This window comes from Pedobacter sp. A2324, from assembly GCF_059693705.1.
The window spans coordinates 509624-624966 of record NZ_JCASSK010000001.1 but is presented as its reverse complement, the minus strand read 5'-3'; the positions used below and the strand labels follow the sequence as shown (position 1 = coordinate 624966).

General features: G+C 42.9%; 82 protein-coding genes and 1 tRNA gene (2 of these 83 running past the window's edge). 33 read left to right on the top strand and 50 right to left on the bottom strand.

All coding sequences use genetic code 11. The features are described 5' to 3' along the window. A protein-coding gene (locus AC570I_RS02730; RefSeq protein ID WP_497404221.1) for a glycoside hydrolase family 95 protein crosses the window boundary here: on the top strand, positions 1 to 1814 show its 3' portion. 655 nt of this gene lie to the left of the window's left edge; only the last 1814 of its 2469 coding nucleotides appear in the window; its start codon lies beyond the left edge, outside the window; its stop codon occupies positions 1812 to 1814. A 10-nt stretch (positions 1815 to 1824) separates the two neighbouring features. Here the strand turns inward: AC570I_RS02730 and AC570I_RS02725 are convergent, their stop codons facing one another. After that, complete coding sequence (locus AC570I_RS02725; protein WP_497404219.1) at positions 1825 to 4188, bottom strand: glycosyl hydrolase 115 family protein; 2364 nt, start codon at positions 4186 to 4188, stop codon at positions 1825 to 1827. Positions 4189 to 4445: 257 nt separating this feature from the next. Between AC570I_RS02725 and AC570I_RS02720 the strand changes: the two genes are divergently transcribed. The 6 genes from AC570I_RS02720 (at position 4446) to AC570I_RS02695 (ending at position 10513) form a co-directional block, all read left to right on the top strand. Then, on the top strand, positions 4446 to 4895 hold the full coding sequence (locus AC570I_RS02720; RefSeq protein ID WP_497404217.1) for a protein-disulfide reductase DsbD N-terminal domain-containing protein: 450 nt from the start codon (positions 4446 to 4448) through the stop codon (positions 4893 to 4895). Between the two features lie 7 nt (positions 4896 to 4902). Next, complete coding sequence (locus AC570I_RS02715; RefSeq protein WP_497404215.1) at positions 4903 to 6564, top strand: protein-disulfide reductase DsbD family protein; 1662 nt, start codon at positions 4903 to 4905, stop codon at positions 6562 to 6564. Positions 6565 to 6695: 131 nt separating this feature from the next. Further along, the gene (locus tag AC570I_RS02710) at positions 6696 to 7850 is read left to right on the top strand and encodes a cysteine desulfurase family protein (RefSeq protein ID WP_497404213.1); all 1155 of its coding nucleotides are present in this window, start codon (positions 6696 to 6698) and stop codon (positions 7848 to 7850) included. A 2-nt stretch (positions 7851 to 7852) separates the two neighbouring features. Next, on the top strand, positions 7853 to 8656 hold the full coding sequence (locus tag AC570I_RS02705; protein WP_497404211.1) for a sulfite exporter TauE/SafE family protein: 804 nt from the start codon (positions 7853 to 7855) through the stop codon (positions 8654 to 8656). 22 nt (positions 8657 to 8678) lie between these two features. Further along, complete coding sequence (locus tag AC570I_RS02700; RefSeq protein WP_497404209.1) at positions 8679 to 10058, top strand: MBL fold metallo-hydrolase; 1380 nt, start codon at positions 8679 to 8681, stop codon at positions 10056 to 10058. 71 nt (positions 10059 to 10129) lie between these two features. Continuing rightward, complete coding sequence (locus tag AC570I_RS02695) at positions 10130 to 10513, top strand: nuclear transport factor 2 family protein (RefSeq protein WP_497404207.1); 384 nt, start codon at positions 10130 to 10132, stop codon at positions 10511 to 10513. 358 nt (positions 10514 to 10871) lie between these two features. On the opposite strand, the gene AC570I_RS02690 is transcribed toward AC570I_RS02695, so the two are convergent. Next, the gene (locus AC570I_RS02690; protein WP_497404205.1) at positions 10872 to 11543 is read right to left on the bottom strand and encodes a YceI family protein; all 672 of its coding nucleotides are present in this window, start codon (positions 11541 to 11543) and stop codon (positions 10872 to 10874) included. Between the two features lie 151 nt (positions 11544 to 11694). Between AC570I_RS02690 and AC570I_RS02685 the strand changes: the two genes are divergently transcribed. Beyond that, positions 11695 to 12279 (top strand): GDSL-type esterase/lipase family protein, encoded by a 585-nt coding sequence (locus tag AC570I_RS02685; RefSeq protein ID WP_497404203.1) that lies wholly within the window; start codon positions 11695 to 11697, stop codon positions 12277 to 12279. A gap of 97 nt (positions 12280 to 12376) precedes the next feature. Here the strand turns inward: AC570I_RS02685 and AC570I_RS02680 are convergent, their stop codons facing one another. The 19 genes from AC570I_RS02680 to AC570I_RS02590 all read right to left on the bottom strand — a co-directional run bounded on the left by AC570I_RS02680 (position 12377) and on the right by AC570I_RS02590 (position 49328). Continuing rightward, entirely contained in the window at positions 12377 to 13702 is a 1326-nt protein-coding gene (locus AC570I_RS02680) for a rhamnogalacturonan acetylesterase (RefSeq protein WP_497404201.1), read from the bottom strand. Positions 13703 to 13783: 81 nt separating this feature from the next. Continuing rightward, positions 13784 to 15517 (bottom strand): RagB/SusD family nutrient uptake outer membrane protein, encoded by a 1734-nt coding sequence (locus AC570I_RS02675; protein ID WP_497404199.1) that lies wholly within the window; start codon positions 15515 to 15517, stop codon positions 13784 to 13786. A gap of 17 nt (positions 15518 to 15534) precedes the next feature. Next, the gene (locus AC570I_RS02670) at positions 15535 to 18735 is read right to left on the bottom strand and encodes a SusC/RagA family TonB-linked outer membrane protein (RefSeq protein WP_497404197.1); all 3201 of its coding nucleotides are present in this window, start codon (positions 18733 to 18735) and stop codon (positions 15535 to 15537) included. A gap of 62 nt (positions 18736 to 18797) precedes the next feature. Beyond that, complete coding sequence (locus AC570I_RS02665) at positions 18798 to 20240, bottom strand: fasciclin domain-containing protein (protein WP_497404195.1); 1443 nt, start codon at positions 20238 to 20240, stop codon at positions 18798 to 18800. Between the two features lie 32 nt (positions 20241 to 20272). After that, entirely contained in the window at positions 20273 to 22090 is a 1818-nt protein-coding gene (locus AC570I_RS02660; protein WP_497404193.1) for a fasciclin domain-containing protein, read from the bottom strand. A 9-nt stretch (positions 22091 to 22099) separates the two neighbouring features. Further along, entirely contained in the window at positions 22100 to 23566 is a 1467-nt protein-coding gene (locus AC570I_RS02655) for a RagB/SusD family nutrient uptake outer membrane protein (protein ID WP_497404191.1), read from the bottom strand. Positions 23567 to 23578: 12 nt separating this feature from the next. Continuing rightward, positions 23579 to 26839: a SusC/RagA family TonB-linked outer membrane protein gene (locus tag AC570I_RS02650; RefSeq protein WP_497404189.1), complete on the bottom strand. Its 3261-nt coding sequence runs from the start codon at positions 26837 to 26839 to the stop codon at positions 23579 to 23581. A 5-nt stretch (positions 26840 to 26844) separates the two neighbouring features. Continuing rightward, complete coding sequence (locus AC570I_RS02645; protein ID WP_497404187.1) at positions 26845 to 29070, bottom strand: fasciclin domain-containing protein; 2226 nt, start codon at positions 29068 to 29070, stop codon at positions 26845 to 26847. Between the two features lie 361 nt (positions 29071 to 29431). Further along, entirely contained in the window at positions 29432 to 32194 is a 2763-nt protein-coding gene (locus AC570I_RS02640) for a glycosyl hydrolase (protein ID WP_497404185.1), read from the bottom strand. 6 nt (positions 32195 to 32200) lie between these two features. Then, on the bottom strand, positions 32201 to 32509 hold the full coding sequence (rhaM, locus tag AC570I_RS02635; RefSeq protein ID WP_497404183.1) for an L-rhamnose mutarotase: 309 nt from the start codon (positions 32507 to 32509) through the stop codon (positions 32201 to 32203). Positions 32510 to 32674: 165 nt separating this feature from the next. Continuing rightward, entirely contained in the window at positions 32675 to 35122 is a 2448-nt protein-coding gene (locus AC570I_RS02630; protein WP_497404181.1) for a glycoside hydrolase family 31 protein, read from the bottom strand. Between the two features lie 37 nt (positions 35123 to 35159). Beyond that, positions 35160 to 36299, bottom strand: coding sequence for a glycoside hydrolase family 88/105 protein (locus AC570I_RS02625; RefSeq protein WP_497404179.1), 1140 nt, complete (start codon positions 36297 to 36299; stop codon positions 35160 to 35162). A 15-nt stretch (positions 36300 to 36314) separates the two neighbouring features. Next, a complete protein-coding gene (locus AC570I_RS02620; RefSeq protein WP_497404177.1) occupies positions 36315 to 39221 on the bottom strand; it encodes an exo-beta-1,4-galactosidase in 2907 nt (968 codons plus the stop codon). A gap of 110 nt (positions 39222 to 39331) precedes the next feature. Then, a complete protein-coding gene (locus AC570I_RS02615; RefSeq protein ID WP_497404175.1) occupies positions 39332 to 40129 on the bottom strand; it encodes a rhamnogalacturonan acetylesterase in 798 nt (265 codons plus the stop codon). Positions 40130 to 40188: 59 nt separating this feature from the next. After that, a complete protein-coding gene (locus AC570I_RS02610; RefSeq protein ID WP_497404173.1) occupies positions 40189 to 40956 on the bottom strand; it encodes a rhamnogalacturonan acetylesterase in 768 nt (255 codons plus the stop codon). Between the two features lie 34 nt (positions 40957 to 40990). Next, positions 40991 to 43336 carry a glycoside hydrolase family 2 TIM barrel-domain containing protein gene (locus AC570I_RS02605; RefSeq protein ID WP_497404171.1) on the bottom strand — a complete coding sequence of 782 codons (2346 nt, stop codon included), beginning with the start codon at positions 43334 to 43336 and terminating at the stop codon, positions 40991 to 40993. A 4-nt stretch (positions 43337 to 43340) separates the two neighbouring features. After that, positions 43341 to 45188, bottom strand: coding sequence for a rhamnogalacturonan lyase (locus tag AC570I_RS02600; protein ID WP_497404169.1), 1848 nt, complete (start codon positions 45186 to 45188; stop codon positions 43341 to 43343). Positions 45189 to 45195: 7 nt separating this feature from the next. Next, on the bottom strand, positions 45196 to 47604 hold the full coding sequence (locus tag AC570I_RS02595; protein ID WP_497404167.1) for a hypothetical protein: 2409 nt from the start codon (positions 47602 to 47604) through the stop codon (positions 45196 to 45198). Between the two features lie 305 nt (positions 47605 to 47909). Next, positions 47910 to 49328: a glycoside hydrolase family 28 protein gene (locus AC570I_RS02590; RefSeq protein ID WP_497404165.1), complete on the bottom strand. Its 1419-nt coding sequence runs from the start codon at positions 49326 to 49328 to the stop codon at positions 47910 to 47912. 232 nt (positions 49329 to 49560) lie between these two features. Between AC570I_RS02590 and AC570I_RS02585 the strand changes: the two genes are divergently transcribed. Genes AC570I_RS02585 through AC570I_RS02570 form a run of 4 tightly spaced genes read left to right on the top strand, consistent with a single transcriptional unit; the run spans position 49561 to position 55040 of the window. After that, positions 49561 to 51561 (top strand): alpha-L-arabinofuranosidase family protein, encoded by a 2001-nt coding sequence (locus AC570I_RS02585; protein ID WP_497404164.1) that lies wholly within the window; start codon positions 49561 to 49563, stop codon positions 51559 to 51561. 27 nt (positions 51562 to 51588) lie between these two features. Continuing rightward, positions 51589 to 53130, top strand: coding sequence for an alpha-N-arabinofuranosidase (locus AC570I_RS02580; protein ID WP_497404162.1), 1542 nt, complete (start codon positions 51589 to 51591; stop codon positions 53128 to 53130). Between the two features lie 10 nt (positions 53131 to 53140). Continuing rightward, a complete protein-coding gene (locus AC570I_RS02575) occupies positions 53141 to 54073 on the top strand; it encodes a glycoside hydrolase family 43 protein (RefSeq protein ID WP_497404160.1) in 933 nt (310 codons plus the stop codon). Between the two features lies 1 nt (position 54074). Continuing rightward, on the top strand, positions 54075 to 55040 hold the full coding sequence (locus AC570I_RS02570) for a glycoside hydrolase family 43 protein (protein ID WP_497404158.1): 966 nt from the start codon (positions 54075 to 54077) through the stop codon (positions 55038 to 55040). A gap of 39 nt (positions 55041 to 55079) precedes the next feature. On the opposite strand, the gene AC570I_RS02565 is transcribed toward AC570I_RS02570, so the two are convergent. The 3 genes from AC570I_RS02565 to AC570I_RS02555 form a co-directional block, all read right to left on the bottom strand. Next, entirely contained in the window at positions 55080 to 57437 is a 2358-nt protein-coding gene (locus AC570I_RS02565; protein WP_497404156.1) for a beta-L-arabinofuranosidase domain-containing protein, read from the bottom strand. A gap of 189 nt (positions 57438 to 57626) precedes the next feature. After that, on the bottom strand, positions 57627 to 58670 hold the full coding sequence (locus tag AC570I_RS02560) for an NAD(P)-dependent alcohol dehydrogenase (protein WP_497404154.1): 1044 nt from the start codon (positions 58668 to 58670) through the stop codon (positions 57627 to 57629). Between the two features lie 139 nt (positions 58671 to 58809). Continuing rightward, entirely contained in the window at positions 58810 to 59628 is an 819-nt protein-coding gene (locus AC570I_RS02555; protein ID WP_497404152.1) for a heparin lyase I family protein, read from the bottom strand. A gap of 306 nt (positions 59629 to 59934) precedes the next feature. On the opposite strand from AC570I_RS02555, the gene eat reads away from it, so the two are divergent. The 4 genes from eat to AC570I_RS02535 are packed head-to-tail and all read left to right on the top strand — an operon-like array spanning position 59935 to position 64220. Next, positions 59935 to 61275, top strand: coding sequence for an ethanolamine permease (gene eat / locus AC570I_RS02550; RefSeq protein ID WP_497404150.1), 1341 nt, complete (start codon positions 59935 to 59937; stop codon positions 61273 to 61275). Continuing rightward, on the top strand, positions 61265 to 62656 hold the full coding sequence (locus AC570I_RS02545) for an ethanolamine ammonia-lyase subunit EutB (RefSeq protein ID WP_497404148.1): 1392 nt from the start codon (positions 61265 to 61267) through the stop codon (positions 62654 to 62656). The genes eat and AC570I_RS02545 overlap by 11 nt, the downstream gene beginning before the upstream one ends. Further along, positions 62650 to 63414: an ethanolamine ammonia-lyase subunit EutC gene (gene eutC, locus AC570I_RS02540; protein WP_497404145.1), complete on the top strand. Its 765-nt coding sequence runs from the start codon at positions 62650 to 62652 to the stop codon at positions 63412 to 63414. The genes AC570I_RS02545 and eutC overlap by 7 nt, the downstream gene beginning before the upstream one ends. Before the next feature lie 2 nt (positions 63415 to 63416). Then, the gene (locus tag AC570I_RS02535; protein WP_497404142.1) at positions 63417 to 64220 is read left to right on the top strand and encodes a 5'-nucleotidase, lipoprotein e(P4) family; all 804 of its coding nucleotides are present in this window, start codon (positions 63417 to 63419) and stop codon (positions 64218 to 64220) included. A gap of 40 nt (positions 64221 to 64260) precedes the next feature. Here the strand turns inward: AC570I_RS02535 and AC570I_RS02530 are convergent, their stop codons facing one another. The 5 genes from AC570I_RS02530 to AC570I_RS02510 form a co-directional block, all read right to left on the bottom strand. After that, positions 64261 to 64785, bottom strand: a complete 525-nt coding sequence (locus tag AC570I_RS02530) for a sigma-70 family RNA polymerase sigma factor (RefSeq protein WP_497404139.1) — start codon at positions 64783 to 64785, stop codon at positions 64261 to 64263. 328 nt (positions 64786 to 65113) lie between these two features. Further along, positions 65114 to 66709, bottom strand: a complete 1596-nt coding sequence (locus AC570I_RS02525; protein ID WP_497404137.1) for a beta/gamma crystallin family protein — start codon at positions 66707 to 66709, stop codon at positions 65114 to 65116. A 184-nt stretch (positions 66710 to 66893) separates the two neighbouring features. Continuing rightward, positions 66894 to 67817 (bottom strand): DUF5017 domain-containing protein, encoded by a 924-nt coding sequence (locus AC570I_RS02520; RefSeq protein ID WP_497404135.1) that lies wholly within the window; start codon positions 67815 to 67817, stop codon positions 66894 to 66896. A gap of 13 nt (positions 67818 to 67830) precedes the next feature. Further along, positions 67831 to 69732, bottom strand: a complete 1902-nt coding sequence (locus tag AC570I_RS02515) for a RagB/SusD family nutrient uptake outer membrane protein (RefSeq protein WP_497404133.1) — start codon at positions 69730 to 69732, stop codon at positions 67831 to 67833. 18 nt (positions 69733 to 69750) lie between these two features. After that, a complete protein-coding gene (locus AC570I_RS02510; protein WP_497404131.1) occupies positions 69751 to 72954 on the bottom strand; it encodes a SusC/RagA family TonB-linked outer membrane protein in 3204 nt (1067 codons plus the stop codon). A 214-nt stretch (positions 72955 to 73168) separates the two neighbouring features. Here AC570I_RS02510 and AC570I_RS02505 point away from each other — a divergent pair, with 214 nt between their 5' ends. Beyond that, positions 73169 to 76531: a ligand-binding sensor domain-containing protein gene (locus AC570I_RS02505; RefSeq protein ID WP_497404129.1), complete on the top strand. Its 3363-nt coding sequence runs from the start codon at positions 73169 to 73171 to the stop codon at positions 76529 to 76531. A 17-nt stretch (positions 76532 to 76548) separates the two neighbouring features. Then, positions 76549 to 77223 (top strand): response regulator transcription factor, encoded by a 675-nt coding sequence (locus AC570I_RS02500; protein ID WP_497404127.1) that lies wholly within the window; start codon positions 76549 to 76551, stop codon positions 77221 to 77223. A gap of 119 nt (positions 77224 to 77342) precedes the next feature. Here AC570I_RS02500 and AC570I_RS02495 read toward each other — a convergent pair whose 3' ends face one another. The 3 genes from AC570I_RS02495 to AC570I_RS02485 form a co-directional block, all read right to left on the bottom strand. Beyond that, a complete protein-coding gene (locus AC570I_RS02495; RefSeq protein ID WP_497404125.1) occupies positions 77343 to 78731 on the bottom strand; it encodes an alpha-L-fucosidase in 1389 nt (462 codons plus the stop codon). 63 nt (positions 78732 to 78794) lie between these two features. Beyond that, positions 78795 to 80372, bottom strand: coding sequence for a beta/gamma crystallin family protein (locus AC570I_RS02490; protein ID WP_497404123.1), 1578 nt, complete (start codon positions 80370 to 80372; stop codon positions 78795 to 78797). Positions 80373 to 80503: 131 nt separating this feature from the next. Then, positions 80504 to 81730, bottom strand: coding sequence for a purple acid phosphatase family protein (locus tag AC570I_RS02485; protein WP_497404121.1), 1227 nt, complete (start codon positions 81728 to 81730; stop codon positions 80504 to 80506). A 504-nt stretch (positions 81731 to 82234) separates the two neighbouring features. Here AC570I_RS02485 and AC570I_RS02480 point away from each other — a divergent pair. Together AC570I_RS02480 and AC570I_RS02475 are read left to right on the top strand one after the other, a co-directional pair. Then, a complete protein-coding gene (locus tag AC570I_RS02480; RefSeq protein ID WP_497404119.1) occupies positions 82235 to 82690 on the top strand; it encodes a beta/gamma crystallin family protein in 456 nt (151 codons plus the stop codon). A 68-nt stretch (positions 82691 to 82758) separates the two neighbouring features. Then, positions 82759 to 83694: a polysaccharide lyase gene (locus AC570I_RS02475; RefSeq protein ID WP_497404117.1), complete on the top strand. Its 936-nt coding sequence runs from the start codon at positions 82759 to 82761 to the stop codon at positions 83692 to 83694. A gap of 174 nt (positions 83695 to 83868) precedes the next feature. Here the strand turns inward: AC570I_RS02475 and AC570I_RS02470 are convergent, their stop codons facing one another. Together AC570I_RS02470 and AC570I_RS02465 are read right to left on the bottom strand one after the other, a co-directional pair. Further along, on the bottom strand, positions 83869 to 84558 hold the full coding sequence (locus AC570I_RS02470) for a winged helix-turn-helix domain-containing protein (protein WP_497404115.1): 690 nt from the start codon (positions 84556 to 84558) through the stop codon (positions 83869 to 83871). A 173-nt stretch (positions 84559 to 84731) separates the two neighbouring features. Then, complete coding sequence (locus AC570I_RS02465; RefSeq protein WP_497404113.1) at positions 84732 to 85736, bottom strand: MBL fold metallo-hydrolase; 1005 nt, start codon at positions 85734 to 85736, stop codon at positions 84732 to 84734. Positions 85737 to 85838: 102 nt separating this feature from the next. Here AC570I_RS02465 and AC570I_RS02460 point away from each other — a divergent pair, with 102 nt between their 5' ends. Then, positions 85839 to 86192, top strand: coding sequence for a winged helix-turn-helix transcriptional regulator (locus AC570I_RS02460; protein WP_316798103.1), 354 nt, complete (start codon positions 85839 to 85841; stop codon positions 86190 to 86192). A 7-nt stretch (positions 86193 to 86199) separates the two neighbouring features. Here AC570I_RS02460 and AC570I_RS02455 read toward each other — a convergent pair whose 3' ends face one another. After that, positions 86200 to 87975, bottom strand: coding sequence for an aminopeptidase P family protein (locus tag AC570I_RS02455; RefSeq protein ID WP_497404111.1), 1776 nt, complete (start codon positions 87973 to 87975; stop codon positions 86200 to 86202). Between the two features lie 97 nt (positions 87976 to 88072). Between AC570I_RS02455 and map the strand changes: the two genes are divergently transcribed. After that, positions 88073 to 88870 carry a type I methionyl aminopeptidase gene (gene map, locus AC570I_RS02450; protein WP_497404109.1) on the top strand — a complete coding sequence of 266 codons (798 nt, stop codon included), beginning with the start codon at positions 88073 to 88075 and terminating at the stop codon, positions 88868 to 88870. A gap of 417 nt (positions 88871 to 89287) precedes the next feature. Here map and AC570I_RS02445 read toward each other — a convergent pair whose 3' ends face one another. Continuing rightward, on the bottom strand, positions 89288 to 90922 hold the full coding sequence (locus tag AC570I_RS02445; RefSeq protein ID WP_047797547.1) for an ABC-F family ATP-binding cassette domain-containing protein: 1635 nt from the start codon (positions 90920 to 90922) through the stop codon (positions 89288 to 89290). A gap of 278 nt (positions 90923 to 91200) precedes the next feature. Between AC570I_RS02445 and AC570I_RS02440 the strand changes: the two genes are divergently transcribed. Both AC570I_RS02440 and AC570I_RS02435 read left to right on the top strand, forming a co-directional pair. After that, positions 91201 to 91509 (top strand): DUF3817 domain-containing protein, encoded by a 309-nt coding sequence (locus AC570I_RS02440; protein ID WP_497404106.1) that lies wholly within the window; start codon positions 91201 to 91203, stop codon positions 91507 to 91509. A gap of 77 nt (positions 91510 to 91586) precedes the next feature. Next, positions 91587 to 91666, top strand: a tRNA-Leu gene (locus AC570I_RS02435). An 80-nt stretch (positions 91667 to 91746) separates the two neighbouring features. Here AC570I_RS02435 and AC570I_RS02430 read toward each other — a convergent pair. The 13 genes from AC570I_RS02430 to AC570I_RS02370 all read right to left on the bottom strand — a co-directional run bounded on the left by AC570I_RS02430 (position 91747) and on the right by AC570I_RS02370 (position 106152). After that, the gene (locus AC570I_RS02430; protein WP_497404104.1) at positions 91747 to 92283 is read right to left on the bottom strand and encodes an iron-sulfur cluster co-chaperone HscB C-terminal domain-containing protein; all 537 of its coding nucleotides are present in this window, start codon (positions 92281 to 92283) and stop codon (positions 91747 to 91749) included. A gap of 80 nt (positions 92284 to 92363) precedes the next feature. Next, positions 92364 to 93764: an RIP metalloprotease RseP gene (gene rseP, locus AC570I_RS02425; RefSeq protein WP_497404100.1), complete on the bottom strand. Its 1401-nt coding sequence runs from the start codon at positions 93762 to 93764 to the stop codon at positions 92364 to 92366. 29 nt (positions 93765 to 93793) lie between these two features. Further along, positions 93794 to 94966 (bottom strand): 1-deoxy-D-xylulose-5-phosphate reductoisomerase, encoded by a 1173-nt coding sequence (locus AC570I_RS02420; RefSeq protein WP_497404096.1) that lies wholly within the window; start codon positions 94964 to 94966, stop codon positions 93794 to 93796. A 21-nt stretch (positions 94967 to 94987) separates the two neighbouring features. Next, complete coding sequence (locus tag AC570I_RS02415; RefSeq protein WP_497404094.1) at positions 94988 to 96487, bottom strand: GH3 auxin-responsive promoter family protein; 1500 nt, start codon at positions 96485 to 96487, stop codon at positions 94988 to 94990. 40 nt (positions 96488 to 96527) lie between these two features. Continuing rightward, positions 96528 to 97355, bottom strand: a complete 828-nt coding sequence (locus tag AC570I_RS02410) for a hypothetical protein (protein WP_497404092.1) — start codon at positions 97353 to 97355, stop codon at positions 96528 to 96530. Then, positions 97352 to 98320 (bottom strand): glycosyltransferase family 2 protein, encoded by a 969-nt coding sequence (locus AC570I_RS02405; protein ID WP_497404090.1) that lies wholly within the window; start codon positions 98318 to 98320, stop codon positions 97352 to 97354. The genes AC570I_RS02410 and AC570I_RS02405 overlap by 4 nt, the downstream gene beginning before the upstream one ends. A gap of 1 nt (position 98321) precedes the next feature. Further along, complete coding sequence (locus AC570I_RS02400) at positions 98322 to 99272, bottom strand: glycosyltransferase family 2 protein (protein WP_047797554.1); 951 nt, start codon at positions 99270 to 99272, stop codon at positions 98322 to 98324. 133 nt (positions 99273 to 99405) lie between these two features. Continuing rightward, complete coding sequence (locus AC570I_RS02395; protein WP_047797555.1) at positions 99406 to 99975, bottom strand: DUF4199 domain-containing protein; 570 nt, start codon at positions 99973 to 99975, stop codon at positions 99406 to 99408. 11 nt (positions 99976 to 99986) lie between these two features. Then, on the bottom strand, positions 99987 to 100655 hold the full coding sequence (locus AC570I_RS02390) for a hypothetical protein (protein ID WP_497404088.1): 669 nt from the start codon (positions 100653 to 100655) through the stop codon (positions 99987 to 99989). A 99-nt stretch (positions 100656 to 100754) separates the two neighbouring features. Beyond that, entirely contained in the window at positions 100755 to 102011 is a 1257-nt protein-coding gene (locus AC570I_RS02385; RefSeq protein WP_497404086.1) for a dihydroorotase, read from the bottom strand. Further along, the gene (locus AC570I_RS02380; RefSeq protein WP_497404084.1) at positions 102008 to 104047 is read right to left on the bottom strand and encodes a BatA domain-containing protein; all 2040 of its coding nucleotides are present in this window, start codon (positions 104045 to 104047) and stop codon (positions 102008 to 102010) included. The genes AC570I_RS02385 and AC570I_RS02380 overlap by 4 nt, the downstream gene beginning before the upstream one ends. 119 nt (positions 104048 to 104166) lie before the next feature. Beyond that, complete coding sequence (locus tag AC570I_RS02375; protein ID WP_047797559.1) at positions 104167 to 104571, bottom strand: hypothetical protein; 405 nt, start codon at positions 104569 to 104571, stop codon at positions 104167 to 104169. Positions 104572 to 104589: 18 nt separating this feature from the next. Next, complete coding sequence (locus AC570I_RS02370; protein WP_497404082.1) at positions 104590 to 106152, bottom strand: L,D-transpeptidase family protein; 1563 nt, start codon at positions 106150 to 106152, stop codon at positions 104590 to 104592. A gap of 277 nt (positions 106153 to 106429) precedes the next feature. Here AC570I_RS02370 and hisG point away from each other — a divergent pair, with 277 nt between their 5' ends. The 9 genes from hisG to AC570I_RS02325 all read left to right on the top strand — a co-directional run bounded on the left by hisG (position 106430) and on the right by AC570I_RS02325 (position 114831). Beyond that, a complete protein-coding gene (hisG, locus tag AC570I_RS02365) occupies positions 106430 to 107281 on the top strand; it encodes an ATP phosphoribosyltransferase (protein WP_047797723.1) in 852 nt (283 codons plus the stop codon). Between the two features lie 59 nt (positions 107282 to 107340). Beyond that, positions 107341 to 108636 (top strand): histidinol dehydrogenase, encoded by a 1296-nt coding sequence (gene hisD, locus AC570I_RS02360; protein WP_497404079.1) that lies wholly within the window; start codon positions 107341 to 107343, stop codon positions 108634 to 108636. 60 nt (positions 108637 to 108696) lie between these two features. Then, a complete protein-coding gene (gene hisC / locus AC570I_RS02355) occupies positions 108697 to 109737 on the top strand; it encodes a histidinol-phosphate transaminase (RefSeq protein WP_497404077.1) in 1041 nt (346 codons plus the stop codon). A gap of 3 nt (positions 109738 to 109740) precedes the next feature. Further along, on the top strand, positions 109741 to 110874 hold the full coding sequence (gene hisB / locus AC570I_RS02350) for a bifunctional histidinol-phosphatase/imidazoleglycerol-phosphate dehydratase HisB (protein WP_497404075.1): 1134 nt from the start codon (positions 109741 to 109743) through the stop codon (positions 110872 to 110874). An 87-nt stretch (positions 110875 to 110961) separates the two neighbouring features. Further along, on the top strand, positions 110962 to 111555 hold the full coding sequence (gene hisH / locus AC570I_RS02345) for an imidazole glycerol phosphate synthase subunit HisH (protein WP_497404073.1): 594 nt from the start codon (positions 110962 to 110964) through the stop codon (positions 111553 to 111555). 1 nt (position 111556) lies between these two features. After that, positions 111557 to 112306: a 1-(5-phosphoribosyl)-5-[(5-phosphoribosylamino)methylideneamino]imidazole-4-carboxamide isomerase gene (hisA, locus tag AC570I_RS02340; RefSeq protein WP_047797564.1), complete on the top strand. Its 750-nt coding sequence runs from the start codon at positions 111557 to 111559 to the stop codon at positions 112304 to 112306. Between the two features lie 107 nt (positions 112307 to 112413). Then, entirely contained in the window at positions 112414 to 113169 is a 756-nt protein-coding gene (gene hisF, locus AC570I_RS02335) for an imidazole glycerol phosphate synthase subunit HisF (RefSeq protein ID WP_047797566.1), read from the top strand. A gap of 93 nt (positions 113170 to 113262) precedes the next feature. Further along, a complete protein-coding gene (hisIE, locus tag AC570I_RS02330; RefSeq protein ID WP_047797567.1) occupies positions 113263 to 113865 on the top strand; it encodes a bifunctional phosphoribosyl-AMP cyclohydrolase/phosphoribosyl-ATP diphosphatase HisIE in 603 nt (200 codons plus the stop codon). Between the two features lie 66 nt (positions 113866 to 113931). Further along, positions 113932 to 114831, top strand: a complete 900-nt coding sequence (locus AC570I_RS02325; protein WP_497404070.1) for a WD40 repeat domain-containing protein — start codon at positions 113932 to 113934, stop codon at positions 114829 to 114831. 17 nt (positions 114832 to 114848) lie between these two features. On the opposite strand, the gene AC570I_RS02320 is transcribed toward AC570I_RS02325, so the two are convergent. Then, positions 114849 to 115343, bottom strand: the 3' portion of a protein-coding gene (locus AC570I_RS02320) for a C40 family peptidase (protein WP_497404068.1). 291 nt of this gene lie beyond the right edge of the window; the window shows 495 of its 786 coding nt (coding positions 292-786); its start codon lies off the right edge, out of view; its stop codon occupies positions 114849 to 114851.

The window sequence follows — 115343 nt, the reverse complement described above, 5'->3', positions numbered from 1 at the left end:
TTGACCCAAATTATGTGAAGTACAACAAAGAACCTGTCAAGTACCTGGATAGTACGGGTTGTGGCGGAATGCGGGCTGCAGTTCGAATCAAAGCCATTATTAAAGGTGGAAAATCACGCACCGATACAACTGGATTATCGATCACCAATGCCGACGAAGTCACCCTATACATCACTGCGGCAACCAGCTTTAACGGCTATGATAAATGTCCTGATCAGGAGGGAAAAGACGAGCTAGCCCTTTCGCAAAAAGCACTCTCGGCTGCATCAGCAAAAAGCTGGAATGAAATTTACCAAAGACATTATGCCGATTACTCGCAATACTTCAAAAGGGTAAACCTGGAACTGGGCAGTTCCAGCGATGCAAAAAGCAAGCTAACGACCGATGAACGCCTTTTACAGTTCAGTACAGGCGCAAAGGATCCGGAGTTTGAAACTTTGTTTTACCAGTATGGGCGCTATCTGCTGATCAGTTCGTCGAGAGCCGGAGGTGTTGCGGCCAATCTACAGGGAATCTGGAACAACCTGATGCGTGCCCCCTGGAGCTCCAACTACACCATCAACATTAACACCCAAATGAATTACTGGCCGGCGGCCATCAGTAATCTCGAAGAAATGGAGTATCCGCTTTTTGATCTCATTAAGGAGCTGTCTGTTAACGGTAGCAAAACAGCAAAAGAATATTACAACATGAAAGGTTGGGTAGCCCATCACAATACCGACATCTGGGCACTTAGCAACCCGGTAGGAGATTATGGGAAAGGCGACCCGAAATGGGCCAACTGGTACATGGGCGCACCATGGCTTTGTCGCCACCTTTATGAGCATTACCGCTTTACCAAAGATGAACAATTTTTAAAAAATACTTATCCGGTGATGAAAGGAGCAGCCGAATTCCTGATTGATTTCCTGGTGGAAAACAAACAGGGCCAGCTGGTTACCGCACCCTCTTTTTCACCTGAAAACGATTACTTCGATGGAAAAGGCCATGAGGCCAACACCTCGGTTGCCACCACAATGGATATGTCGATTATCCGGGATCACTTCCGCAATTGCCTGGAAGCTGCCGAAGCGCTAAACATAGATCCTGCTTTTCAGGCTGTTTTAAAACAGAAACTGGCTAAACTTTATCCCCTAAAAACCGGAAGCAAAGGCAATCTGCAGGAATGGTCGCAGGATTGGGAAGATGTTGATCCGCACCACAGGCACGTGAGTCACCTTTATGGCTTACATCCGGGCCGGGAAATATCACCATTACTGGATCAGCAGTTTGCCGAGGCCGCGAAGAAAACACTCGAACTCCGTGGCGATGCCGGTACCGGCTGGAGTTTAGCATGGAAAATTAACTTCTGGGCAAGACTGCTTGATGGCGATCACGCGTATCAACTGATCAGGGATTTAATGCGCGACCTGAGCGTATCAAAAGGGGGCGGACTTTACCCTAACCTATTCGATGCACATCCTCCGTTTCAGATCGACGGAAACTTTGGTGCCGTATCGGGCATGACGGAAATGTTGTTACAAAGCCACCTGGATAAAATACAATTATTACCCGCACTACCTGCCGCATGGGCAAACGGAAGTGTAAAAGGTTTGAAGGCCAGAGGAAACTACACCATAGATATCGCCTGGCAAAAAGGTGTACTATCAACGGCAACCATTAAAGCCAATTTGAATGGGCCATGCACATTATTAACCAAAATGAAGGTTGCTGTAAAGGGCGTAAAAATCGCTTCCACGCTAACAGGTGGCTTTTATAAAACGACTTTCAGTGCTAAAAGAGGAATAAGTTACACCGTATCGCCATCAAAATGATGGCGATACCTTAAAATGCCAATATTTTAATCTGATCCAATATCACCCCTTCATCAAGGGCTTTGATCTGAATCTCATCATCCGCACCTGCGGATGATGCTTTCGCCACTTTCAGTCGTACAGTTCTCGAAGCCTTGTTGGTCAGCACGTTTCTTTTCCATTCCTCATTCCTGTCTACCGTGTGATAATCAACTACCTGCAAATCTTTTCTATTCAATGAAATGGCGAACCTGATCAGCTTCCCCTCTACCGGATGATTGGGTGCGAGTGCAACCTCAATGCTAACCGAATCGGTTTTGATCTTTTTTACCGCATAAAATACGGAGCTGTTCTTTGCCAGGCTGATTGCCCCTCCTTCATAACCTAAGCCATGGCCAACAGGTGCCCTGCCTTCAAACTTCGAAAACTGATTGCCATTCATCGTCAACAGCGCTTTCTGTCTTACCGGCATTGGCGCTGTACTGGTGGTATGTGGCAGTTTCATAAAAACCGGTTGTTTTCGCGGTTGATCGTCCATCATATTCTTCCATTTGCCTCCGCCCAGGTTATTGTATTTAGAAGTAAGTGTTTCAATGGTATCAAAAGCCTTATCGCTTTGTTCCCAGCTCGCTTTACCATGTCTTGCCAGCTGTGCATAAAGCATTTTTTTATTCATTTCTGTAGCCCCTCTCACCGGATATTCAATTAGCTGATACCAGGCATCCTGTTTGGTGGCGCCGATTTCTTTAGACAATGAAATCACTTTTTCCGAAATTTTATCATAGGCAGAAATCCTGGATTTGATTTCCTGCTCATCCCAGGGCAAATCGCTTACTGTTTTATATTTTGGATCCTGTTCTTCTGTTCGGGTATTACCCATAAACTCGGGTTTGCGGATATAGGCCAGGCGATAATATTCATGCATTACATCAGCTAAATCAGCCGCCTTTTTTTGCCCGAATTCCCGTGCAAGCCAGTTAAGCAAGTGCTTGTCGAGCCCGTCTTTATTATCGGTTATGGCATTGATGTTCCATGCCATATCCAGAAACAGCTCAATCAGATACTCGCCTGGTTTAATGTCGCCAACATTCAGTATCCAGATGTCTTTAGCGCCTTTATTGTAGGCCATTTTCATCTGTGTGTAGATTTGGGCAGGATGATTGGTTGACAGCCAGAGGTAATCATGTGGTCTTCCCCAATAAGAAACGTGGTAATACACCCCGTTGCCACCTTTACGTGCACGCTCAGCGCTGTCAGGCAAATGGCGGATATAGCCATAGTTATCGTCGCACCACATCAAGGTCACATCATCGGGCACTTCAAGTCCCATATTATACACATCCAAAACTTCTTTATATGGAATAAATACCTGCGGTATTTTTTCTACATCGCTGTTCAGGTTTTTTCTTATCATCTCCCGCTGGTCTTTCAGCACATTCGTCAACGCATCATACTGCTCCTGCAAAGTGTTGGCACCCTGCATTTTGCCATCATGCACACCGCGAATCCCAAGCGTGTAAAGGTTATCCGAGTTTTTAAGCTGCTTTACGCGTTCCTCCCAGAATTTCAGTATGGCAGGTCTGTTGTGTACATAGTCATAATTGCCTGTTCCCTCTAATTTCCATTCTGCATTGGCATTCCGCATCATGGGTTCACAGTGTGATGCACCTACTACAATTCCATACTTATCGGCAATTTCTTTATTTCCGGGAGTGAGGTAAAAAGCTACTGATACCTCATGCATGGCCGGCCAGAAGGTATTGGCGCGCAAACGCAGGAGCAGTTCAAAAATCCGCGCATGGGTTTTAGGTCCGATTTGCCCTTTGATTTTTGAGGGTTCGTGAGTCAGGTAGCTCCAGGGTGTAAGTCCCCAATCCTCATCGTTAATAAAAATTCCCCTGAGCTTTACTGATGGGTATTCAAATAACTTAAAACCATTTTTAAACACCAAAGAATCCATTTTACTGATTTTGGCATCTGCCCACCATTCCCAGGGGGAAACGCCCATGCGCCTCGACAGTTCCAGAATCCCATAGGCGGTACCGCGTTTATCACTGCCAACGATACAGATCTGGTCGTTTTGTACTTTGATTACATAGGCTTCAGGGTGTAAACGTAAGTCTTGCAATGCTTGCTGATCCAGTAGCTTTTCAGCCTCTGAGCCTTTGCCCAGCGTACCGATAAGCAACTTTGAACTCGCACTCAAGATTGCATATCCACCGAACACCGCATGATAATCGTGGCTGAACATTCCAAATGCGGTATGCACCACTTGTTCTTCCTCATTAGAGAGGCTAACTTTTAATATTCTCCCTTTACTAAATATAAAATCAGCAGATACGTTATCGTGCATGGCCAGCATGATCACGATAAAAGCTATCCAGTATTTTTTCATTATTTGCTCGTTATGATGTCCGTAAGTTAAGATTTTCAGCCAGCATAACTGTCCTGCACCTTGGGTTACTCTGTAAAATTTCCATAACATCATTGCGCACTCTGAAAAAAAGTATGATTTGCACCCTTTAACAAACCCATTTCCGTAAAATATTCAGAATAACAAGATAAAACAATAAAATATACGGAAATAAGGCATTGTATTGTTATAAAAAACAACAATGCTGATATTTACAAAATAATCAACAAACAACCACGATGAAAAAATTACTGATCGCCATTGCTTTGCTAACCCTTTCCTATCAGGGCGCAAAAAGCCAGATTCTTAAACCAGTTACCTGGTCGTATGCTGCCAAAAAAACAAGTGCAACAACTGCAACGCTTTATATTAAAGCAACTGTTGACGAAGGCTGGCACCTGTACTCACAATTTGTTAAAGATGGCGGACCAGTGAAAACTACATTCACTTTTCCTGCCGGCAAGGGATACACACTTATCGGAAAAACCATTGAACCAAAACCAATTATCAAATTTGAATCTACATTCAAAATGGATGTAAGCTATTTTGAGAAATCGGTGATCTTTCAACAGAAAGTGAAGCTTACCGCAAAAAATGCAACGGTTAAGGGCAAAGTAGAATTTATGGTGTGTAACGACAAACAATGTCTGCCTCCTGAGGAAATTGAATTCAGCATCGCTGTAAAATAATAGCATCATGATTAACACATTTAAAGTCTTATTTTTAGGGCTATTGCTATCCTGTGCCCTATGCACAACCGGATACGCGCAAGACAGTACATCAACGGATGATCTGGTATTTACGGAAATTTCCCCTGCAACAGCAGACACGATCTCAAAGGCAACTGACACCACCGCTACCATAGTTAAAGCTGCGACGAAAGCTGAGCAAGTTCAAAACCCCGCCAAACCGCAGGAGCAAACACTCTGGGGTATATTTATAGCAGGTTTTGTAGGCGGACTTGCTGCTTTACTGATGCCCTGCATTTTCCCCATGCTCCCCTTAACCGTGAGTTTCTTCACTAAGGGAGCAGAAAAAGGAAGGGCTTTTGGAAAGGCCGCCCTTTACGGCTTTTTTATCATTCTGATTTATGTGGTACTCGGACTACTGGTGACCGTTATTTTTGGAGCCGATGCGCTGAACAGTTTATCTACAAACGGAATATTCAACTTTTTCTTCTTCCTGTTACTGATCACCTTTGCGGCTTCATTTTTCGGCGCGTTTGAATTGACGCTTCCATCCTCATGGGCTAACAAAATGGACAGCAATGCAGATAAGGGTGGCATTGCCGGTTTATTCTTTATGGCAGGTACACTGGCATTGGTTTCATTCTCCTGCACCGGGCCGATTATCGGAACCCTATTGGTTCAGGCAGCCACAACCGGAGCGCTATTAGGGCCGGCGATTGGCATGTTCGGCTTCTCATTTGCGCTTGCCATTCCCTTTGCCTTATTCGCACTTTTTCCTTCTGCGATGAACAAACTGCCAAAATCCGGTGGTTGGTTAAACAGCGTAAAAGTAGTGCTGGGTTTCCTGGAACTGGCTTTTGCTTTGAAATTTCTGAGCAATGTCGATCTGGCCTATCACTGGGAATGGTTCGACAGAGAAATCTTTCTTGCGCTGTGGATCATCATCTTCGGCATGATGGGCGCCTACCTGCTGGGTAAGCTTAAATTTTCACACGATAGTCCGGTTAACTATATATCTGTGCCGCGGTTATTTATGGCAACGATTATCCTGGCATTTACCATGTACCTGATCCCTGGCTTATGGGGAGCTCCATTGAAATCGGTATCCGCGTTTCTGCCTCCTCAGAATACACAGGACTTTGATTTGTACACCAGCAGTTTAGTTGGCGGTTCATTACCGGCAAAAACGGTGTCGGGAGGCCCTCATAAATATGCCGATAAGTTCCATGCTCCGTTGAAACTGGATGCCTACTTTGATTATAATGAAGCACTCGAAGCTGCGAAACAACAGCATAAACCAATCCTGATCGATTTTACCGGACATGCCTGTGTAAACTGCCGTAAAATGGAAGCCAATGTATGGCCGGATAAGGAAGTCTACAAAATGATCAGCCAGGATTACATCCTGGTGCAGTTATATGTAGACGACAAGAGCGAGCTGGCACCTGAAGATGTGGTAAAAACACCTGAAGGAAAAACACTTGGCACCATTGGTAAAAAGTGGAACGATTTGCAGGCCAGGAAATTTCAGTCGAACTCCCAGCCGTTTTATGTATTGCTCGACCCGGCAACTGAAACGCTGTTAAGCCCTCCGCAGGGAGCAGATTACGAAGTGGCCAATTATAAAAAATTCCTGGAAACCGGCCTTGCCGCTTTCCAGACAAGATAAAAGCAGGTGTTTAGAAGTTTACCACCTAGTTTTAGTTAGTTAATGATAAACAGGGGGCATGGCTGGATGGCGTGCCCTTGTTTTAATGTTTGCGCTATCCTGTTACCATCAATATAAAATATAAATTCACCATGAACGAGATCGTATATTTAGATAATGCTGCTACCACTTCACTGGATCCGGTTGTATTAGAGGCGATGCTGCCTTTTTTAACGCAGCACTATGGCAATCCTTCTTCTTCCTACAGCATAGGCAGACAAAGTAAAACAGCCATTGAGGCTGCCAGGAAAAAAGTGGCAGATTTGCTGGGCGTTAAAAGCACTTCCATCTACTTCACCAGTGGCGGCACCGAAAGCAATAATACCGCTATCGCTACGGCGGTAAAAACACTGGGCTGCACGCACATCATCACCTCTCCTATCGAGCACCATGCCGTGTTAAACACCGTTGAACATTATTGTGCCGACAAAAACATTACCTGTTCATTTGTAAACCTGAACGAATACGGGGAGGTGGACTATAACGATCTTGATTTACAGTTAAACAACCAAACCAAAGCAGGCATTAAGTGCCTAGTTAGCCTTATGCATGCCAATAATGAAATCGGTACTTTACTCGACCTTAAAAGGGCGGGAGAAATCTGTAACCGCTATGGCGCCATCTTTCATTCAGATTGTGTGCAAACCATTGGTCATTATCCTTTGCAACTGGCTGAATACGGTGTTCACTTCGCCTCCGCTTCCGGACATAAATTCCACGGCCCTAAAGGTACCGGGATACTTTATGTAAGCGCAGGTACCAAAATCACCCCTTTAATTCATGGCGGTGGCCAGGAGAGAAAAGTGCGGGCAGGAACAGAAAACGTACATGGAATGATTGGTTTTGCCAAAGCGCTGGAGCTGGCACACGAAAATTACCTGGGCGATCAGATCTACATCAGCAACCTAAACAAAACCATGCGCGATGGCCTGATGCAATTATCGCCTGAAATCAGCTTTAACAACAATGATAACGCACTTTACACAGTTTTGAGTGTCAACTTCCCGGGCAATATGGATACCGATCTGCTGCTGGCCATGCTGGATCAGGCAGGCATATGTGCATCTGGTGGTAGTGCCTGCAGCAGCGGCGACGACCATGGCAGCCATGTGATGCATGCATTGGGTAAAAAGCAAGCGGGGGCCACAATAAGGTTCTCATTCAGCAAGCTAACGCGGATGGGAGACATCGACATTGCGACAACCACATTGGCAGGCATCCTGAAATACCCATTATCATTAGCCTGAACATGCAGGTAGTCGGCTATTTCTCCACGCTGTTAATCGGCCTTTCATTGGGACTCATGGGCGCCGGCGGCAGCATCCTTACTGTTCCGGTACTGGTTTATTTTTTCCGGCTGGAGCCGGCTTCTGCGGTAAGATATTCGCTGTTTATTGTGGGCTCTACCAGCTCCATATCCAGCATCGCTAAATTTAAACAGGGAGAAGTTCTGTTCAAAAAGGGGATCATTTTTGCCTCCATATCCATTGTTATGGTATGGCTGATCAGAAGTTTTATTATCCCGAAAATCCCGGCAGTGCTATGGCATTGGCATGATGTAACGCTGACTTTTGGAATGCTTAGTATGATTATTTTTTCTTTGCTGATGATGATGGCCGCCAGAACGATGATGCAGGCGAAAAACGACTGCGACCTGGAACAAGCTGAAAATTCAAATTCCATTTCGATATTGATTGGATGCGCTGTGGCCACAGGTGTGTTAACAGGCTTCCTTGGTGCTGGTGGTGGCTTTCTGATTGTTCCGGCTTTAACCTTATTCTTTCATCTTGACATCAAAAAGGCGGTCGGTACGTCATTGTTTATCATCTCGCTCAATACCTTGTCAGGCTTCCTGAGCGATCTTGGTTTACAGGAAGTCAACTGGACATTTCTTTTGTTAACCACCGCTTTGGCCATTACTGGTGCTGTGTTGGGGCAGAGAATTTCCCACTTGTTCAATACCCGGCAGCTCAGGCTTTGCTTCGGCTGGTTTATACTGATACTGGCCATTGTCATTCTTGCGGTGCAGGCCGGCGAGATCACCAATCTATAATTTTATTCCAATAAAAAACCATATGAAAATAAAACAGCTCTACGAGAAATGTCTTTCACAGGCTTCCTATTATATCGAACATAACGGTGAAGCTGTGGTGATTGATCCGCTTAGGGATATCGATGCTTATCTTGAGCTGGCAGAACAGGATCAGGCTAGCATTACTTTCATCATGGAAACGCATTTCCATGCTGACTTCGTGAGCGGACATCTGGAACTTGCGGCAAAAACCGGTGCCACCATTGTATTGGGACCAGGCGCACAAACTGCCTACCCAAGCTATAATGGAGCAGATGGCGAAAACTTTTCTATTGGCGGAGCAACCCTGAAACTTTTACACACCCCTGGGCATACCCTGGAAAGTTCCTGTTTCCTGCTCCTGGATGAGCAGGGAATTGAACAAGCCATTTTTACCGGAGATACTCTATTTCTCGGCGATGTAGGCAGACCCGACCTTGCGCAGTCGCCTGACCTGGATATCAGCCAGGAGGATCTGGCAGGCATGCTTTACGATTCGCTTAGAAATAAAATACTTCCGTTAGCCGATCATACCGTTATTTATCCAGGCCACGGCGCAGGAAGTGCCTGCGGTAAGAACATGAGTAAGGAAACCATTGGCGACCTGGGTTCACAGCGGCTGAGCAATTATGCCCTGGCTGCCGATCTTTCACGTGAAGATTTCATCAGCGAACTCTGTGGCAACCTTGCGGCCCCGCCCGCATATTTCCCCATGAATGTAGAACTGAATATCAAAGGCTATCCCCTGCTTGAAAAGGTACTTCATCAGGCCGTTCAGGGGCTCAGCGCATCATCTTTCAAAAGCCGCATGGCGGTACCCGGAACCCTGGTTCTGGATACCAGAAAACCCGATATCTTTGCTTCAGCACATATTCCCGGATCAATCAACATCGGGCTCGACGGCAGTTTCGCTCCGTGGGTGGGTGCCCTGCTTCCCATCAATCAGCAACGTATATTGATCATTGCTGAACCAGGCCGTGAAACCGAAGTCATCAGGCGACTGGCCCGTATCGGTTATCACCAGTGCGAAGGCTTTTTGATGGTCGGATTTGAGGAGTGGGTGAACAGTGGCAACGCAACAGATACCATTGAAAACATCAGCGCTGAAAGTTTTAATCAGCTCCTTTCCGAAGGGAGATATAATGTCATTGATGTGCGTGCAAAATCAGAACACGAACAAGGAACGGTATCCGGCGCATTGAACCTTCCGCTCGATCAGATCGCTCAGGCCGCTGAAGCGCTTGATCCTGGTAAACCCTATCTGGTTTATTGTGCAGGCGGTTACCGCTCGATGATCTTCATCTCCATACTGAAAGCGCAAGGAATCAGGAAACTGACCAATATTACCGGAGGCTATCACGCAATCAGTGCTATTGTTCACTGAACGCTGATGCTAAATAACTAATTTAAAAGGCTTTGAAAGAAACTATTGCACTATAGCTTTGTTTAAACCTCATGGCAACTACACGAGAACTTATCACTAAAGTCAATCAGATTTTCGGGGAAAACAGGATGGACGAATTTATAGACTTCCTGTCAGATGACATTATCTGGGAGATGTTCAGCTCATCTAACGGGCATACCACATTACGGGGAAAAGAGGAGATCAGTAATATGGACGGAGGCGAGAATATGCCTGAACGGATGTATTTTCAATTTGGAACCATTATCATTGAGGGTGACAAAGCATCTGTGGAATGCACAAGCTCAGGTGTAAGACCAGATGGAAGTCAATATAGTGGTGCATCATGCGATATTTATCATTTTTCCAACGATAAAATTGTTCGCATGGTTTCGTATGTTGTTGACAATAGTACTAAATCCCCATCTGAATATTAGCAAAGCGAAGGTTCAAATAAAAGCATAAAGGAATGGCTAAAATGCCGATTCCAGCATTTGGCTAGGATAAAAGCACTCAAAAACGGCCTTGGCGGCATTACGCTGGCACTTTCCTAGGCATTTTATCCTAGCATGTTCCTATCTGGTTCCTATCTTGTTCCTTCCAATATCCTAGCTGTTACCTGCGACGGTACTACAAACCTATAAGGAAACCTATGGCAAACCATGGCCCCCGTAGCGTTTTCTATTATTAGGTAATTGAAAATAAGATTTTTCCCGGAAGAAAGTAATCTTAAAAAAAACGCTCCGAATGTTTATCCGGAGCGTTTCATATGATGATAAGATTGTGTATCTGAAATTATTTTTTATCAGCTTTAAGCGTCAAACCGATTTCCACATCTTTTGAAATAATCCAGTTTTCAGGACTTCCTTCTGCCTTATAATTAATTCCCCATGCACTTCTGTCGATGATGAACTTGGCAGTTGCCGTAACGCCGGTACCCGAAACTTCTACTTTCGACGGGAAGGTAATGTTCAATGTACTGTCTCTAAGAGTCAGGTTTCCGCTGATCAAATAGTTAGGATCTTTTAACAGGCTCGATGGCTGTGCGCCGGTAAATGGCTCTACTTTAGTGATCACAAATTTAGCAGTAGGGAATTTAGCTACGTCAAAAAAGTCAGGGCTTTTCAGGTGACCTTCCAAATCACTGGCTTTTTTGTCTTTTTCAGTAACAGATGCCGGATCAACTTTCAAAGAAGCCAGGTTGATGGTGAATTCACCACCAGTTAATGAATCATTATTTACAGAAACGCTTCCTGAAGTAACGCTGATTTTACCCCAACGTGGAGCAAGTCCACCTTTATGGGTAGCTTTCCAGTCAACCGAAGTACCTACGGTATCAAGTGCTAAAGTTTCACCTGTTTGTGTTGCAGCAGTTTGTTCTGTGGTAGTTTTCGCACTATCGTTCGAAGAACCTCCGCACGATGCGAGTAAAAGAAGCGCTGGAAGCGCAAAAAATAGTTTTTTCATCTGATATAAATTTAAGTTTAAATAAAATTACCCTTTTTTGAATTTCAAAAGTAGTGCCTGAATTTAAGGAATGAATTGATGTATGTTAATAAACTTCATTTTCAATCATTTCTATGAACCATTTCCTCAAAATTTTGGTTATGATGCCAGTATGAGTAAAAATAAGAAAATTATATTTTTCGGAGATAGCCTGACTGCAGGTTACGGATTGAGACAACCACAAAACGAAGCCGTCCCGGCCTTGCTTTCAGCAAATATTCAGGCTGCAGGGTTCAACTATGAAGTGGTGAATGCAGGAATAAGTGGCGATACGTCGCGCTCCGCTTTAAGCAGGCTTTCTTCAGTATTACAGGGCGACGTGGCTGGTTTTATTTTGGAACTGGGCGCCAATGATTTTCTAAGAGGGCATGCGCCTGCAGAGGTTTCAGCAAATTTACAAACGATCATTAACCAGGTGCGCAAAGCCTATCCTGCAGCATGGATCTTGCTGTTGGGTATTGAATTACCGGCATGGGTGCAAGCCTTTCAGGGATCAGGTTATGCGAATATCTTCCGTGAACTGGCCACTGTGAATAAAATTTTTCTGGTGCCTTCCTTTTTAAAAGGGGTGACAGGAAACCGCAGCTTAAATATGATCGATGGTGTACATCCACTTGCCAGCGGCTACATTAAAGCAGCTGAGAATATCTGGCCCACTTTGCTTGCGATATTGCAAAACGATTCATTAAAAGGTTAGCACATGATATTAATCAGATGAATTATCGACTTTCTTTGCTAAGCATGTAATATGAGTTCTATACGAACCTTCGACAAACCTACTGTCGGGTAACTACCTAATTACCCGCTGGCTTAACCAAATCCATATCCAGACTTGGCGGAACAGCAAAGTCAGTAATAGCGTCGGGCTTCGATGGGTTAAAGCTAAATCCGGGAACTAGAAACTTTTTGATCCCCAGATTCGACTGTTGAATACCCAATGCCACGCATTTCGCCAGCTCATAAGCGCCATAAGAATTAAAATGGGTATTATCTGCCAGTTCTTTATCCTGGCCCGGATAGGTATTAGCAGGATAAAACACAAAAGCTTTTTTTGAAGGTTCCACACCCAAAGCATCGTATAAAACGGCAGTCATGGCGTTCAGGTCAATTAACTCCACCTTTTCATCGGCTGCTACTTTTTTGGCCGCTGCAGGAAAATCGCCAAGTGTATTGATCGTTTTACCATTCTCATCGAAACGGCGTCTGCTGGTGGAAGTTACGATCACCGGAATTCCGCCCTTCTTTTTCGCTTCAGCGATATAGTATTTAAAGTTTTCGGTATAGGATTTCCAGGCACCATCATTTTCTCCCTTCATTTTCTGATCATTATGACCGAATTCAATAAAAAGATAATCGCCGGGTTTGATTAGTGTCAGTATTTTTTCCAGACGTTTCTGTCCGTTGAAGCTGGCCAGGGTTAATCCCGATTCGGCATAGTTGGCAAAAGCCACTCCCGGCTCGAAAAAACGCGGAATCATTTGTCCCCATGAAGCCCAGGGCTCCGCACGCTGATCAACAACGGTGGAGTTTCCGGCCAAATAAACTGTAACCTGATCTTCCACCTTTGTAAGCTCCAATGCAGCAACCGAAGGTTTAGCCCCATTAAATTCAAGCGTCAGTTTTTTATCCCAGCTTCTGCTGTTTAGTTCCCGATCGTTGAGTTTCACCATTGCGCCTGTGCTGATTTCAGGATTACGTACATTTACAATAAAAGTTTTCGTTACAAACTCACCCGGTTTAGTGGTGATGTTTTCAAGCATTAAACGGCGCGATTCGGCTTTCACGGTCGTTGCGGTTTTTACTTTGGCATCGCCCAGGGTCAGCGTTACTTTGTAGTTGCCTTCCGGTACATTTACCGAAAAATAAAAGGGTTGGCCTGCAGTGATCGTGCTTTGTTTGATGAGGTCTCTCCCTCCACCCAATGCTACATTCACCGGCGTACCCGATTCAAATCCATATCCTTTTTCAGGTATAAATGCTGATTTTTCGTTGACCAAAACATAACCTGGTGGTACTTTGCCGGAGCCAAATTTAAATTTGTAATTGCTTTGCTGGGCGAAGAGGGTAATGCTTGATAAAAGTAAAACGGAAAGTGATGATATGGATTTGAATTTATTCATTAGTGCTGATGATGACTGAATTTTTATACAAGATATGGATTAAAATCTTTTGCTTATTCTTTTAAGAGTCCACCGGATTATTTATTTAGCCCAGTCGAAAGGTAAATACCAGTTGGCAGGATCCATTAGTTTCTCCCTAACCGCACTGGCATTGGGATTTCCGGCTTTTAACAGTTTCTGATAAATCTTATCGGCAAGGAATGCCGGATTATTCTGTCGGCGGGCAATGCGTAATAAATCTGGCCAGCGGTTACCTTCAAATGCAAGCTCCAATGCGGCTTCTTCAATCAGCTTGCCTTCCAGGCCAATCATATCGGTCTGAAAACTTACGTCAATCGGATTTAACACTGCCCTGCCTCTTATACCGATACTGCGGTACCAGGTACCAGACACATCGTTATTTTTCCTCGCATCAAAGTAGTAAGGCGAGCTTTGTGGATAAGGGGTAATCATGGTATTGAGTTCCGCAACGGTAGCGGGCGACATCGCTCCAGCAACAAATGTTCCTACATAATAAGTTCTGTTTAACCCGATGTTCAGAAATGCCCAACCCAGTTTGGTCTGCCCGTCCCGGTTAGCCGCTTCTGAAAAGCGTAGGTGTAACAATGCAGCACGGTAGATGCCCCATTTACCACCGTTATCGGTAAACTTTGTGATGGCATCACCCATTGCTGAAGCTGTGTAAGACAGTTTACTTCTCGAATCATAAGGAATACCATTGTTACCTCTTTGGCTATTCCACAGGTCTTTTACCGCTTGCGACGGCCGGATCTGGTAGCTTTTAAGGGGTGAGCAAAGGTCAATCATCGGATTAACAGGTTTAAAAGTAGATCCGTAAGGCATCGCCCAAAACCATTCAGAGCTCCATGCACTGAGGGTAGTTGGCAAACCAAATATACCACGCCAGCCTGCATCAGGACTGTTTAGCAAGCTGCTATCGTCCTGACTTCTGGTGAACTGTACAGCCAGGTTAGAGTATACGGCATCAACAAAATTGTTTATTTTATAGAAGTTAAAACGTACGTTATCGTTAGTATTAGTATTTTCAGCATTCATCAGTTTAGCATAGTTTTCTGCTGCTTTCAGGTAATTACCTTTCCACAAATACAGATCACCCAATAAAAATGCTTTCGACATGAAAAGCTTTTGCGTGTAGTTCCCATCAATGGTTACCAGAAGCGAATTACCTGCCGGATAAGCATATGGTTCCTTATAAGGTAAACTTTCGTTTAAAGCAATCAAACGGTCTAATAACTGATCAAAAGAAATTTTAGGATAGGTGTTCAGGTTATTTAAATCCTCAACCGTTTTGAAAGAATCGGTAATATAAGGCACACTACCGTACTGTATCCCCAATTGTAAATAAATCCAGCTTCTAAGGGATGCAATATCAGAGTAACGTTTATTGTAGTCATCCACACTCATCCTCAGGCTGGCTTTCATCGCATCGAAATTTTTAAGCACATCGTTGCAATTCACAATTACCTGATAATAAGGCCTTGGGTCCACATAAGGATTGTTTTTTGTTTCGGTATGTGAAGATAGCTCCTGCAAATCAGCCGTCGATCTGCTGGTCACATCCATCAGGTCGCCGCGAAGCTCGTTTTGCAGTACGTATAGTTTTTCAAGCCCCTGGAATTGCCCGTAAATCCCAATTACAGCGGCATCTGCATCAGAAACCGTTTTAAAACCATTGGCACTATCCAGTTTATCTTCTGCAGGTACATCAAGCATTTTCTTGCACGACCACTGGCCTGCCGACAAAACACCAAGTAAGCATAACGCTGCAATATTTTTATTGAAATTGATTTTCATAATGAATTTTTCTAAAATTATAACCCTACTCTTACACCCAACTGAAACGAGCGGAACTGCGGCTCAAGCGTGGTATCAACTCCCTGTGTAAATAAACTCGCCGAGTTGCTGAATTCAGGATCGTAGCCCAGATAATTTGAAATGGTAAATAGATTATTACCCGTTGCAAATACCCTGGCATATTTCACCGACTTTAACTTAAGTGGTATGTTGTAGGTCAGTGAAACGGTACGCAACCTCAGGTATGAACCATCTTCGATCCAGCGATCGGAAAACTTCGCATTTCCCATCGGATCGCCATAGGCCACTTTAGGTACATCAGTAATTTGTCCATTCCCTTTCCATCTGTTGATGAGGTTAGGTGTCTGGTTATAGTAAGTACTTCCCGATTCCAGCTGTGCACGGGTATAATTGTAAATATCATTTCCTTGTACAAAGGTGATCAGGGCATCCAGACTCCAGCGTTTGTAGCTAAAGGTGTTACTGAAGCTTCCGAAGAAATCGGGATTTGGATTACCGATCACGGTGCGGTCGTTGGCATCAATAATTTTATCACCGTTACGGTCTGTGAACTTTACATCCCCTCCGGTAAACGGCACGAGGTTACCCAGGCTGTTGCGGATGGATAGTCCTGCAGCAGCGGCTTCTGCATTAGTGGAATACACACCATTAGTGGTTAAGCCGAAAAACTGATTGGCAGCGCCACCCACCTGTGTGATATATGCGCCACCGGCATAACTGGTAATGATTGCATTGCCACCTGGCAGGCTGGTGATTTTATTTTTCGAAGTACCGATGGTGATGCCGGCATCCCATTTGAATGTTTTGTTTAAAATACGGCCATTTAGCGCCAGGTCTAATCCCTGAGTTTTCATGCCACCGTTGTTGTTTAGATAAGAAGCTGTTCCACCAACTGAATTTACCAGCTGATAAGTCAGCATGTTGTCGGTATGGTGATTCCAGTAATCCAGACTAATGCTCAGGCGTTCGCCGAAAAATGATCCGTCGATACCTGCATTCAGCTTCCGTACAGTTTCCCACTGCAGGTTCGGATTAGCATAATTTCCGGTGATTACACCACGCATACCGAAGAGGTTTTGCGAAATATAGTATTTACGTGCCGTGTAATTACCTACATCATCGTTTCCGGTTAGTCCGTAAGTAACCCTCAATTTCAGTAAATCAACACGGTTCAGGTTTCTCATGAATTTTTCGGAAGAGATTACCCATGCTGCGCCGATAGCGGGCAAAACAGCATACCTGCTGCCCTGAATCCTTAAACCATCATCGAAGTTCATAAATCCCTGCCCTTCTTTGATTCCAAATCTCGATGAACCATCAACGGCAACAGCAACGTTTAAAAGGTACTTATCTGCGTAACTGTAATTGGCAGTAAAATAATTATTCAAGGTGCGCCATTTACCGATGTCACCACCGAAAGTCCTGAATGCCGAGTTACTGTTTCCAATACTGATCAGATCATCTGTTGCAGAATTAAATCCGGTCGCAAAATCCTGTTCTGCTTCACTTTGCGAATACCTGAATCCCACAATAGCATGTACCTTATGGTGTTTGCCAAATGATTGGTCGTAGGATAAACGCAGATCGTTATAGAAGCTGAAGAACCTGGCAACCTGGGTACCTAAACGGCTATCGCCCACCACATTCGAAAGCGTATCATTGGTAACGCCCTTTCTTGGGATGAACAGTGTTTCCTGTGTTTTATCATAGGTAATCCCTGATAAATTGGAAAGCTTAAAGTTTTTGTTAAAGGTATAATCGAAATTAATGTTTCCAAAAAAGCGGTAGGCCTTTTTAAAATTGGTTCCTTTTTCAATCAGTGATCTTGGATTACTCACCTGAAGGGTATCGTAATCGGCCAGATTTGGTGATACCGAACCGAAAGCATCGATTTCGTTGCGTCCCATAAACGGAGATTTTACCAGCGAAAGAAACAGTGGATTTGTAGCACTGGCAATGCCCTGATCTTTAAGCCGCTGCTCGGTATAAGTGAAAGATAAACTGGTGGTTCCCTTTAACTTTTTGGTCAGGTTCAGATCACTGTTAAATCTTGTACTGTATTTCAGGTTATTGGTACTGTCCAACACACCTTTATCATTACTATAACCCACTGAAAGCGCATACTTAGCGATGTTGTCTCCGCCTGATACCTTCAGGAAGTAATTCTGATCAAAACTTGTTCTTAATACCTGATCCTGCCAGTCCGTTTCATTATGGTATTTAAAATAATCTGCACTTGCAGGATCGGTACTCATATAGGGTTTGGCAGCAATGGCCACATTGCTAAGGCCCTGACTTTTTAAAATGTCTGACAAATACAGGCGATGTTCATCTGCATTCATCAGTGGCAGATTTTTTGGTCTGAGGTTTACGCCGCTAAAAGCAGAGAAATCAATATTAGTAGCCTGATCATGCGCACGATTAGTGGTAATCATCACCACGCCATTGGCTGCACGCGTGCCAAAGGTAGCCGCGGCAAGCGCATCTTTTAATATACTGATGTTTTCAATATCCTTAACGTCGATAAATTGCAAAGGATTGTTAATATGACCTTTAGTCAGGGATGTGCCGTAACTATTGGCGTCGTAAATCATCCCATCCACCACGTATAGGGGCTGATTAGTGGTATATAATGAATTGAAACCACGGATGAATACATCTGCTCCAATGCCTGGTGTACCCGATTTCCGAACAGCTTGTACACCTGCCGCTTTACCCTGTAGGAAACTCATAGGAGTTTCAGAGTTGTTGGCCCAGCTGTTTTGCAAACCGATGTTGCTTACAGCGGAAATGGTACGGGCCTGCGACTCTACCCCGGATGGTGTAACGACCTCATTGTACACAGAAGTGAAACTTAAGGGATATAGCCTGGTTTTGATTTCTTTCTCTTTGTAAACCGGTAATACCTTGGTTTGAAAACCATCGGCTGAAATGATCACAGTAGCGTTGAAATCGGGAACAATAATATTGAACCTTCCTTTTTCATCCGTAATGGAAGCCGTAAAATTAGGTACAGTAACATTCACCCCAACAAGAGGCTTATTGGTATTTCCGTCAATGACAATCCCCCTCACCCTTTCGCCCTTTACTGCACGGGCTTTCACCTTTACAGTAGTGGTATCTGTTTTTGTTTCAACAGAGTCTGTTTCCTGTGCTTTAACCATCCTGCCAAGCACAAGCAAGCACACCGTGAGCATACAAACTTTTTTTATCGTAGTAAAATTATACATAGTATTTTCTTTCAAAGCAGCGTTAATAATTAAGGTAAAACAGGTTCAAAGCGCAGGTAATCCAAAATCAGTGTATTAACATTTTGGGCAGTGCTTGCGGCAGATGTCAACCTCAGCAGTAATGGTCCAAAACTGCCGGGTGTATATTCGCCCAGGTAAGTTTCAGTATAAGTAAGTGGATTAACAAGATGCGTAAAGGCAAGCGTGTAACCCGGTGTTGCTGAGTTCAGATTAAAAATGAAATAACGCTGGGTAAATGCCGCCACCTGCGAATCGCCCAGTGCACCTGAAATAGCCCTTGAATAAACCTTATATTTTACCACAGGCAGGTTAGCGCGACTATAAAATACGCCAAACTCTGAGATTCCATGATTGTATACCTCAATATCTTTATATTCCTTTCCTTTATCATCCAGTTTGGTCCGGTATAAAACGGTACGGGAAGCGGATATATTCACGAGTCTTTCTCCCTCTATTTTAAACTCAGGCACTTTATCTTTTACACGGAATGGCAAAGCACGTAGAACGTGAACTATCCCATTGCTGCTTCTGTAAGATTTAACCACATTGGCTTTATTCAACGGGACTTTTGCCCCGCGAACAGAGATCAGCGTATCGGGTAATTTATCCAGTGTATAAACACCTTTAACTGTAAGGTCTTTCACTACATAGAATGCGGCATTCTGATTTGGGTCTATTGGTGAAAAAAAGCTGCTCAGTTTTGCCGATTCAGCTGCAAAGGCCGCATCCTGAAGCATAAAATAGGTGTACTGTTGCGATTCATCACGCAGATCGGCAACATTAACCCAATAGGTATTGCGGGCAATCATGGGTGGATTCGGTGCAAATATTGGGGTTCCGGATGCGTTGTAACCAATGATAGTGGCGTTAGCACTATCGATTACCGATATCGATAAGGCATTGATATAGTTTTTTTGCAGGTTGGCATCGCTACTTTGCTGCATGTAATCCCAGATACTTAATTTACTGGGTACTGGCTGATCAATTTTATACAAAACGCCATTCTTTACAAACTGACCGGTCCCTAAAATATTTCCTTCTTCAAAAGTACTGTTGATGAAATTGCCATACTTGTTATTCAATAGTTTTATCCGTAAAGTATCGTTGGGTTTTGCGGATACCTGGTAAAGGGAAAGTGCAATGTGGTTCCCCACAAATTCCTTCAATTTCACCGGATCAGCAGCAATGGCAGGATCGAGACTGGCAATAGCCGTATTGGTGGGTGCCCAAACGGTATAGTTTTGTGCCGTTGCCAACACTTTATCATAACCGGTACTCTTCACGTAGCCGTTAAAAATACTTAAGTCGCCCTGAGTATCCAGTCTTTGAGAAAGGTCTACTGTATTATCGGCATTCGTGATCTCATTATGCACCTCCAGATTATCCTTGCAGGAATACAATCCCATGCTCAGGGCCAGAAGCGTGATATATATCAGATATTTCTTATTCATTTCAATACGTATTGGTTAGCTTAACAGACTGCTTAAGGGCGTTTAAAAATAACACCTGGTGTTGGATGAAATCTTGGATAGTTCTGGTCATCATCAACCGGTATGAAATGAATCATATCCAGGTTAACACCATTTCCATTGCCCCTTAAAGCAGTTAAACGAATCCAGTGCCGGTCAGTCGTTTTGATATCTACCGTTCCAGCAAGTTTCGCAGGCATAATTTTCCAGCCGTTGCTCGTTCCCACTGCCTGTAAACCTTTCGTCACCCCGTCTGTTGCGGTTTCAGCAGTTGTACCAAGGTAGCGTTTAAAGCCATTGGTCAGCATCAGCCCGTCTGATGAGGATTGTAGCGCTCCGGCATCGGTAACACCTGATGACGTCAATTGCTGCGTTAAATCGACCAGGTTGGGAAGTATCTGTTCCTGATTGGTACCCACATCTGAAGCCACCTGCAAGAGTGGCCCTGCAACATTGTAGGTGTAGCAAATCCAGATTTTGTATTTCCCTTTTACCAGCATTGGTGATCTGAATTCTATCCAGACTGCACGGGCATTGTTACTGATACTCATGTTAAAGTTCATGACATCACGGTTTGCATAACTCCTGGTATCTGCACCCAATGGAAGGGATGCTGTTGAGTAAACCGGACCAATGGTATTCGACCTGATCTGGTCGAGGCGGATGCCTGCAGTAATCAATTTACCGTTTTGAAGCAAACTAATGGATTGTCCAGGTACCCTCCAGGCCGCCATAGCCTTTAGCTCCGGCTGATCACCCAGGTCGAAATAAACTCCGGTAGGAACGCGTGGCTTGATTTTGTAAAAGCTCCTCGATTCGTGTAGAACACCGTTCGAAGCGGTATTGTTGCTAAAGGTTCTGTTTACCTCTACGCCAGGTTCGATCACGCCATTAAATTCATCATCATTCAACAGTATTCTGGTTCCTGAAAGTTTAGTGGTTACAATTTCCCCCGGTACAAGTGTTGATAATGATGGCGTTGAAACGATATCCGCTGTATAACTGGCACCTGGAGATACATGGTAAGCTACATACATCCACAGGCTATCGGTATGGCTTTTGGTATTCCCGGTTTTAGAAAGTTTAGCTTTCAGGGCTGCGAAATTTGCAAACCCTGCTGCACGTATAGCAGAATCAGATTCCAGAACGACTGTTTGAAACCGGCGGGTAGTATCGGGCACGGCAGACTGTGCATAGTTCAATGAGTCATAAAAACCCGTTTCTTTTAACGCCTGAGTAAAAATACCATAACGGGCATTGCTTTCGATGGTAGCAGCCAATGTTTTAGTTGCAGGTTCAAGAACATGATCAATGACGTGGATGATCCCGTTCCCTACCCTTACATTGGATTGGGTAATTAAAGACTCTTTATTAATGGTAATGTTACTCGTTCCATTTTGGAAAGTAACACCTGTAAGCAGATATTGTCCGTACAAAGTAATCTGCGCAACCTTACCATCCGTAAACTTCGCTGTTGAAACAGTATCCTGCAATACGTGAAAGCGCACTACATTTTTCAGCTCCTCTGGAGTGAGCTGATCAACCGCAGTTTTATTGATCTTTTTCAGCCATGCATTAACCGCATTGTTATCGGGGGTAAAAATGGTGTACTTACCATAAGCGGCCAGGTAACCTTTAGTGCCCGAGCGGTCTAAAATCTGCGAAAACAGGGAGAATTTATCAGGATATTTTTCCAGATAACCCGTGATGTTCACATCATCGGTAGTGGCTATGGTATATTGTTCCCTTTTGCAGGCATGAATCAGGAACAGGATAAATGCACTGAGCAAAACCAAATAGGTGATCTTGTGAATGTTTAATTTCATTTTCATGTCAGTATACTATTTAGTGTAAAATGGGTTCTGGATGAGACTTGGATTGGTATTAATATCTACCTGAGGGATAGGCAAATAATGACTGTTATAATCCCTGAATTTGGTGATTGCCGATTGCTGTAAGGTTGGCATAACAGTTTTCGATACCACATCAAGCAAAATGTCGATTCTGCTGTAATTATTCCGCTTGGCATGGCGCAACAAGTCAAACCAGCGCTTTCCTTCAAATGCAAATTCCCGGGCACGCTCAGCAAGGATATAATCACATATTGCGTCACTATCGCCAGGATCAACATTCTGTTCAGTGGCTTTAACGGCGTTCCGTCTTGTACGTAAAGTACTCACCAGTTCTAAAGCTTCGGCACCCCCGCCGGTAAGGGCAAGTGCTTCTGCTTTAATCATCATGATATCTGAAAGACGGTAAGCCTGCCACTTCACGTAAGACGGATTTTCGGTACCGTATTTCTGGATGGTGAATGCATTGTTATAAAATGAACCCGGCCTGATGTCGTAAACGTTATCCGGATCGATTTCATCAGGAATATAGATCTCTGAAGCGACGAAGGGTGAAGCGATGTAACGTCTTCTGGTATTTACCAGAAGGTTGAAAAACGGGTTTTCAATGGCCTGATCAAACTCGAATATCGTTTCTGTAGATGAGCCACGAAAGAACACGGTATTGTACCATGCCGAATTTGAACCAACCAATGCATAACGCTGCGATTCGATAATTTTATTGCACTCCGCTATTGAAGCCGGATAATCTTCCATCCACAAATAAACATCCGCAAGTAGCGCATTGATGGTAAATTTAGTTACCCTGCCTTTATCTGATTTGGTGTTTCCATAAGTAGTTACCGCAAAGGATTCTGCTTTCTTCAGGTCGGCTACAATTTGTTTTAATATATCGGCCTGTTTGGTTTTTGCCAGGTTTTCTAGATCAGTATCCTTTACAGTCGCTTTTAACTTCAACGGTACATCACTAAAAGTACGCACCAGATAGAAATACATCATACTTCTCAGTGTTAAAGCTTCTGACAGGTAGCCGTTTAAAATGGCATCAGTAAGCGTTGGATCGGTACTTTTAACGTTAGGGGCATTATCCAGAACGGTATTACAATAATTGATAGTGCGATAGAATGACGCCCAGCTGGCGATGCCATTATCTGAAGTGATGTTTACATTCATAATATCAACTTCAGCAGGGGTAATACTTGGCCCGGCACTAATCATGTCGGCTCTTAATTCTCCGAACATAAACATGTATTCCAACAGGGAGCGGTCTCCCGCCGTTGGAGGCGCCGCCAACAGGGAAGTATAACAACCCGAAACCGCAGCCAGGATATCTTCTTTGGTTTTCCAGAATTCCTGGCGCGTAATACCATCCCTTGGCTCGAGATCAAGCCATTTATTACAGGAACTGCTTAAGCTCAAAATAAACAATAAACAGGTAGTATATAGTATCTTTTTCATATCAGGTGAATATTAAAAATTAGCAGTTAAACCCAGCGTTACCGTTTTAATTGGCGGAGTGGTAGAATTATCAACTACAGTATTTGATCCGTTCAGTTTAATGGGCACTTCAGGATCCTGTCCGGTATACTTCGTAAAGGTCAGGATGTTTTCAACAATGACATTTGCAGAGATAGACTTCATCCCAATGCGTTTCATCAGATTTTTAGCAAAATCATATTTCAAGCCCAACGAACGGAGTCTTACGAATGATCCATCCTCAATGTAACGGTCCGATCCGAGGAAGTTATAGCCACCGCCATAAATTGCCCTTGGCATATCGGTCTCGTCGCCCTCTTTCTTCCAGCGGCGCAAAACTGCGGTACTCTGGTTATTGAAGCTGTACATGTTGGTGGTACTGATTTTAGTGCCATTAATAATATCGTATCCGGTACGGAATGAGAAGTTCACGCTAAGTTTAAGGTTCCCGTTGATGGTAAACGCGGTACCAAAACCACCGGTAATTTTCGGATTACCATTGCCCAGATACACAATATCTTTATAATCGATGTTACCATCGTGGTTAATGTCTTCATAAATGGCATCTCCGGGTTGGAAAACATAATCAATAGAAGGATAGGCAAAACGCATGTACACCTTATCGCCGTTAGGCCCTACAATCTGGTTACCGTTTTCATCCACAGCGATTGTGGAGTTTTTATCTTTGTAAACTCCCTTAAACTTAAAGCCATAAAAAGATCCGAAAGGATTGTTCTCCTGAACGAACACTTTGTATACATTATTTTGGGTAACCCGGCCTTTGTTTTCACGTGGATACAGTGGAGAAACTTCGCGGATTACATTTTCATTGTGGGCAATATTAAAACTCATGTCCCATCTGAATTTTTGTGATTTCATCACGGTACCTGTCACATTAAATTCCCATCCCTGGTTATCCATGGTGCCAACGTTCATATCAACGGTAGAATAACCGTTATAAGTGGGTACGGCTAAATCTTCATAGAATAAATCGGTTGTACGTTTACGATAAAGATCGAAGTCGATGTATAATCTTTTGAACATGTTTAAGGTAATCCCTACGTTGGATTGGGTTACCGTTTCCCATTTCAGGTTGGAAAGCTCCAGGTTGGTGGAATAAACGCCTGCATTACCCAGATAGCTAAAGCCATAATTCTGATAAATATTGTAAAAGGTATAATCATATCGCGGCGCATTACCGCTTTTACCATAACTGGCCCTTAAACTGAAATCATCGATATATTTATCGGTTCTTTTCATGAAAGGTTCACCGGAAATCCTCCAGCGGGTGGATATTGAAGGAAATACACCATAACGGTTACCTGCACCGAATTTAGAGTTTCCATCTCCCCTGATCCCTGCATTGATGATGTACCGGTCGAGGAGCTTGTATTGGGCAGTGGCCAGTAAACCTACGGAGCGCGACTGGTTAAAAGCCGAACTGGTAGAGTTTGACAGGTTGGTACGGCTATCTACTGAAGGATCGGTTAAGAACGAAGAGGCTGTATTGGTGGCAAGCAGGTATTGACTGGCACGGCGGCTGTCTTCACTATCAAACCTTAAAAAAGCGATCAGATTGTGTTTCGGCCCCAGGGTTGGACTGTAAGCCAGATTCATACTGGTATTCATGGTAAAGGAATCACCATCCTGATCGAAAGCAGTATTCACCACAGACTCTGTAAAAGGGCGGCCGGTTGCAATCTGAGGCAAAAAGGTTTTAACCTTGGTATTGTTTATATTCACCAGGAAACTTCCGTTGAAGATCAATTCAGGGATAATTTTATATTGTAAACTAAACTTTGGTGTAATCCGTTCCCCAAGCTGATGGTTGATACCTGCACTCGCCATCGCCAATGGATTAAAGGTTGCTGAATAAGCACCTTGAGCAGTGGCGGCGGGACTGAAGAAATTATCCGTCAGGTTACCATATTCGTCATACTCATACAGGCTTTGGTTTGGCATTTTGGTATAAGCCGTTTCCCTGATCCGGTCTCTGCCACCCAGTGGATTATACAATGCATTCTGATCAATATGTGTATAGGCAAAATCGGAAGTAAACCTGATCTTTTCTGATACCACATAATCCAGATTCACCCTTGCTGATATACGGTTGAGGTCAGTACCTATCGTGGTTCCGTTTTGATTAAAATAATTTACAGAGGCACGATAGCGCGCCTTTTCACCACCGCCGGAGATGGAAAGATTGTGATCCTGTAAATAACCTACCCTGGTAATGGCTGCAAGCCAATCGGTATTGTTGCTATAATTGTAGTAATTGTATGGATCATTTTTATCGTACTGAAATTCTTTAGCGAATTCAGTGGTCGAGAACTGACGCCCTGCATTATAAAATTCTTCGAGTATCAAAGAAGAATACTGATTACCATTCAGCATCGGGATTGGGCTTGGCTGCTTGGAGTAGGATCCTTTAAAATTATAGGATATGGCTGGTGGGCCGATAGATCCCCTTTTTGTAGTGATCACCAATACGCCGTTTGCACCCCTTGAACCCCACACAGCTGTGGCTGCCGCATCTTTCAATACACTGATTTCTTTAATATCCGAAGGTGCAATGTTTAATAATTGTCCGTAATTATTTTCATCAGAAGTGGCAAAATCAAAATCAGAAGGAATGGTAATGTCGTAAGGCATACCATCCAATACGATAAGCGGATCTGTGGCACCGTTGATTGATGAGGTTCCGCGAATCCTGATCTGCATAGGTGCTCCCGGATCACCGGTACTGGCCGTGATGTCAACACCTGCCATTCTACCCTGTAAGGCCTGATCAATCGATGCAGCCTGCATATCTTCAAGTTCTTTGGCATCAATCGTAACTGTTGATGAAGTCTGGTCGCGTTTGTCGATAACCATTCCACTACCCGTTGCCGCTTTTGCCCTGGAAACAATCTGTACTTCCTCCATCTGGTTATTTTCAGATTCCAGCTGGAAATTGATTACCGGCCGGTCGATTGCTACACCTGTTGTAGATTTATATCCAATGTAAGAAACTGAAATGCGGTAAGTTTTATCGGCAACCGGCAAACTGTAGTTTCCATCAATATCTGTTGAAACCCCTTTAATAACCCTTTTATCCTTATCGATAATGACAACAGAGGCGCCAATGATGGGTTGCTTGTCTTTTTTATCAATTACCTTTCCCTTTACATAGTTGATTTGCTGGGCATGGGTAATAGTAGCCATCAGCATACAGCATAGCCAGATAAAAACACTAAAATGATATCTATTGAGCATATTGGTTAGAATTGATATTTTAAGTAAGAGTTGATTTGGTGAATTACTGTGCGGTTTGACAGCACATTACTGCGGTCGTTTGCGCCGAGTAATACATTCACCGTAGCATTGGTTACATCACGAAGAATAAGGGAAGTGGTTGTATTGGTGGCCACCGTTACTTTCGCTGCATCGCCCGATTCATCTTTAAGCAGGCTTTCGAAAGTCCCTGTTTTTTGTCCGTCACTGGCCACGCTGTTTTTAATGATGTGGTACTGGATAAACTTAGATACCTTACTGATATCCAATGCATCGGTTGGTGCATAATTCGGAAGCCCGTTTGCCAGTTTAGGCAGCAAACCTGCCGTTACCGCAGCCTGAATGGCCGCATTGGTTGGGATAAATACTGAATAAAAGCTACCATCACTTACACCCTGTATGGCGCCGGTTGTAGCATTATAAAGGGTTACGTTATTCTTCAGGAACTGAAAAAAAGAGTAGTATGGATCGGTAGTAGCCGTTCCGTATTTTTCAATGTGTTTACTTACCGGTAATGCCGTGTAGGCTAAAACCCGTGTGGCATAAACGTCAGCACCATTAACCGCCGTGGTGATGGAATCAATAGGAATGGTTTTATCACTGGTTGCTGCAAGGTCTTCCGTTCCTGCGGAAGAAAGCACCCCTCTGTTGTATTTGATGTATTCACCATTCGATGTCTCCAGAATACCTGCAGCAGTTGTGAAATTAGGCACTGCCCTGTCGCCCAAAGGAATAATATGGGTTTGAAGCAAACGGCGAAGGATAGTCAAATCACCCCTGATCGGCGCTGTAGGAAAGAACGGATCATAAGAAAAACCTAAACTCACCAGCGTGGCATCAGGGATGGGTACAATCACATATTTAAGGGAAGCGGTTTTAATAGGAATGGTATAACCTAACACATCCAGCGCCTGCTTCATAATGTAAAAAGTTGGATCGAGGTTAACCTTTCCATATACGGTAGAAAAGGAATTGGCATTTTGTGCCGTACTCACGCCATATAGTAAACCGTTGCTCAGAAATTGTTTATCCACTACATTGGATGGGCTGAGCTTGGTTACTTCGCCCAAAAAACTGTTTACGGTGCTGAACTTTCCCGGCCAAACCGGAACAGTGTAAAAATGCGAATTCACGAAATCCCTGATAATATCCGGTCTTAAAGCATATAATTCTGAAAGCTGTGCTTTGTAGTTTCCCGGCTGAAGCCTGTTCTTAGCATAATATTTCAGCAAAACCTTCGAATAAGCTTCCACTGCGGCATCAGTTGGTGCAAAAATGGTATACATACCCGCCTGGGCATCATTTGCATCAAGCTTTAGATAGTTTTCATTGTTTGGTGAAAATCCTAAAACACCACTGTATATTTTAGCATAAACATTATCGCTTTTACCGGTAAGCACCTGATAACGGTGACTGATATCGGTGTTTATGCTATACGAAACGTATTTATCGAGCAGTGATTTAAAAGCGCTGTATTGTGTTTTGGCAGCAATGTACTGATCTATGCTTTGCGGTGGCGTTAATACCCTATCAATGATATGGATAACCCCATTTTCAGCTACAATATCCTGCTCGGTAATTTTTGCGGGGCCAACATTTTTACCGGTATACTCTGTTCCGGGGAAAAAGTAATTATAATCAGTAGCTCCTATGCCGGCAAAGGTCATGAAAGGAGGTAAAAAATACGGTAGATTTTTGTTATTGAAATCGGTTGACAGGTAACTGCCGTTGCGGTTAGCCGCGATCACTTTTATTGAACGGCCATCATTGTCGGTACCATCGTAAACAAAGTCGTAGAAAACCGTTCTGCGTCTGAAACCAGAGTTTTTAACAAAACCCCTGGCAGTGAGGTTATCACTTAAACGTTCGATCTTCTCGCCATCGTAGGTCATGGAGTAACGCACAATCGCGGAAGCCTGGTCAGCACTTATTTCTGTCAGGTTATTTTCTTTCAGGTAAAGCGCAAAAGCTTCATCGGTAGGTGCAAATAAGGTCCAGGAGCCGGCCGCGCTTAAAGTTTCCTTATAACCTGATTTATCGATACACTCGAGAAATTTGGTAAAGTTTCCTTTTGCCTGAAGCTGTTGGTAAATGGGATCGGCAAGTGTTTCTGGCCTGCCATAAAACTCATCGAATTCCTTTTTCCGGCAACTGCTCAGCACGATGACAAATGTCAGTAAGACAAATAATGATTGTTGTAAAATTTTACTCATAGCAATTTTATTAGACATGACGGTCTTAAGCTAAATTGCGAACAAGAATCTATGAGAATCGGTTAGGGTTAATGAGTTGAGCGGCTAGGGAATAAGAGTAGATTTTTATTGCATAAATCAGGCTTAACGATCGTTAATTTTAATATTTGGTTTTCGGTTATTTGGTTAGTAAAATAATTGATTTAAATATAAAGACATCGGCAGCTTCTCCCATCCTGTACTATCCTGTCGGTTATTATAAAATCTTAGCATAAAAAGGAATACATCCGGTCTGATGCTTATAAATCGATTTACGTCTGATTTTTATTTTAAAAAAAAAGTGCCAAAAGGCACTTTTTAAGTATTTAAACCGGAATTATTGTTAAAAAAACGGGGTGATTGTTACCGGTCCGACAAGTCCGGAAGGCTGTACTTCCCAGTTTGACGCATCAAATGGCTTGTAATCGATGTTAACAAAGTTGATTTCATGGTAATTTCTCCATTGAATTTTCTTCCGGTCCATATCGCGGATCCGGTTGGCCATCAGGTTTACCACCTCAATTTTGATGGTATTTTTCCCGGGTTTCAAATATTTTCCAATGCGGGCCTCAAATGGGATACTCCATAAAATACCCAGTTCCTGTCCATTGATCCATACCTTTGCGCTTTCATCAACCTGGTGGAGGTTTAATACATATTCGCTGGCGTTTTTGGTTGGCAGGTTAAACTCAGATGTATATACACCAGTACCTGAAAAGGCTTCCAGTTTCGGGTCTTTTAAATCCGTCCATGAAACCAGTTGATCCAGTTGCTGATCAGCAGGAAGCTCAGGTCCGCCACTGGTAAAATGGAGGTGCCATGGCTGGTTAAGGGTAAGTGTATTTCCGGCTTTATTCAGATAACGCCATGCCGCATTATGTGGCTGTTGTTGCGCAACCAGCAGAAACAGTGCCTCGCCGGATTTAATCTGCACATGCACTTTCTGATCCTTCATCGCTGCTGCACCTATTGCGCCGCTCTGCGGGTCAAGCAAGGTCACGTTCCCCGGCGTATTGAGCGGCAGGTAAGTATCGATATCTTTCGCCGTATGGTTAACAGTATAATAATATGTGGCATTATTAACCTTACGCTTAATCATCTGCAGGCCTGTATCTGTTAAGGCTTCCCTGTTGATGCCGATACTACTTAACGCCACCCGGACATCTTTGCTCAGGAGTATTTTTCCTTTGCCTGCAGGATAAACCCCGATGCCGTCTGCACCTTTTCTAAAGGCAAGTCTGGCGAGCGTAGATGTAAGTTTAGCGCGTCTGTTTTCAAGATCATTTAAACCGGGAACATCCTGAGGTAATTCCTGGAAAATAACCGTTGCACCGTTTTCCGCCAATTGTACAATATTATCTAAAGTTTCAGTACGCATCATTTGGCTGGAGGGCACGATGAGCACCTGGTAAGACGACGCATTTTCTGCAGTTTGTAAAGCTTTGTTCAGCACTTTTGTCCGGCCGAGCAAGCGGTCGGATGCAAAATCATAGGCGTAACCGGATTTAGAAAGCTGGGTAGCCAATTGATAGAACGCCGAAGGATGTAACCATTCGTCTACGTCGTGAACTTTCAATGCCATATCCAACCCTTTTGCCTGATTCCATACATCATAAACCGGCCAGTAAATTAAGATTTCATTGTCGGGCTTTCCGGCTTGTAATATCGACTGGCAGCGGGCGATATAGTCATTTAAACCTTTGGCGTGCGGCCATAGGCTGTTATTGGGATTCATCTCTACCGAAGCATAAAACAACCAGCCCGGCCAGGATACATTTTCGGGTGAATTGGTGGTGCCATGATAGAAAATATGGTTTATTCCAGAAAGGAACAGCTTCTCGGCTTCGGGCTTGCATTGCGAGTATGATGTTTTAAAATGTTCGGTGAGCCAGGTAAAGGTTTCAGACGAAACCAGGTTCTTTCCATTGGTATGTGCCGCCGATGAAGCAAACATACTCATGATCGGATCAGGATCAACATTCCTGATGTCCTCCTTATTCCGGCGCAGTCCGGGAATACCGAAAGCACTTGAACCGAAAATCTCGGTTTCAGGAATATCTACTGTTCCGTATAAATCAAGCAGGTTCCCCGGTGATCCATGCGACTGGTTTTTGGTCAGTGAATGCAGGCCATGGGCCCAGTCTGTCCAGTTTTTGGTAAAGTTATCCAGCAGAAGTTCGTCCATCGTTTCGCGATAGTCGGACTTTAGGCGGGCAACCTGGCCGCTGGTGGAATCCTTGCCTGCAAGGTCTTTGATGTGCTTTGCGAGATCATATCCCCTGTTTTTTTTGAATGTTTCGAAAAAAGTGGGCGTCCACGTGGCACCATAAACCTCATAGCTGTCGTTAAAAAATGAACGGATCCCCTGAGGTTGATTTCCAAAAGCATCGGTGAATCTTTTGAGGTAAACATTTACCGATTGCCGGTCGAGGTGATCGAGCGTAAAGCCCTCCCCTCCCGGTGCTGCTCGTTTCACCATCTGGCGGGTTTTGCCTGCGAAGGCAGCATATATTTTCCATGTCCCTGATTTGGGCGACCAGTTCAAGGTACCATCCTGCTGTACAGCTGCCAGTATATTTTCGGTTTCCCCGTTTGGCCCGTATGCCGTTAATGCCTGTAGCCGTGCAAAATCCTGCTTAGCTTCTTTAACTTTTATTCCCTCATTTAACTTCTCGCCGGCTTTTAGCTCGTAGTCCTGAATAATGAGTTTAGTAGCCGCGTTTTCAGGTTTAACCTGCGGACCGCCAAAGGGCCAGCCTGTACCGGTATTCATATCTACGCCCATACCCAATGCATTGGCTTTCTTCACCGTGAAATGCAGGACGTCCATCCATTGGGGGGAAAGGAATTGCATGTATTGTTTTTCGTAACCCACTGCCCCGTAGATCGGGGTGATTTCCACCCCGCCTAAACCCGCATCTTTGTATTTCTGCAATACGATACTTAGGTTCTTTTCATCGACCGCATTGCCCATCCACCACCAGCGGGTCCAGGGTTTCATTTGCTGTTCTATTTTAGGCCAGGCAACGACTTTTGCCGCTTGCTGTGCGTGTAATTGTGCAGCAGCACTAAGGGCGAGGAAAAGCAGGATTCTTTTTTTTAACATGATAGCTTAATCAAGGTGAAAGACCATATCGAGGGGAACGCTTACAGGCGAATGATCAGGGTTGGTTTCCATGATGTCGGCCATGTAGGCCCACCACTTTTGTACGATTTCGGTGCTGCCAAGATCCTGAGATGAGTTACCGCTTTGCTGTTGTACCGCGAATAAGGTATTGGTTTCTTCGTCCAGGAAAATGGAATAGTCACTGATGCCATTGTCTTTTAGCAAAGCCGATAATTCCGGCCAGATTCGATCGTGACGGGTTTTATATTCTGCCGCGGATCCGGACTTGAGTTTCATTTTGAAGGCAATTTTCATTGTTTGTTTTTTAACGCATGCTTTTTGTTCTCGCGGATGACGCGGATTTTGAATGATTTATATCTTATCTTGATACCATTGTTCCCGCGGATGACGCTGATGACGCAGATTTAAAGGATTTTATACCTTATTTCTACATCATTGTTCCCGCGGATGACGCAGATTTTAATTGATTTGGAAGTTGATGTCTGTACTGTTATTTCCTTTTGACTTTATCCAGAGCGTTCTGGTTTTTTCGTCATAGAACCAGCCTGCAATTTTATCCAGCTTTCCGGCATGGTTAACTACATTCAACTTGGCATTATTTTCGGTTACCTGCTTCGGTGCCGTTTTACTACTCCAGTGGATTTTAGCCATGTACTGATGGCTGCCGGGCTGGAACGATCCGACAGGCTTTTCTATTTTTAATACCAGTGTGCTTACTTTCAGCGATGAACTGATGCGGGTTGTGGCGAATTTACCGGTTTTGTAATCCGAGCTCAGGTTATCATCTTCGTAAAGGTCATACCTGGAATCGCCAAAAGGAAATATATCCAGTGTAATTACATCTACCGCTTTTTCGCCGCTATAAGTCATTTCCGGCTGCATCGGGATAATGCTCCCCGCCTTTACAAAAAGCGGAATGGTATCTAAAGGGGCCACCACATGATGATAGCTTTTACCGTCATATTTTTCATTGGTCCAGTAGTTAAACCAGGTTCCTTCAGGCAGGTAAACCGAGCGCGTAATGGCTCCTTTTGTGGTCACCGGAGCCACCATCAGGTTATCGCCAAACAGGTACTGATCGCCGATTTCATACACATTTTCATCATCCTGATGGTCCAACACTAAGGCCCTCATCATCGGCATACCTGTTGCATATTGCTGATGCATGGTAGTATAGAGATAAGGAAACAGCCTGTACCTCAGGAGATCGTATTTTTTGAAATTTCTTAAAGCATCTTCACCGTATTTCCAGGGTTCTTTGTACCCGGGATGGTCCATCCCGAAAACCAGGGCAATGGGACTGAACATACCAAACTGCACCCAGCGGATATAGAGCTCAGGATCGGCCTGATGTTCGAAGCCGCCCATGCAGTGTGCCCAGGAACCTACCCCTGAAATACCAATATTTAGTCCGGCCTTAATTACCGGAGCAAAGTATTGCCACTCGCTGGGCCAGTCGCCGGCAAAAATATAAGGGTAACGCTGGATACCGGAATACCCTTCACGGGTTTGGTTCAACCCTCTGAAACCGTTAAACTTTTCAAATTCCAGAAAAGGGGCTTTTGCATAAGCCACAGGAAACACATTGTGTAAGCGCTCTGCATCCTTACCTGTGGGGCCTACTTTTTCACTTTCGTTTGCCAGAGCTCCAAAAGCACTTCCTTCATCTGTTTTGAGGAATTTGGCGCCAAGTTTAGCTACACGCATTACCCCATTGTCCCACCACCATTGCGTGGCCTTCTGGTCGAAGAAGTTGACAAACTCTCCTGGCTTACCATTCTCTGGATAGGTATACCCTTTGGCCTGTGCCTGATCAAGGAGGTTCAGTTTTTTTGCATTGTCAAATCTCGGGCGGAGATGCAGTCCCACCATTTTATAGTTCATGGCATAAATGCTATCAAACATGCCTTTAGGGTTTTTAAAAGTTTCTCTCCACTCGAAGGAAGTAGCCCCCTTGCCACCGATTTCGCCAAATAAACGCCAGGTAGAATCCAGCCAAAGCAAATCAACCGGAATGCCCAGCGCCCGGTATTTCCTGGCCAGTTCCACTACATACTGATCCGAAGTTTTTTCTTCATAACCCCAGGTGCCGCCACTGTAAGTACCGGCATGTAAACCGAGGGCAAACTGAGGCAACAGCGGCGATTTACCCGTAACCGCAGTGTAGGAATTTAAGATGGATGGGAAGGTAGGCCCATAAATGAAATAGTAATCCAGTTCCCCGTCGGCAGCCTTAAAGCTATATTGGTTTTTATTGGATGCACCCATATCCCATTCTGTGGCAAATGAATTATGCAGGAAAATGCCATAACCTTTGGTACTCATAAAAAACGGCACCGGACAATAATTAGCCTCCAGAATATTGTAAGCACCAATGGCATGAGGCAGGCCTTTTCCGCGGCCGACATTTAAAGTTACTTTTTTAAAGCGGCGGTCCATGAAATCCATGCGCTCACCAAAACCAAAGAAATGTTCGTCGGCCTGGAGATTTTTCGTTACGCCCACCCTGCTATTTTCTTTTACAATGGCACCATTCACTTCCGAACTGAGCAGCGTTCCTTTTAAATTGAAAACATCTATCCTGAATGGCGACTTATTGAGCTTAACCACTATCTTTCCGGTAGTCAGAATAAACTGTTCTTTCTTCTCCAGAACGGTAGCAGCAACTGCCGGCCAATCGTACCTGATGACCATTAAATCTTCATTCTTTTCAAAGGTATGATTCCAGCTGCTGCGAAACCTGAACATTTCCGGCGTGCAGAAATCCAGTTTTATTTCGCCTTTGGTAGTGGAAAATGAAATGGCATTTCCCTGGCGTTTGAAACCGGCTTTGTAATCGCCAATGCTTTGCGAAAATGCAGCGGTTGCAGACAGGATCAGGGCAAACGCTAAATATCTTTTTAACATATGTGTCTTGTGAATGGGAACTCCCGGGATATTGGTATTATTTTTTCAGTTTGTACACTTCGGTTCCAGCCAGAAGGAAACAACCTAAACCATAGTCTTCAAAATCGGGCACACTGGTATAGGTTACCGGCTGACCATCTTTCGGCTCTTTACCGGTTCCCTGCAAAAATCCAAGGAAACCATTTTTCTGAACCGATTCCTTGGCCATTCCGTTCCATGCCTTGATGATTACTGGCAGATAAGTGGACTTATCCAGGATACCCTGGTTTACGCCCCAGGCTATGCCGTAAACAAATAGTGCAGTGCCAGATGTTTCTTTACCGCCAAAGTGATTGGGATCGTGTAAACTCACGTTCCAAAAGCCATCAGCACGTTGGAGCGGCACTAAAGCTTTGATCATTTCGTGATAAGTTTTCAGGTATTCATCGTGTCCCGCAGCATCTTTAGGCATAGTTTCCAGAACACGGACAAATGCAGCGATTACCCACCCATTTCCGCGTGCCCAGTAACAATCTTCTCCATTAGGCTCTTTATAAGGAGGCACAAAATCTTTGTCTCTCCACCACAAGCCATCTTTCGCATTGTATAAGCCACCACCTTCTACATTTTTGCTGTGCAGGTACATCTTGTACATATAATCGTAATAAGTATGATCATTGTACAACTTGCCCAGTTTAGCAAATACAGGCATGGCCATTTGTAAGGCGTCGATCCAGGTCCAGTCGTTCACCTTTCCTGATTGAACCATCAGGTCCATTGAGGCTTTAATATCTTTAATGCGTTCGGGCTTTTTGTCGATGTTATACAGATCGATGTAAGTTTGTCCGCAGGCCTGGTCATCACCATTGCGGGTCTGGATGCCATTTCTTAAGCCCCACTTGTGTTTTTCACCCCATTGAACAGCATAATCATAATAGGCTTGATCAGGATGGATCGAATATAAACTCATTAAGCCTTCATAATAAACCGCCCTGGTCCAGATGTTACTTGGCCGTTCTCTATTCGTGATGATTGATTTACCTGCATCCGGCCATTTGTTCATAAAGTAGGCATTCGTAAGCTTCAATGCTTTTAAAACCTCTTTTTTGTTGGGTAGTTTTTGGGCAAAGAGTTGCGTAGTGATCAGCAGGAAACAAACGGAAGTGGAAAGGAACTTATTCATGGTTGGAGTATTCATATTTCAATAGTATTTTTAATTCGAATTTGGTTTAGGTTTCAATTCATCAGGACTGTCTTTAGTAAAAGTATCGAACTGAATTTTTGAGGGGCTTTCGAAGATATCTTTGATGGTATTATAGGCTACTTCATATTTAGGACTGAACTGATCCGACATCATGTATTGCTGTAAGCTAAAGAAAAGTTGCTGAGCCGCGGGTGAATTCTTTAAATCAGGCGACAAAGCGGCACTGGAAATAATGAGTTTTCCTTTAGCAACGCGGGCTTCTAAAACGAGGGCCAGCTTCCGGTTCATGAACCAGGTATCGATGGGTTGGACAAGGGGTTTAAACCCTAAAGGGAAATCTTCCAGATTCATGACCTGGGCCTTATTTACAATTTCCCACCATTGCATATCGCTATGGTTATCGGTTGGAAAGTTGGCCAATGCCGGGTGTTTAGGATCGCAGAGTATGCCAGTAGTATGCGGCGGACGCATTTTGAACCAGGAAGTGTTCCAGAATACAGGTGAAAAAGTTTGCACCACTTCCTTACCTTTTACCACCTTACCTGCGGCATTCAGAAACACGTTGCCTCCCTCTTCCAGTATTTTCTTTGCCTGATCATCCAGTTTATCGGTATAATAAAAGCTTGTTTTAAACTTGGGTAATTCAGCAGGATATACCCAGATGTCCCAATCGTTGGTAAATTCAGTTCCCTCGATTTTAACTTCGAGTTTGAGTTTTGAAGCTCTTGTAACCTCATTTAAGCTGGTACTGATGTCGCCAATACTGGCCGCACCGCCAACAGGGATGTCGACATTTTTAAATTGTGTGTTATAGACTACTTTACCTGCTTCATCTTTTAATACACAAAAGATAGTCGCATTTTTAAATGCTTTGTTTCCCCAATGGGCGACTTTTACACCTGCAGTGAATTTTTCATTATTAGTATAAACAAACTTTGGCACTTCGAGTAAAGGTACAGTACTGTTGGAGAAGCGCCTGAATTCTTTTGCAGAAATATACCCTTTCTCATCCCAGAAGGCATCGAGCACCCCAACCAGAGCGGTACCCTGACCGGGATAATCGTTTAGCGACAATAACTGGTAACCGTTGTAATCTGGTGTTCTTAGGGCCTTTTCAATTTCATTTTTATAACAAAGGGCCTGTAATTTACCGGAGGCCATCAGGAAATCTTTCGACTGAGCCGCCATATCATGATCGGCGAGGTCTTCCTGAAACATTTCAAAGTTTTTTGCACGGTACACACCCGTGTATTTTTTAATTTCTTCAAAATTCGGAAAGGCACAATACTGTCCCATTTCATGCGCCACGAAAGGAACATTAAACTGCTCAATCTGTTTGGCATAGGTTGATATGCTTTCCGGCCTTTTGCCCCAATCCAACCCCCTGGCGCCTGCGCGCACCATGTATTCGTTATTGGGAATGACCGGCCAGCTGCCACCTACCGATGCTCCGGTATAAAGCCGGCGTGAATCTTTGGCTTTCCAGTAATTATTGAATTTAGTTAAATACTCTACCTGTCTGCCGCGTGGTTCGTTACCGTATGCCATCATGCAAAAAGAAGCATAGTTTCCGTAGCTTTTCGTCATGCGGTTGGTTTCATCATAAATAAACTGGTCGATGGCCTTACCATCACCTATTGAAGTACCATGGTTGGCCCAGCTCGGACCTTCGGGCTGTATGTAAAAACCGGTTAAATCAGCCGCAATGAAAGCCGCTTCGGGCGGGCACCATGAGTGGAAACGCATGTGGTTTAAACCGTGGGCTTTAGAGATTTTGAAAATACGCTCCCAGGCCGCTACATCCATTGCCGGATATCCGGTAAGTGGAAATTCGCAGTTATTCACTGTGCCTCTAAGGAATACAGGACGGCCATTAATGGTAAAATTCCTGCCTGCGGCTTTAAATTCGCGCATACCAAACTGAACCTGTCTATCATCTTTCTTGCCATCTTTAGCCAGTAATGATGCTGTCAAACGGTATAAAGCCGGATCAAATTCATCCCAGGTGGCTATCTTACCGCCCATGGGCAAGTCGACTTCTATACTGCCTGTTCCGTTTTTAATCTGATAGGGAACAGTTACCGGTTTTACGCTGAGTAGATTTTTGGTATTGAAACTCTTTGCTGATAAAGTGATTTTTCCCGCAGAAGCTGTACCCAGCGGTGCTTTAAGTTGAATTCGAACCTTTGCCGATTTTTTGCTGAGGTTAGGATAAACCTGAATGTTTTCGAAATAAACGGGGGAACCGGCCTGCAGGAACATCTTTCCCACTACGCCGTTCCAGTTTCCCTGTGTATGGTCGGTTAAACTGTGCGAGTCTTGACCCACATTAATGGCTTTGATCCGGTTATCAATCAGGAGCGTGATGGTATGTTTCCCGGTCTTCAGATTCGGTGGCAATTCAAAGTTCTGTGCGACCACGAATGTAAACTGCGTTCCTGCTTCTATGTCATCTACCCACACGCGTGTTTCGGAGTGAGGGTATTCGAGTGATAAAACCACTCGTTTATCTTTCCAGCTGGCGGGAATTTCGATATCTTTCTGATACCAGGCGGCACCCGTATAGTGTTTGGCCGGTGTTAACCAAAAAGGTATTTTAAGGTTTCCGGGCTTACGGTATTTTTCCAGACGTGGATGAAAAAAATAGGAGCTGTCGTAAATGCTACCTGTCCACTTGGTTTTCAGGGTGATATCATCCCCTTTCAGGTTTTCAGCCATAGAGCCGGGGAGGTTAACCGTTTCGGGAAGCACAGTGGAATACCATTTGCCTTTGATGCCTTCATCGCCGGCATCGGTTTTAAAACGCCATTTCCCTTTCAATGAGATGGTTTGAGCTGAAGCACCAGCGGAAAATATAGAAATCAAACAAATAGTTGCAACTATCCATCTGGCAAACGACAATACCTTTATCTGCATATTTTTAAAAGAAAAGCGTGCCGAAGCACAAATATATCTGGTTAAAGCCACTATTATAAGGTTTAAATCCATAAGGGGCAACCTGTAGTGTCCTGTACTACCACATCACATTACTTTTTCAGATAAGTTTTAAGCTTGCTTGATTTCAATGCTTTTAACCCTTCTGCTACAGCGGCGGCATTTACCTTTGCGCCAGCTTCATTGGTATGTGTATGGTCTTTCTCCGTAAAATAAGCGTTTACCTCATCTGCAGTTAAGGTGGCATATTTATCCTTGATCAACTGATTGAGCGGAATAAAATCAACTTTTTCGGTCCTGGCCAGTTCCTGAGCCCAGGTTGCGTAACTATCATCAACCAGGGTAATTTTGTTGTTTCTAACCGGGTTACGTGGAACGGGCGAGCAGATGATTGCCGTAGCGCCTTTTGCTTTAATGTCGTTTATAAACTTGCGCATGTACCAGCCATAAGTGTATACCACTTCCTGCTTTTTCTTAATCGGGTTGTAGGTTTCCTTACTTTCCATGCCAATTCCTTTAATGGTACCGCGGGCGCGGGCTGTGTCATCCAGTGGACTTCCATCATTATGCCCAAACTGCATCATCACAAAATCTCCTTTTTTTACTTTGGCCAATACCGCATCCCATAAACCATTGGTTTGGAAAGTACGGCTGCTTGTACCACCCAGGGCATCATTTTCCACATTGATTTTCCCGGTATCGAAGAACTCACCGATGAAACTTCCCCAACCCCACAAACTGCCGTCACCTTTGCCCTTGCCGTTTTTCACAGTCGAATCGCCAATCAAAAATAAAGTGGGTTTATCCTTTTGCTTTAATAGCACGCAGGAAGAAAAAATGATGAATGCGGCACTTAAAATTAGGCCTAAATATGTTTTGTTTGATTTCATGGCTTGAAAATTTTAAATCCCGTAAGATTTAAACACCTGCGGGATTCATTTATAAATAACTAAAGTAAATATTTTTTGAGTTCACAGCCTTTCAGGGCCTTAATTCCTTCTGCTACAGATTGTGCATTTACTTTTGCACCTTCCAGATTGGTATGGGTATGGTCGCCGGGAAAAAATGCTTTCACTTTCTCAGGCCCCATGGCATCATATTTATCGCCGGTAATTTTATTGAGGTCGACAAAAAATGCATTTTCCTGTTGCGCTACTTCAGCGGCCCACTTGCCAAAATCTTTATCTGCACGGAGCACCTTTCCATTCCTGAATTCATTTCTCGGGATCATGGAAACCACTATCGGCGTGGCACCTTTTGCTTTGGCTTCGCGCACAAACTTGCGGATGTACCAGCCGTAGGTATGTACGGTTTCTACTTTTCCATCCGGCCAGGTTAACACCTTTGTTTCTTCACCTGTACCTTTAAGCACACCTCGTCTTCCGGCTTTGGTGGTATCGGGTTCGCTGCCATCGTTGTGACCAAACTGCATGGTCACAAAGTCGCCTTTTTTAAGCGTTTCCAATACCTTATCCCAGCGCCCTTCAGAAAGATAAGTTCTGGTACTTCTTCCTGCCATCGCATTATTTTCCACGTGAATTCTGGTGGTATCAAAAAGCTCGGCAATGGGTGTTCCCCAGCCCCAGGTTTCTTTATTTGAATTACGTACGGTAGAATCGCCAATGGTATGGAGGGCAGGCTTGCCTGGTTTAATGAATGCAGTAGCGAGTATCGCGATTCCTGCCGCCGCAAGTACTTTAAAAGATATTGATTTCATGATTGTGATGTTGATTGACCTATTGATCATGGTTTTATTTTGTCTGTGCGTTTTCTGTAGCTGTTAATTTTAAAGATGCCCCTTCCAGTCCTTCAGCACTTACTTTGATTTCGATGTTGCCGGCAGTTCTGGCTTTTATATTTGCCATGGCGACACCATGGTAAGCATGTCGTTGCCGCGCTTTGTAGGGTTCGTGACTGATGATATTACCGTTGTCGACAGCATCAATTATCCCTGCATCAGAAACGGTAAATTTAATGAGATTATCGGCATTGGGGCAAATATTTCCCTGCTCATCGTAAATGGTTACTTTAAGAAAGGCCACATCATCCCAGGCTGTTGAGATCTTGTTTTGATCAAGAGAAAGGACAAGTTTAGCCGGAGGTCCTGCGGTTTTTAACGTTTCCTCTGAAACCACTTTACCTTTGTTCTTGCCCACTGCTTTGATCGATCCTTTCTCAAAAGTGACGTCCCAGAGGCGTGGCGAATCGTCGGCTGGTTTAGGTTTGCTCCCTAAAGATTTATCATTCAGGAACAACTCCACTTCGTCGCAATTGCTGTAAACCGCAACTTTGGCATCATCATAGGTATCGAAATCGGTAGGCGTCCAGTTATTGATCCAGTCGCCCGCCCCTGCATTGTCTTCTTTTCTCACGATATGGACTGTTGGTTTTTCCGACCACCAGCTCTGGCGTTGCAGGCTCTGCTGTTTCCACTCGCCTATCCGGTCGAACAAGCCTTGCCCGTTGGTAATCTGTGGCCAGTCGGCCTCACCGAGGTAATCAAATCCAGTCCATAAAAACTGGCCCGCCATAAAGGGGTTATCGCGTAAAGCCAGGTATTGCTGGATGACATGGGTATTCTCGGTACCAATAATTTTTAAACTGGGTTTTTGGTTGTGCAAAGCCACCAGTTCATTTTCCCGGTAGTTTTGTCCGACGATGTCCATGGTTTCGGCAAAGCCATTGGTATATACTTTTGAATTGGCAGGGCGGAATAGGGCCATGGTAACGGGCCGGCTCGGGTCGAGCTGATGCACCAGGTCCTGCTGATCTTTATATTTTTTAAAGCCTTCCGGACTATTTAAGTCATCATGAATTTCATTACCCACACTGTAAATCACAATGGATGGGTGGTTGCGGTCCCTCATCACCATGTCGCGGGTATCACGTTCCCACCATTCTTTCCAGAAGCGGTTATATCCTTTCTCCCCATTGTTTTTTGCCGCTGTCCAGGTATCAAAAGTTTCATCCATCACCAGGAAGCCTATCTGATCGCAAAGGTCCAGAAACTCCGGCGCAACCGGATTGTGCGCCGTACGGATGGCATTCACGCCTGCTTCCTTCAGTTTATTTAAACGGAATGCCCAGACACTAAGTGGTACCGCAGCACCTACAGCGCCACCATCGTGGTGAAGGCACGCTCCTTTAAGTTTAAAGTTTTTTCCGTTCATCCAGAATCCGGTAGCGGCATCAAATTTAAAACTACGGACACCGAAGCTATTTACCTGATCATCTACCACTTTTGCACCTGACATTACTTTAGTAAGCGTTTTGTACAACACGGGCGTTTCGGGATTCCAGAGCTTCGGGTTGGACAAAACGATATCCTGTTCTATTTTAGCTGACTGACCGGCAGCAATACTTTGTTTGCTCTGAACGGTTTTAAGCACTTTGCCTGCTGCATCCAGCACTGCCGTTTCTATAGTCACCTGAGCGGCTTTTGCCGATTCATTAGATAAGGACGTTTGAACTTTTACAATTGCTTTCTGAATAGTGGCCTCAGGGGTGGTGATAAATACGCCCCAATCGCCAATGTGTACCAGATCCGTAGCTACCAGGCGTACATGCCTGTAAATGCCGGCTCCGGTATAATAGCGGGATGCAGGCTGCACGGTATTATCGGCCTTCACCGCAATGACATTTGTTTTTCCTTTACCGAAATTAAGGTGTTTAGTTAAGTCGTAATTAAAACTGATGTACCCATAAGGGCGTTTGCCTAAATGAAAACCATTGATCCAGACATCACTGTTGGCCATTACGCCATCAAATTCGATGGTGATCTTTTTATTGGCTAAACTTTCATCCAGGGTAAAACTCTTGCGGTACCAACCCGTTCCTGAAGGCAGGTACCCACCACCCCGGGCAGTAAGATTGGTTTTATCATAAGCACCTTCAATGCTCCAGTCGTGCGGTACATTGAGTTTTCTCCAGGCCTTGTCATCAAAACCCGGCTTTTCTGCACCGTTCACGTCCTGTTGCATAAATGCCCAGTCCCGATCAAAATTATTAGTGATTCTTTCCTGTTTAATGGCCTGCGCAGCGGCAACAAACTGGAGTAACAATAGGTAAATCAGCAGGTTTATTTTTAGTCTTTTCATAGATTTATTTCTGAGGTTCAACCAGTTTGATATTTGGTTTCGGTGCTTTCTTCATGTCATGGCCAAAATAAAAGCCGGTATGTGGCGGCTGGTTATAGCCGTCGTTCTGCCAGGCAATGCTCAAGCGATATTGTGGATCGTGCATTAATGTATAATTGCGGTGATCTGTTGGAATGGTGGTGGTGTAAATTCGTAAACTCTGGTTATCGTAAGACCTGAGGATAAGCTCTTCGCGCCAGTCGCCGAAAATATCGGCACTCAGGGCAGGTGTAGATTTTGTCCAGTTGTTGGCGATGGCGCCGTTGGCGGTGAGTAACCTTCCGCCGTTGTATTTATCGATGTGGTTACCATCCAGCAATTCGCGTGATAAATCACCATCCCAGTAAATCAGGAAATTGGTGGAGCGTGGTTGTTCGCCAATTCTGTTTCCTTTGATGTCGAATAGTCCGTTTGAGCCCGACCACCACATTTGTGCACCATATCGGGTGTGATCAATATTATCTGCTACACCCCTGCCTACATCTTCATCTTCAGAACCATGCCATAGAATTTCTCCGGTACGGGCGTCGTAAACTGCGGCACCCGGCCCCTTGGTCCCTTCTTCTATTTCGTGAACGCCAAAAACCTCGAGACCCGGGCGTTCAGGATCCAGATCTGACACGTGAAGCGCATCACCATGTCTTAAGCCAGTGGTATATAAACCTTTTCCATTATCATCCACACACATTGAACCGTATATGATTTCATCTTTGCCGTCGCCATCTACATCTGCTACGGTAAGGTTATGGTTTCCCTGACCTGAGAACGGATTCTTACCGTCTTTAGAATCAAATACCCAGCGTGAAGTGAGTTTCCCGTTTTGCCAGTCCCAGGCTGCCAGCACTGTACGTCCATAATAACCGCGGCACATTACCACACTGGGGTGTACGCCGTCGAGGTAGGCCACGCAGGCGTTAAACCGGTCGGCGCGGTTACCGGTATTGTCGTTTTTGCCATTTCCTCCTTTTCCACCCCATGCACCCAGATCACCACGTGAAGGGATATAATCTGTCGTTGCCAGGGCTTCACCGGTTTTACCGCTGAAGATGGTGAAGAATTCGGGCCCCCTCAATATCTTGCCGTTGTTATTCCGGTAATCTTTTTTCGAATCGCCAATCACCTTTCCTTTTCCATCAATGGTACCATCGGCAGTTTTGCAGGCAAATTCAGCAATACCATCCCCGTCGAGGTCGTACACTATAAACTGGGTATAATGTGCCCCTTCCCTGATGTTCTTGCCCAAATTGATTTCCCATAAAAAGGTTCCGTTGATTTTGTAAGCCTGAAATATGGGCGGATCGGTAATGCCATTTGAAGAATTATCCCGGCTTCTTCCCGTTTGGTGGAGAATGATTTCGTATTCGCCGTCGCCATCCAGGTCGCCTGCAGACGCATCGTTAGGCGTGTATCCGGCTGGGGTGCGAAGGGGAATGTTCAGGTATTGCTGAACCGCTGTATTGGCTTTAAGCGTAAAGGGTTTGCCGGCTGACTCTTCTTTCCCATTCAGGATGGCTTTTACTTCGTAATGATTGTCATGAACACTTGTTGCGGTAACATCTACAAAGTTTGTCCCTTTCACTAAAGGAATTGTATTTAACTTTTTAACCGCTTCACCAGCTGCTTTACGGTAAAGATTAAAAGCAATATCGTCGGGTTCGGTTCCGGATATGCGCCAGCTGAGAAAAACGGAATCTGGTGCATACCGTACCGCTACCAGGCCGCGGTCAAGTTTTTCCATTTGCCGTTGGCCAAAGGCAGCCTGAGTGGCCACAGCGATGTATATTATCAATAAATAGCGGAATGCTTTAGTCATGTTTTCGTTATTGAACGGTATAGGTTGCTTTTGCAGATAAGGCTGTTCCTTTATCGGTGATACCATCTGTTTTAATATTGATTCTGGTCGGGTTATCACCGTTGTAAAAGCTGACCTGTGCCTCCCCTTTTTCATTGGTTTTGATTAATGGCGACCAGAAAATGGTGGTGCGTAAATCTTTGTTTGGACTGGCAGCTGTGCTGTAGTTAGGAGAATAAAAATCTCTGGCGGTGTAATAGCCGGTTAAGTTTGTATTGATCAGGTTGAGGTTGGCTCCTCCCGCCAGTGCACCGTCTTTAACAGTCAGACTAATGACAAAGACATCTTTCGAATACATATCAACCAGGTGCTGTACTTTTACCTGAGTGATCTGATCCATCGTTAAGCTGTAGTAATCCAGACGTTCAGCCACGAGTTCTTCGCGGTTATTCACCTTAATTCTCGGACGGATTTTCTTTCCATTGGAAATAAAAGTAACTCCCTCGTTTCCTATGGAATCGGAATCATCAACAGGTTGCGCCCCGTTAACTTTAGTGAGTAGGAAATGTTCCAGGCTCTGATAGCTGTAGTCTGCCGGTTTGACATCCAATATTTGGTCTGGATAGCCAAAGGTCATCAGCGTCTGGTCGAACATTTGTACATTTCTACTTTTATTGGCTTTAATATCTACATCCTTTAGCGTGATAGAATCCCCAAATTTATATTTACGGTTATAGTCGAATCTTTTGCTCATTTCTGCCTGTATGTTAGGTTGCACCACCTGGTCGCCTTTTAAAAATGCAGACACAGGAGGTTTAGCCACCGTATCGATTTGCAACCATCCTCCTTTTTTACCTTTAGCATCTTTTGAAGACAGTTTGATGGCCTGATTGCCATACCATTTCAGTCCGTCGAGAAAGAATTGTCCATTCTGATCGGTTTTGGTACTGAATAATTTGTCGCCACTAAAGTTTGAACCAAACAGGGTAATGTTCATATCAGGAAGCATTTTACTGCCCACCTTTTCCCTCACAGTCCCTTTTAACACTAAACCGGCTTCAGGCAGGTAACTCACATGTACAGTTGAATCTGCTATCCTCCGCCACAAATAATCCCTCCAGCCCTGGGTTAACAATAAAAGATCGAGCTGTTTTAAACGCGAGGGGTTGTTCGGGTCAAAATACTGTGCTGCATTTTTGATGTCCCCTTTCACTTCCGACTGCAGCAAGAGGTAAGAGATCAGGTTGCCGCCGTCATCCGGCAAAAGGGCATCTGCCGCAGCCAGCGAAAATGAGGTTCTGGCCGGCAAACCAATTGCATCTGTAGCTTTGATATTTAAGGTCACTTTTTCCCTCGGTTTATAAGCAGTTTTTTCGGGTTTAATGGAAAGCATGGCTTTATTGTCGCCATTGATAAAAACCAGGCGCTCGCAATTGGGCCTTCCCAGCTGATCAACCAAGGTGATAATGGCAACGCCCTGAGGGAAATCTTTTGTAGGTATTGTTACGGAAACCGTTGGTTTGGTGATATTGAATGAACCGGTATATACATTATCACCCCCATGTTTGATGAGGATGGATACAGATTTCCCAGCTAATTCTTTAAATGATTCCTCGCTGGTACTGATGGAGGCTTTGATGTTGGTGGAATCGCTTACCACATGCAACACCATACCTTTTTTTAAGATCGCAGGCAATGCTGAGGTGAATTTCTCTGTACCATAATATCCTGATACCTGATAAGTTTCACCTGCTTTTGGGGCGAATGCAAATATCCCGAGGCCGGCATCAGTACACTGAAAACTGGTGATGGTATCTCCTTTTGAGGAAATTACACTTCCTCTGGCTTTTATTCCATTGCCCGACTGGTCGTTGGTTTTAAACGCAACGATACTGGTAAGCCCTTCTACCAGTGCACCCCCTTCAGGGAAAAAGGCTATTGATTTGACTGGTTTTTCAGCAGTGGCGGTCTGACCGGCCGTTCGGGTAGTATAGCTGGCGTTTTCAGCCAGGTTGTTGCTGATGTAAATGCGTTTTTGAAAGATAAAGTCATCACCGAAGTTCCTCATCCAGTTGGTATAAGCACGGATGTTATACCATCCTGATGGGATAGAATCCTTTAATTTGAAGTCCCCTTTACCCAGCCCCTTATCGAGCCGGATGATCTTGTTGTCGATCATGCCGGCTTTTGCCGAGATCAGCTCTACGTACAAGTTGTTACTGGTTGAGGTTAAACTGGTACTTTTGGCATTGCTAAGGTAAGCACTAAACCACAGGTCTTCACCCGTGTTGTAATAACTCCGGTCGGTTTGCAGGTAAACCTTCTCAAAAAACAATTTCATGGTTTGTGGTGCAGCAGTTGCCGGTTTAGGGTTCTGTTGTGCAACAGCATAAAGCGCACACTGTATCATCAAAGCAAAAAGACATAGTTTATTCATCTTCATTGCGTTCGGTTTTGGTTTTAAACTGAATTGCTTTTAAAAGTCCAGTTTTTTCAGGCCGGTACATTGCTATATATAAGCTGATCATCAACAAAAATTGATAAATAACAATGGATCTCATAAATTTAATTGGTTAGTTTGATCTTACTTTTGGGAAAAGGATTGATCAATGGCCAATTTAAAGAGTAAATTTTTAACGCGCATCCTGTGGTATACTGCAATTGGAAGGTTAAGATCATACAGTCCAATTATAACCCGCCTGGTGCATGTACAGTGACCGAACATCTATGTAAAAGTTACCATTAAGGGAGTTTTATGTCCGTTGAATTCGTTACGCTTAATGCTTTTCCATCTGCTGCTTTGATGTTAACATCGTAGAATTTCCAGCCTGCGCAAAAATCAAGTGCTCCGGCGTTTGCGGTTGCTATAACCAGCTGCGATAAGCTGAAGTTTTTAAGCGTGGATTCCGCTAAGCCAATGGCATTGATGGCTTTCTTTGCACCCGTTGCCTTGATGTTAAACAAATTGATGTTTTGGATTTTAGGAATGCCTTTCTCCTTTGGTTCGACATGGGTAAGCATCTTTTTCCAGTGTAAAGGAACTTCATTGATGTTGTATGCGGGCGGTAAGGTAGAATAGCTATAAGCGGGATTCCAGTTTGGGTTGACCTGCAATACATTTCCAACGCCATGCATAATGATGTTGCGGAAATAAACATCTTCCACGGTGCCGCCCCTGATGGTGGCCGACTTAATATTCAGTGCATTTCCGGTATCATAACCTGTTAAATCTGTTGCCCATACATGGCGGATGCCGCCTGAAGTTTCGCTGCCGAGGGTAAGCAATCCGGCGCCTTTACGGGCAATACTGTTTCTGATCACCACATATTCTGTTGGCTTATTCACTCGCAGACCATCCCAGTCGCGGCCCGCCTTTAAGCAGAAATTGTCGTCATTACAATCAATGTCGCAATTCTGAACCAACACCCATGTGGAAGAATCTATGTCAATCCCATCGGTGCTTGGCCCGTGCCCGTCTACATTATTTCTGATGGTGACTTTATCCACCGTTACATAAGATGAATACAGTACCTGAACCGTCCAGAATCCGGCTTGTTGAATATTTACCTCCTTTAACACGATATCTGAAGATTCTGCAATCAGGATTGTTCTGGGGCGTTTGGCATCGTAGTCCACTATCCACCGCAGGCCTTTGGGTTCATATTCTTTTCTCAGCTTCCAGTAGTAATCCCAGAAAACTTTTCCCTGTGCATTAATCAGGCCGCTACCTGAAATGGATGCGCTTTGCTGACCGATAATATTAATCAATGCAGCCGGCCACTTCATTTCAATTCCCGCCACCCTGGTATCAATTTCAGGGTAATCTTTAATATCCTGGCTGCCCAGTATTTCCACACCTGTTCCGATATTCAGGTTTACCCCCTTTTTTATAAACAGCGATCCGGTAAGATATTTGCCAGGTTTAAAAGTTACGATCCCTCCACCTTTGGCGGCACAATCGTCGATTGCCTTTTGTATGGCTTCGGTATTCAGGGTTTTTCCATCACCCAAAGTGCCGTACTTGCCGGCCTGGAAGGTGGTACTTTTATACTTTGTATTTCTGTTGCCAACTTTTGCTACCCAATCCGGGGTTGTGGTCTGCGCCATGGCCGCAATATTGTATAACAATACCAATAGAAAAAAACTGATCTTAACTTTCATACTCTTGGATAATATCTGGTTACTAACAGGCATAATATTTCTCGTTTAATACCCGCCAGCCCGCTAACTTAGTAAAAAATCAACAATTGGCGTCCTGTGGTATCCTGAAAGAGGAGCTGGCGCAGGATAATATTGTATATAAATTTATTACAAATAAATAATCGTACAGATGACGTTTATTCTCTTAAATATTTTACTTTTACAAATAGTATCGACCAAATATTAAAACTTAATGAAATTAAACCGACCATTCATAAGTGTGCTGTTTACAGGCCTGGCCTGCAGTTTGAGCGTGCTTACATTCCCTTCCCTTCTCCAGGCTCAGGAAGCAAAAATCATCAAAGTTAAGCTGGATCAGCCAATTGCCAAAGTTCAACCCAACATGTGGGGTGTATTTTTTGAAGACATTAACTTTGGCGCTGACGGCGGGATTTATGCCGAACTGATCAAAAACAGATCCTTTGAATTTGCTAAACCCTTAATGGGCTGGACGGTTTCGAGAAAGAGACCGCAGGAAGGTGAAGTGCTGGTGGTAAACCGTAAGGAAGAAAACACTACCAATCCACGCTATTTACAGGTTAGCAAGCTTACAGACGATTTTGAACTGATTAACGAAGGCTTTAAAGGGATTGGCGTGAAAAAGGGTGTGCGTTACGATTTTTCTGTTATGTACCGTCAGTTGGAGCCTGGAGTAAAGATGGTGCTTTTGCTTAAAGATCCAGAGCAGAAAATTATCGGTCAGGGTGCAGTTACCTTTACCGGGCAGGGAAAGGACTGGCAAAAACAAACGGCCAGCTTTGTGGCAACCGAAACCAATCCGAAGGCTAAGTTCTCCATCCTGTTTCAGGGAAAAGGAAAGGTTGATCTGGATATGATTTCTTTATTTCCGGGCGATACCTGGAAAAACCGTCCACAAGGTTTACGGGCGGATATGGTTCAGCTACTTGCCGACATGAAACCTGGATTTATCCGTTTTCCAGGAGGCTGTATTGTAGAGGGAACCGACCTGGCTAACCGCTATCAGTGGAAAAATACGATTGGTCCTATTGAAGACCGAAAACTAATGATCAACAGGTGGAATACAGAATTCTCTTACCGTTCGGCACCCGATTATTACCAGACATTCGGGCTTGGATTTTTTGAATATTTTCAGCTCTCCGAAGATATTGGTGCCGATGCCTTGCCCATTTTAAATTGTGGGATGGCCTGCCAGTTTAACACGGCCGAAGTAGTTGCACTCGATGAGCTTGGTCCTTATGTGCAGGATGCGCTCGACCTCATTGAGTTTGCGAACGGCGATGTGAATACCACCTGGGGTAAAAAGCGTGCTGAGCTTGGGCACCCAAAACCCTTCAACCTGAAAATGATGGGTGTTGGAAACGAAAACTGGGGACCGCAATACCTGGAGCGTCTGGCTATTTTCACCAAAGCCATCAAAGCAAAATATCCTGATTTTAAAATTATCAATAGCTCCGGCACCGATCCTGAAGGCGATCGGTTCAACTTGCTGAACACCTCACTAAGAGCAAACAAGGCTGATTTTATCGATGAACATTACTATCGTCCGGCCGACTGGTTTTTGAAAAATGCAGGCCGTTATGATAACTATCCAAGAAATGAATCGAAAGTATTTGTAGGCGAATATGCTGTACACGCGGATAAAAACCATGTGGGTAGCAACCGCAACAACTGGGAAAGTGCGCTGGCGGCAGCTTCATTAATGACAGGCTTAGAGCGCAATGCCGATGTGGTTCAAATGGCATCCTATGCCCCTTTGTTTGCCCATATTGATGGCTGGCAATGGGCTCCGGATATGATCTGGGTAGATAACCTAAATGTGTACGGTACACCCGATTACTATGTTCAGAAGCTATTCACCACCAACCGGGGAACGGATGTGGTTTCCATTACACTGGATGACAAAAACATTACCGGACAAGACGGCTTGTATGCCTCCTCTGTACTGGATAAAAACAAGAAGGAGCTGATCATTAAAATCGCGAATAATTCAAATCAGCATAAAGCGGTTGATTTTGCACTTGATGGCCAAACCAGACTGAAAAGCAAAGGTACACTGGAAGAACTGGCCAATTCCAATCTTGATCAGCTTAACTCATTCGATCAGCCCAAGGCGGTGAGTCCGAAATTATCGGCAGTGGCTTTAAAAGGCAAAAAACTGAATATGGACCTGAAGCCTTATTCATTTAATGTGATCAGAATACTGCTGAATTAAAAAACGAACCACATACCAATAAACCATATGATAAAAAAATTAGTCCTCTCCCTTTCGCTGCTTTGCAGTGGATTGCTGGCGGATGCGCAGACTACTGTGCTGAGCATTAAAGCTGCCGGAGAACAAACAGTAAGCAAGCACATTTACGGGCATTTTTCCGAACACCTTGGTCGTTGCATTTACGATGGATTCTGGGTGGATGAAAATTCTGCTATCCCTAATAAAGGCAGGATCAGACTGGATGTAGTGGAGGCCCTGAAAAAAATCAAAGTACCCAACCTGCGCTGGCCGGGTGGTTGCTTTGCAGATGAATACCACTGGAGGGATGGAATCGGGCCAAGAAATCAACGCCCGAAAATGATCAATACCAACTGGGGCGGCGTAACTGAAGACAATAGCTTTGGTACACATGAGTTCCTGGAACTGTGCCAAATGTTAAACTGCGAACCTTATATCGCCGGAAACGTAGGGAGCGGAACGGTAGAAGAAATGGCGAAGTGGGTAGAATACCTGAATTTCGACGGTACCAGTCCGATGACCGCCATCAGGAAACAAAACGGGATGGAAAAACCCTGGAAGGTTTCCTTCTGGGGAGTAGGAAACGAAAGCTGGGGATGTGGAGGAAACATGACACCCGAATATTACAGCGATTTATACCGAAGGTATGCCACTTATGCCCGCGACTATGCCGGGGCGCCTCTAAAAAGAATTGCGAGTGGCGCGAATGCTGATGATTATCGCTGGACAGAAACCTGCATGAAAAACATCGGTGCCGGCCGCATGTGGGGCTTAACGCTTCACTACTACACACTTCCTACAGGAAACTGGAAAAGCAAAGGTTCTGCCACCCAGTTTGATGAAGAGCAGTATTTCAACACCATGAAAAACTGTTTGCGCATGGAAGAAATCGTAACTAAACATTCGGCCATTATGGATAAATATGATCCAAAAAAGAAAGTGGCTTTGATTGTGGATGAATGGGGCATCTGGACTGATGTAGAACCCGGCACCAATCCGGGATTTCTGTATCAGCAGAACAGTTTACGCGATGCCTTGATTGCAGGCACTACCCTGAACATTTTCAATAACCACTCCGACCGGGTTCGGATGGCTAACCTGGCCCAAACCGTAAATGTTTTGCAGGCTGTTATTCTAACTGAAAAAGATAAGATGGTGCTTACCCCTACTTACCACGTTTTCGATTTGTACAAAGTACATATGGATGCCAAATACCTGCCGATTAGTTTCAGCAGTCCGGATTATACTTTAGGAGACAAAAAAATCCCTTCCCTTAATGTTTCGGCTTCTCAGGATTCGACTGGCGCCGTTCACATTTCGCTGGTTAACCTCGATCCTAAGCACAAAATTTCCCTGGATACCGAATTGGGCGAACTGAAATGGAAAACCGTAAGCGGACAAATACTGACTTCAGCAAAGCTGACTGATGTCAATTCCTTTACCGAGGCCAATAAAGTGCACATCACCAAATTCAGCGGCGCGAAAAAATCAGGAAACAACCTGAAAGTAGAGCTCCCGGCGCAATCTGTTGTTGTACTGGAACTCAAATAATGCATTATTGATGAAAAAGCTAATCTGCATATTCCTACTGCTATCTGGCTTTTGCCTGACCGCTATAGCACAAAAAAACAGCGTTTACCTGTTTGCCTACTTTAAAAACAACGGACAGGATGGGCTGCATCTGGCCTACAGTACCGATGCCTATGAATGGAAAGCACTCAAAAACGATTCATCCTTTTTGAAACCCACCGTAAGCAAGGATAAGCTGATGCGAGACCCCTGCATCATTCGCGGCGCCGACGGATTATTTCACATGGTGTGGACCGTGAGCTGGAAAGATAAAGGAATTGGCTATGCCAGTTCCAAAGACCTTATCAACTGGAGCGAACAAGAGTTTTTACCGGTAATGGCAAAAGAGGACGGTGCCAGAAATACCTGGGCACCTGAAATTACTTACGACGCCAAAACCAAAACGTATATGATTTACTGGGCCAGTACCATTACCGGCAAATTTACCGAAACGGCTTCAGCGCTGGAAGATGGCTATAACCACCGGATGTACTATGTAACGACCAAAGACTTTAAAACCTTTTCTGATACCAAATTACTTTACGATCCTGGTTTCAACGTGATTGATGCCACTATTATAAAGAACGGCAAACAGTTCGTGATGTTCCTGAAAGATGAAACCCGCGAACCTGCACAAAAGAATTTAAAAATCGCCTGGTCGGATGAGTTGACAGGTCCCTATACCAAAGCCAGCGAACCCATTACCGGGCAATACTGGGCTGAAGGACCCACCACACTCCGGATAGGTAGAGACTGGATGGTATATTTCGACAAATACCGGGATCACCGTTACGGGGCGATTGTCTCATCCGATTTAAAAGAGTGGAAAGATGTATCGGATCAGATTTCATTGCCGAAAGGACTAAGACACGGCACTATCCTGACCATTACTAAAAAAGAGCTGGCCAAATTACAAACACAATAATATGAAGAAGCTGATCTTATCGATTTTAGGCATTTCAAGCTGTGTCCTTTCTTTACAGGCCCAGCAGAAAATCATTATCGCAAAAGGCAACCCCATCATCACGGATAAATACACTGCCGATCCGGCTGCATTTGTATATGGTGATTCGGTTTATTTATACACGGGCCACGATGTTCCGCCGAAAAGCAAAGAACGCTATGAAATGCATGAATGGTTATGCTATTCCTCTGCAGACATGGTGAACTGGAAAGAACATCCATCGCCTTTAAATGCAAAAAGCTTTGCATGGGCAAGCGACGATGCCTGGGCATCGCAGGTGATTGAACGCGATGGTAAATTTTACTGGTATGTGGCCATTTCGCATGGGTCTATCCATGGTAAGTCGATTGGTGTGGCGGTTGCAGATAACCCACGCGGTCCTTTTAAAGATGCCCTTGGAAAAGCACTGATTACAAACGATATGACCACAGCCGTAAAAATCAGCTGGGATGACATCGATCCTACCGTCATCATTGATGATGATGGTCAGGCCTATTTATTCTGGGGCAACCAGCGCTGTTATTATGCTAAACTGAAAAAGAACATGATCGAACTTGATGGCCCGATTCAGGTGGTCGATGTTCCTGAGTTTACGGAGGCTCCATGGATCCACAAACGCAAGGGCTGGTATTACCTTTCTTACGCTTCCGGATTTCCGGAGAAGATTGTATATGCAATGAGCAAAAATGTAAATGGCCCATGGACCTATAAGGGCATTTTAAATGAAGTTGCCGGAAACTCCAATACCAACCATCAGGCCGTTATTGATTTTAAAGGCAAATCCTATTTCATTTACCATAACGGATCGATCAATACGGATGGCGGAAGCTACCGCCGATCGGTTTGTATTGATGATTTGTACTATAACAAGGATGGCAGTATCAAACGGATTATAATGACAAGTGAAGGAGTTAAAGCGGTTAAATAATATTTTGTCCCTCAGCGCTGGTTGGCCTGAGGGACAATTTTACTTCACTAACCGTACTTCATAAATCCCCGGAATGGCTGAGCCTTCATCTGCCTGAAATTTCAATTCCAGATTACTGGTTAAACTAGCTGAAGGGATTTCAAAATCCTGCGTGTAGAACAAATTTCCCCTGCTCCCATCGAGCTTAATCTGCTGAATCACCGTGCCATTCACGAGTAAAGAAAAGCTTCGGTTTTTTTCCTTTCCATAAAGCGTAAGCCTAATCTTTTTGCCTTTGAAGTCTTTATTCTTCAGTGTATAAGCAAACCATCCGGTTCCGTTTCTATAATGGCGGTCCTGAAAGGTACCCGTTTCTGTTTTCTCGCCTTTGAAACCATGGTCAGATTCAGGTTGCTGCTCTCCGGTATTGATTACATCGATCGTTTCATTTTCCAGTTTCATTTTTTCCGTTTCTGCCAGCTGAATCGCTTTGGCTCTTTCGGGTAAGTTCGCTGTTGAAGCGTAGGGAAAGTACACGACGTAACGTTTTTCAGCCAGACTGGAGAAAGGTACCAGTTTTAAATTTTTATATTTCTGCTGATAAATGGCATTTTCGGCAGTAAAGGTAAGGGGCTCCTTCCCACTGGCTTTGAGGCTGGCAGCCAGATCGGCTTTGTTGCCCGAAACCAGAGGTGCTTCGCTAAGCGAAAATAGCGGTCCTGAAGCAATATGTCCCATTCTACTGTTGTCGCCAGTCAGGTTAGGTTGTCCCAAAGTATCCAGTTCGGCCGCCAGAACAATGGGACCATGTACAAAAGCCACCCAATCTGATCCGTCGGGCATAAACTCCGTGCGGGTCTGCATCGGCAGGTTTACCTCTATCGCATCACCGCCCGACCAAAGCCTGTCGATGCTGACATAACCATTTCCAAGATCTTTCGCCGTCTGCGGCTTTCCGTTTACGGTAATCTGCATTTTCCCATTCTCCAGCCATGACGGATGGCGTAAACGGATGGCAAACTTTTTTCGGCCTGTGAAGGCAAGTTTCAAGGTAGTGAATTCCGTATTCGGAAAGCTGGTTTCCTGCACCAACGTAATGCCTTTCTCTTTCCAGTTTAATTTTGAAGGAATAAATAAGTTGACATATAAATTCTGGTCGTCGTGGGCATAGATCAGTTCCCCATACTTCCCATGGTTTTCCAGGCCTGAGCCTACGCAACACCAAAAGCTTTGTTGCGGGGCAGAATAGGTACGATAATGTCCGGGACGCATGGGCGTAAAGTAAACAAAACCTCCTTTTTCCCGCTGTGAAGAAAGGATATGGTTATAAAGAGTCCGCTCGTAATAATCGAGGTATTCAGTTGAAGGTGCTGACAAGAACAATTGCTTGGTCAGCTTCAGCATATTATAAGAGTTGCAGGTTTCAGGGCCTTCGCGAGATTCGAGCATGGAAGAAAAGTCGTTTGCCGGATGGAAATGTTCCCTTACGCTGTTACCACCAATGGCAACCGTGCGGTGTTGTACTACTGTTTTCCAGAAGAAATCTGCCGCGTTGGCCCAGGCGGTATCGCGGTCGGCCAGGGCAACCTGCTCAAAACCGATTACTTTCGGGATCTGGGTGTTGGCATGCAAACCGTTTAACGCGTCCTTACTATTTAACAACGGTTTCAGGATCGACTGATCTGAAAACTGTCTGGCCAGCTTTAAATACTTTTTATCGGTGGTGAATGTATATACATCGGCAAATATTTCATTTAATCCCCCGTGCTCACTTTTCAAAAGTTCCTGAATCTGCTGATCCGAAAGATTGGAAACCAGGTCCACGCACCAATCTGTTAGTTTAACCAGCATTTGCTTGGCCTGCTGATTACCTGCGACGGCATAAGCATCGTAGAGGCCTGCATAAATCTTATGAATGTTGTAAAGTGGCACCCATTTGTCGTTGAGTGAAAAGCTGGATGCTTTGATGTGACCCGCTTTGATCTGTTTCCAGATCTCCTTTCCTCCAGGTACACCTGATAAGTATCCGTTTCCATTTTTGTCCTGGCACTTTTTCAGCTCACCGATCATGTAATCCAGCCGCTCTTCCACTTTTGCATCACCCGTAGCGGCATACATTAAAGCCAGTGCCGAAACGTAATGCCCACCAATATGGCCATCCAAACCAGTATTCTCCCAATTGCCATAGGAAGTGGCTTTGGGCGTCAATCCGGATTCTTTCAGATAAGGCGCCAGTAACCGGTCGGGATTGAGGGAAAGCATATAGGCTTTATCAGTCAGTTCGGCTTTAAGAAAAGGACTCTCCATTAGCCTGACGTCAGTAAGCTTAAATGCCCTGATACTTTTCTGGGCCGCAGCGTTCAGGCTAAGCGAAGCCGTGAAAAGAAACAGGATGCCTTTTTTTATGGTATTATTCATGGCGCATCAGCGTATTAATGATTCGTTATCGGAGATAAAGGTAATGATCTGGTTAGTTTAAACGTCAGTGTGACGATTAACGAAGATAGCAAAAGATTTTCATTCAGGAATGCTTTCTATCTGCAAAAGGCGCAATAAAAAAGGGCTTCGTTTTTTACAACAAAGCCCTTTTCCGTAATGTAATAGCGATTATAAAGTAGCCATGTCAATTACAAATCTGTAACGCACATCACCTTTTTCCATACGTTTGTAGGCAGTATGAATGTCTTTCATATCGATCATTTCGATATCTGACACGATATTGTTCTCCGCACAGAAATCTAACATTTCCTGTGTTTCTTTAATACCACCGATTCCAGAACCCGCAAGGCTCTTTCTTCCACCCAATAAACTGAATGCAGCAATTTCTGCCGGTTTAGGTGGTACGCCTACACAGATGTGTGTTCCGTTGGTTCTTAATAGTGAAAGGTACATATTGAAATCGTGCTCTGCAGAAACCGTATCCAGGATAAAATCGAAACTACCTTTGGCAGCTTCTACCTGAGCCGGATCAGTGGTCACCACAAAATGATGTGCACCCAGTTTCTTCGCATCTTCCTCTTTTTTGGGCGAAGTACTCAATACAGTTACTTCCGCACCGAAGGCCACACCGAATTTAACGGCCATGTGTCCTAAGCCACCTAAACCTAATACCGCAAGCTTATGTCCTTTGCCCACTTTCCAGTGGCGTAATGGCGAGTAAGTGGTGATTCCGGCACATAACAATGGCGCAACCGCAGCTAAATCTACACCCTCTTTAATTTTCAATACAAATTCTTCCCTTACTACGATGCTATCCGAATAACCACCATAAGTTGGTGTTTTTCCGTCTCTTTCCAGTCCGTTGTACGTTTGGGTATTCCCTTCCAGGCAGTATTGCTCCAGATCCTGTTTACAGTTTTCGCAAACCTGGCAGGAATCTACCATACAACCTGTACCAGCCAGGTCGCCCACTTTAAAGTTTTTGACGTGATCGCCTACCTTTACTACGCGGCCAACAATTTCATGGCCGGGCACCATCGGAAAGATCCCCGGGAACCAGTCGTTTTTAATCTGGTGAAGGTCGGAGTGGCAAACGCCGCAAAACAGAATTTCGAACTGTACATCGTGAGGGCCGACTTCTCTTCTCTCAAAATTCCAGGGCGCCAGGTCGGTTTCCGGGCTTTGAGCTGCATATCCTTTTGTTGTTGTCATATTTTTGATTGTTGTAATTACCTTAACAAAGGTAAAGGTCAATTGTTAGGAAAACATTACGGATTTCAAAGAATTCATTACAAATTTCAAACAATCAGAAGTTGTAAAAAATGTAAAGGCTCCGCAGAGCCTTTACATTTTAATAAGGCTTAACATCATTATAGGTGCTTCCGATTTTCAGGCGTGAAAAGTAGATGTCTCCATCTGCACCTGTATCCCTATAGTAACCCCATTTCGGGTCAATTGAAGTCCCATCAAAGGTTTTGCCGGTGAAACTGGTACTACCTGTTTCTAAAGTTTCGGCCGTTGCATCGTCGCCCCAGTAAACCTGAATATTTCCGGTGCTTGCAGTATTGCCCACGGTAACTTTAAGTACGATACTGTACCAAGTGTTTGCCACCACGCTATGTGTATAAAGCAACGTTGTCGATGTCAGATCCGGATAAAATTCCAGTTTCACGCGTCCGCTGTTGTAAACCAGCAGAAAGGGGTAATTCTGGGTATTGGGTGTTCCGGCGGTTTTCCATTGCATCATGGTGAAAACACTACCTGTTTGTCCGGCTGCCGGAGTTTGTGGCAGCTTGAACTTAAAACCAACAAAATAGGTTTGGCCGACGGAAGGCACTACCCCTGCCGCACCGAGTGCTTCACATCGTCTGTCGAGATCGTCTTTATGTATCTTCCACACTGTTCCTTCATTGGCATCAGTTACAGCAGTTACTGACGACCCGTTTGTAGAGCCGTAATTACCGGCTGCATCCTGAAACTGAATCTGTTTAAATATACTGGTTCCGCCTGAGGCTGCCCCATCCCATAACAAAGTACGCGATGTTGCTTTGGGGGTGGCCCGTGCAGGGATGGGTTCGGGGATGTCGTCTTTGTTGGCACAACTAACAAAGATCCCTCCGGAAACAATGACTGTCGCAGCCAACAGAGCTGGGAAAAAGGTTGTTTTCATGATTTAGAGATTTAGTGATTAAATGATTATAACTCCAACAAACTTAAACCATGATAAGAATAACAATGGGTGAAAATCCAAAGCATTATGGGGTAAAAACCAATTCGAAAGAAAATAATCATCCAAATATTCCCAGCATTGAATGATTCTTCTAAAAAACGACTCAATTTTCACCCAAAATAGAGAGAATTACAACCCCTAATTAATGAAATTAGAAAATATTTTAGCGAACTATTTATTTTAAAAGCCTTAACTTAAAGGCGAGACAACAAACACCGGTAATCAACATCAAAAAAACAAACATTTGTGAAAGATTCTCAAACATTAAAAAAAACACTTAGTGCTACACACCTCTGGGCCATTGGCGTTGGACTGGTTATTTCAGGAGACTATTTTGGCTGGAACTATGGCTGGGGTGTGGCCGGCACGGTGGGTTTACTTTTAGCTACCGTGATTATCAGTATCCTCTACATCACTTTTATTTTCAGTTTTACCGAACTGTCGACAGCTATTCCATCTGCCGGCGGACCGTTTTCTTATTCTTTGAGGGCTTTTGGCGTTAAAGGCGGATTAATTGCCGGTTATGCTACCCTGGTGGAGTTTCTGTTCGCCGCCCCTGCTATATCCATGGCTTTAGGCAGTTACATTCATTTCCTATATCCATCATGCCCTGCACTGGCCGTATCCATCGCTTCGTTTCTCGTGTTTACCGGCATCAACTTATTGGGGTTGAAAGAAGCAGCCTGGTTCTCATTAGTAATGACGGTACTTGCTATTGCGGAGTTACTGATTTTCATCGTTATTGCCGCACCGCATTTTAAGATGCAGACGTTTATGCATAACCCTCTCCCATTCGGTTTCGGCGGCGTTTTCAGTGCCTTACCCTTTGCCATCTGGCTATTCGTTTGCCTGGAAGGCATTGCCATGGTTGCGGAAGAAGTTAAAGATGGGAACAAAGCCATCGCACGCGGATACATTTCCGCTTTGATCACTTTAATTATCCTGGCTTTTGCAGTGATGATTTGTGTGGGCGGAATTGCGCCATGGCAGGAACTCGACAACCTCGATTACCCTTTACCTGAATCTTTGGGCATTATACTGGGCAGGGATAGCAAAATTACGCGTCTTTTTGCCGGAGTGGGATTATTCGGACTAATCGCATCTTTCCATGGCATTATCATCAGCTATTCGCGACAAATTTTCGCCCTTTCGCGGGCGGGTTACCTTCCCAAAGCCCTGAGCTGGGTAAGCCGGAAACGCAAAACTCCATATGTGGCGCTGTTTCTAGGAACTGCACTGGGTATTTCTGCCCTTATGTTTTTCGACACCGGAAAACTGGTGATTCTTTCCACCATTGGAGCGGTTGTGGTGTACATCATCAGTATGCTTAGTTTATTTAAGCTGCGGAAAAGCGAGCCGGATATGAACCGCCCTTTCCGGGCGCCATTCTACCCTTATTTCCCGGCTATAGCACTTACCCTTGCCGCCATAACACTGGTATCTATGGTTTATGGTTATCCGGAACTTTCTTGTATATTCCTGATCGGGCTGGTGATTTGTTTTGCTGTATTAATGATCTCAAAGAAAATGGCCAACAACTCCATAGGCATAGAAGAAGCAGAAAATCATCATCAACATGAGTTATAAGTTTACCATCGGTAATTATGTATATGAGTTTGAAAATCTCAGGTTATTGCTGGCCAAGGCGAGCCCGCTACGATCGGGTGATGTATTAGCCGGGCTTGCTGCTGCAAGTGCCGAAGAACGTATTGCTGCGCAGATTGCACTGGCAGATGTTCCACTTGTCAACTTTCTGAACGAAGATTTTGTGCCCTATGAAAGCGACGAAATCACGCGGTTGATTATCGACGGGCAAGATCAGCAATCTTTCGCTGCTATTAAACACTTTACCGTGGGCGCACTGCGCGACTGGTTACTGAGTGATGAGGCGAGTGCAGCTGCCATAGAATCGATATCAAAAGGGCTCACGGCCGAAATGGTTTCAGCAGTTTCGAAACTCATGCGAAACCAGGACCTGATATTGGCAGCGAAGAAACTGGAAGTGGTTACCCGCTTTAGAAACACCATTGGCCTCAAAGGACACTTGTCCGTCAGGCTACAGCCTAACCACCCCCTCGATGATTTAAGGGGCATTGCGGCCGGGGTGATCGATGGTTTAATGTATGGCGCCGGAGATGCGGTGATTGGCATTAATCCGGCAACCGACAACCCGCATAAAATTGCAGAAATTATTCATATGCTCGACCGCCTTAGACTACAGTTTGATATGCCGGTGCAAAGTTGTGTGCTTACGCACGTTACCACCAGCATTCAACTAATTGAACAGGGTGTTCCTGTTGATCTGGTATTTCAGTCGATTGCCGGCACAGAGAAAGCCAATTCGAGTTTCGGCATTAACCTGTCGATACTGGAAGAGGCACATGAGGCGGCACTTTCATTAAACCGCGGTACTGTTGGTAAGCAGGTAATGTATTTTGAATCGGGCCAGGGTAGCGCACTCTCCGCCAATGCTCACTTTGGGGTTGACCAGCAGACCTGCGAGGTACGGTCGTATGCCGTGGCACGCCGCTTTGATCCCCTTTTGATCAATTCGGTAGTCGGTTTTATCGGACCTGAGTACCTTTTTGATGGAAAGCAAATTACAAGAGCAGCCCTGGAAGACCACTTTTGCGGCAAGCTGATGGGCCTGCCCATGGGTATGGATATTTGCTATACCAATCATGCGGCAGCAGACCAGGACGATATGGATAACCTCCTTACCTTGCTTGGTGTTGCGGGAATTAATTTCATTATCGGTGTTCCGGGTGCAGATGATATCATGCTGAATTATCAGTCGACCTCATTTCACGATGCCATGTACATTCGTAAAATCCTGAATAAACGTCCCGCGCCGGAATTTGACCGTTGGTTGCAACATCAGGGATTATTTGATGCAAACGGTCCGAAGGCCCACACTTCAGCCAGGCAACTCCAGGAATTAACCTCAACCATATTGGGTTTATGCTAGAAAAAACAAACGAAATTGCCATAAAGGATCTTTGGGAAGAGTTGCGGCTTTTCACTGCGGCACGTATTGCACTTGGTAGGACGGGTGTATCGCTGCCACTAAGCGAATCGCTGAAATTCAAACTTGCCCACGCGCATGCACAGGATGCGGTGTATTCGGATATGGACGTCAACGCTATCGAAAACGCGCTTGATGGTCTGGGTATCACACATGTACTGGTGGAAAGCGGCGCAACCGACCGGACGACCTATCTGCAACGCCCGGATTTCGGCCGTAAACTCAGTGCCAACTCCACTGCATTACTTCAAAATAAAAGAAGTATTCAAAAAGATATCTGTATCGTGATTGCCGACGGACTTTCGGCCTTCGCTGTAAATGAAAATGCAGTAAAAGTAACTTCATTGTTCATGGAGTCGCTGAGTAGCAAGGGTTTTACCTTTACCCCTGTTGTACTGGCCAAACAAGCCAGAGTGGCCATTGCAGATGAAATTGCCCACCACCTCAGTGCCCGTTTATCGGTGATTCTGATTGGGGAAAGACCGGGACTAAGTGCTTACGACAGCCTGGGCGCATACATAACCTACATGCCGCAACCCGGTTATACTGATGAAAAAAGAAACTGCATTTCCAATATCCGCGACCTAGGCCTCCCATCTGATGTGGCGGCAGAAAAACTAAGAGATCTGGTACTGCGCTCCTTACAGCTTAAACTCAGCGGGGTAAATCTTAAGGATGATGAACGACCACTTTTATTATAACAATGAAAAAAACTATAACATTACTCGCAATGACCACGGTATCTGTGTTATCGTGCAAAATGAATACCCAGCAGCAAAAAGACCAGCTGCAGCTCATGCCCGAGGCACCAGCCTGGGGTGCCCTATGGCAACAACGGGCGGCAGAATACCGCGCGCTGTCTTTTCAGGCCTATAACTTTGCCCGGTTAAGCTTTGATGCACTCGAGAGGAAGCCATTCGGAAAACCACTTGCTGTTGTGACCGACATTGATGAAACGGTATTGGATAACAGTCCCTACTACATTCATCAGGCCTTTGCTAAAGCAAATTATTCTGATTCAACATGGGTACAGTGGACTAAGCAGGTACGGGCTGACTCGGTTCCGGGCGCCCCCTCATTCTTTAAGTATGCGGCATCAAAAGGAGCAACCGTTTATTATGTCACCAACAGAATTCTTCAGGACAAGGCGGCGACGATTGAAAACCTGAAGAAATTTGGCTTTCCAAACGCCGATGAGGAACATCTGTTATTGCTGGAGACGACTTCCTCAAAAGTAGCACGCCGTGAGAAGATAGCGGCCGATTATGAAATCGGATTGCTTCTGGGTGATAACCTTGGCGACTTTTCAGGCCTGTTCGACAATCATGCAGAGCAGGATCGAAAACGATGGGTAGAGGAAAACCGAAGCCAGTTCGGGAAGAAATTCATTGTATTGCCCAATGTGATGTATGGCAACTGGGAGGATTCATGGTATGGTAAACAAACACCAAAATCATTTGCAGACAGCAATAGCGTTTTAAATGGATTGATGAAGAATTATAAATAGGCGTTTTAAATTTCTATTTGCAGATTTGCGCGGGAGGTTATTATGCTGGCTTATAGCGTTCCAGGCTTCCTCGCAATCGTGTATAGGCCATATGCAACTGGTTTCTTACGGTTTGTTCGGAGATCGACATATTTTCAGCGATTTCAGTTATAGTAAGTCCTTTCTCCCGCTTTAACCGATAAACCATTCGCATGCGTAACGGTAAACCCTTAATATTGGTTTCAATCAAATCTTTCAGCTCTTTTGCAATGAACAACTCTTCCACGCTTTCTGTTAATTCTTTATCGGCAAAATCGGTTTGATTGACGTATTTGAACCTCACCAGCTCATGTTCGTATAAATGGAATATTTTATTCCGCAGAATGGCATATAAAAGAGCGATTACACTACGCTGTTGCTCCAGCGTATCCATTCTACCCCAGAGCACGACAAAAGCATCCTGTACTAGATCTTTGGCAATAACCGGACAACCTACTTTTGAGACTGCCTTTTTGTAAAGCAGCATCCATGAAAATTTGAAGATATGATTGAAGGCGCGTAGTTTGTCAGTCTGTAAATGCCTCATAAAATCTCTGTCAAGATTTAATCTATTGTATTCCAATTGTTGATGATTTTTTGGTTTAGTAACTAAGCAAAACGCAGCGGCATCCACCGCTGCGCTGCAAAACCTGTTACGAATTGGACTCATCCCTATTTTTTGTTTTCAGACCAGATTTCCAATTTCACCCATGTATTTGAAACCTGTAGAGTTGTCTTAAACAAAATATCCATTTCGTAAGGCAGGCTATCGGGGCCTGGTCTGGCCCCAACTTCTTCATGTTTTAAAAAGGGCCAACCGTCATCAAAACTAACCTGATAACGGAGGCCCCGGTTTATTTTCTTAATATTATTAACTATTCAATTTTACAGGAGCTCATCGAGTCGTTCGCCCCAATAGCTACAAGGCTGGCATTATCTGCTGTTTGCACCCATGATGTACCGGCGAAATTATCACTCTGGTAAAGAGTTACTTTCCATCCGCTGGGAACGCGGAGTGATGAAGCCCAGTCGTTTGGCACGCCCTTCGCAGCGAGCTGAGCTAAAGTGTAAGTCCCTTTAGGGAGGGACTGACTGGCTGTTCCGGCATAGTTAGTGTTTTGATAGAATACTACTCCACTTTGGATGCCGTTTACATAACGGTAGTTTTTTTCTGAAAGGATATGAGCGGTCATCCATACGTTTGTTGAATACTCTCCAGAAGCAATATCAGCATTCACGAGATAATCCCATTCATCAGTATTATATCGTACGGCAATCGGAAGATAGCGTTCGTGAAGAAAACTGTATCCTCCGGCATTGCTGTTGGTACCATCTATACGGCCGGCAATTGGCCATCCAAGAGATTCTTTATGAGCCATAACATCAACAACAGTATTGGAAAAACGTTGAACGGCTGTCAGTGGTAAGGAATATCTTCCACTTAGGTACGCCTGAAAAAATCCACCAACATCGTAACGGCCATGTCCCGTATCTTCGGGTGAGGTGGATACCGAGGTTACTGCATAGTTCCAAAAATATACCGGAGTGCCTGAAGCCGATGTTTTCGACACAGAGGTAGCTAAAAACCAGTTTAGAGAAGTTTGCACAAGTTGGTCATAATAGGTTACTTTCGATGGGGCATCTCCTAAAATCTGATGACACTCAGCGAGACGCTGAAAAGCATTATTTAACATCATCTGCTGGTTCCAGGGCATTGCGTCGCCCGGAAAAAAGGTCCATCCTGTAAGTGTAGGATAATAAAATTTATTATCTGATGAACGAACCATATATTCGTTTATATATGTCGTTGTTTCTTCACATCGGGCCACATAGGTAAGTGCCCGCGCATAATAGGTTGCACCGTAGGCATTTGGATCCCCACTTCCTACGGTAAGATTCCAAAGTGCCGGACGGGAGAGAATAAGTTTAGCGGCATAAGCAATGTGACCTACAATATCTCCTTGAGCCGCATCAGCCTGGTTTCCATCAGCTGTATTCGGCCAAACTGGTTCGATGTTCCCATTCCACATTACACGTTGGCCACCACTTGCCGCCGGAAGAATATCGTTTCGGCATGTAATCGCCTTATCTGCAAATTGCAGCATACGATCCAATAATACCCTGTCTTCTGTCACTTCAAACATCAAACCCAAGCCTTGTAAGGCGGCGCCTCCCTGACCATAAACCCAAACATTTGTTGGACTCCAATTATTGGCAGGAAAAGATCTCGCCAGCATATACGACTTAAATGATGCAATTTCACCAGCGGTTACCGGCCCTGCGGTACTTTCAATTAGCATGCCTGAGGCTGCAGCGGCTGCCGTGGCCGCGAGCTTATTGCCTGCCAGCGAATCAGAAAATAAATTTTCTGCGTTAGCATCTGTTAAATCGAACTTCTTACACGAGATTAAAATACTGAAGACAAAGCCGCTAATCAGCACACATTTTGTCATAACTAGGTTCAATTTCATATTTAATTATTTAGTTAGAGAATATTGATTCGAAGTAAAAAAGGGCCAACCGTCATCAACTACTAACCTGATTACGGAGGCCCTCAATATTTTTTATTTTGTAATCTGCAGAAACTAAAGAACGTTTAAAAAAAACCTCCGCTGCAGAGAGACCAAAAACCGCTGCAGGGAGGCCGAACGTTAATTATTGGGTAATTTTTATATAAAAGTTTTTAGTAGCCGCTTTTGTATCATCCTTGGTATTGCTGTAATAGGCAAAAGTTGATTTGTAAGTACCTACCGCAGCATATTTGTATTCGTAGTAAGCAACCGCAGCACTTGCCAGATTTTTAACCGTAGCTGTAGGGATATCCTGCGTTATTCTTCCTACATAAAGGGGTTTGGTAACAATCCAGCTTGTATTAGTTGGTAAGGTGGCTGCACCGCCGACGATAGTTATTGCTGTACTTGTCGCAGTCCAACGCGCTGAAGCTGGTGTCCATACGTTACCATACCTCGTCCAGTACGAAGCATCGTTAGCCAGATTACTCAGCACATAACTGAAATCACTTCCAATATTGGTAAGACTGTAGTTGCTGATTACCCAGGTACGTTGTGTTGAACCCGTTACACCTGAATATTTAAAAGCAAGGTATAGCACATCATCAGCACTGCTTACTAAATCAGTAACATCTACGTTTCCGGTACTCACTGCTGTAGCACTAGTTGCCAGCGTAGTGCGGGAAGTAATATCTGTCCAGTTTGCATTAACCACCGTAGCAGAATCTAAGCTTGCGAGGTTCTTAATTGCCAATACTTTAAAAGTATTGGCCTGGGTGCCGAATTGCATGGTTGTGCTAAAGGTTAAAATTAACTTGCCTAATGCCGATGTCCGATCTCTGTTATCGTAATTATTGCCAACAAGACCCGACCAATGCGTAATGTTATCGGCATAACCTGATACATTAAATTTACAAGTATCCCCCAATTTAAATATTAGCGTATCGCCACTAATACTTCTGGCGTTTTGTGGCGAGAACTCAACTGTGGGTATCTCGGCAGTTATTTCCTTCTTGCAAGCAAAAAAAACTGTGCTTAACAGAAAGCTTATGTAGATTAAGTTTTTCATTATCCTATCGATATTAATAGCCTGGATTCTGTTTTAATAATTTGTTTAGATTGAGTTCGTAGGTAGGTTTTGGTAACAGCAGATGTCTGGATTCGATTCCTGTAATCGAACTCAAAGCATAGGTATTTCCTCCTATTCCATTAGCACTTCCGTATGTTCTGAAGTCAATCATATCGTTCACGAAATTACCCCAGCGAACCAGGTCGTATCTTCGGGAAGCTTCGTAACACATTTCGCGCATCCGTTCCGCTTTCAAAATATCAAACAAACCAGATTGACTTAGACCAGAAGCCAAAAGATATTCTGTACCATTAGTTATGGTAGCAGTCGCTGTAGCTCTGGTGCCAGTGGTAGGCGCTGCAATTGTAATCGTTGGTGCGCTGGTGAAATACGGACCCGAAGCTGTGATGGTTCCTCTGCTTGTTAACCGAATTCCAGTAACAACTCCTGCCGTTGAAACTACCGCTGTCGCTGTAGCCCCACTGCCTCCTCCACCACTAATGGTCACTGCAGGCGGTGCAGTGGCAGAATATCCTGAACCACCAAGTGTTACGGTTATATCCTTTAAGATATTCCCATATTTTGTTCCATATGCGCGCTGACGTACTGTTTCAATATCTGCTTTCGCTGCTGCCAAGTCAGGGCTCGCCTTTAAAATGTTGGCTTCCGCACGCATCAGCAATAGATCTGCATAACGTATTGCAGGCCAATTGGTGCCATAAGTGCCATTGTTTCTCTGCTCAATCGGCGCGTACTCTCTTCTAAATTTACCACACCGTAATTGCCACAAATTTGTAACTGGTGTTGCCGTTCTAGATTCGGCACCATTTACGATTGAATAACTGTATGAAAAATCGGCGCAATTCCAGTCTCTTCGTGTATCAAGAGAAGCTTTCCAACTTAACTGGCTGGTAGGAATAGTTTCGTAACTATCAAATAGTTTTCGGGTCGCCCATATCCATCCTACAGCATTATATGAATATATAGGGGAAGTATTGGTAGATAATGTCGAGGTAATACCAACGGTGCTACCAATATCACTTCCCGATTTGGCGGTTGCTCCTGCAGCAGCTCCAATTGATCCCCACTCCAAAATATCTTCTTTCAGATCGTATTTGTCCTGAAACAAATTAATGAACACTTGTTTATAATCAGGATTTAGGGCATGTAAACCCGAGTTTACTACTTTGGAAGCATAAGTAACCGATTCTTCATATTTTGAAGTATCTTTTATGGGGTAGCCTGCCCAATATAGGTAGAGTTTGGCCAACATAGCCTGTACTGCAGTGACGGTTACTACGTCATTATACCCCAATGACGCAGAAGTACGTCCGGCAAGTAAAATTTCAGCTTCCTTTAAATCAGCTTCCATCTGCTGATATACTTCTACCACCGAAGACTCTGCAATATTGGCTTCATTGATGGTTGGACTGTGTAAAACGAGGGGAACCGTTCCGAAATTGGTAGTGAGTACAAAGTAGTTATAAGCCCTCAAAAATAAAGCTTGTCCTTTGATATAACCACGTTGCGTTTCATCCATAGCGGGTTTATTGATATTATCAATCAGGTTATTTGCCAAATTTATGGCAATGTAAGGGTACTCCCACGTTGTTGCGATGTAAGCGTGACCAGCAGTCCAGTTGGAATAGTGCATTCCCCTGTTATCCTGAGATTGATTTCTATTTGGCAGCATCTCGTCCGTTGTACTGGTAAAATTGAAATTCAACACCAATCCGAACATTCTACCGTTCATAATAGTACTATAAACAGTATTTAATGCTGTTTGTAACTGCGCTGGTGTTTCGTAATAATTTACAGTAGAATAAAAATCATTTGGAGTCGTATCGAGATATTTTTTGCAAGAAGTAGTAATGCTTAGCAGTAACACTATAACAAAGCTATATAGATATTTCATATTTTGTTTTGTTTAAAATTAGAAAGTTGCGTTAAGTCCCAGAGTCACTACCCTGGCCTGCGGATATGTACCATAATCAAAGCCGGGCGTTAAATTACTCTGACGTGCAGAAGATTCAGGATCGAGCCCCTTATACCCAGTTAAGGTTAAAATATTCTGTGCAGCTACATTGAGGTTTAGCGTCGACATGCCTATCCTTCTTAACAATTTTTGCGAAAAGCTATAACCAAGTTTGACAGTTTTCAATCGCAGATAAGATCCGTCTTCCACGACTCTGGAGGAATAATTAGCTGTAGACATTCCGCCGGCCCTGAAATTTTCATTGGTCGTATTGTCGGGTGTCCAGCGATTGGCGTAAGATGCAAACTGGTTCAAAGATCCATTAGCTGCTACTCCTCCTTCGAAAGCATACCGATTGGCATTGATGATGTTATTGCCGTAGCTCCATTGCAAAAACACGTTCAAATCCCAGTTTTTATAGGTGAAGTTATTGCTCAAGCCACCTACATGAATTGGTAATCCCCGACCAATGATCGTATAATCATCTGCATTAACTGTTAAATCTCCGTTCAAATCCTTATATTTAATATCGCCAGGCCTGATGGTAGTTCTACCAGAGCCATTGGTTGTTATGGTTGACTTAAGCAAATAGGTGCCATCTGGCATTTTATCAAAGTCTGTATATTGATACGCTCCGTCGTACACCAGCCCATACATATCACCTACTGAACGGCCTTTAACTGAAATATAGGGTGACAGACTGGAATAGTTAGTATCGAAGAACGTTCCCGATCCCGACGTCAAAACATTTGTTCCTTCTGTCAATTCCAGGATTTTGTTTTTGTTAAAGGAAATATTGAAATTACTGGTCCATCCGAAGTTTTTTGTTCTGATATTAGCAGTGTTCAAAGTAATCTCCAGTCCTTTATTTTCCAAACTCCCGACATTCTTGAAACCTTTTGCACTTGGAATACCTGTTACATATGGCAAAAGGGCATTGAGCAAAAGATCGTTTGTTACTCTCTTATAAGCATCAACAGTTAATTCTATTCTCTTTTTGAAAAAGCTCAAATCCAGACCGATATTGGTCTGTTTATTGGTTTCCCATTTCAGATCAGGATTAGCAGCAGCGGTAATTAAGAAACCGGATTGCAGTGCCTGCGCATTGTACGAATACCAGTATTCTATATTGGTTAAATTGGCTTGAGAGACGTAAGAAAAATCGCCCACACGATTATTACCCGATTCACCATAGCCCATACGTAGTTTTGCATCAGATAGCCATTTTGCATTTTTAAGAAATGCTTCCTGGCCAAATTTCCATGCTACTGACGTCGATGGGAAATAACCCCAGCGATTACCCTGTGCAAATTTTGAAGATCCATCTGCACGGTAACTTGCCGTTAGCAGGTATTTACCCTTATAATCATAGTTGGCGCGAGCTAAGAAAGATTGCAATTTCCATACGGATGAGGATGAAACCACGGAAAGATTGCTTGCTGGAACCATGTCAATCGCATTAAGTCCCATCGATTCGTCAGTGATTTGTTTTGCAGTCATGGAACGAGTAGAGGTTCTGTTAGATTGAGTTGAATAGCCTGCCATTAAACTAACATTGTGTTTTTTTGCGAATTTGTTTGAATAGGTTAAAATATTATCGTTTACCAGGTTAAATGTTTTCACATTCCCAACCGTAGCGTTCGCGCCGCTGCTGGTAAATTTACTGCCCGATTGTGTACGTGAATTATTAAAGATATTGGATTCAACAATCCCGTTATTAAAACCCGCAGAAACCCTAAGTTTAAGTTTAGATGTAATTAAGTATTCCGCATAGCCGTTAGTTTGACTGTTGGTATTCTTCGATAAGGTTTGCTGGTTGTTGAGATTGATAAGTGGGTTGACACGATTATCTTGAGCACCATTGGTTTCAATTGCCGGATCATAAAAGGTTTCGAGCAAATCATCTGCTGTAAGCGCTCCGCCTATTGGAGTTACCGGACGGTATCCCCAAACAGAGTATAAAAAGTTCGCTGATGCATACTGATTGTTGATGTTGAGTTGCAACCCAAAGGCTTCTGAGTAGGAATAATTGGTATTTACTCCCACCTTAATTTTTTTAGAAATATTCTGATCCAATACCAAACGACCCTGATAGCGTTTAAACCCACCGTTTTTAACGCTCCCTTGCTGGTCGTTATAGTTCAGCGATAAGGAATAAGTAGTTTTATCAGCTCCACCCCGGATGGCCAAGTCGTGGTTCTGATTTTTCCCAACCTGATAGATAAAATCCTGAAGATCGTAACTTGTTACATTTCTGTAATCATCGAACGTTACACCATTTGCCAAATAACTTGTGGCCAGGCTCGGTGTTTTCTCCAGAATCATTTTCACATAATCATATCCCCCCATCAGTTCCATTTGCTTTGGTTTCTGTGTTAGTCCATAATAGGCATTGTAGGTAATTTTTGGGACACCAACCACACCGCGTTTGGTCGTAATTAATATCACACCGTTCGAGCCCCGAGCACCATAAATAGCGGTAGCTGACGCATCTTTCAATACATCAATACTTTCGATATCTGCCGGACTTATAGAATTGGCCTGAGAACTTTCCGATGGGAAACCATCAATTACAAATAGTGGTGAATTGTCTTGTGTAATAGAGCCTGAACCCCGGATCACTATATCAGCCACAGTTCCGGGCTGCCCGTCTCCCAGAGAAACCTGTACCCCTGCCACGCGACCCGCCAGTGCCTGGTCAAATGATTTTACAGGAGCTTTCTCAAAATCTTTCATATTTACCGACCCTACTGCACCAGTTAAATCCCCTCTTTTAGTAGTTCCATATCCCACCACTACTACATCACTCAAACCTGTTGAGGCTGATACAAGGCTCACATTAATAGTTGTCTTTGTCCCAATAAGTATAGACTGTGACGTGTAGCCCACATAATTAAATACCAACTGATCAGTTGGCGTCGCCGAAATTTTATACTTTCCATTGGCATCGGTTTGCACAGCTGTTTTAGTTCCCTTTACCGATACTGAAACTCCCGGTATTCCGGTTTTTCCTTCATCAATTACTACCCCGGTAATGCTCTTCGTCTGCGCAAAAGCGGCGGCACTGTTTAACAATAATACGGCTATCCAGATCAGGATTTTTTGCTGTGCAAAGTAATGCACCAGTCCCCGCTGTTTGGCCATCAAGTAAATTTTACTCATAGTCTGGTTGTTTTGTTTGGTTATAATTGTTTGCTTTCCTAACCAGCCTGGTTCAGAATGGCTGATCTAAAAGCAAACTTACTGGCACTTTCCCATCCACTTGGGGTAATTTTCAAACTAAAAGGGGTGAAAATCCTAAATCTCTCGTGAAAAATACATTTTAACCCTATTTTAGTAGGGATAACAAGACATCCAAACAACAAAACCACCATTCATGAATTGTAGATTACTAACCTGTCTGCTCTCTTCTTTTTTAATAATCTGCCTGCAAAGTGCTGCCCAACAAACGATATCGTTTGATCACCTTGGTGTGGAAAAAGGACTATCGCAAAGTTCTGTAATCTCCATCGCACAAGACCAGCAGGGTTTCATGTGGCTCGGCACCCGCCTTGGCTTAAACCGTTATGACGGTTATCGTTTTAAGGTATACCAGCACAATGAGAAAGAACCGACATCCATCTCCAATAATTACATTACAGCATTATATACAGACAGCAGGAAAACGCTTTGGGTAGGTACCATTTCAGGCCTCAACATTTATCATCCTGAAGACGATCATTTTGAACAGGTACTAAATGATTCAAAAAAAGCAAATACGTTGAAGGGCATCAGCATTAACTGCATCACGGAAGATAGAAAGGGTAATATCTGGATCGGCACACAAAGCGGTGTGTTCCTGTTTAAAAATGGCAATACGCTACACTTAGTGAGGTATTTTAACCCTTCACAACCTAAATCAGCAATTAATGCAAGGGCAATTAAAGAGGATCACCTTGGAAACATCTGGGTGGGTACAGCTAACGGGCTATTCTGCCTGGCACCCCAGGATCAGAAGTTCAGGATGGTCAGTTATATGGCTAACGGCAAAGCAGGGAGTATCAGTGATAATAACATCACTTCCATTCTCGAAGACCGTGCAAACCGGCTTTGGGTGGGTACACAAAGGAACGGCCTGAATCTGTGGAACAACAATAGCGCTACCTTTAGTATATTCAAACATTCAGCTGCTGATCCGCATTCGCTGGTTAACAATACCATCAGAAGTCTGGAACTGGATGATCAGGGCCGCCTGTGGGTGGGCACGCTCGACGGCATCAGTATTTTAAATCAGCAGGGTTCCTTTACTAATCTTCAATATGAGCCAGACAATAAAAGCAGTCTGAATCAAAACTCAATTTATAAGTTATACAAAGATAAAAACGGTTCGATGTGGGTGGGCACCTACTTCGGAGGCGTAAACATCAATTACCCTTATCACACCTCATTTAAAATATATCAGCGAAGCAATGCCAGATCAAGTATCAACAATAACGTGATCAGCGGTTTCGCCGAAGACAATCAGAAAAATCTCTGGATAGGAACCGAAGGTGGCGGATTAAACTTTTATAACCATATCAGCCGGCAGTATGTTGCCTTCCTGAGTACAGGGGCCGCAGGTGCATTGAGATCAAATCTGATCAAGAAGATATTCTACGACCGAAACGGCACGCTATGGGTGGGCACACATTCAGGTGGATTAAGTTGCTATAACTCTATAACGGCTTCCTTCACGCATTTTGACCTGGGCAGTGAAAAAGAAACAAATCTTCTTGATGAAATTGTATCTATTGCAGAAGATCAACAGGGACGACTTTGGGTGGCTACACAGCGGAACGGAATTAAAATATCCAATACCGCCAAAACTTCATTTTCAAATTACCCTTTACCTGCTGCGTTTCCAAAAGCTGCAAAGGTGAAATATATGATGATCAATGAACGGGTATATTTCGGAACTACCTATGGCCTCTTCATTCTGAATCCATTACGCAATGAATTTTACAGCATTAACGATCCGCAAACCAAAGAGCGGATCAATTTCTTCGTGAATTGTTTGCTCGAAACCAAAAACGGTGAAATCTTTATCGGCACCAATCATGCTGGCATGATAAAATATGACCAGCTACATAACCGCATCATCCGATATACTAGAAAAAGCGGCTTACCAAATGATGATGTTTTCGGACTGATGGAGGATGAAAAAGGCAATATCTGGATTGGCACCGCCAATGGCCTTTCTATGCTGGATCGGCCAAGCCAGAGCTTTAAAAACTACACCATCTCTGATGGCCTGCCTGGCAACGAATTCAACAGTAATGCCTTCTTTAGAAAAAGTGATGGTGAAATGTTGTTTGGTGGTTATAATGGCTTTGTAGGCTTTTATCCTGATAAAATTCAAACCAATAATCAGGCATCTGAAATGACTTTTACAGATCTGATCCTGGACAATCAACCGGTTAAAATAAACGGAGAAGACCTGCTGTTGGAGAAAAACATTGTTCAGACTAAAAAGCTGGTGTTAGGGAATGACCAAAACACTTTTACCCTCGACTTTGCCTTATTAAACTTTATTAAACCGGAAAAGAACCAGTATCTGTATAAACTGGAAGGCTTCGAGAAAAAGTGGAACCGCGGAAACATTCCTTCTGTTACCTATACTAATTTGCCTACCGGCAATTACCGATTTCTGGTTAAAGGAATTAACAACGACGGCATTTACAGCTCCAATATGCTCAACATGGACATCAGGATCAAACCTCCTTTTTACAGTACCTGGTGGGCTTACCTGTTTTATGTACTGTTAGCCGCCCTCATTGTTGCACTACTTTTACGCTACATTTTTCTGAGAGCCATATTGTTTAAAGAGAAAGAAATCAGCGCACACAAACTCGAGTTCTTCACCAACATCTCGCATGAAATCAGAACGCCTCTAACTTTAATTTTAGGCCCTCTCGACAAACTCATTGAAGAAACACGCGATCAGTGGCAGTGGAATAAGGAACTGCAGCCCATTAAAAATAATGCCGACCGCTTGATGCGCCTGGTAACGGAGCTTCTTGACTTCAGAAAAGCTGAAAGCGGCAAAATGCAGCTGGAAGTAAGTCCAGGGAATATTGTTCAGTTTACCAAGGAAATTTACCTTGCCTTCCGCGATCTCGCTGCCGAAAAAAAGATTGACTACAGGTTTGAAAGCGCAGAGAGCGACATTAAATTATATTTTGATCAGAAACAACTGGAGAAGGTTTTGTACAATCTCCTATCGAATGCAATTAAATTCGGTAATGAAAATGGCAAAGTGGTGGTAAGCCTGAAGCCGGAGAACGGAAGCGTAGCCATCAGCGTTTCTAACGAAGGCAAAGGCATTCCACTGGACCAGCAAACAAATTTATTTGATGCTTTTTACCAGGTAAATCCCGGATTGAATATTGGCACAGGAATAGGTTTGTCATTTTCTAAAACTATTGTTGAACTTCATCATGGTGAGATTAGCTTTGAGAGCACGCCTGAAACGATTGAAAAAACAGGCTTTACCCGCTTCACTGTAATGCTGAAAACAGGTAAGGATTTTTTCAAAGCAGAAGACCTCGTGGAAGATGACCGCGAATATGAAGCTTTATCGGGCTATAGCTTCTCCCCTGTTGCACTTAGCGAGGAAAATATTAATCCGGAAATTGTGCAGGACACGGCTTTCCAGGAGCGTTTCACCATACTGCTTGTTGAAGACAATCAGGACATCCGGTTCTTATTAAGAGCTATCTGAGTCAGGACTACGATGTGGTGATTTGTGAAAATGGTCTTCAAGGCTGGGAGTATGCCGTTGAGCAGATTCCTGATATCATCATCAGCGATGTGATGATGCCGGAAATGGATGGGCTTACTTTATGCAGCAAGCTGAAGACAGATGAGCGTACCAGCCATATTCCAATTGTATTGCTTACTGCGAGGTCGGCCTACGTACACCAGATCAACGGATTGGAAACTGGTGCAGATGTGTACATGACCAAACCATTTAATATACGCTTGCTTAAAGTTCACCTTCAAAACCTGTTGGCTACACGCGAGAAGATCAAGAGCAAATTTAGCAACGTCATGGTGCTTGAGCCTACACATGTTGTGATCAGAAAAGCTGATGAAGATTTTCTCAATAAACTGATCGCAACCATCGAAGAAAATATTGTTGAACAATTTGATGTTCCCTTCTTAGCAAAAAAGATGGGTATGAGCCAGCCGGTACTCTATAAAAAGCTTAGGGCCCTCACCGGAATCTCTGTTAACGATTTTATAAAGTCTATCCGGTTGAAACGTGCCGCACAGCTACTGGATTTGAGATCCGGCAGTATCACCGATATTGCCTATTCGGTAGGCTTTAACGATAGAAAGTATTTCAGCGTGGAGTTTAAAAAGTTTTTTGGCGTGAGCCCGCGGGAATACCAGAGCGGGATGAGGCAGTAAAGCGGCTCCTGATTTGAGCCTTAAGACTGGAGATATTAGATTTGAGAAGGTTTTGAATGTAATTACTAACGCCGGGGCAACGGATGCGTGCTCAGCGTTAGTAATTTATGTTTGAAGGATTATTTCAACGTTACTTTAAGTGTATATACGGGTATTTTGCTGACTTTTCTGAAGTTTGCAGGGAGGGTAACCGAAACTCCGGAATCAGTTGATTTCCAGGCGACTTTTTCTTTGCTTCCCAGTAATTCAACACCAGAAATAGATACACCTTTCAAACTTTTGATAGCGAATTGCTTTTTATCCCAGCTTCTCAATAATACATAAACATTTTTGTCTTTAGCGGTAAAAAATATATCCGGATCAAGCAGTTTTGGTGTTCCATCATAAACTGCATCAATCATTTTACCTTCGGCTTTAATGTTCCTGATTGCATTATTTTCCTTTTCATTTCCCTCTGCTGTGATTGTGTAAGGATGGGTACCCGTTATGGCCTGGCCATTAGTTTTCATCCAGTCACCTACCGAATCGAGTCTGGCAACAGCCCAATCGGGAAATATCCCTTTTCCTGTAGGCCCTACATTCAGTAGCAAATTTCCATTATTAGCCACCACATTAATTAAGTTGCGGACAAGTGTTTCAGAAGATTTCCAGGTACTGTCGTGCCTGTTGTATCCCCAGTTTTTTCCGATGGTTAAACAAGCTTCCCAGTATTTCTTAGCGGCAGTATTTAACTTCTGTTCAGAAATATCAAAATCGCCGAAACCGTTCGCAATCCGGTTATTTACCAGGCAATTCGGTTGCAGACTGGATATCAGACTACGCAGTTCAGCGCTTTCATTTTTACTGATGAGTTCAGGAGTATCAAACCACATTACACCGATTGGGCCATAATTAGTGAGTAGCTCCTTTATCTGAGGTTTCACCTTGCGCTCGAAATATCTGTTAAAAACTTTGGCATCTTCATCAGGAAAATCCCAGGTATTGCTCCTACCGGCTTTAACAGGCCAGTTAGTCGGTACATCCGGATCTTGCCAGTCTCTGCCCAAAGAATAATACAAGCACAATTTGATATCGTATTTCTTACAGGCTGCTGCCAGCTCAGCTAAGGGGTCGCGGTGAAATGGCGTTAACTTGTAAATATTGTAATCGCTTACTGCGGAATTGTACATCGCAAAACCATCGTGATGTTTTGTGGTGTATACGATGTATTTCATTCCGGCATCCTTTGCCTGTTTCACCCATTTATCGGCATTAAACTGGCTTGGATTGAATTTTTTTGCTATTGTCGCATAGGTTTTTACCGGTATACGCTCATACAACATAAAGTGTTCGCCGCCTTTGGAGACATGGCCGTTCCAGTCGCCGGCAGCTTCTGCGTATAGACCCCAATGTAAAAACAGGCCGAACTTGGCATCTTTAAACCAGGTCATATCCGGCCTAGCAGTCTGGGCAAAAGTAAATGCCCCGCATAAAAGGAGAAGTACAAAAATGGAAGTTGTTTTTTTCATGTAGTGATTAGAAATTGGTTTATATGTTTATAATTCAGGCACTGTGTAAATACCTCTTGTTTGTTACGGAATTGTAGTCACTTTTAGAGATGAAACTGCATCATTAATTCCACTGGAACTTAAGCAGGCAGCATCTGCGGTGAAAGTTACGGCTGTTCCGCCATAGTTATCACTGGTGTACAGAACGGCTTGCATCCCTGGGGGTACTTTAATAGCCGAGGCATCATCATTTACGCCCCCATTGGCAACCAGTGCTGACAATAAAAAATTACCGGAGCCAAAGCTGGCTTTCCACCCGCTGTAGTCGCAGCCCTGGTAAAGCTGAACATTGCCATCGCCTGCAAGATATCTGCGGTTTTTAAGCCAAAGAATACGTGCTGTGGTAGCGCCTGTACTCGCTGCATCGCCAGATGAAATGTTGATATTTGCGGCGGTAAAATATTTATCCTGACGAATATCTGCCAGATAAAAATACTCATGTTTTAATGAGGAAAAGCCCGCGGCGAGATTAATCCCTGTAGTTCCGTTTACGCGCCCGGCATAACTACCATCTGCATTCTGGTTTTTAAGTACTATATCGAAAAGGGTATTTGCCATTTTAGTGACGGTGAGCAACGGTATGTTGTAACGGCCACTATTGTAAGCCATCCACAATCCTTCGGCATCGTAGGCAAAATGGTTACAATCTTCCAAAGATGCACTTGTAAGCGAATACATCCATCTCCAGCAGGCACTCCCCTGGGCTGAGGTAACTGATGTTAAGTTTGAAATAAACCAGTTGATATTGGCCTGTACAATCGCATCGTATTGAGTGATCCTGGAAGCCTCATTATTTAATAATACGTGGCACTGTACCAGCCTGATCATCACATCAGTCACCATCACCAGTTGATTCCATGGCGCAGGGCCGTTGGCCATATAGGTATTTGGTGCACCTGGAAAATAGAGTAACTTATCAGAAGTTCGGACAAAACGTGGAATTATCCAGTTATCGATCACATAATTACATTCAGTGATGTATTTCAATGCCCTGGCTTTGTAGGTTGCGCCATAGCCCTTTGAATCTCCGATTCCCACATTAGTATTCCATATCGCCGGATGTTCAAGAATTAGTTTTGCGCAATAGGCCATGTGGGCTAGTACCCTCCCCTGCTCAATACCTGCTTGTGCAATAACCGTATCTTTAGCCGATGATGGCCAGATGGGATCGATGTTTCCTGTCCACGTGGTTTTTTGTCCTCCGTTGGCCGCAGTGGCTTTATCATTTCGGGTCGATAAAATTCCATCGCAGAAATAAATCATCCTATCCAGTATGGCCACGTCACCAGTGGCTTCATACATATTTCCACAGGCTTCTACATTTGAACTCGGACCACCAAAAACCCAGATGTTATTTCCTCCATATGAATTTACATTCTGCGTATTGATATACGTTTTGAAACCGGCAATCTCATTGGCAGTGATTGCTCCGTTCAGGCTTTCAATCGTTAGTCCGTTTGACGCAAGCAATATCGGATCACCAGCGGTAGCGCTTATGGCCTGAGGTTTTAAATCTTCAACCGTTTCAGGTGCTGTTTTTTGACAGGCATAAATCACACAGCCGCAGATGGCCATGGTGATTAAAATGATTGATTTTTTCATAGTTGTTTTTTCCTGGTTGTGTGTTTATCCTAAATTCATTTAACTAAGTTAGTATGGTTTAAAATGATGCAGGGGTGAAAATTCCGTTTAAAAAGGGGGAGATATCCTACAAAATTGGTAAAAATCCGGTTTTAGGATTTTATGATATAGTTCCCGAGGTCCACACCGTCATCGCGGAGCATATTGACCGTTAGATAATTAGCATCAGCGTGGAGCTGAATCAGCGTACGCTTACCGTCTTCAGGTCCCCCACCAATAATCAGCGGATAGCCGTGCTGATCATCCGGCGGATGTATACCGTAGGTATGCGTGTGCCCAGAAAGCACAATATCGACTTTGTATTTTTCGAACAGCGGGTGAAACAGTTTCCGCACATGCGTGGTTCCATGTTTTTCGTCGGAATTAAAATGCGGAATGTGCATCAATACCACACGGTATCTGGCCTGTTTGAAGGCCTTGCTCTTCATCACCGATTCGGCTGATTTGGCCTGTTCTATTCTATAATCATCAAAATCAACCACACCGGCATATTCATTATGTGTATCAACCTTGTCTTCACCCGTATCAATTACCATAAACTGCACTGGCCCCCAGTTGAAGGTAAAATAAAACTGATTGTTTTGGGTTAGGAAATAACGGTCGAACTGCCGGGCATAGCGCCCCCTGGTTTCGTGGTTTCCACGCACGAACATAAAAGGCTTTGTGGAGCCCAGCGATTGTAAAACCGGGTTGATGAAGTGATCAATGATCTGCGGTTCGTTATGCACAAAGGTGAAAATATCACCATTGAAAAAAGTGAAATCAAATGGTTTATTTTTATTAAGGCTGATCAGATGTGGGATAGATTCAGGCCGGTCGTGCGTATCGTTCAGGATCAGCATCGAAACTTCCTTTGCATGCTCATCAGGCGCAGTAAAAGAAAACACCTGGCTTTCAATTGTAATGCCGTATTTTGGATAAGAGCTAAAGCTGCTGATCTCTTTGGAGCAAACCTTATAATAATAAGTTTTACCCGGTTTAAGATTTTTCAGTATGATTGAATTTACGGTATTATCGGCCTCTATAAATCCGAGTTTAGTCTGTGGAGTAGCGATGTTATTCAAATTTTTATCTTCCCCAAAAGCCACCCAGCTCTTCCCGGGTTTATTGGTTATCCATCGAATAATGATTTCATTTGGGGAAAAGCATTGTAAATAGGGTTGCGTAAGGAAGTGGTAATCCCCATCAGTGTGATTGGTTAAGGATTGACTGGATTTGACCTGAGAAAATGCAGGTATTGTGGTACCTAGAAATCCTGCCAAGCCAAGGTTGGATAACTTTTTTAGGAAACTTCTGCGCGGGGGTTTCTGATTACTCATATTGTTGCTGATTTGTCACTAGCAAATTTATCTGGAGCGCTTCAATCCAATGGGAGAAAATCCTAAGTAATTAGGGTGATAAATGGTTAAATGATATAAAACTTCATCAGGATATATTCTGTGGGCCTGGGCTAGGTATGAAGGCATATTCAAGGCATAATTCACCTTAAATACAGTATAACTTGTCCGTGTTTCGTACGTGTCTTGAACGTGTCTCGAACGTGTCTGCTACGTGTTTTGATGTTCCTGCCACGTTTCACCTCAGCTTCAGGCATGTCTTTGAAACGTACCGGTTATATGTCGTGGTGCCTTTGTGGTCGAAGGAATACAGGAGAAAACCCTTGCCTGGCAGAAATACATGTGTGATCTTACAAAGCTATCTTCAGCAATTTTCCCCCTAAATAGTTAGAATATTAGCCCTATTTGCTCAAGGTCCGTATCTAAATTTAGATTATTCAACACTGATAAAAGTGGAGAATAACCGATAAATCAAAAAACAAAAAAATGAAAACTAAAATGATGATTGTATCGCTGGCACTAGGCTTGGCAGGATCCTCCCAAATGAATGCGGCGAAAGCGGCCGGCAAAGTAATCAATACTATGGAAAATGCAGTGCCAAAGGCAAGCGTTACCGGAGTGGATGTAAAACCATACCAGGAAACAAACCCGGGGAAGGATACAAAACCAGAGGAACCCAAAGTAACGGTATTCCAGGGCTGCAGTAACGGCGGCTGGTCTGCATCCTTTGGCGTAGGCAAGTATACTTTAGCTGAACTGGTTAAAGCAGGTGTAACTAAAAACCAGATATCGTCTGTAACTGTGCCTGATGGCCTTAAGGTAACGCTTTACAAAAGCGAAGATTTAACTGGTGAATCAACTGTGCTTACATCGAGCAAAAAATGTCTGGTTGACATTGGTTTCAATGACAATGTTTCTTCTATCAATGTTTCGAAAAAGTAACAGGAAACAGGCACGACTGCTTAAGCAGTTGTGCTTGTATCATTTTTACCATAACTAAAAAGCTAATCATGAAAAAAACAAATCTAATCCTGCTACTTGCAATACTTATTCTTGCATGTAAAAATGATGTTGAAAAATCTGGTTTAAGCCAGGAAAATTTAGTCGAAACCACTGCTAAAGATGCTTCGGTGTCTGCAGCTGCTGTAGTGGAAACCGTTTATGACACTCGAACGATTGACTTTACACGGACAAATGGAGGATACCCCCTCAACTACTGGAACACTGATTTTGGAAATGATAACGCAGCATACAGTGGTTCATCTTCATTAAATACTGATGAAGTCAGTCGGTTGTATACCGAATCCAATACTTTGAGGGTAAAATTACTGGCGAATAAAATCGGGGATGATGGTGGAATGTGGTCAAATGCTACAATCGGAAGAAGCACAACACGAAAAATATTGCAGTATGACGTGAAATTTGGTTATGTAACCGTACCGTTTGTGTGGAGTTGGGGTGGTAAAATCCCAGGTTTGGGTGGCGGCACAACTTACACAGGATGTGTAATTACAACAGATGGTAACGGGTGGTCATCAAGGGTAATGTGGAATACAGATGATGCCGGCACACCGTATTTGATGCCATACGTTTATTACGTAGATAAGCCTGCCACCTGTGGTGATAATTTTGGTGCAAAATATTTTGGAGGCGACGGCACGGGTTTAAAAAGCGGGAAGTGGTACAGAGTTAGAATGGAAGTTACGCTCAATACCTCTACAAATGCCAATGGAATATTAAAAATTACAGTAAGCGAAAACAATAGCGGAACATGGTCATCACCGCAAACCCTGATTAACAAAACAAATATTCGTTATGCGACTACAGCTGCTGGACGCGAAATTGACGAATTCATAACAGGGGTTTATCGGGGTGGATCGACATTGAGTTGGGCGGCTCCGGTTGACGACTTTATATTTTTAGATAATGTCTCCTGGTCAAATTAATTCAAAATGTATCATTGCAATCCTCAGGTCTAAAACGCTTTGGTTACTTAATATCTGCTAAAATACGATTCAATCACACCTGAAAAATAAAAATAAACTGTGCATTCAGTGTGAGTCTGCACAGTTTATTATTTCGTGGATTTCCTGAAAACATTATCCAGCTCCCGATAATATCTAATTTCCCGAAATCAATAGTTTATGACCGATTGACCTCAGGTTAACAATTGAAATGGCACTGTCGCCGGAGAGCTTGCGTTTTAGTTTAGAAACGCAAACATCCATGCTTCTGGCCGTATAATAATCCAATCTTCCCCAAATCAAACCGAGTGATTTTTCCCTCGGCAAAACATCATTTTTATGTAGCAGTAGCATTTCGAGCAAGGCTGTTTCTTTTAAAGTCAGGTGATAATTATCTACGGGAGTTGATAATTGCTGATCGCCAACGCTTAACCTGCTGTTTCCAAAGTTGAATGCGGCTTCACTGGTATGCCACAGGCGCTTGTGACCGTCATTCAGGTAGTGAAGCAATTTTGGCATAAATTCATCGAGATCGAGCGTTTTTTTGATATAGCCCGTACCACGAATGCCCAGTTCAAACAATACGGTTCTACTTGGTGGTATAGTTCCCCAAAAAAGCAAAATAACATCAGGATATTTCCTGCGTATGCTGCCAGCTACGTAATAAGGATTATGGTCAGGGACATCCATATCCAGGATACACCATTTTGCTTTCAGGTTTTCCCCGCTGTTTAATAAATCGTCTGATCGTTGAAAAGCAACAACGGGAAGTTTCCGGTCAAGCATTCCTTTAAGGATGGTTTCACGCACTACCCCCTCCCGTTCTAAAAAAAGTATATTTTCCATGGTTATATGTTCTGCCCAGGCTATTCCTTCTGAGTAAGCCGTGGAAAAATACCAACCAGATGGAAGTTTATTTTACATATGCGACACAGCGCAGAAATTCTGCGACCAAACACGGGGAATTTTCGACAACAGCACTACACACCTATTTGATCTTCACTGCTTTTCTACGCTCTCTATTGAGGCCAGTCTGGGAGCGCAGATTGCTGGGGCAACCATTCGTACGCCTGTCCCTTAGGTTTCAAATGTCCTAATCCCGGCCAAGGCAAATGGTAGGAAAACACAAGGGGTTTCGCTGCAGCTAAATCACTCAGTACTTTTTTACGGGATGCGATGGCCAGTTCAAAATCAGTATCACCTTCAAAACCCCATTCCGGATGTTCGATGACCAGTGCTGCTGAATGCACCAGATCGGCCAGGTGAAAAAGCCGGTCGCTACCAGCATACACCTCCAAAATACAGTGCCCTGGTGTATGCCCCGGGGCGAGATGAACCCTTATACAGCCGAAAAGTTCATCACCATCTCCGACCAGATGTAATCGGGATTTTGCCGCAGTAATATTCTTTTTGGCCACTAAAACCACCATACGCTTCAATTCTTCATCTTTAATTTTACTTTTTGAAAAATCCTGTTTGTCTGCCATCCAGAAGTCGTGTTCGATTTGGGATAAATAAATCTCCGCATTCGGAAACACCATTTTGCCAGAATCATTGGTTAATCCACCTATATGATCGGGATGCGCATGGCTGATGACTACATCCGTAATATCGGAAGCCTTGATGCCTGCCTTTTCAAGATTGGGGACCAGCCACCCTGAATTTTCACCAAAACTGGTTCCGCAGCCGCTGTCGATCATGATCAACCGGTTTCCTGACTTGATGAGCAGGATATTTATACCGAGGTCTACCATTTTTTTCGAAGCAAAATGAGCTTCAAGCGCCTGATTAACTTTTTTAGCGTCAATTCCGGGAGCGAAGTTGGGTTGAACCGGGGTCATCGGAATGTGACCATCCGTAACCAGTGTAATTTCAAGCTTGCCAAGCTTAAATCGGCTGTAACCCCTGATCTCCTGCTTTGTTTCAGACATGGCATAAATTACTTTGGTATTAGCCATTGCCACTAAAGCGAGTAGCGCAGATTGTTTTATTGCAGTTCTTCTGTCCATCTTTTTTTCTTTCAAAACTAGCATATTGGTATATTTGCATCAAGTATGTACTTTTTTGTAACCTACATACCTTTTGTAATCTATTGCTGATTATCAGCACATTAATTTTTGTCTGTCATGAAAAATGAACATGTTAAAGCCTATTGTGCAGTTGATTTTGCTTTTCAACGCATTGGTGGCAAATACCGTGGAAGGATATTATGGTATCTGAATGAGCACAAGGTTTTACGATATGGGGAGCTTAAACGTTTATTGAAAGGCATTACCACTAAAATGCTGACCCAAACCTTAAGGGAACTGGAACAGGACGGATTGGTTTTCAGAGAGGTATACCTGGAAGTACCGCCTAAAGTAGAGTATTCTTTGCAACCTGCCGGCACAGCGCTTATTCCGATCATTGATCAGTTGAGGCAATGGGCAGACCACCAGATACTTGAACTGCCGATAGCGGGAGCGGCTACGGAATGCTGATATTTTCTTAAATTGCCTTACACTTCTCTGAAAGCCAGCTTTGTTCTTCTGCATTTAAAAACGGACTTAACTGGCGGTACACTTCCTGATGGTATTCATTGAGCCAGCTGATTTGTTTTTCGTTGAGCAGGCTTCTTACAATACAGGAGGTATCAATATGTGCAAGGGTAAGGGTTTCAAAGCTTAGGAATTCGCCAAAATCAGTGGTGTGGTCTTCAATAGTCAGGATCAGGTTTTCAATTCTAACCCCATGTTTTCCCGCACGGTAAATCCCGGGTTCCATAGAGGTTAACGTGCCGGCTTCAAGGGCAACCGGGACATTTGAGGGCCCGATATTCTGTGGGCCTTCATGAACGTTGAGAAAGTAACCTACCCCATGCCCTGTACCATGCCCGTAGTTGATGCCATGCTCCCACATTTGTTTACGGCAAATGCCATCAATCTGGTATCCGCGGGTGCCTCTGGGAAACTTAGCCATCGAACCGGAGATCATCGCGGAAAGCACCAGCGTATAATCCATCATTTCTTCTTCGGTTAATGCACCAAGGGGTACTGTCCGCGTAATGTCTGTTGTACCGTGAAAGTAATGACCGCCCGAATCTAGCAGATACAGACCTTCAGGTTTAAGTTTTATTTCATCCCGTTGATCTGGCGAATAGTGTGGCATCGCGGCGTTAGGGCCATATGCAGAAATAGGTGCAAAACTTGGCCCGGCATAGGTTTCCTGTGCTGCACGGTAGGCCGTTATTTTTTCAGCGGCCTTCCACTCCGTTACTTCACCTGAACCTGCATTTTCTTCCAGCCATTTGAAAAAACGCGTGATCGCTATCCCGTCCTTAATCATTGATAAGCGGATGTTTGCGACTTCAACCTCGTTTTTTATTGATTTTAATGGTGCGATTAAACTATCGCCAAATTTGAGTTTGACCTGCCCGGGAAGTATATGTTGAACCTGGTGGCTGGTTTTCTTCGGATCAATCAGGACTTCGGAAGTAATAGGTAGTGATGCCAGATGACCTTCAAAATCATCATAAGGATAAATAAAAATTCCCTGTGCCTGAAGGAAGGTTAAATCCTGCTCATTTAATTTCCCTTCCGCAAGGTATAATTTGACTTCAGCGGTTGTGACAATGGCAAAACCGACTACAACCGGGTTGAAATTAACATCCGATCCACGCAGGTTAAACAGCCAGGCGATTTCATCAAGAGCAGAAAGGATTAAAGTATTTGCTTTCTCCTGCTTCATTTTATTCCTCAGCTGATGTAGCTTTTCGGAAAACGACATTCCGCATGCGGTTTCATCCAGCAAAAACGCTTGTTTCGAAGGCATTGCTGGCCGTTCAGTCCAGATCTCAGAAACAAAATCGACACTTTTCAATACCACCTTTTTTTCTGAAAGGCCTTCTTCTATCTGTGCAACCAGTGAAACAGGAAGCAAGCGGAAATCAAAAGCTACTGTAGCGCCCTGTGCAAGCGAGCCGTTTAGCCATTCAATATATTCGGGTTGATACTGCACCTTCAGCTTAACCAGTTCAAAGCCTGTGTTATTTGTTTCTTTTTCGGCCTGCTGAAAATACCTGAAATCTGTCCACAAGCCAGCAAAATCGTGTGTGACTACCACCGTGCCCATAGAACCCGTGAACCCACACATAAACCGGAGTTGTTTGTAAAACTCAGGCACATATTCACTGAGGTGAGGATCGGCTGAAGGAATAATACAGGCATCTACCTGATGCTTTTGCATTAATTTTCTGAGCTGGGAAAGGTTTTCCTGATGATTCATGTTTGATACGCGGTGTTGACCTGTTGTTTTCAAAACTACAAAAAGGAAGAGAAACTTGATACTCAATTCTTGCTACTTTATTCGTAATTTTGCGCCAATGATTTTTTACAAAACTGACGAACAAGTAGAACTGATGCGAATCAGTGCACTTTTGGTGAGCGAAACGCTGGCCGAAATCGCGAAGATATTACGTCCCGGCCTGGCCACAATTGAAATAGACAAACTGGCGAATGAATTCATTTTGGATCATGGTGCCGTACCTTCATTTTATAATTATAGTGGATTTCCTCACCACATCATCACTTCTGTTAATGACGTAGTGGTTCACGGCTTTCCGGGTAAAGAAATTTTAAAAGATGGTGATATCATTTCTGTAGACGTTGGTGTAATTAAAAATGAATACCATGGCGACCATGCCTATACTTTTGTAATTGGCGATGCAAGCGAGGAAATTCTGGATTTAGTTAAAACAACTAAAGAGTCGCTATTTGTAGGAATAGCTGAAGCTGTTGTTGGTAAAAGACTAGGTGATATTGGTTTCGCCATTCAGAATCACAATGAAAAAAAGGGTTATGGTGTGGTGCGGGATTTTGTTGGCCACGGATTGGGAAAAAGTATGCACGAGGATCCTCAGGTGCCTAACTATGGAAAACGCGGATCGGGTTTAATGCTAAAGGAAAACCTTGTGCTAGCCATCGAGCCCATGATTAACCTCGGCAAGAAAGAGGTATACATTGAGAAAGACGGATGGACGGTGAGAACGAAAGACGGAAAGCCTTCTGTTCATTTTGAGCATGATGTATGCGTTAAAAAAGGTAAGGCATTGATCCTGTCAGACTATGCTCCTATTGAGGCCGCAGAAAAGAACAACAGCAATTTGAAGTTTATTGGATAACAGGCATTCGCTATACTCATTTCGAAATAAAAAAGGAAGTCCCGCTCAAATACGAGCAGGACTTTTTTCCTTATGGTCATCATAACAAAATCATCAGTAACGGGGCTACTTCATTTCTTTCAGATAGAACGTGAGCACCCCTCCCGCAGTAAGTTCTTTGTGCGAAATCTGACTACCCGCGAGGGTTTTCCCGTTCAAGGTTATCTTAGCGATATACAGTGCATAATGGTTGTCTTAAATAATTAGTTGTTTTTGAACCCAACCAGTCTGACCAAATTGGACCGCAATGAATAACCACAGTGTTATAATCCAAGGTGATCTCAAGCAAGGAACATTATTTCTAAGAGTAAAATTTTAAATAATATGTCCATTATCTATGTGTATGCCTAGCGTAAATCTGAATCTAAGGATTTGTTTTTAATTTTGTTCAATTTCTTTTAGGTTGTCCATTTTCTTGTAAGCCAGGAACCCCTTGATGTCTTCAAAGTGTTCGCGAACCCGCTTGTTGCCAAATTCAAATACTTTCTGTACCAAACCGTCAAGGAAGTCCCTGTCGTGGGATACCAGAATTAAGGTGCCATCGAAATCCTTCAGGGCATCTTTGATGATGTCTTTGGTTTTCATGTCCAGATGGTTGGTGGGCTCATCGAGGATCAAAACATTAACCGGTTCAAGCAATAATTTAATCATGGCTAAACGCGTTTTTTCTCCTCCTGAAAGCACTTTAACTTTTTTAGTGGTATCATCACCACTAAACATGAAAGCGCCAAGAAGATCTTTTATTTTGATAGTATTGTCGCTTAACGGAATCTGATCAATGGTTTCGAATACGGTCAGGTTTTCATCTAGTAAAGCAGCCTGATTCTGGGCAAAGTAACCGATCTTGGCATTATGCCCTACTTTTAAACTTCCTTCAAAGTCAATTTCGTTCATAATGGCTTTAATCATGGTTGATTTACCTTCGCCGTTTTTACCTACAAAAGCAACCTTCTCCCCTCTCTCAATAACCATAGATGCTTTTTGAAATACGGTATGATCGCCATAAGTTTTGGTCAGCTCTTCTACCATTACCGGATACTGCCCGGAGCGCGGTGAAGGAGGAAACTTCAATCGCAATGCCGAAGTATCTACTTCATCAATTTCGATAACCTCGAGTTTCTCGAGCATCTTTACGCGCGACTGTACCTGGAGGGTTTTGGAATAGGTACCCCTGAAACGATCGATAAACTCCTGGTTATCGGCAATGAACCGTTGCTGCTCTTCGTAAGCTTTGAGCTGGTGTATACGGCGTTCAGCCCGCAGCTGCAAATAATGGGTATACTTCGCTTTATAATCGTAAATCCGGCCCATGGTGACTTCAATAGTCCGGTTGGTAATGTTATCAACAAAGGCACGATCGTGTGAAATTACCATTACTGCTTTTGCTGAATTGACCAGAAAATCTTCCAGCCATTGAATACTTTCGATATCCATGTGGTTAGTAGGCTCATCCAGTAAGATTAAATCAGGTTTTTTCAACAGGATTTTTGCCAGCTCGATACGCATGCGCCATCCACCTGAAAATTCAGAAGTTTGGCGGGTAAAGTCTTTACGTTCGAAACCCAGGCCTTTCAGCACTTTTTCAACTTCAGCATCGTAATTGGTTTCTTCGATCGAGTAAAATGTTTCACTCAGCTCTGATACCCGTTCGATGAGCTTCATGTAATCATCGCTTTCATAATCAGTACGGATAGTAAGCTGCTCATTTAATTCGTCGAGCTCTTTCTGCATCTGGTTAACCTCTTCAAAAGCCTTCATGGCTTCTTCGAAAACGGTAGCCTTATCGTGAGTAAGCAAATGTTGTGGCAAATAGGCTATCACTGCATCTTTGGGACCAGTTACATTTCCTGAAGTTGGCTTGGCTACATCCGCAATAATTTTAAGGATGGTAGATTTTCCCGCACCGTTCTTACCCATCAGGGCTATCTTATCATTCTCGTTAATCGAAAAGGTTACATCGCTGAAGAGCGTGGTTCCGCCGAATGAAACGGAGATGTTGTTTACATTAATCACTGTCTTGAAATATTGAATTTAGGGCAAAGATAAGGGAAAGTATTTAAGTGCAGGGTATTGTATTCCGAGTATTTAGCTATGCTTTTTCGGCATGCTATCTGGATTAGTCCAAACATATTGTTGGAGGTGGGCATCAAGATGATCGATACTACCCGGATACATGAAAGAAATTAGCGGTTTAATTGAACATTTATCGAAATTAAACAGGAAAGTGTAAAATCATGATTTAGTTTTTGTCCAGCGGCAGCTTTAACTTACTTTCGGAAAAAATCAGATTCATGAGTTCTCTTTCCATTTTTCGCAAAGTTGCTGTTGCAGAAGGCATTTCTTATTTGCTGCTGTTATTTATTGCCATGCCGATAAAATACATTTTCCATTATAAAGAGGTAGTTAAATATACCGGCTGGCTTCATGGGATTTTGTTTATTGCCTATATCGCTTGCCTGGTGATGGCCTGGCAGGAGCAGAAATGGAAATTTGGTAAAGCCATTTTGATTTTTCTGGCTTCATTACTTCCGTTTGCGCCATTTGTAGTGGATAGGAAGTTAAAAGACGAGCGGCCGGAAAATGCAAACAACACTCCTTAAATCAGTTACGAACTATTTGAAAATATTTTTTGCTTTTTCATTTTCGTTATCTACATTTGCAACCCCGTCCAACACATGCCCGGATGGCGGAATTGGTAGACGCGCTGGTCTCAAACACCTGTGGGAAACCGTGCCGGTTCGACTCCGGCTCCGGGTACGAATTAAAGCCTTAGAGAAATCTAAGGCTTTTTTATTTATAAAAAATATTCATCTTATAAGTATCCTGCTGATTTGGAATTAGCGTGGAAGTTTCTCCCGGATACGATCAATATATTTTTGACGATAGAAATTATCTTTAATGGCGGGAAATAATGTTTCCGAAGCTTCCGGATTTTCATCGAACTGATCTGTAAGTCCCTTCATTTCCGCAGCAAGATCGCGCTCAATGTCTTCAACAGCTTTACTTACTTCTTTTAGTTTTTCAGCATCAGGTTCAAACTGCAAATCCATTAGCGCCTCGTTAACGTCCATCATTTCCATTAAAAACGATTGCGGCAACTGATAACCTTCATCTGGTTCTACGATTCCCTTAAGCGTTAATACATACCTTAAACGCTTTTTTTTATTGCTTAAGGTTTGATAAGCTTTATTATTCAGTGTGGAAAGGGCCAGTACTTCATCTTGCTTATCCTTACTTTCGTTTGCATAAAAATCAGGGTGGTATAACTTGCTTAAGGCGTAGAATTTGGTTTTGATTGCCGCCTGATCAGGATTAAATGATATTGGTAATTCGTAGAATTCGAAATAATCAGGCTGGTTTGTTTGTTCGCTCATGATATTATAAATTAAAAAAGCCGCAGATGCACAGGTTAACGATTAACCTCTGCATCTGCGGCAATATTATCAAATTGGTTTTACTTACCGAAAGATTTTAAAATATCATTACCAAAAGCAAACACCATTAAACAAATCAGGATCACAAAGCCCACAATTTGAGCGCGCTCCAGTACTTTTTCGCTCACTGGTTTGCGTTGAATCATCTCGATGAGCAGGAACACGACGTGTCCCCCGTCCAAACCTGGGATAGGCAATAAGTTCATAAAAGCTAATGCCATTGAAATTAATCCGGTTAAAGTCCAGAATTTAACCCAGTCGAAGTTGCTGCCATAAGCCTTGGCAATACCTACCGGACTGCTGATGTTACGTGCACTCAATTTACCGGTAATCATTTTGCCAATACCCTTGGCATTATCCAGGAAGGTGCTCCAGGCCATGTTGGCACCAATAGGAAGTGATTCGGCAAATCCGTAATCGATATGGGCACTCTCCGGCATTTTAAAGTTAGGGCCAACACCGATCGTTCCATCGGTATTCACGATTGGATTAAAGGTGATTTCCTTCCCTTTACGTAAAGCTACGATCGTTACCTTTTTATTTTTATTAGCTGAAACCTCATCTTTAAACTGATCAAAGAATGTGACAGGCTTGCCGTTAACGGTCAAAATACTATCCCCAGGTTTGATACCCGCACTATAGGCCGGATATAATGGCTTCTCGAACTTCCGTCCGAATAATTTATCTAAAATTTTACCGATAAAAGATTGCTCATCCACAGACGGATCGGGTACTACAACTTTTTCTATGCTTTGCATCCGGTACCTGGGCGCAATAAAGTTATCTTTTTCGTTTTTAGAGATTTTGTTTAAGATGGTATCAGGTACGGAAACATAAAGGGTTTGGTTGCCACGCAAAATAGTCAGCTGGGCACCATCAAACAAAACTTTGCTAGAAATAGCATCTTCGAAACGGATCAGTTTATTTCCGTTTATCGCTAAAATCCTATCCCCGTTTTTCAATCCAATCTCTTTACCAATGTTTCCTACAGAAATACCATCAGTCAGTTTACCATTAACGGTGTAGTTCTGTCCGTATTTGAAAGTAAGCATCCAGAAGATGATGACCCCTACAATAACGTTAACGATAATACCGCCAAGCATCACGATTAAACGTTGCCATGCTGGTTTTGAGCGAAATTCCCAGGACTGAGCAGGCTGAGCCATTTGCTCAGTATCCATACTTTCATCGATCATTCCGGCAATTTTCACATAGCCACCCAATGGTAACCATCCCACACCATATTCAACATCGCCTCTTTTAAAGCTAAAAAGTTTAAAACCCCAGGCATCAAAAAACAAATAAAATTTTTCTACTTTAATACCAAATGCCCTGGCTGCCAGAAAATGTCCTAATTCGTGTAAGATAACCAATAAAGACAATCCAAGCAGCAGCTGCCCCGCCATAATCAATCCATTCATATTCTATTCTAATATTTTTATGTTAGATGTTAAACTATACTTTTTGTTACCAATTCGCCGGCTAAGATACGGCTATGTTTGTCAGTTTCTAAATAATCGTCTAATTGCGGGTGTTCTATGAATTTGATTTCATCCATACACCGTTCAATTACATCGCTCATTTGCAGGAAACCTATTTTGTCTTTCAAAAATGATTCTACTACTACCTCATTCGCTGCGTTTAAAATACAGGGCATATTGCCGCCTTTTCGCAAAGAACTGAATGCTAAATCCAGGTTTTTAAAGGTTTGCATATCGGCCTGCTGAAAGCTTAAGTTTGGATAATCCAGAAAATTAAAACGTTTAAAATCGTTTTTTAGCCTGTCGGGATAATTCAGTGCGTACTGAATAGGCAATTTCATATCGGGCACACCCATTTGCGCTTTCATCGATCCGTCTGTAAACTGTACAATTGAGTGGATGATAGACTGCGGGTGAACAATTACGTCGATCTGATCTACATCGAGATTAAAAAGCCATTTAGCTTCAATGACTTCCAGGCCTTTATTCATCAAAGAGGCAGAGTCGATGGTAATTTTAGCCCCCATTACCCAGTTAGGGTGTTTTAAAGCCTGCTCTTTTTTTACTGTGGAGAGAAATTCCCGGCTTTTGCCCAGAAACGGGCCGCCGGATGCGGTCAGGTAAATTTTTTCGATCTCGTTTTGCGTTTCACCCACCAGGCATTGAAAAATAGCAGAGTGTTCAGAATCGACAGGAAGAATCTTTACCTGATATTCGGCAGCCAGGCGGGTAATGTATTCGCCTGCTACCACCAAGGTTTCCTTATTGGCCAGTGCAATATCTTTTCCTGCTTTGATTGCTGCAATGGTTGGTTTTAAGCCAACCGATCCCATCAGGGCAGTGAGCACAATGTCGCTATCAGGATAGGCCGCAACCTCTGTCAACGCCTGCTCACCAGCTAATACTTTAATCGCCAAGGGCGAGAGGGATTCTTTTACATAAGCATACTGGCTTTCATCGCAGATGACAACAACCTCAGGTTTGAATGCTCTGGCTTGTTGTATCAATAACTCGGAATTTTTTAAGGCCGATAACACAGACACTTTAAAAATGTCGGGGTTATCGCGCACAACCTCGAGCGCCTGGGTACCTATACTGCCGGTAGAGCCGAGAATGGTTATATTTTTATGTTGTTTTGTCAATGTTTTCTTTTGATTCTCTATTTAAATCATATACGGTTCAAGGCCATCGGCCAGTTTCCGGTCGTTACTCAATCTTGGCACTTTATTCTGCCCGCCTAATTTCCCTTCGCTTTTCATATAGTTTACGAAAGCATCTTTTTGCAGCAACCGGATCACAAGAGGCTGAAGGATGTTTCCCTCAATGAGGTCAAAGTAATAAATATTTTTCTTCTGCAAAGCCTGATCTACCTTTTTGCTGAAAGTTGCCATATCTTTGGGTGCCGAAGAAAACTCCACAAACCATTCGTGGTAAGGCAACTCACCTGCCTTAGGGTTTACCTGTGGCGCAACCGTAAACTCGGTAATTTCTACCTGCTCTTCATTGGCCACACTCAGCAGGGCATGTTCTACTTCTTCGCCGATAACATGTTCACCAAATGCCGAAATAAAGTGCTTGATCCTGCCGGTTACTACAATTTTATAAGGATTTTTAGAAACAAATTTAACGGTATCGCCAATACTGTATCCCCACAAACCTGCATTTGTATTCAATATAAGTGCATAATTGATATCTAATTCAATCTCGGCCAAAGATAAACGGGTTGGATTTTCATTGTAATATTCATCAGCAGGGATAAATTCGTAAAAAATGCCGGCATCTGCTAAAAGAAGCAAGCCCTTTTCCTTTTGCGAATCCTGGTAAGCAATGAAACCCTCGGATGCAGGATAGGTTTCTATGGAATCAATTTTCTTCCCGATACTCTGTTCTATTTTTGCTCTGTAGGGTTCAAAGTTTACGCCCCCATAGATAAACAGGCTAAAATTCCTGAAGATCGATGCAATCTTCGCACCTCCGCTTTTCTCCGAAAGCTTATCGAAATACATCTGCACCCATGGTGGAATACCAGAAATGAGGGTCATATCTTCATCGATCGTTTCCTCAACAATGGCATCAACCTTTTGCTCCCAGTCTTCGATAATATTAGTTGGGTTGGATGGCAAACGGTTTTTCTGCAAATAAGCGGGAACATGGTGTGCAACAATTCCAGATAAGCGGCCAATATTGATCCCGTGTTTCACGGTCAATACCGGGCTCCCCTGCAGGAAAATCATCTTACCGTTTACAAAATCAGCCTTTCCGGTTTCATGAATATAGGTTAAAATGGCATTTCTTGCAGCCTTAATGTGCTCGGGCATCGACTCCCTGGAAAGTGGGATGTACTTTACGCCGGAAGTTGTTCCTGATGTTTTGGCAAAGTACAGGGGTTTACCTTTCCACAATACGTCGGCCTCACCGGCCACAACCCTGTCTACGTAAGGCTTCAAACCTTCATAATCCTGAACGGGCACCTGTTTCTTAAAATCTGTGTAGCTTTTTATTTCTCCGAAATGGTGGTCTTTTCCGAAAGCTGTATTTCTTGCCTCTGCGATGAGTTGCTGAAGTATTTTGTGTTGAGCACCAACAGCATTTTTTTTCCATTTATTAATCTTCCAAACAGCAAATGCTGCAAAAGGCTTACTTAATGCCGCTTTTAACCCCATACTTTAAGATTTGTTGATTGAATGGTGAATGACCGTGATTCTAAACGATGTTATGCAAAATATCCGGATGCTCATCACCTTTATATTCGCCTGCAATTTTGCGATAGGCAACCGTTAAAGCAACACTGGACAAAGGAACAATGATAAATGAGCTTAAAATATTGACGATGAACGCTACAAACGGCCAGTGTAGCAGGTTAAACAGTAAGTAAATCAAATAGCCTCCACCCAGAACCAACAACAGCAATAAAATTTTGGTAAAGTTACCTTTAGTAATTGCTAAACTTAATTTGATGGATTCGAAAGGGGCAGCATTTTTATCGATAATAAAAAATGGAAAAAAAGAAATTCTCAGCCAGGTAATAAATAAGGCCAGAATTGCAATCCCCACTGCCACCTGAGTAATGATGACGCCTGTTTCCCTGAAGCTGCTTACCCAGCCAATTTGGACCAGATACCTCAAAACCGGATCTAAGACATATAACACCGGAAACAAAATCAGGCCAATGAATAAAATACAGCCAATGAAATATAGCGTTGCAATTAAGAATCTTATAATCTGTTGTCTGGTTGGCAAGGTATCAACAATTTTAACATCATGCTCCTCATCATCCATCAGGTGAAAAATGTATTTAAACAAAGAAAGATTAATGGTGAAATACAAAAACACGAAAACAATTGCCATTACAAAACTGAGTGCCTTGCTTACGTCTTTAATAAAAAAGGCCATTAAACTGGATGCACTGGCTGTAATGAACATTAAAAAGCATAGGGTAGCAATAGAAAAATAATGTTTTCTGGTGATGCTCCATGCCTTCTGAATGACATCGTTAACGGCGAATGTACTTTCTTTTAAATAATTAATCATTGTTGTTTGAATACCACTCTTTTAAATAAATCCTGTATAAATCCTAAACCATAGGCACTTAATTGGATGAAGGAAGATATAATGCTCAAAAATGCAACTTTTAAAGATTTATTTACAGACCATGCGTGAAAAAATATCAACATAAAGTAAACCAACAGAAAGAAATTGCAAACATAGGCTAGTGGCGGATAAATAAAGTTACACAATATGGTAAATCCAAGGCCCAGGGTAAACATTGCAGGGAAAAAATGGACCAGTTTTAACTCTTTGGGGAAATGTTTATAAATATTAATTCTTGCCCTGCCGAAGAAATGCAGTTGTTTATAAAACTGACTAAAGCTTGTGCGTCTTTTATGATAAACCTTCGCATTTGGTATTAATCCAATTTTGAAACCATTTTCGTGAATACGGATGCTGTACTCGATATCTTCACCCAAGCGGGTAAGGATAAAGCCTCCTACTTTTTCGTAAGCCTGACGGGAAATCCCCATATTGAAACTCCGCGGATGAAACTGGCCTACATGTTTTTTGTTGCCACGAATTCCGCCGGTAGTAAATGGTGATGTCATCGCGTAGCTAATGGCTTTCTGTACAGGCGTAAAGCTATCATGCGCCGCATCGGGACCGCCGTAAGCATCTAAATGATGTTCGAAGAGGTAGTTTTTAACAATCTCCAGATAATCCGGCGGCACGAGAATATCAGAGTCGAAAATGATGAAGTAGTCTCCGGTTGCCCTTTCGAAGGCATAATTCCGTGCAAAACCCTGACCAGCATTTTCTTTGAAATAGTATTTAATATCGAGCTTATCCTGATAGGACTCAACAATTTCCTTCGCATCAAGTTTAGAGCCATCTTCAATAACCAGAACCTCAAACTGCAAATAGGTTTGTTTGGTAAGGGTATATAAAAGCTCGTCTATTTCCTGCGGACGATTGTAAAGCGGTATGATGATGGAGAAAAACATTTTATTTTAGTTCCTTTTCTATCAGGTATTGGTTTCTTTCTGGTGCATTACGGGATAAAAGTTCGGCAATAAATCCGGCAAGAAACATTTGGGAGCCAACTACAATAGCCACTAATGATAAATAAAATAAGGGTTGCTGGGTGACATCGCGATAAGCCAGGCCTTGCCAGATCAGGATTTTCTTTTCTATTAAAATATAAAGCGACATGATAATGCCGATAAAGAAACTCAAAACGCCCAGTGAGCCAAAAAAATGCATCGGGCGTTTTCCAAATTTACCTACAAAGAAAATGGACAGCAGATCTAAAAAGCCATTAATAAAACGGCTGAAACCAAACTTAGTGGTACCATATTTACGGGCACGATGCTCTACAACCTGCTCTGCAATTTTACTAAAGCCTGCCCATTTTGCTATAACCGGAATATAACGGTGCATTTCGCCATATACCTCAATGGTTTTAACCACATCGCAGCGGTACGCTTTTAAACCACAGTTAAAGTCATTCAGCTCTATGCCGCTCATTTTACGGGTTGCAGCATTGAACAGTTTAGTAGGTATTGTTTTAGTGATCGGATCGTAGCGTTTCTTTTTCCAACCTGAAACTAAATCCAGTTTTTCATCTTTAATTCTTCTGTACAGTTCGGGGATTTCATCAGGACTATCCTGCAGATCGGCGTCCATGGTAATCACTACGTCGCCCTGGGTCGCCTCGAAGCCTACATTTAAGGCTGCAGATTTACCATAGTTTCTTCTGAATTTGATTCCTTTAATTGCAGGATTGTTTGCCCGAAGCGCTTCGATAACATCCCATGATTTATCCGTGCTACCATCATCAACCAAAATAACTTCATAAGTAAAGCTATTTTCAACCATTACTTTATCGATCCATGCCGTTAATTCAGGTAAAGATTCGTCTTCGTTAAACAAAGGTACTACAACTGATATATCCATTTATGAGTATCAAGATTCGAGCATCTGGTATCAGAACCTAAGTCCTGTCAGCAAAACTCTTTTAAAATAAAACGTGCAAATTTCATCAAATTAAATGATAAAACCTGCACGTTCGAAATTTTGTAATTGGTAATTAAGCTTCTTTAGGGAATGTACTTAAACTTTCTGGCTGTTTTTTCTTTAGAATTGCAGACAAAATTAGTGAGAGAACACCATACATAGCAATTGAAACACCAAAGCTGGTTAGAATATTTTTGAAGGTAGGCTCAAGCTTTTCCTGCATATTACCTGATTTCGCCAAAGCTTCGTCAATTTCTTCATTACCTAAACCAAACTTAGCCATCATGGCTCTTTGCGCATCTTCGATGGCCGCAGCAGCTTTCGCCGGAAGATCCGGATCGATAAATTTCATTAAAATAACATTATATAGTGTTGCCGTTATTGCAAGTATCAATGAGATGATCAAAAAAGCTTTGAAGGCTTCACCAAAAGTCCAATAGCCCCCGATTTCTTTTCTGATGTTAATCCCTGAAACTACCAGTAGGGCTATAAATAAGACGAAAATTCCAATTTGAGCCGCAAAGCTCGTGTACACAAGTACAGGGTTGATAAAATGTAATGTAAGCGATACAACTATTGAAACGGCTGCGAGGATAAAGCCGTATTTAAGTGATAGCTGGGAAATTTGAGCACTTTTGTCCATATATGTTTAATTTAGTTATTGATTGTGCTAATCAAAGTATAAGATGCAGCATCGAAGGCTTTGTTACTGCTAAACTGAATTAATTCTTTTGTGGTAGTTGCACTACCTTCCACATCAAGAAAGAACACCATAAACGGGACAAAAAGTTCTTGTAGCTCTTCACTTATATTCAAATTCTTAGCCGCTTTACAGATATCTTCTACACTGGTTTCTGCTAAATTCTGATTGCTGATCATTTCCTCATAAATTTCAAACTCATCTTGAAATTCATCATCCTCCACTAGCAAAAACTCTTTCAGGAAATCGCCAAGTTCAGGCTCGATATCCTCATCTTTGCATTCTTTAATATATAGCAAGAGGTTCAGCAATTCTGAGCCGCGCTCGATGGTCTCTTCTTCAATATTGGCCCACTCATCGCTTTCCAGGTAATCATCTTCCAGCTTTTGAACATCGCTGCTAAAGAAATTCACCATGAGTAGGTCGAAGAAAATTTCCCGTAATGCTTCAAAGCTGGAATGGGAGTCAAAAACAGCGTCAAAAGCCGTTGCTTTATCTAAAAAATTAACGTCAAGCTCGAAAGCTGCGATCAACTCCGTTTCGAAGCCTTCAACGTTTATTTCAGAAACCTCAGCATATTTGTTTAGTGAAGCGACAAGCGCTTTTTTTACTCTATTATCCATGTTTTTATCGTATCAAGTTTTTGTATTAAGTAGCGAGTATCCAGTAATGAGTATCAGGTATCCAATATCAGGTAGTGGATCTGGAATAGCTTGTCACTTTTAATTTTCCTGGTATTGATTATTATTATAAACTAAGATCACTTTTCCCGTAAGTTCAGTTCCTAACAGCGGATTATTTGCTGATTTGGAAAGGTTACTGGAAGCATTATACAACCATTTGTCACTCGTGTTAAAGATTGTAAAGTTTGCTACCGCCCCTTCCTCCACAACGGGGATAGTTAAATTTAGTAATTTACGTGGGTTTATTGATAACTTCTCTGCAATTAATCCGGCGTCCAGTCCCGCCTTTATTAACAAAGGAAGAACCGTCTGCAGCGCGATAATTCCATAATGTGCAATCTCAAACTCCACGTTTTTAAATTCAATTTCTTCAGGACGGTGTTGGGAAGTAATGGCATCGATCGTTCCGTCTTTCAAACCGGCTATTAATGCTTTCACATCAGATTTGCCCCGCAGTGGCGGTTTCACTTTATAGTTGCTGTCAAAGTCGGATAAGAGTTCTTCGGTAAAAACCAGGTGATGAGCGGTAACATCGCAGGAAATCTGAATGCCATCTTTTTTCGCCTTGCGGATTAAAGCAACCGAACCCGCTGTTGAGATGTTGCTGATGTGAATTTTAGTTTCATTGTACGATGCCAGAAAAATATCACGGGCAATATGCATTTCTTCAGCTAAAGAAGGTAACCCCTTCATACCCAAAAGCACAGAATTTTTACTCTCATTGATCTGTGACTTACCGGCAATAGACTTATTTTCCGGATAAACCATCAGCAAGGCTTGTAAGCCTTTTGCGTATTGCAATGCCCGGCTCATAAAGCCATCGTCCTGCAATGCCCTGTCACCGTCAGAAAAAGCAACCGCTCCGGCCTGTTGCATATCAAATAATTCTGCAATTTCTTTGGCTTCACGATTCTGACTGATTGCGCCAACCGGATATACATCAACCAGGTTATTTTTACCTTTATTGATGATATACTCCACCTGTGATTTTGATTGAACGACCGGGCTGGTTTGTGGCAAAAGGGCCAAACCTGTAAAACCTCCTGCTCTGGCGGTTTGGGTTAGCGTTCGAATATCTTCTTTGGTTTCGAATCCCGGATCGCCGGCAACACAGTTCAGGTCGAAAAAACCTGGTGTTAGAAAAGCTCCCTGAGCGTCGAAAAGTTTTTCATCTACTTCAGGAGTAATTTTTCCTATGCTTTGAATTTTACCATCAACTATCCTGACATCGCATAGTTGTTTATTAAAACTGGTTTGCGGATCGGTAATGGTTACATTTTTAACTAGGAGATTCATATTGTTTTTTTAGGGTTGTTAAAAAATCGGATGAGCAAAATTTCTGCTGCAATAAAAATCAGTGACAAAATTAGACAAAGTTTCCATAAAGTTTGTCCGATTTTATTGGTACCAGAAGTTAATTTCACCGCATCTTTATCTGCATCAAATATTTTCAGGTTACTTCTTTCTGCAAGATTGCTCAGCTCATTTTTACTCAGGTAATGCATATCCGACTCGCTTCTGCCACTATTAAAGGCATAAACATTGATTAGTGAATCGGCAAGGGTTAGATTGTAAAAGCCAGTCTGCTTAACCTGATCGGCTACGTACACAAAAGTTTTCCCATCAGCCTGCCGGATTTCCGGAATGGCCTCAAAGGCGTTCGCACTTAGCTTCAAAGTTTGATTTCTCCCTAGGGTAATCTTTGAGCTCGCTAGAGCATTATCGTATCCTAAATTATAATATAATGCATTTTCGTTTCCTGCATTTAAAGCTACCTGATACATCAGAGGAACGAAAAGGGGGTGCCGCACAATATTACCATAGGCGGGGTTAAGTCCTGTTGCAGATAGATAAACTGATCCGTTACCAATGCCAAACCTGGCAAAAAATAATTTACCGCCCGGCAAAGACAAAAGGGACTCTTTATTTACCGAATTGGTTTCAGCAAAAGTGAAGTGCTGGCTGACATCAGGGAGGTCGAGGTTTTTAGGAACTTCCTCAAATACAGATTTAAAGACCGCGTTTTGCAGGTCAATCTGCTCAACCCTGGTTACCGTTTTATCTAAACGCTCTATGACCGGGAGTGATAAGCCCCTTAAGAAAGTATTATAACTTTGAATATCGGCATCAAGATCTGGAAAAATAACGACCTTTCCTCCAGCCTTTAGATAGCTTTTCAACTGCTGGGCCAATCCGCTTGAAGGATTTTTCAAGCCATTTAATACGATTAAACCAAAAGCGGGAAAAGCGCTGTAATTAATGTTACTTTCCGTATTTTCTATTAGTTTATAGTAATTGTCGGCAGCATAAAGTGCTTTAATGTAACCGCCTCCGTTTGCACCATTAATATTTAAAACCGACATACTGGCGTCTACTTTGAATGCAAATGACAATGTATCATCAAAGGTTACCGGAAAATCTTTAATGGTAACAATACCTTTTTGCCAGCCTGCTTTTAATCCGGAGAAGCTTAAAGTATCTGATAAGATTTTCCCCGCAGGTATAGTTACTGTACTCAAACCCTTCTGCTGATTGTTAACAATCAGTTTTACGGGGATGTTTTTTGCCGCTTCCTCTGAATAGTTTTTAAAACGTACCACCAGTTTTTCGTTTGCACCGGGTTGGTGATTTGGCGAAAGCATCCACACACTATCTACCGCAACATTTGGTAAGGCAGTCGCATTTAGTTTCAAAAGTGCATATTGGATATCAGCTTTCGTTTCGAGTTTTTTTCCGGTAGAGATATTTTGTTGAAAATCGGAAATCAGAAAACTATATTTGTTGGCGGATGCTGTTAACACGTTTGCCTGACGGTTTAATATTTGCTGAAGGTTTCTTTGTGTCGAAGATATTCTGACATCTTCAAGTGCTTTGAGAAACTCATCTTTACTTAACAAACGCTGATGCCGGCCCTCGAAATCATTGGTTAAAAGCTGAAAACGATCGTTAATTCCAAAACCGTTAACCAGTTCTTTTGCCCTGCGCCTGCCTTCATCTAATAAATTGCCATCTTTGTTGATGGCCTCCATGCTGTAAGAATTATCGATATAGATACTTACAGCATTATTCAAAGAAACCGTTTTCTGATCGGATAGTGGAATATAGGGTTGTGCGAAAGCAAATACCAAAAAGATGATTACCAGTATTCTGGAAGCCAGAATAAGCAAATTTTTAAGTTTCTCTTTTGATGAGTTTTGTTGTTCTACCTCTTTTAGAAGCTGAACGTTTGAGAAATAAACTTTTTTAAATTTCCGGAAATTGAATAAATGAATAACAACCGGGATAGCGACCGATATTAGTGCGAAAAGAAAGCCCGGATAAAGGAAATTCATTAAAAACCAAAGATAGAAAAATTATGGAAAGCTGCGAATTACAAGTGTAATAAAACCATGTTGCATCAAACAGGGAGCAAAATCAGCTTTTCAGAAATGAAGATAGAAGCTTAGAAAGATTAAAAACTGAAACCCGGGAATTCAATATTCACAATCTTCCACTCGCCGTTATTAAGTGCAAAATAAAGCTTGAATGGACCGCTGATGATTTTAGATTCCGTTTTTAGTACTGCTCTGAAACCCGCTACACCTTCAACGAAACCCATTCCCTTTCCACCATCGAGCAATTCGAAGTTCACATCGATTATATCGTATCTACCACCAACATATTCATCAGCCTGCCCAAAAATACCTTTCAAACGGCCAATTACAACGTCTTTAGCAAACACCTTACCTTTTGGGAGGATAAAGAAATCGTTCAATTCGTTAATAATCGACTTTGATTGCTTAAACCATGAGCTGATAAACCTGATGGCTGAATTCACAATGTCGGCCTGATGGTTGAACTGGGAGGTACTTTGCATCCGGCAAATCTACAGCTTCTATCTGAATTTTTTCATCGCCTTCCACAGCTTCTCGTCCATTTCATAAACATCAGGACGAAATTCTACCTTATTATTCTCAAACCAGGCAGTGAAATAAGTAATGAGCAGCGGAACATCTTTTTTTGGAGAAAACCATGCCGGCTTCAATTGGAAAGTTTTTAAAGTATCAGCTTTTGCCGCCATTCGTTTCTTGTACCACCTGTTATGCGTGCTGTCAACCGGAGGCAAATCAACCTCGGCTCTTAACTTGTCATAAGTGTAAGTATCGCCTACCAGTTTCTCCGCAAACTCCAATGGTTTTTCAATACGCACGCAACCATGACTGATAGCGCGGTTGCTCAAATTAAAGCCATTTTTATTATTTGTATCGTGCAGATAAATGCTCGAACTATTATCGAAAATAAATTTAAATTTACCTAAAGCATTTCCACCGCCCGAGCCTTGTTTAAATTTAAAAGGCAGTTTTTCCCTCGAATATTTATTCCAGTTTATGGTATCAGGCTCGCCGATCAACTTGTCCTTGTAATAAACTTTAATATTGCTGTTCGAAAGATAATATGGATCTTTTCTTGCCATCCAATAAATCTCGCTTTGTGCAATACTTACAGGAATATTCCATATTGGATTTGCCTGAATAGAATTGATTTTACTGAACAGCAAAGGTGTCTCATGGTTCTTTGGTTTGTCATCGAGATTGCCGGATTTTGCAAAAGCTTTTAGTTTCTCATCATATGCACTTTCTCGTCTCCCCCCAACACAAACTTTCATACTGATTACGGTATCCTGAGCATCAAACCAGGTGAGTTTAAAATCAGGAATATTCACCTGAACATAACTAGTTCCGGTTGCCGGCATCTGCCAGCGAAACCTTTCCATATTCAATAACAAAATTCGTTTTTCACTGGCTACATCTGTATTCAGATAAGCAGTTTGCAAAGCCTTATATTGTGGAGATTTTGGCTGTGCAGATTTTAAGGAATCCAGCAAATGATCAGTTGATAAAAGCCTTAACATTCCGGCACTGTCCGGACGTTTCACTTTGATGTAATATCTGGAAAAAATGTTTCTCGGATTGACCACCCCGTACTTCAGGAAATTGGTATAGTTTAAATAGGCATTGGCACTTAAAATTTCAAGCCTGGCAATCACTGGATAGCTATCCTCTACTCTTTTAAACTTATTTTCACCAAGCTGGCTTAACAGATCTTTTATTTCTTCTGTATTAAAAACTTTAGGATTAAGACCATGAACTGTACTATTTGCAAGGTAAGTGTTCAGAGAATCCAAATCTCCATTAGTGTAAAATTTAGTAACAAATTCGGGTGCATCGTTATTTGCAGCGTAAAAGGCTTTAATGGTTTTCGGGTTGATAAAACCTGGAGAAAGCGCATTGATCGTTTGGACAAAAACACTGTCGTAGGCTGCTGTATCGAAATCTTTGTAAATTTTATTTTTGAAGTGTTCGGCTAACACTTTCCCTATTTCGGGTGGAGATTTAAACCAGCCACAAGCAGAAATGCCTAATACAAAGGGAATAATTAGAAAGCGGAAGTTTTTCAATGCATTATGTTTTAGTACAAAAATAGCCCGATTGCAATATATAAACAGCATAAAGGCAAATTAAATGCCATTATTTTTTGTTTTACGGTTTCAAACACTATATTTGCCAACGCTAGTCAGCTAAAGCATTGATATTGGCAGAAATAAATATATGAAATTAACTTTGAACCATCACTTACATTTGCACCATCGCCGATAGGCGATGATATATGTTTGTTTTGTACTTCAAAACTATTTTTCCGTAAAATTATTTCTTGTTCATTCTATATTCAATACTTTGAAAACACTTAAAATTGCTATCCAGAAATCGGGTAGGTTAAACGAAAAATCTGTAGAAATTCTTAAGAACTGTGGTCTCTCATTTGAGAACTATAAAAGTTCCCTTATATCAACTGTAACAAACTTCCCGCTAGAGATCCTTTTCCTTCGTGATGACGACATCCCTGAATATGTTCAGGACGGCATCGCTGATCTCGGAATTGTTGGAGAAAATGTTATTGTAGAAACCAGGGCTGAGGTCAGCTATCTACAGAAATTAGGCTTCGGAAAATGCACGCTAAAAATCGCTGTACAGGCTACAAGCGATATACAGCATTTAGACGAACTAAACGGCAAAGCAATTGCCACTTCTTACCCGGTAATTCTTGAAAAATTCTTAACAGAAAAAGGTATAAATTCTGACATCAGAACGATCTCCGGTTCGGTAGAAATTGGTCCGGGTTTAGGTTTAAGTGATGCCATTTTCGATATCGTTTCTACAGGCGGAACTTTAAAGAGTAACGGCCTCAAACCATTTGCAGATGTGATGCAATCGGAAGCGGTTTTAATCGGAAATAAATCGATAGCAGATAACCCTGAAGTTGCTGAATTACTTCAGAGAATCCGTTCAGTGCTAAGTGCAAAATCTAATAAATACGTGGTATTAAATGTATCGAAAGATAACCTTCAAAAAGTTGTCGATTTATTGCCAGGTGTTAAAAGTCCAACAGTAGTTCCCTTATTCGAACCGGATTGGGTAGCTGTTCATTCTGTAATTGCCGAAGAAGATTTCTGGGATAAAATAAACAGTTTAAAAGCAGCTGGTGCAGAAGGAATTTTGGTGATGCCAATCGAAAAAATTATTCGTTAAAAAGGGATAAAAATAACAAAAAACATATTAACTATTAGTTAATCGTAAATCTTAACACATTGAAAATCTACAATTATACAGATTTATCTCAATCAAAAATCAAAGAACTTTGTTCGCGACAAATTGAAGACGATAAATTGGTGGAGGAGCGGGTTGAAGACATCATCAAAACCGTAAAAATAGATGGTGACAAAGCGCTGTTTAACTTTGCAAAAGCTTTTGATAAAGTTGAATTAGATAAGCTTTTTTTGGATGCTGAAGAATTGAAAACGATTGCTTCTACTATTCCCGCCGATGCAAAAAAAGCAATAGAAACGGCCTATCAAAACATTAAAGCCTTTCACGAATCTCAGCTTAAAACGGAAGATAAAGTAGAGACCATGCCTGGCGTTATCTGCTGGCGTGAATCCAGGGCTATAGAGAAAGTGGGACTATATATCCCTGGCGGGACAGCAGTTTTACCGAGTACGTTTTTAATGCTTGCCACACCAGCATTAATTGCGGGCAGCAAAGAAATCATTGTTTGCTCGCCGCCGCAAAGTGATGGTAAAACCAATTGCTATCTTGCTTACTGTGCGGTATTGCTGGGCATTGATAAAATATACCTAATCGGCGGTGCCCAGGCTATAGCTGCAATGGCATTCGGAACAAAAACTGTACCCCAGGTATACAAGATATTTGGCCCTGGCAACCGTTATGTAACAACCGCCAAAACCATGGTGCAAAACAAGGTAGCTATTGATATGCCTGCTGGTCCATCAGAGGTTTTAATAATTGCTGATGAAACTGCCAATCCGTCATACGTAGCTGCAGATCTACTTGCACAGGCAGAGCACGGATCTGATAGTCAGGCTATTTTAGTCGCCACCTCAAACGAGATTATAGCTGAAACATTACAAGAAATTGAGCTACAGATAAAACGACTTCCCAGGGCAGAGATCGCAGCAAAAGCCATAAGCAACTCTTACGCAGTGCTAGTCAGCGATTTAGAGACGGCTATGAGCTATTCAAACGAATATGCACCTGAACATTTGATCTTGGCTACAGAAAGCAATGAATCACTGATCCCAAAAATAGTTAATGCAGGCTCGGTATTCCTGGGTAACCTTACCCCTGAAAGTGCAGGAGATTACGCTTCTGGAACGAACCATACCTTACCTACAAGCGGCTTTGCGAAGGCTTATTCGGGCGTATCAACAGATGCTTTTTTAAAAAAAATAACCTTTCAGCATTTGACACAGGAAGGCTTGAATAATATTGGAAGTACGGTTGAAATACTTGCCGCATCCGAAGGCTTGCAGGCCCACAAAAATGCAGTTACGATTAGATTAAACACTGTGAAAGGCCTAAAATAGAGAAGGCAAGGCATCATGCCAATCCTTTTACCTTTTACCTTTTACCTTTTACCTCAAAAAATGGATATCAACGATTTAGTTAGAGAAAATATAAAAAACCTTAAACCATACTCTACCGCCAGAGATGAGTTTAAAGGTCAGGCATCGGTGTTTTTAGATGCCAATGAGAACAGTTATGGCTCTCCCCTACCCGCAAATTACAACCGCTATCCTGATCCGCTACAGCTAGACCTGAAAGATGCGATCAGTAAAATTAAAGGTGTGCCCATCGAAAATACCTTTCTGGGTAACGGAAGCGACGAAGCAATTGACCTGCTTTTCCGTGCCTTTTGTAACCCCGGAAAAGACAATGTAATTGTACTTCCTCCTACCTATGGAATGTATGAGGTTTCTGCTAATATTAATGATGTAGAAATCCGTAAAGTAAGCCTGCTTCCCAACTTCCAGTTAGACATGGAAAAGATAGCTGAAACCATCGATAAAAACACCAAATTAATCTTCATCTGTTCTCCAAATAATCCGACTGGAAATTCGATAAACCGTGAGGATATTGAAACAATTTTAAACAACTTTAATGGGATCGTTGTAGTGGACGAAGCGTACATTAATTACGCCCGGCAAAAGACATTTATACAAGAGCTAACTGAGTACGCAAACCTCGTTATTTTGCAAACTTTTTCGAAGGCCTGGGGACTCGCCGCTTTGCGATTGGGAATGGCCTTTTCATCAAGAAATGTGATCGATGTTTTGAATAAAATTAAGCCACCATATAACATTAATCAGGCTACTCAGGATTTAGCTTTTGAAGCCCTGAAAAACATTGGGCAGGTTAACGAATGGATCAAAGAATCTGTTGCCGAAAGAGAGCGGCTTTCTGTCGATTTAAACAGCCTGAATATCGTCACAAAAGTTTATCCATCGGATGCAAATTTTATATTGGCTGAAGTAACAGATGCGACTAAAATTTACGACACTTTGGTAGAAGAAGGAATTATCGTACGCGACCGTTCGAAGGTAACTTTATGTGAAGGTTGTTTAAGGATCACTGTAGGAACGAAAGAAGAAAACGATAAACTATTAACCATTCTGAAAAACTTTTAAGAGATGAAGAAAGTACTTTTTATTGACCGCGACGGAACCTTAAATATCGAACCGGATGACGAACAGGTTGACAGTTTTGCGAAGCTAAAGTTTTATCCGCGGTCTTTGTATTACCTTTCGAAAATTGCCAGCGAAATGGATTATGAACTGGTGATGGTAACGAACCAGGATGGACTCGGAACACCGTCAAATCCCGAAGAAAACTTCTGGCCAATTCATAATTTTATGCTTGATACTTTTGCCGGCGAAGGCGTAAATTTCAGTGAGATTATTATCGACAGAACTTTCGCGAAAGACAATGCACCTACCCGCAAACCGGGTACCGCTTTGTTGACAAAATATTTAAGCGGCGATTATGATCTGAAGAATTCATATGTCATCGGCGACCGGCTGAACGATGTGGTTCTGGCGAAAAACTTAGGAGCGAAAGCCATCTTTCTTCGCCAGAACGATACACTCGGATCTGCTGAAGCTTTGGATAAACATGAAACCTTGCTGGACATCATTATTCTTGAAACACAAAAGTGGGAGGACATCTATAATCTGCTTAAAGCAGGTAGTAGAAAAATTAACCATGTGCGTAAAACCAATGAAACTGATATTACCATCAATCTTGATTTAGATGGTACCGGAAAAGCAAAAATCGAAACAGGCCTTAATTTTTTTGACCATATGCTTGATCAGATTGCCAGACACGGCAGTGTGGATTTAGAGGTAATTGCAAAAGGCGATTTACATATTGACGAACACCACACCATTGAAGATACCGGAATTGCGCTTGGAGAAGCTTTTGCGAAAGGCTTAGGTAACAAACTGGGCATAGAACGTTATGGCTTCTGCTTACCTATGGATGACTGCCTGGCACAGGTGGCAATTGATTTTGGCGGCCGCAACTGGATGGTGTGGGATGCTGAATTTAAACGCGAAAAAGTCGGAGACATGCCTACTGAAATGTTTTACCACTTTTTTAAATCTTTTAGCGATGCAGCAAAGTGTAATTTGAACGTTAAAGCCGAAGGTGATAACGAGCATCATAAAATTGAAGCTATCTTTAAAGCATTTGCAAAAGCAATTAAAATGGCCATTAAGCGTGATGCAGAGAAAATGGTTTTACCGAGCACGAAGGGGATGTTGTAAAATTAAAGCCGTTAATGAAAACTCGTTTCGATACTCAGCACTTGATACTCGATACTAAACACCTGACACTAAATACTCGATAAACATATGATTGGAATAGTAAATTATGGCGCGGGCAACATCTTTTCCTTAACCGCTGCTTTAGAACGCCTGGGCCTGGAATATGGTATGGTGAATACCGAAGGCGACCTCGAAAAATACTCGCATATTATTATTCCTGGTGTAGGCCATGCCGGCGCAGCCATGGAAAAGCTTAATCAAACAGGTTTAGTCCAGGCAATAAAGGCATTAACCAAGCCCGTTCTGGGTATTTGTGTAGGGATGCAGCTGATTACGGAGCATTCGGAGGAAGGCGATGCGGCCCTTTTGGATATTGTTCCGGTGAAGACTAAAAAATTCGATAAGTCTTTGAATATCAAAATCCCCCATATGGGATGGAACGCCGTGAAACCTGCGACCAATCCCTTATTTGATGGTGTTGAAGATAATACACAATTTTACTTCGTTCATTCGTACTTTATTGAATATAACCCTATTTTTGACATCGCATCTGCCGGTTACGGATTGAAATTTTCGGCTGCTGTGCAAAAAGACAACTTTTATGGGGTTCAGTTTCACCCGGAGAAATCGGGGAAAGCTGGCGAACAGATACTAAAAAATTTTTCAAACTTAAGCTTATAAAATGTACATAATTCCTGCTATTGATATTTTGGACGGTAAGGTTGTTCGCTTGCGCGAAGGCGACTATAACCAGAAAACTGAATATGATGTTTCTATTGCTGATATGATTGCAAAATACCAGTCAAACGGTACAGATTTTATCCACATCATTGATTTGAATGGTGCAAAAGGCGATTTCAGTAACCAGAAATCATTATTTGAAATCATAAAAAAAACTGAAATGAAAGTGCAGTACGGCGGCGGAATCCGTACCATTGAGCAGGTTACGAATTTGCTTGATGCAGGGATCCACCGCGTTATTGTGGGTACACAGGCCATTACTAATCCCGATTTCTTACAGCAATTGAGCGAAGCTTTTGCCAAGAAAGATAATTATGCCAACCGGATCGTCATTGCCATTGATGTTTTGGATGAAGTGATTAAGTATTCTGGCTGGATGGAAAGTTCACCGATCAAGCTGATGGACTATGTTGATAAATGCCTTGCTTTGGGTTTCTTCCGTTTCTTATGTACCGATATCAGTAAAGATGGGAAGTTGGGCGGAGCAGCAGTTGAATTGTACAAAAAATTACTAGAACATTCGCCCATGATTAAATTAATTGCGTCGGGCGGTGTAAGCTCCATGGAAGATATTTATGAGCTTGCAAAATTCCCCATCAGAAGCGTGGTCGTTGGTAAGGCCATTTACGAAGACAGAATCACGATAGAACAAGTGAAAGACTGGAATTTGAAGATGTTGAGTTCGATTTAATTAAAAGATAAATCGTCATTGCGAGGCACAATTTATCCCGAGAATTCGGGAAAGCAAACTCAAACGAAGGATTGCATGCCACCTCGTAATGACGAAAACCCAAGCAAATGTTATCAAAAAGAATAATTCCCTGCCTTGACGTCAAAGACGGCCGTACCGTAAAAGGGGTAAACTTTGTTGATTTACGTGACGCAGGCGATCCGGTAGAGTTAGCGGCTCAATATGCACAGCAAGGTGCCGATGAACTGGTTTTCTTGGATATTACAGCCACTCATGAACGTCGGAAAACAATGATAGAAATGGTGAAGGCTGTAGCACGCCAGCTGAATATTCCTTTCACCATTGGTGGTGGCATTACAGAAATTGCGGATGCGGAAGCCCTATTAAACGCAGGAGCCGACAAAATCAGCATCAACTCTGCTGCAGTAAGAAACCCTAAACTAATTGAGGAACTGGCCAAAGCATTTGGGGTACAGTTCGTAGTGCTGGCTGTAGACACCAAACATGTGGATGGAAAAAATATGGTTCACCTGAATGGCGGAAGGCTCATCACTGAACTGGAAACCGAAAACTGGATTAAGCAGGCAGAAGATTTAGGTGCAGGAGAGATCTTGCTTACCTCAATGGATCATGACGGTACAAAAGCAGGTTTTGATTGTGGTTTATTGCATAAGGTAAACCAAATGATCAACATCCCAATCATTGCTTCGGGCGGTGCGGGAAGTATGGAGCATTTTACAGAGGTTTTTCAAAAAGCCAACGTTGATGCAGCATTAGCCGCATCAGTATTTCATTACGGGGAAATTCTGATTCCTGATTTAAAACAGGAATTAAAAAGAAATCATATTCCGGTAAGGATATAAAACAATAATAAATACGTCATCTCGAGGCACGAAGCAATATTTTAGAACAAATAAAATTGCTTAGCATCTCGCAATGGCGGCAACACCATAAAAATGAATATCGATACATCATCTCTTGACTGGGATAAAACAGCTGGATTACTTCCGGTAATCATTCAGGATTACAAAACGTTAGAAGTATTAATGCTGGGCTATATGAATGCCGAAGCTTTAGAGAAAACACAGGCGGAAGGCAAAGTGACTTTCTTTTCACGGTCTAAGAAACGTCTCTGGACTAAAGGAGAAACCAGTAATAACTTCCTTTATGTTAAGGAACTTTTTGTGGATTGCGATAACGACACCATCTTAATCAAGGCTGATGCAGTTGGTCCAACCTGCCATACCGGTAGCCGCAGCTGTTTTAAAACAGATTTCAACCAAAACTTTATTTTCGAACTCGAAAACATCATTACGGATAGGTATGAAAATCCTGTTGAAGGATCTTACATCAATAAGATGCGAAGCAAGGGCTTGAATAAAATCGCTCAAAAGGTTGGCGAAGAGGGTGTGGAGACGGTAATTGCTGCACTAGCAGAAACTGAAGAAGAGTTTATTGGTGAAGCATCTGACCTGGTTTTCCACTTACTCTTTTTGTTGAAGGAGAAAGGATTATCTATTCAGGATATTGCAAAAAATTTAGAAAAAAGACATAAATAAAGTTGAAGGCAGGTAGGTTTAAGGTTAATTCCTCTACCTTCTAATCTTCAACCTTCCAACCTATATATGCTTAAACACCTTAAAACACTTTCCGGCCATCAAAACCCTGTTTATGCATTGGCTAATTCTGATCATTCTACAACTTTTTTCAGTGCCGGAAATGATAAAGGAGTTGTTGAATGGTCGCTTGAAAGCATGGCTTTTGTAAAGGTTAAAATGCCCGTGCAAAGCTCTGTTTATTGTCTGCACTATTATAATAATCAGCTTTTTATTGGCGAGCGAAGCGGAGCTTTTAGTGTATATGATCTGACTGAAGAAAAGGTCGTGGCTAGAATAAATGCACATACCAAACCTATATTCAACATTCAGACGGTTAAAAGCAAAAACGAACTTTTAACCACAGGCGAAGATGGTACGGTAGCGGTGTGGTCGATCAATGGTTTCTCGGAAATCTATCGCTTTCAGGCAGCGTATGATACCGTGAGAGTAATCGCAGTATCTCCTGATGAAACTGAAGTTGCTTTTGGATGCAAAGACCATCTGATTAAAATCTACAATCTCGAAGACTACAGTTTAAAGCAAAACCTTGACGGACATACCTTACCCCTTACAGCGCTGGCTTATCATCCGGCAGGAAAATATTTGATCTCAGGTTCCCGCGATGCGCAATTAAAAATCTGGAACCTGCCTGCTTATGAGCTGTTAGAGACCATTCCTGCACATATGTTTACCGTCTACAACATTGCTTTTCATCCAATCCTACCCTATTTTGCAACCAGCAGTCAGGATAAAAGTATTAAAATCTGGGATGCAGAAAATTTTAAGCTGTACAAAATCCTGAGCCTGGAAAAATCAGGAACCGGACATACCCATTCTATCAACAAAATGATATGGAGCAATGATGGAAGGTATTTAATCTCTACCGGAGACGACAAGCAGGTGATGGTTTGGGAAATGGAGGATTAATACCGTCATTTCCTTCATCAAGCCACAAACCGCTTAATAATTCTCAGCTTATGAGTATATTTCCCTAGCTCTTTATTAAAAATTCCCTGATCATCAATCGGGTCTATCTTTACTTTGGCTGATGAATGGATAATTTCATTGGGGCTTAACATAATTCCAACATGGGTTATTTTACCATCTTCATTATCGAAAAAGGCCACATCCCCGGGTTTAACTTCTGCCAGAAACCCAACTAATTCGCCTTGTTCAGCCTGCTGTGAGGCATCACGTTTCAGCTTCACGTTTAACATTTTAAAAACGGTTTGAACAAAACCAGAGCAATCCATCCCAAACAAGTGCCTCCCACCCCATAAATAAGGAATATTGAGGAAAAATTTAGCGGCAGATGTAACATCAGCTTTGAAATCGGCTACAGTCATATTATAGGGTTCGAAATTCAGCTTAAATTTTTCGGATCCTGCATAGCAATAGCCATCAGCCAAATATGGCAGATTACTTCCAGGGCTTAAATG

Bases quoted from the DNA above. Each gene is read 5' to 3' on its own strand.
- AC570I_RS02605 (WP_497404171.1), bottom strand. From the start codon at position 43,336: ATGAAAAGACTAAAAATAAACCTGCTGATTTACCTATTGTTACTCCAG.
- AC570I_RS02545 (WP_497404148.1), top strand. From the start codon at position 61,265: ATGAGTTATAAGTTTACCATCGGTAATTATGTATATGAGTTTGAAAAT.
- AC570I_RS02495 (WP_497404125.1), bottom strand. From the start codon at position 78,731: ATGAAAAAAACAACTTCCATTTTTGTACTTCTCCTTTTATGCGGGGCA.
- AC570I_RS02655 (WP_497404191.1), bottom strand. From the start codon at position 23,566: ATGAAAAAGATACTATATACTACCTGTTTATTGTTTATTTTGAGCTTA.
- AC570I_RS02665 (WP_497404195.1), bottom strand. From the start codon at position 20,240: ATGAATAAGAAATATCTGATATATATCACGCTTCTGGCCCTGAGCATG.
- AC570I_RS02485 (WP_497404121.1), bottom strand. From the start codon at position 81,730: ATGAGTAATCAGAAACCCCCGCGCAGAAGTTTCCTAAAAAAGTTATCC.
- AC570I_RS02625 (WP_497404179.1), bottom strand. From the start codon at position 36,299: ATGAATACTCCAACCATGAATAAGTTCCTTTCCACTTCCGTTTGTTTC.
- AC570I_RS02470 (WP_497404115.1), bottom strand. From the start codon at position 84,558: ATGGAAAATATACTTTTTTTAGAACGGGAGGGGGTAGTGCGTGAAACC.
- hisIE (WP_047797567.1), top strand. From the start codon at position 113,263: ATGAATATCGATACATCATCTCTTGACTGGGATAAAACAGCTGGATTA.
- AC570I_RS02460 (WP_316798103.1), top strand. From the start codon at position 85,839: ATGAAAAATGAACATGTTAAAGCCTATTGTGCAGTTGATTTTGCTTTT.
- AC570I_RS02480 (WP_497404119.1), top strand. From the start codon at position 82,235: ATGAAAACTAAAATGATGATTGTATCGCTGGCACTAGGCTTGGCAGGA.
- AC570I_RS02720 (WP_497404217.1), top strand. From the start codon at position 4,446: ATGAAAAAATTACTGATCGCCATTGCTTTGCTAACCCTTTCCTATCAG.
- AC570I_RS02395 (WP_047797555.1), bottom strand. From the start codon at position 99,975: ATGGACAAAAGTGCTCAAATTTCCCAGCTATCACTTAAATACGGCTTT.
- AC570I_RS02580 (WP_497404162.1), top strand. From the start codon at position 51,589: ATGATAAAAAAATTAGTCCTCTCCCTTTCGCTGCTTTGCAGTGGATTG.
- AC570I_RS02600 (WP_497404169.1), bottom strand. From the start codon at position 45,188: ATGACTAAAGCATTCCGCTATTTATTGATAATATACATCGCTGTGGCC.
- AC570I_RS02410 (WP_497404092.1), bottom strand. From the start codon at position 97,355: ATGATTAATTATTTAAAAGAAAGTACATTCGCCGTTAACGATGTCATT.
- AC570I_RS02715 (WP_497404215.1), top strand. From the start codon at position 4,903: ATGATTAACACATTTAAAGTCTTATTTTTAGGGCTATTGCTATCCTGT.
- AC570I_RS02615 (WP_497404175.1), bottom strand. From the start codon at position 40,129: ATGAAATCAAACAAAACATATTTAGGCCTAATTTTAAGTGCCGCATTC.
- AC570I_RS02680 (WP_497404201.1), bottom strand. From the start codon at position 13,702: ATGAATAAATTCAAATCCATATCATCACTTTCCGTTTTACTTTTATCA.
- AC570I_RS02690 (WP_497404205.1), bottom strand. From the start codon at position 11,543: ATGAAAAAACTATTTTTTGCGCTTCCAGCGCTTCTTTTACTCGCATCG.
- AC570I_RS02440 (WP_497404106.1), top strand. From the start codon at position 91,201: ATGAGTTCTCTTTCCATTTTTCGCAAAGTTGCTGTTGCAGAAGGCATT.
- AC570I_RS02670 (WP_497404197.1), bottom strand. From the start codon at position 18,735: ATGCTCACGGTGTGCTTGCTTGTGCTTGGCAGGATGGTTAAAGCACAG.
- AC570I_RS02710 (WP_497404213.1), top strand. From the start codon at position 6,696: ATGAACGAGATCGTATATTTAGATAATGCTGCTACCACTTCACTGGAT.
- hisA (WP_047797564.1), top strand. From the start codon at position 111,557: ATGTACATAATTCCTGCTATTGATATTTTGGACGGTAAGGTTGTTCGC.
- AC570I_RS02725 (WP_497404219.1), bottom strand. From the start codon at position 4,188: ATGAAAAAATACTGGATAGCTTTTATCGTGATCATGCTGGCCATGCAC.
- AC570I_RS02505 (WP_497404129.1), top strand. From the start codon at position 73,169: ATGAATTGTAGATTACTAACCTGTCTGCTCTCTTCTTTTTTAATAATC.
- hisB (WP_497404075.1), top strand. From the start codon at position 109,741: ATGAAGAAAGTACTTTTTATTGACCGCGACGGAACCTTAAATATCGAA.
- AC570I_RS02515 (WP_497404133.1), bottom strand. From the start codon at position 69,732: ATGAAATATCTATATAGCTTTGTTATAGTGTTACTGCTAAGCATTACT.
- AC570I_RS02430 (WP_497404104.1), bottom strand. From the start codon at position 92,283: ATGAGCGAACAAACAAACCAGCCTGATTATTTCGAATTCTACGAATTA.
- AC570I_RS02405 (WP_497404090.1), bottom strand. From the start codon at position 98,320: ATGTTTTTCTCCATCATCATACCGCTTTACAATCGTCCGCAGGAAATA.
- AC570I_RS02685 (WP_497404203.1), top strand. From the start codon at position 11,695: ATGAGTAAAAATAAGAAAATTATATTTTTCGGAGATAGCCTGACTGCA.
- AC570I_RS02490 (WP_497404123.1), bottom strand. From the start codon at position 80,372: ATGAAAAAATCAATCATTTTAATCACCATGGCCATCTGCGGCTGTGTG.
- AC570I_RS02560 (WP_497404154.1), bottom strand. From the start codon at position 58,670: ATGACAACAACAAAAGGATATGCAGCTCAAAGCCCGGAAACCGACCTG.
- AC570I_RS02390 (WP_497404088.1), bottom strand. From the start codon at position 100,655: ATGGATAATAGAGTAAAAAAAGCGCTTGTCGCTTCACTAAACAAATAT.
- AC570I_RS02375 (WP_047797559.1), bottom strand. From the start codon at position 104,571: ATGCAAAGTACCTCCCAGTTCAACCATCAGGCCGACATTGTGAATTCA.
- AC570I_RS02590 (WP_497404165.1), bottom strand. From the start codon at position 49,328: ATGAAAGTTAAGATCAGTTTTTTTCTATTGGTATTGTTATACAATATT.
- AC570I_RS02380 (WP_497404084.1), bottom strand. From the start codon at position 104,047: ATGAATTTCCTTTATCCGGGCTTTCTTTTCGCACTAATATCGGTCGCT.
- AC570I_RS02475 (WP_497404117.1), top strand. From the start codon at position 82,759: ATGAAAAAAACAAATCTAATCCTGCTACTTGCAATACTTATTCTTGCA.
- AC570I_RS02585 (WP_497404164.1), top strand. From the start codon at position 49,561: ATGAAATTAAACCGACCATTCATAAGTGTGCTGTTTACAGGCCTGGCC.
- AC570I_RS02660 (WP_497404193.1), bottom strand. From the start codon at position 22,090: ATGAAAATGAAATTAAACATTCACAAGATCACCTATTTGGTTTTGCTC.
- AC570I_RS02575 (WP_497404160.1), top strand. From the start codon at position 53,141: ATGAAAAAGCTAATCTGCATATTCCTACTGCTATCTGGCTTTTGCCTG.
- AC570I_RS02705 (WP_497404211.1), top strand. From the start codon at position 7,853: ATGCAGGTAGTCGGCTATTTCTCCACGCTGTTAATCGGCCTTTCATTG.
- AC570I_RS02570 (WP_497404158.1), top strand. From the start codon at position 54,075: ATGAAGAAGCTGATCTTATCGATTTTAGGCATTTCAAGCTGTGTCCTT.
- AC570I_RS02525 (WP_497404137.1), bottom strand. From the start codon at position 66,709: ATGAAATTGAACCTAGTTATGACAAAATGTGTGCTGATTAGCGGCTTT.
- AC570I_RS02520 (WP_497404135.1), bottom strand. From the start codon at position 67,817: ATGAAAAACTTAATCTACATAAGCTTTCTGTTAAGCACAGTTTTTTTT.
- AC570I_RS02385 (WP_497404086.1), bottom strand. From the start codon at position 102,011: ATGAATCTCCTAGTTAAAAATGTAACCATTACCGATCCGCAAACCAGT.
- AC570I_RS02620 (WP_497404177.1), bottom strand. From the start codon at position 39,221: ATGCAGATAAAGGTATTGTCGTTTGCCAGATGGATAGTTGCAACTATT.
- map (WP_497404109.1), top strand. From the start codon at position 88,073: ATGATTTTTTACAAAACTGACGAACAAGTAGAACTGATGCGAATCAGT.
- AC570I_RS02595 (WP_497404167.1), bottom strand. From the start codon at position 47,604: ATGAATAAACTATGTCTTTTTGCTTTGATGATACAGTGTGCGCTTTAT.
- rseP (WP_497404100.1), bottom strand. From the start codon at position 93,764: ATGAATGGATTGATTATGGCGGGGCAGCTGCTGCTTGGATTGTCTTTA.
- AC570I_RS02695 (WP_497404207.1), top strand. From the start codon at position 10,130: ATGGCAACTACACGAGAACTTATCACTAAAGTCAATCAGATTTTCGGG.
- AC570I_RS02650 (WP_497404189.1), bottom strand. From the start codon at position 26,839: ATGCTCAATAGATATCATTTTAGTGTTTTTATCTGGCTATGCTGTATG.
- AC570I_RS02630 (WP_497404181.1), bottom strand. From the start codon at position 35,122: ATGTTAAAAAGATATTTAGCGTTTGCCCTGATCCTGTCTGCAACCGCT.
- AC570I_RS02455 (WP_497404111.1), bottom strand. From the start codon at position 87,975: ATGAATCATCAGGAAAACCTTTCCCAGCTCAGAAAATTAATGCAAAAG.
- AC570I_RS02700 (WP_497404209.1), top strand. From the start codon at position 8,679: ATGAAAATAAAACAGCTCTACGAGAAATGTCTTTCACAGGCTTCCTAT.
- AC570I_RS02675 (WP_497404199.1), bottom strand. From the start codon at position 15,517: ATGAAAATCAATTTCAATAAAAATATTGCAGCGTTATGCTTACTTGGT.
- AC570I_RS02325 (WP_497404070.1), top strand. From the start codon at position 113,932: ATGCTTAAACACCTTAAAACACTTTCCGGCCATCAAAACCCTGTTTAT.
- AC570I_RS02415 (WP_497404094.1), bottom strand. From the start codon at position 96,487: ATGGGGTTAAAAGCGGCATTAAGTAAGCCTTTTGCAGCATTTGCTGTT.
- AC570I_RS02400 (WP_047797554.1), bottom strand. From the start codon at position 99,272: ATGGATATATCAGTTGTAGTACCTTTGTTTAACGAAGACGAATCTTTA.
- AC570I_RS02535 (WP_497404142.1), top strand. From the start codon at position 63,417: ATGAAAAAAACTATAACATTACTCGCAATGACCACGGTATCTGTGTTA.
- AC570I_RS02645 (WP_497404187.1), bottom strand. From the start codon at position 29,070: ATGAGTAAAATTTTACAACAATCATTATTTGTCTTACTGACATTTGTC.
- hisF (WP_047797566.1), top strand. From the start codon at position 112,414: ATGTTATCAAAAAGAATAATTCCCTGCCTTGACGTCAAAGACGGCCGT.
- AC570I_RS02530 (WP_497404139.1), bottom strand. From the start codon at position 64,785: ATGAGGCATTTACAGACTGACAAACTACGCGCCTTCAATCATATCTTC.
- eutC (WP_497404145.1), top strand. From the start codon at position 62,650: ATGCTAGAAAAAACAAACGAAATTGCCATAAAGGATCTTTGGGAAGAG.
- rhaM (WP_497404183.1), bottom strand. From the start codon at position 32,509: ATGAAAATTGCCTTCAAAATGAAACTCAAGTCCGGATCCGCGGCAGAA.
- AC570I_RS02565 (WP_497404156.1), bottom strand. From the start codon at position 57,437: ATGAATAATACCATAAAAAAAGGCATCCTGTTTCTTTTCACGGCTTCG.
- hisC (WP_497404077.1), top strand. From the start codon at position 108,697: ATGGATATCAACGATTTAGTTAGAGAAAATATAAAAAACCTTAAACCA.
- AC570I_RS02640 (WP_497404185.1), bottom strand. From the start codon at position 32,194: ATGTTAAAAAAAAGAATCCTGCTTTTCCTCGCCCTTAGTGCTGCTGCA.
- hisH (WP_497404073.1), top strand. From the start codon at position 110,962: ATGATTGGAATAGTAAATTATGGCGCGGGCAACATCTTTTCCTTAACC.
- AC570I_RS02555 (WP_497404152.1), bottom strand. From the start codon at position 59,628: ATGAAAACAACCTTTTTCCCAGCTCTGTTGGCTGCGACAGTCATTGTT.
- AC570I_RS02610 (WP_497404173.1), bottom strand. From the start codon at position 40,956: ATGAAATCAATATCTTTTAAAGTACTTGCGGCGGCAGGAATCGCGATA.
- AC570I_RS02510 (WP_497404131.1), bottom strand. From the start codon at position 72,954: ATGAGTAAAATTTACTTGATGGCCAAACAGCGGGGACTGGTGCATTAC.